Origin of the sequence: Bacillus sp. ISL-18 (assembly GCF_018613415.1) — a bacterium.
Lineage (GTDB): Bacteria > Bacillota > Bacilli > Bacillales > Cytobacillaceae > Neobacillus.
The window spans coordinates 1-82,404 of the sequence record NZ_JAGGQG010000008.1; the positions used below are offsets into that span (position 1 = coordinate 1).

85 protein-coding genes are annotated in these 82,404 nt (G+C 37.5%); 59 read left to right on the forward strand and 26 right to left on the reverse strand.

Annotated features, from left to right (window positions below; all coding sequences use genetic code 11):
• Positions 1-315 precede the first annotated feature (315 nt).
• Positions 316-1,302, reverse strand: coding sequence for an alpha/beta hydrolase (locus tag J7E81_RS11625; protein ID WP_215042366.1), 987 nt, complete (start codon positions 1,300-1,302; stop codon positions 316-318).
• 707 nt (positions 1,303-2,009) lie between these two features.
• On the opposite strand from J7E81_RS11625, the gene J7E81_RS11630 reads away from it, so the two are divergent.
• The gene (locus J7E81_RS11630; protein WP_251028605.1) at positions 2,010-2,186 is read left to right on the forward strand and encodes a hypothetical protein; all 177 of its coding nucleotides are present in this window, start codon (positions 2,010-2,012) and stop codon (positions 2,184-2,186) included.
• An 8-nt stretch (positions 2,187-2,194) separates the two neighbouring features.
• Positions 2,195-2,269 carry a hypothetical protein gene (locus J7E81_RS30540; RefSeq protein WP_308162202.1) on the forward strand — a complete coding sequence of 25 codons (75 nt, stop codon included), beginning with the start codon at positions 2,195-2,197 and terminating at the stop codon, positions 2,267-2,269.
• Between the two features lie 228 nt (positions 2,270-2,497).
• Here J7E81_RS30540 and J7E81_RS11635 read toward each other — a convergent pair whose 3' ends face one another.
• Positions 2,498-2,815 carry a hypothetical protein gene (locus J7E81_RS11635; protein ID WP_215042367.1) on the reverse strand — a complete coding sequence of 106 codons (318 nt, stop codon included), beginning with the start codon at positions 2,813-2,815 and terminating at the stop codon, positions 2,498-2,500.
• 510 nt (positions 2,816-3,325) lie between these two features.
• Between J7E81_RS11635 and J7E81_RS11640 the strand changes: the two genes are divergently transcribed.
• Positions 3,326-4,168, forward strand: coding sequence for an STAS domain-containing protein (locus J7E81_RS11640; protein ID WP_215042368.1), 843 nt, complete (start codon positions 3,326-3,328; stop codon positions 4,166-4,168).
• Positions 4,169-4,303: 135 nt separating this feature from the next.
• Here J7E81_RS11640 and J7E81_RS11645 read toward each other — a convergent pair whose 3' ends face one another.
• The 3 genes from J7E81_RS11645 to pdxR all read right to left on the reverse strand — a co-directional run bounded on the left by J7E81_RS11645 (position 4,304) and on the right by pdxR (position 6,999).
• Positions 4,304-4,963: a YczE/YyaS/YitT family protein gene (locus J7E81_RS11645; protein ID WP_374104026.1), complete on the reverse strand. Its 660-nt coding sequence runs from the start codon at positions 4,961-4,963 to the stop codon at positions 4,304-4,306.
• A complete protein-coding gene (locus tag J7E81_RS11650) occupies positions 4,947-5,402 on the reverse strand; it encodes a GNAT family N-acetyltransferase (protein ID WP_215042370.1) in 456 nt (151 codons plus the stop codon). Before J7E81_RS11650 ends, J7E81_RS11645 begins: the two co-directional genes overlap by 17 nt.
• Before the next feature lie 145 nt (positions 5,403-5,547).
• Complete coding sequence (gene pdxR / locus J7E81_RS11655; protein WP_215042371.1) at positions 5,548-6,999, reverse strand: MocR-like pyridoxine biosynthesis transcription factor PdxR; 1,452 nt, start codon at positions 6,997-6,999, stop codon at positions 5,548-5,550.
• Between the two features lie 133 nt (positions 7,000-7,132).
• Here pdxR and J7E81_RS11660 point away from each other — a divergent pair, with 133 nt between their 5' ends.
• The 3 genes from J7E81_RS11660 to J7E81_RS11670 all read left to right on the forward strand — a co-directional run bounded on the left by J7E81_RS11660 (position 7,133) and on the right by J7E81_RS11670 (position 10,621).
• Complete coding sequence (locus tag J7E81_RS11660; protein WP_215042372.1) at positions 7,133-7,750, forward strand: LysE/ArgO family amino acid transporter; 618 nt, start codon at positions 7,133-7,135, stop codon at positions 7,748-7,750.
• A 150-nt stretch (positions 7,751-7,900) separates the two neighbouring features.
• Positions 7,901-9,262: an MATE family efflux transporter gene (locus tag J7E81_RS11665; RefSeq protein WP_215042373.1), complete on the forward strand. Its 1,362-nt coding sequence runs from the start codon at positions 7,901-7,903 to the stop codon at positions 9,260-9,262.
• A gap of 708 nt (positions 9,263-9,970) precedes the next feature.
• Complete coding sequence (locus tag J7E81_RS11670) at positions 9,971-10,621, forward strand: hypothetical protein (protein WP_215042374.1); 651 nt, start codon at positions 9,971-9,973, stop codon at positions 10,619-10,621.
• A 535-nt stretch (positions 10,622-11,156) separates the two neighbouring features.
• Here the strand turns inward: J7E81_RS11670 and J7E81_RS31095 are convergent.
• Positions 11,157-11,315: a staygreen family protein gene (locus J7E81_RS31095; RefSeq protein WP_308162203.1), complete on the reverse strand. Its 159-nt coding sequence runs from the start codon at positions 11,313-11,315 to the stop codon at positions 11,157-11,159.
• A 498-nt stretch (positions 11,316-11,813) separates the two neighbouring features.
• Here J7E81_RS31095 and J7E81_RS11680 point away from each other — a divergent pair, with 498 nt between their 5' ends.
• Entirely contained in the window at positions 11,814-12,071 is a 258-nt protein-coding gene (locus J7E81_RS11680) for a hypothetical protein (protein WP_215042375.1), read from the forward strand.
• 73 nt (positions 12,072-12,144) lie between these two features.
• On the forward strand, positions 12,145-13,062 hold the full coding sequence (locus tag J7E81_RS11685; protein WP_251028608.1) for a DMT family transporter: 918 nt from the start codon (positions 12,145-12,147) through the stop codon (positions 13,060-13,062).
• Positions 13,063-13,433: 371 nt separating this feature from the next.
• On the opposite strand, the gene J7E81_RS11690 is transcribed toward J7E81_RS11685, so the two are convergent.
• The gene (locus J7E81_RS11690) at positions 13,434-13,859 is read right to left on the reverse strand and encodes a MarR family winged helix-turn-helix transcriptional regulator (RefSeq protein ID WP_215042377.1); all 426 of its coding nucleotides are present in this window, start codon (positions 13,857-13,859) and stop codon (positions 13,434-13,436) included.
• A gap of 247 nt (positions 13,860-14,106) precedes the next feature.
• Here J7E81_RS11690 and J7E81_RS11695 point away from each other — a divergent pair, with 247 nt between their 5' ends.
• The gene (locus tag J7E81_RS11695; RefSeq protein WP_215042378.1) at positions 14,107-14,631 is read left to right on the forward strand and encodes a nitroreductase family protein; all 525 of its coding nucleotides are present in this window, start codon (positions 14,107-14,109) and stop codon (positions 14,629-14,631) included.
• Between the two features lie 141 nt (positions 14,632-14,772).
• Positions 14,773-15,180 (forward strand): hypothetical protein, encoded by a 408-nt coding sequence (locus J7E81_RS11700; protein WP_215042379.1) that lies wholly within the window; start codon positions 14,773-14,775, stop codon positions 15,178-15,180.
• Positions 15,181-15,299: 119 nt separating this feature from the next.
• Here J7E81_RS11700 and norA read toward each other — a convergent pair whose 3' ends face one another.
• Positions 15,300-16,490, reverse strand: coding sequence for a multidrug efflux MFS transporter NorA (norA, locus tag J7E81_RS11705; protein WP_215042380.1), 1,191 nt, complete (start codon positions 16,488-16,490; stop codon positions 15,300-15,302).
• Positions 16,491-16,612: 122 nt separating this feature from the next.
• Between norA and J7E81_RS11710 the strand changes: the two genes are divergently transcribed.
• Positions 16,613-17,446 (forward strand): MerR family transcriptional regulator, encoded by an 834-nt coding sequence (locus J7E81_RS11710; protein ID WP_215042381.1) that lies wholly within the window; start codon positions 16,613-16,615, stop codon positions 17,444-17,446.
• A gap of 45 nt (positions 17,447-17,491) precedes the next feature.
• Here the strand turns inward: J7E81_RS11710 and J7E81_RS11715 are convergent, their stop codons facing one another.
• The 4 genes from J7E81_RS11715 to J7E81_RS11730 form a co-directional block, all read right to left on the reverse strand.
• Entirely contained in the window at positions 17,492-18,205 is a 714-nt protein-coding gene (locus tag J7E81_RS11715) for an AAA family ATPase (protein WP_215042442.1), read from the reverse strand.
• A gap of 251 nt (positions 18,206-18,456) precedes the next feature.
• Positions 18,457-19,206, reverse strand: coding sequence for a hypothetical protein (locus J7E81_RS11720; protein WP_215042382.1), 750 nt, complete (start codon positions 19,204-19,206; stop codon positions 18,457-18,459).
• A gap of 218 nt (positions 19,207-19,424) precedes the next feature.
• Positions 19,425-19,838: a VOC family protein gene (locus J7E81_RS11725; RefSeq protein ID WP_215042383.1), complete on the reverse strand. Its 414-nt coding sequence runs from the start codon at positions 19,836-19,838 to the stop codon at positions 19,425-19,427.
• A gap of 157 nt (positions 19,839-19,995) precedes the next feature.
• On the reverse strand, positions 19,996-21,204 hold the full coding sequence (locus J7E81_RS11730; RefSeq protein ID WP_215042384.1) for a multidrug efflux MFS transporter: 1,209 nt from the start codon (positions 21,202-21,204) through the stop codon (positions 19,996-19,998).
• 142 nt (positions 21,205-21,346) lie between these two features.
• Between J7E81_RS11730 and J7E81_RS11735 the strand changes: the two genes are divergently transcribed.
• From J7E81_RS11735 to J7E81_RS11745, 3 genes are all read left to right on the forward strand, one after another.
• The gene (locus J7E81_RS11735; protein WP_215042385.1) at positions 21,347-22,228 is read left to right on the forward strand and encodes a LysR family transcriptional regulator; all 882 of its coding nucleotides are present in this window, start codon (positions 21,347-21,349) and stop codon (positions 22,226-22,228) included.
• A 244-nt stretch (positions 22,229-22,472) separates the two neighbouring features.
• Positions 22,473-23,435, forward strand: a complete 963-nt coding sequence (locus tag J7E81_RS11740) for an aldo/keto reductase (protein ID WP_215042386.1) — start codon at positions 22,473-22,475, stop codon at positions 23,433-23,435.
• A 340-nt stretch (positions 23,436-23,775) separates the two neighbouring features.
• A complete protein-coding gene (locus J7E81_RS11745; RefSeq protein ID WP_215042387.1) occupies positions 23,776-24,261 on the forward strand; it encodes an AraC family transcriptional regulator in 486 nt (161 codons plus the stop codon).
• Between the two features lie 286 nt (positions 24,262-24,547).
• On the opposite strand, the gene J7E81_RS11750 is transcribed toward J7E81_RS11745, so the two are convergent.
• The gene (locus J7E81_RS11750; RefSeq protein ID WP_215042388.1) at positions 24,548-25,294 is read right to left on the reverse strand and encodes an NADPH-dependent F420 reductase; all 747 of its coding nucleotides are present in this window, start codon (positions 25,292-25,294) and stop codon (positions 24,548-24,550) included.
• 162 nt (positions 25,295-25,456) lie between these two features.
• Between J7E81_RS11750 and J7E81_RS11755 the strand changes: the two genes are divergently transcribed.
• The 5 genes from J7E81_RS11755 to J7E81_RS31350 all read left to right on the forward strand — a co-directional run bounded on the left by J7E81_RS11755 (position 25,457) and on the right by J7E81_RS31350 (position 30,775).
• Positions 25,457-25,816 carry a winged helix-turn-helix transcriptional regulator gene (locus J7E81_RS11755; protein WP_215042389.1) on the forward strand — a complete coding sequence of 120 codons (360 nt, stop codon included), beginning with the start codon at positions 25,457-25,459 and terminating at the stop codon, positions 25,814-25,816.
• A gap of 335 nt (positions 25,817-26,151) precedes the next feature.
• Positions 26,152-26,805 carry a hypothetical protein gene (locus tag J7E81_RS11760; protein ID WP_215042390.1) on the forward strand — a complete coding sequence of 218 codons (654 nt, stop codon included), beginning with the start codon at positions 26,152-26,154 and terminating at the stop codon, positions 26,803-26,805.
• Positions 26,806-27,589: 784 nt separating this feature from the next.
• Positions 27,590-28,465, forward strand: coding sequence for an ABC transporter permease family protein (locus J7E81_RS11765; protein WP_215042391.1), 876 nt, complete (start codon positions 27,590-27,592; stop codon positions 28,463-28,465).
• Positions 28,462-29,463 (forward strand): ABC transporter permease subunit, encoded by a 1,002-nt coding sequence (locus tag J7E81_RS11770; RefSeq protein ID WP_215042392.1) that lies wholly within the window; start codon positions 28,462-28,464, stop codon positions 29,461-29,463. Before J7E81_RS11765 ends, J7E81_RS11770 begins: the two co-directional genes overlap by 4 nt.
• Positions 29,464-29,731: 268 nt before the next feature.
• On the forward strand, positions 29,732-30,775 hold the full coding sequence (locus J7E81_RS31350; RefSeq protein ID WP_215042393.1) for a hypothetical protein: 1,044 nt from the start codon (positions 29,732-29,734) through the stop codon (positions 30,773-30,775).
• A gap of 144 nt (positions 30,776-30,919) precedes the next feature.
• On the opposite strand, the gene J7E81_RS11780 is transcribed toward J7E81_RS31350, so the two are convergent.
• Both J7E81_RS11780 and J7E81_RS11785 read right to left on the reverse strand, forming a co-directional pair.
• The gene (locus J7E81_RS11780; RefSeq protein WP_215042394.1) at positions 30,920-32,404 is read right to left on the reverse strand and encodes an aldehyde dehydrogenase family protein; all 1,485 of its coding nucleotides are present in this window, start codon (positions 32,402-32,404) and stop codon (positions 30,920-30,922) included.
• Between the two features lie 418 nt (positions 32,405-32,822).
• Complete coding sequence (locus J7E81_RS11785; RefSeq protein ID WP_215042395.1) at positions 32,823-33,143, reverse strand: hypothetical protein; 321 nt, start codon at positions 33,141-33,143, stop codon at positions 32,823-32,825.
• A 219-nt stretch (positions 33,144-33,362) separates the two neighbouring features.
• On the opposite strand from J7E81_RS11785, the gene J7E81_RS11790 reads away from it, so the two are divergent.
• Together J7E81_RS11790 and J7E81_RS11795 are read left to right on the forward strand one after the other, a co-directional pair.
• Positions 33,363-33,812 carry a hypothetical protein gene (locus tag J7E81_RS11790; RefSeq protein ID WP_215042396.1) on the forward strand — a complete coding sequence of 150 codons (450 nt, stop codon included), beginning with the start codon at positions 33,363-33,365 and terminating at the stop codon, positions 33,810-33,812.
• Between the two features lie 140 nt (positions 33,813-33,952).
• A complete protein-coding gene (locus J7E81_RS11795; protein WP_215042397.1) occupies positions 33,953-34,828 on the forward strand; it encodes an MBL fold metallo-hydrolase in 876 nt (291 codons plus the stop codon).
• A gap of 82 nt (positions 34,829-34,910) precedes the next feature.
• Here the strand turns inward: J7E81_RS11795 and J7E81_RS11800 are convergent, their stop codons facing one another.
• Positions 34,911-35,807 carry a CPBP family intramembrane glutamic endopeptidase gene (locus J7E81_RS11800; RefSeq protein WP_215042398.1) on the reverse strand — a complete coding sequence of 299 codons (897 nt, stop codon included), beginning with the start codon at positions 35,805-35,807 and terminating at the stop codon, positions 34,911-34,913.
• Between the two features lie 189 nt (positions 35,808-35,996).
• Between J7E81_RS11800 and J7E81_RS11805 the strand changes: the two genes are divergently transcribed.
• From J7E81_RS11805 to J7E81_RS11815, 3 genes are all read left to right on the forward strand, one after another.
• Complete coding sequence (locus J7E81_RS11805; RefSeq protein ID WP_215042399.1) at positions 35,997-36,566, forward strand: dihydrofolate reductase family protein; 570 nt, start codon at positions 35,997-35,999, stop codon at positions 36,564-36,566.
• Positions 36,567-36,738: 172 nt separating this feature from the next.
• Positions 36,739-37,224, forward strand: a complete 486-nt coding sequence (locus J7E81_RS11810; protein WP_215042400.1) for a DUF3291 domain-containing protein — start codon at positions 36,739-36,741, stop codon at positions 37,222-37,224.
• Positions 37,225-38,330: 1,106 nt separating this feature from the next.
• Positions 38,331-38,768: a VOC family protein gene (locus J7E81_RS11815; RefSeq protein ID WP_215042401.1), complete on the forward strand. Its 438-nt coding sequence runs from the start codon at positions 38,331-38,333 to the stop codon at positions 38,766-38,768.
• Between the two features lie 481 nt (positions 38,769-39,249).
• Here J7E81_RS11815 and J7E81_RS11820 read toward each other — a convergent pair whose 3' ends face one another.
• Genes J7E81_RS11820 through J7E81_RS11830 form a run of 3 tightly spaced genes read right to left on the reverse strand, consistent with a single transcriptional unit; the run spans position 39,250 to position 41,850 of the window.
• Positions 39,250-40,476 carry a multidrug effflux MFS transporter gene (locus tag J7E81_RS11820; RefSeq protein WP_215042402.1) on the reverse strand — a complete coding sequence of 409 codons (1,227 nt, stop codon included), beginning with the start codon at positions 40,474-40,476 and terminating at the stop codon, positions 39,250-39,252.
• A gap of 41 nt (positions 40,477-40,517) precedes the next feature.
• Positions 40,518-40,982, reverse strand: coding sequence for a nuclear transport factor 2 family protein (locus tag J7E81_RS11825; RefSeq protein ID WP_215042403.1), 465 nt, complete (start codon positions 40,980-40,982; stop codon positions 40,518-40,520).
• 16 nt (positions 40,983-40,998) lie between these two features.
• Positions 40,999-41,850: an aldo/keto reductase gene (locus tag J7E81_RS11830; RefSeq protein ID WP_215042404.1), complete on the reverse strand. Its 852-nt coding sequence runs from the start codon at positions 41,848-41,850 to the stop codon at positions 40,999-41,001.
• 262 nt (positions 41,851-42,112) lie between these two features.
• Here J7E81_RS11830 and J7E81_RS11835 point away from each other — a divergent pair, with 262 nt between their 5' ends.
• The 5 genes from J7E81_RS11835 to J7E81_RS11855 all read left to right on the forward strand — a co-directional run bounded on the left by J7E81_RS11835 (position 42,113) and on the right by J7E81_RS11855 (position 45,527).
• A complete protein-coding gene (locus J7E81_RS11835) occupies positions 42,113-42,658 on the forward strand; it encodes a TetR/AcrR family transcriptional regulator (RefSeq protein ID WP_215042405.1) in 546 nt (181 codons plus the stop codon).
• Positions 42,659-43,036: 378 nt separating this feature from the next.
• On the forward strand, positions 43,037-43,462 hold the full coding sequence (locus tag J7E81_RS11840) for a MaoC family dehydratase (RefSeq protein WP_215042406.1): 426 nt from the start codon (positions 43,037-43,039) through the stop codon (positions 43,460-43,462).
• A gap of 414 nt (positions 43,463-43,876) precedes the next feature.
• A complete protein-coding gene (locus J7E81_RS11845; protein WP_215042407.1) occupies positions 43,877-44,089 on the forward strand; it encodes a DUF5316 family protein in 213 nt (70 codons plus the stop codon).
• A gap of 338 nt (positions 44,090-44,427) precedes the next feature.
• The gene (locus tag J7E81_RS11850; protein WP_215042408.1) at positions 44,428-44,658 is read left to right on the forward strand and encodes a hypothetical protein; all 231 of its coding nucleotides are present in this window, start codon (positions 44,428-44,430) and stop codon (positions 44,656-44,658) included.
• A gap of 488 nt (positions 44,659-45,146) precedes the next feature.
• Positions 45,147-45,527 carry a hypothetical protein gene (locus J7E81_RS11855; RefSeq protein WP_215042409.1) on the forward strand — a complete coding sequence of 127 codons (381 nt, stop codon included), beginning with the start codon at positions 45,147-45,149 and terminating at the stop codon, positions 45,525-45,527.
• Between the two features lie 476 nt (positions 45,528-46,003).
• On the opposite strand, the gene J7E81_RS11860 is transcribed toward J7E81_RS11855, so the two are convergent.
• On the reverse strand, positions 46,004-46,393 hold the full coding sequence (locus J7E81_RS11860; RefSeq protein ID WP_251028606.1) for a CotD family spore coat protein: 390 nt from the start codon (positions 46,391-46,393) through the stop codon (positions 46,004-46,006).
• A 338-nt stretch (positions 46,394-46,731) separates the two neighbouring features.
• Here J7E81_RS11860 and J7E81_RS11865 point away from each other — a divergent pair, with 338 nt between their 5' ends.
• The 12 genes from J7E81_RS11865 (at position 46,732) to J7E81_RS31355 (ending at position 56,455) form a co-directional block, all read left to right on the forward strand.
• A complete protein-coding gene (locus J7E81_RS11865) occupies positions 46,732-47,214 on the forward strand; it encodes a DUF2975 domain-containing protein (RefSeq protein ID WP_215042410.1) in 483 nt (160 codons plus the stop codon).
• Between the two features lie 11 nt (positions 47,215-47,225).
• Positions 47,226-47,441 carry a helix-turn-helix domain-containing protein gene (locus J7E81_RS11870; protein ID WP_057989683.1) on the forward strand — a complete coding sequence of 72 codons (216 nt, stop codon included), beginning with the start codon at positions 47,226-47,228 and terminating at the stop codon, positions 47,439-47,441.
• A 46-nt stretch (positions 47,442-47,487) separates the two neighbouring features.
• Positions 47,488-48,735 carry a DUF4153 domain-containing protein gene (locus J7E81_RS11875; protein ID WP_215042411.1) on the forward strand — a complete coding sequence of 416 codons (1,248 nt, stop codon included), beginning with the start codon at positions 47,488-47,490 and terminating at the stop codon, positions 48,733-48,735.
• A gap of 320 nt (positions 48,736-49,055) precedes the next feature.
• A complete protein-coding gene (locus J7E81_RS11880; RefSeq protein ID WP_215042412.1) occupies positions 49,056-49,232 on the forward strand; it encodes a hypothetical protein in 177 nt (58 codons plus the stop codon).
• A 48-nt stretch (positions 49,233-49,280) separates the two neighbouring features.
• Entirely contained in the window at positions 49,281-49,826 is a 546-nt protein-coding gene (gene lepB, locus J7E81_RS11885; protein WP_215042413.1) for a signal peptidase I, read from the forward strand.
• A 324-nt stretch (positions 49,827-50,150) separates the two neighbouring features.
• Positions 50,151-50,279: a hypothetical protein gene (locus J7E81_RS30895; protein ID WP_285292008.1), complete on the forward strand. Its 129-nt coding sequence runs from the start codon at positions 50,151-50,153 to the stop codon at positions 50,277-50,279.
• Between the two features lie 341 nt (positions 50,280-50,620).
• A complete protein-coding gene (locus J7E81_RS11890; protein WP_215042414.1) occupies positions 50,621-52,312 on the forward strand; it encodes a glycoside hydrolase family 13 protein in 1,692 nt (563 codons plus the stop codon).
• A gap of 153 nt (positions 52,313-52,465) precedes the next feature.
• The gene (locus J7E81_RS11895; RefSeq protein WP_215042415.1) at positions 52,466-53,356 is read left to right on the forward strand and encodes an NAD(P)-dependent oxidoreductase; all 891 of its coding nucleotides are present in this window, start codon (positions 52,466-52,468) and stop codon (positions 53,354-53,356) included.
• A 114-nt stretch (positions 53,357-53,470) separates the two neighbouring features.
• Positions 53,471-53,644 (forward strand): hypothetical protein, encoded by a 174-nt coding sequence (locus J7E81_RS11900; protein WP_215042416.1) that lies wholly within the window; start codon positions 53,471-53,473, stop codon positions 53,642-53,644.
• 192 nt (positions 53,645-53,836) lie between these two features.
• Positions 53,837-55,615: a DNA/RNA non-specific endonuclease gene (locus J7E81_RS11905; RefSeq protein WP_215042417.1), complete on the forward strand. Its 1,779-nt coding sequence runs from the start codon at positions 53,837-53,839 to the stop codon at positions 55,613-55,615.
• 211 nt (positions 55,616-55,826) lie between these two features.
• Positions 55,827-56,138 (forward strand): hypothetical protein, encoded by a 312-nt coding sequence (locus tag J7E81_RS11910; protein WP_251028607.1) that lies wholly within the window; start codon positions 55,827-55,829, stop codon positions 56,136-56,138.
• 194 nt (positions 56,139-56,332) lie between these two features.
• A complete protein-coding gene (locus tag J7E81_RS31355) occupies positions 56,333-56,455 on the forward strand; it encodes a DUF3953 domain-containing protein (protein WP_374104027.1) in 123 nt (40 codons plus the stop codon).
• A 175-nt stretch (positions 56,456-56,630) separates the two neighbouring features.
• Here J7E81_RS31355 and J7E81_RS11920 read toward each other — a convergent pair whose 3' ends face one another.
• Complete coding sequence (locus tag J7E81_RS11920; RefSeq protein ID WP_215042419.1) at positions 56,631-57,524, reverse strand: LysR family transcriptional regulator; 894 nt, start codon at positions 57,522-57,524, stop codon at positions 56,631-56,633.
• A 140-nt stretch (positions 57,525-57,664) separates the two neighbouring features.
• Here J7E81_RS11920 and J7E81_RS11925 point away from each other — a divergent pair, with 140 nt between their 5' ends.
• The 3 genes from J7E81_RS11925 (at position 57,665) to J7E81_RS11935 (ending at position 61,020) form a co-directional block, all read left to right on the forward strand.
• On the forward strand, positions 57,665-58,723 hold the full coding sequence (locus J7E81_RS11925) for a YeiH family protein (RefSeq protein ID WP_215042420.1): 1,059 nt from the start codon (positions 57,665-57,667) through the stop codon (positions 58,721-58,723).
• A gap of 472 nt (positions 58,724-59,195) precedes the next feature.
• The gene (locus J7E81_RS11930) at positions 59,196-59,747 is read left to right on the forward strand and encodes a GNAT family N-acetyltransferase (RefSeq protein ID WP_215042421.1); all 552 of its coding nucleotides are present in this window, start codon (positions 59,196-59,198) and stop codon (positions 59,745-59,747) included.
• 52 nt (positions 59,748-59,799) lie between these two features.
• Positions 59,800-61,020, forward strand: a complete 1,221-nt coding sequence (locus J7E81_RS11935; protein ID WP_215042422.1) for an MFS transporter — start codon at positions 59,800-59,802, stop codon at positions 61,018-61,020.
• A gap of 75 nt (positions 61,021-61,095) precedes the next feature.
• Here the strand turns inward: J7E81_RS11935 and J7E81_RS30900 are convergent, their stop codons facing one another.
• Complete coding sequence (locus J7E81_RS30900) at positions 61,096-61,224, reverse strand: hypothetical protein (RefSeq protein ID WP_285292009.1); 129 nt, start codon at positions 61,222-61,224, stop codon at positions 61,096-61,098.
• A 142-nt stretch (positions 61,225-61,366) separates the two neighbouring features.
• Between J7E81_RS30900 and J7E81_RS11940 the strand changes: the two genes are divergently transcribed.
• From J7E81_RS11940 to ppsA, 4 genes are all read left to right on the forward strand, one after another.
• Positions 61,367-61,531, forward strand: coding sequence for a serine kinase (locus J7E81_RS11940; RefSeq protein WP_215042423.1), 165 nt, complete (start codon positions 61,367-61,369; stop codon positions 61,529-61,531).
• A gap of 250 nt (positions 61,532-61,781) precedes the next feature.
• Positions 61,782-62,042, forward strand: a complete 261-nt coding sequence (locus J7E81_RS11945; RefSeq protein WP_215042424.1) for a hypothetical protein — start codon at positions 61,782-61,784, stop codon at positions 62,040-62,042.
• Positions 62,043-62,214: 172 nt separating this feature from the next.
• Positions 62,215-63,069, forward strand: a complete 855-nt coding sequence (locus J7E81_RS11950) for a hypothetical protein (protein ID WP_215042425.1) — start codon at positions 62,215-62,217, stop codon at positions 63,067-63,069.
• A 134-nt stretch (positions 63,070-63,203) separates the two neighbouring features.
• Positions 63,204-65,804, forward strand: a complete 2,601-nt coding sequence (gene ppsA / locus J7E81_RS11955) for a phosphoenolpyruvate synthase (protein ID WP_215042426.1) — start codon at positions 63,204-63,206, stop codon at positions 65,802-65,804.
• A 148-nt stretch (positions 65,805-65,952) separates the two neighbouring features.
• Here ppsA and J7E81_RS11960 read toward each other — a convergent pair whose 3' ends face one another.
• Together J7E81_RS11960 and J7E81_RS11965 are read right to left on the reverse strand one after the other, a co-directional pair.
• Positions 65,953-66,741 (reverse strand): GNAT family N-acetyltransferase, encoded by a 789-nt coding sequence (locus J7E81_RS11960; RefSeq protein WP_215042427.1) that lies wholly within the window; start codon positions 66,739-66,741, stop codon positions 65,953-65,955.
• An 85-nt stretch (positions 66,742-66,826) separates the two neighbouring features.
• Positions 66,827-67,753: an AEC family transporter gene (locus J7E81_RS11965; protein ID WP_215042428.1), complete on the reverse strand. Its 927-nt coding sequence runs from the start codon at positions 67,751-67,753 to the stop codon at positions 66,827-66,829.
• A 139-nt stretch (positions 67,754-67,892) separates the two neighbouring features.
• Between J7E81_RS11965 and J7E81_RS11970 the strand changes: the two genes are divergently transcribed.
• Both J7E81_RS11970 and J7E81_RS11975 read left to right on the forward strand, forming a co-directional pair.
• Positions 67,893-68,768 carry a LysR family transcriptional regulator gene (locus J7E81_RS11970; RefSeq protein WP_215042429.1) on the forward strand — a complete coding sequence of 292 codons (876 nt, stop codon included), beginning with the start codon at positions 67,893-67,895 and terminating at the stop codon, positions 68,766-68,768.
• Between the two features lie 124 nt (positions 68,769-68,892).
• The gene (locus J7E81_RS11975) at positions 68,893-69,063 is read left to right on the forward strand and encodes a hypothetical protein (protein WP_215042430.1); all 171 of its coding nucleotides are present in this window, start codon (positions 68,893-68,895) and stop codon (positions 69,061-69,063) included.
• A 50-nt stretch (positions 69,064-69,113) separates the two neighbouring features.
• Here the strand turns inward: J7E81_RS11975 and J7E81_RS11980 are convergent, their stop codons facing one another.
• Positions 69,114-69,845, reverse strand: a complete 732-nt coding sequence (locus tag J7E81_RS11980) for a YoaK family protein (RefSeq protein WP_215042431.1) — start codon at positions 69,843-69,845, stop codon at positions 69,114-69,116.
• 446 nt (positions 69,846-70,291) lie between these two features.
• Here J7E81_RS11980 and J7E81_RS11985 point away from each other — a divergent pair, with 446 nt between their 5' ends.
• The 8 genes from J7E81_RS11985 (at position 70,292) to J7E81_RS12020 (ending at position 79,400) form a co-directional block, all read left to right on the forward strand.
• The gene (locus J7E81_RS11985) at positions 70,292-71,467 is read left to right on the forward strand and encodes an acyl-CoA dehydrogenase family protein (RefSeq protein ID WP_215042432.1); all 1,176 of its coding nucleotides are present in this window, start codon (positions 70,292-70,294) and stop codon (positions 71,465-71,467) included.
• Positions 71,468-71,484: 17 nt separating this feature from the next.
• Positions 71,485-72,663, forward strand: a complete 1,179-nt coding sequence (locus tag J7E81_RS11990; RefSeq protein ID WP_215042433.1) for an acyl-CoA dehydrogenase family protein — start codon at positions 71,485-71,487, stop codon at positions 72,661-72,663.
• Between the two features lie 25 nt (positions 72,664-72,688).
• Complete coding sequence (locus J7E81_RS11995) at positions 72,689-74,827, forward strand: acetate--CoA ligase family protein (RefSeq protein ID WP_215042434.1); 2,139 nt, start codon at positions 72,689-72,691, stop codon at positions 74,825-74,827.
• A gap of 70 nt (positions 74,828-74,897) precedes the next feature.
• Entirely contained in the window at positions 74,898-75,686 is a 789-nt protein-coding gene (locus J7E81_RS12000; protein WP_215042435.1) for a crotonase/enoyl-CoA hydratase family protein, read from the forward strand.
• Between the two features lie 50 nt (positions 75,687-75,736).
• Complete coding sequence (locus J7E81_RS12005; RefSeq protein WP_215042436.1) at positions 75,737-76,894, forward strand: thiolase family protein; 1,158 nt, start codon at positions 75,737-75,739, stop codon at positions 76,892-76,894.
• Between the two features lie 2 nt (positions 76,895-76,896).
• Positions 76,897-77,295: a Zn-ribbon domain-containing OB-fold protein gene (locus J7E81_RS12010; protein WP_215042437.1), complete on the forward strand. Its 399-nt coding sequence runs from the start codon at positions 76,897-76,899 to the stop codon at positions 77,293-77,295.
• Positions 77,237-78,217 carry an MBL fold metallo-hydrolase gene (locus tag J7E81_RS12015; RefSeq protein WP_215042438.1) on the forward strand — a complete coding sequence of 327 codons (981 nt, stop codon included), beginning with the start codon at positions 77,237-77,239 and terminating at the stop codon, positions 78,215-78,217. Before J7E81_RS12010 ends, J7E81_RS12015 begins: the two co-directional genes overlap by 59 nt.
• 37 nt (positions 78,218-78,254) lie before the next feature.
• Positions 78,255-79,400: an NAD(P)H-dependent flavin oxidoreductase gene (locus J7E81_RS12020; protein WP_215042439.1), complete on the forward strand. Its 1,146-nt coding sequence runs from the start codon at positions 78,255-78,257 to the stop codon at positions 79,398-79,400.
• A 60-nt stretch (positions 79,401-79,460) separates the two neighbouring features.
• Here J7E81_RS12020 and J7E81_RS12025 read toward each other — a convergent pair whose 3' ends face one another.
• A complete protein-coding gene (locus J7E81_RS12025) occupies positions 79,461-80,657 on the reverse strand; it encodes a TetR/AcrR family transcriptional regulator (RefSeq protein WP_215042440.1) in 1,197 nt (398 codons plus the stop codon).
• Between the two features lie 190 nt (positions 80,658-80,847).
• On the opposite strand from J7E81_RS12025, the gene J7E81_RS12030 reads away from it, so the two are divergent.
• A complete protein-coding gene (locus J7E81_RS12030; RefSeq protein WP_215042441.1) occupies positions 80,848-81,864 on the forward strand; it encodes an SDR family oxidoreductase in 1,017 nt (338 codons plus the stop codon).
• Positions 81,865-82,404 lie beyond the last annotated feature (540 nt).

Sequence of the window (82,404 nt, forward strand, 5' to 3'; positions counted from 1 at the left end):
ACACAATTATATGGACTTAATCGATAAGAAAGGTTCATAACCCCTGTATGCAACAAGAAGGCGAGCTCCGACAGATAAGAAAGGTTCATAACCCCTGTACGCAACAAGAAGGCGGAGCTCCGAAAGATAAGAAAGATTCATAACCCCTGTACGCACCACGAAGGCGGAGCTCCGACAGATAAGAAAGGTTTATAACCCCTGAACAGCCCTAGGGATATCACAAATCAATGTTAATAAATCGTATTGATTCAGGTAATTGGAAGATTTACAGATTTGTAATTTTGGCTTTTGTCAAAACCATGACAGATAGTCTCTCTATTTGCCAACAATCTGCTTGCTGTCAATATCTTTACCAAAAATATGGTCACCCAACCACGCGGACAAGCAATTCCTAAATTCCTCTGGAAGGGGCTCTTCTAACAGCTGCTTATAAATTTTCAAAGGGTTAGAGGCGTCCATGATGCCGGTCCAGCTTTTTAAAATATGAGTCATATCTTTGATGACATGAAATTCCGCCTCACCTGACACAGAAGGAATAACTTGTTCACAGGCAGCGAGCGGTACCTGGCAATCCTTTTCACCGGCAATAACAAGAACAGGGCAGGTGATTTGGCGAAGGTCTGTAAATACATCATATTGGTAAAACTCTCGCAGCCATTTAGCGGGAAATTTCTTTCCGAATACCCTCATGGTCTCCGCAGTGCTGTTCAATACTTTTCTATCAAATTTAGCATTTGTCTTTTTTGCTTTTTCTGTTGCATGTAATGTCCGAATCAGCCACCCCTTAAATCCGCCAAGTTGATTTAAGGCATCATACGCCTGCTGGCGCTGCCAGTTTATGATTTCCTGCATAGGCATCGCCCCACCACATAAAAGGATCACTCCGACAGACGGTTCCTGGACATAAACCGCTGGTGAAAGCTGCGCCCCCTCACTGTGGCCAAGGATAATGGTTTGGTTTTCATTTACTTTTGGATGCTGTTTAAGAAAGCGAAGGGCAGCGGTTGCATCGTTTGCCAAGTCCCGGAATCCACGTGTATAGGCGTCACCCTCACTTTGGTGGGTGCCGCGTTTGTCATAGCGCAGGGTAACAAAACCGAGCCCTGTTAGGAATTCAGCTAAATCTTTATAGATCCCCATTTTGAATTTTGGGACGTTGCCATCACGGTCACTCCCGCCACTTCCGGGGATAATCAGGACAGCAGGATAAACTTCCTTTGTTCCAATCGGTATGGTAAGTGTACCTGAAAGTTTTACTTCACTTTGAATGACAGCATTCTCTTCTTTGATTTTATAACTCATAATCCGCTCCTTTTCCCCACATTCGGGATTATAATTGTTGAATCGTCCGTTTTCGGCCTTTACCAGGTGTCTTAATAATGTATTTCTGAAAAACAACTCCAAGTCCTTTCAAATCAGATGCAGGATTAAATTTGCCTTTTCGTGCTTATAATCGCTTATTGCTTTATTTATTATCATTATTAATAATGATAATAAAACATTTAGGGATAAATGTAAACGGATATTTAAAAATTTACGATTCCAGAACGTAACTTATTTCATCGAGTTGATGAATGCTCGTTTTTTTATAATTTCAAATTATAGTTTTTTAACAAAAAGACCGAATAGTTTCTTCAGTCGTAATATCTTGTATTGGAATTTACTTCCGGCTTACGCTTCACCATGTTGGGCACAATTCCTGTTTGTTTTAACCGTTTCGGCTGGTGGAACAAACGAATAAAGGGCTGTCTGCAAACCAAGATGGTTAAATCCGTTGCTTTAGCCAAGTACCGATAAAGAAAGGAAAATCCATGCCGCCGTCGATGTACCGTGAATAGTAAGAAGAAGCAAAGAGCCTGCAATCATGCAGGAGTTCCCTTGATAAAAAATGAAAATAAAACCAATGTCACCCCAGTTAACACCACTTTCCAAAGACAGCAAAAACAAGAGCAGCTTAAAATGGACATATATGTTATCATTTTTTATCGGATAAGGGGAGTAAGTATATTATGAGATTACAAAATAAAACGGCTATTGTTAGGTGCTGCTTCTGGTATGGAGAAATCATGGAGAAACCAGGTTTTATTGAAACCCCAATGATAAGTAATTATACTTCTAATGAAGAGGTTAAAAATGAACTTACATCAGGAATTCCATTAAGGTACTTAGGAAACCAGAAGATGTAGCTTATGCAGTGCTATTCCTAGCTTCGGATGAGGCAAGATTTATTACAGGTGCAGAATTTATTATTGATGTGGTCAGTCGATAAAATAGTAACCTTAGATAAATCTTAATTAATAGAGCTACCCTATATTTTGGGTAGCTTTTTTTTAGCCATAGTTTCAACAATCGGGCGCTATTCTTCAAGAAGGAGAATAGCTTACTTTTATTGAAGTATAGGTGCAGTTTAACTTAAGAAGATAGTAGGCAGACAAGAAAAGCGTTTTTTGTGGGATGGTGGGAGAGTTGTGAAGAAAACTAAGCTAAAATCTTACTTTCAAAAATAACTTCGGTAATGATATAGCATTACGACAAATGTGATAATGGTATAAGAAAGTGATGTGAAAAAAGCAATAGTAGGTTTGAATTCAAAGTTCTGTCCTTCCATTTTCATTCCCGTTGTTCCTTGAACGGTCATATCCGTAAGCCGTGATGTAAAACCACCTTTAGAGGTAGAAAACCAAATAATGATTGATACAATCATTCCAACAAGAAACGAATAGTCGATGAATTTTGTATGAGTAAGGTAAGTAAAGCTAAGACTCAACCCTAATAAAACAATTAAAGTGATTAAGATGTTTATGATTATCTTCATAAGTTATTGTCTCCCCCTTGAATTTATCTGTATATTTAAACAATAACATAAAATGGATATTTTACCTATAAAGTGTTATTTCTTCTCGTGAGAAAGCGCAACCGCAATCATCGAAGTATTCAAAGGATTCAGCAACGTTCCCATTCTCATTAGAACATAAAAAAGAAACGGTTTTTCCCGTCTAACTATTCAATATATCTAAGTTGTCTGATTCATAGAAAAAGCTTCAGATTACATCATATTAGGGATAAATATGTTGGTAAAGAAATAATAACCAAGTGCACCGACTATTACACCAACAAGCACTAAAAATAGGGGGAAAATATTCTTCTTCATCATCTATCTCCTTTTTACTAAATTTTAACATAAATTGCTAGAAAAGGGATGTATGTAGAAATCTTTATGAACATGGCAGGAAGTACAACAAATAGGTGCATGCAGAAGACTTAAATGATAAGATAAGGTAAAATTTACTTACTATTAGAATGAGTTGATGGAGGGGTATTGAAGTTGCATAGAAATAAAGAATTACATTCGTTTCTATTGGCTAAGGCAAGAGATCTAACAGAGGAATGGTATAATTCTCTAAATAAAAATGACCCTTCAGGAGTATATGCCTCGGATGACCCTAACGTAATCAATACTCTAAAAAAACAAAACTTTGATTTTCATTTACATCTTTGTGAGGTTTTTATTAAAGAGGAAACAGCGTTCGTAGAAGAATTTCAAAAATGGATCCATTCGATTGCGCAAGATCCCCAGCATTTAAAGACACCCATTCATTTTATGTTAAGAGAATTTTTCAGGGTTCGGGAACAGTACCTCGATTATATTAAAGATTTTGTCGCTCTACATATGGATCAGTTTTCCAATGAAGTGATCGATAGCTGGAATCGAGTGATTGTAAAAGCTTTTGATAAAGTTATGTTAGGATTTGTCGAAGAGCATCAATACTATCTGCAAAGAAAACTATCTGCGCAACGGGAACTTATTCAGGAGTTAAGTTCTCCGGTTATTTCTCTTACTAACGAGGTAGCGTTACTTCCTCTGGTGGGTGAAATAGATACAAGACGGGCAAATGTAATGCTTGAAAAAGCATTGAACCAGTGTGCTCATCTGGAAGTGGATTTTCTTGTTATTGATTTATCAGGCGTTCCCATGATTGATACAATGGTAGCACATCAAATTTTTCAACTGATAAAAGGATTGGAATTAATGGGGGTAACATCTACTCTTTCAGGAGTTAGACCTGAGATCGCACAAACAGCAGTACAGCTAGGACTCGAATTTAATGGTGTTTCTACCTATTCCACTCTACGCCAAGCACTGAATTCGATGGGAATTGTCAAATGATAGCATTTTTTTGTTTGTCGATTAGCTACCACAAACGGTAGCTTTTTTATTTAAAATGGCTCTGTTAAAGAACAATGTTGATTTCTTATTGAACTAGCGGAACAGTTTAGATGAAGAACAAAATTAAAACCCATTCTAAACAGAATGAGTTTTGTCTTTCTCACTAGTAGTCGCTGTATTAGTCGCAGTATGCGTGTTCAATCCTTTTGTAACCAATGGCATAAAGTAATTAAGAATCGGACCGCCCACACAAACAGTAAAGATAGTACCAATACCAATTGGTCCATTGAATATGAAAGCCATTGTCAGGAATAGCAGATAAATTAATGTTTTAGAGAACATCATGCTCATTCCAGTTATTTCTCGAATTATTAACATTAAATGGTCAACAGGAATTGGTGCAAAATTTGTTTGTAAATAGATTGCAGTTCCTAATCCTATAACGATTAAGCCTAACCCGAAAAAAACAAATTTGGTGAACCATTGTTCAGGTGTCATGAAATGATTTAATAAGAAAAGCCACATATCGATACCAAAACCAGTTATAAAGGATGTGATTAAACCCAAAAATTCTGGTCTTTTTCTTTTTAATAACGAATTGCAAAAAATCAGTAATAAGGCAATTACGATTTCCCAACTTCCTACAGTAAGACCAACCTTTTTAGATAACCCTACCAGGAGTGCATCAAAAGGAGACGTTCCAAGGTTTGAATGTATAGTGAATGAAATTCCAAGGGTTAAGATAAGAATTCCTAATCCATAAAATATATATTTTGTTTTAAACTGTCTGTTCATCATTGTTGAATAGTTTTTTTACCATTAAAATATGTGGAATCCCATCTTCCATAAACACGTTGGAAGAAGTATGATAGTCCTGTTTTTTATAAAAACCCTCTGCTTGTGTTTGACCGTGCAATTTAACCACGGATACTCCTTTTTCTTCGGCAATATCTTCCAAGGCTTTGATAATAACTTTCCCAATACCCAATTTACGGAATGGCTCTAATATACAAATTCTCTCCAACTTACCAGAGTGATCAACAACCCTTATTCTGCCCGTCCCAACTGGTTGGTCGTTGAAATAGACTAGTATATGTTGACATTGCCCATTAAGTGTGTCAAATTCATCAAATTCATCTTCTAGAGGAACGCTTTGTTCCTTCACAAATACTTGTTTCCGAATAGCAAATGCTACCCTTAAATCTTCCTCAATCATTATTCTTTTTGCATACATTATTTTCAGTCCTTTTAAATGAATGTTTTTATTGCAAATGCAATAATATTAGATTAAATTTAATTTATATCATTTTTATAGTAAATGCAACAAAAAAATATAGGTTTAAGGAGATTTACTGAAATAAGGGCTTCAAATGAAGCCCTTATTTGGCTATTAATTTGATTATTTTTGATAAGCGTTTAAGACCATCTTCTATACTTGGAAGAGATGCAAATGAATAGGAAATACGAAGAAACTGTTCGGCTTGATGATCATAAACATTTCCTGGATTCAGTAAAATTCCTTCTGTAAGGGCCATTTCAAATATTTTTCTCATCGAAATGGACGGTAACAACCGCAGCCAAATATAAAATCCTCCAGTTGGTTTATCCCAAACGGCAAGATCAGAAAAATACTTGTTCAAAGTAGCTAACGTAAAATCTCGTCGAGTTTTCAGTTGTTTTCTTACTTCTTGAAGATGTTCATGGTAAAGTCCACTGGAAAACCATTCAGCAGCTGCCCATTGTGATAAAGAACTAGATCCATAATCGGTTTGCATTTTAATATCGGCTAAGTGCTCCACTACTGGTTCTGGACCCACAATCCAACCGATACGAAGACCGGGACTTAACGATTTCGATAAACTTCCCAAATAAAGGACAAGTCCATGTTTGTCAAAAGCCTTAATGGGTTTTGGCGGAATCTCATCCAGCCATAATTCCCGGTACACATCATCTTCAATTAGGGGCAGTTGTTCTTGTTGGCAAGTATCTAGTAAATGTTTACGTCTTTCGAAAGTCATTAAGGTCCCAGTAGGATTATGAAATGTTGGGATGGTATAGAGTAAAGCAGCATTTTGTTGTTTTTTATATGCTGGAATTAGCTTGGTTTGAATTCCTTCTTTGTCCATAGGAATCCCCATTAAACGCATACCTGCTGACTGAAAGACATTTAACGAATGAAGATAGGATGGCTTTTCTGTTAGTACGGTAGAACCCTTATGTAATAAACCCACACTTATAAGCTGTAGGGCCTGTAATGCACCTGACACGATTAAAATGGAAGAAGGAGAAGCATGAATTCCTATGGTCCTCAAATAGGTTGCGATTTGTTCTCGTAAGGGCAGCAATCCCTTTGGTTCTTCATAGCCATAAGAAATTTCTTTATTTGACAATTGCTGAAAAACTTTTTTCATAGATTGGCTAGGGATTAGATTTGGAGATAATTCTCCAGTTCCTAGACGAATAATGTTCGGAGTAAATTCAGCATGATTTATTTCTTGAATCGTTGGCAAGTTTGGCTGGTGAGTTCCGAACTTTACATACGAATTCCAATCAGGAGGCGGGGTAGTAGCTAACAGGTTCCACGTGTTGTTTATGACTCTTGTGCCGCTGCCGCTTTTTCCCTCGATAAGTCCTTCGGCTATTAATTCGTCATATGCGGTTACAATGGTGCTTCGATTGACTTCTAAACGTTTGGCCAACGTCCGCTGGGGAGGGAGCTTATAGCCGATTGTCCACTCGCCATTGGCTATTTTTTCTTTCATAAAGTCTGTTATTTGTTTATGTAATGGTACTGGTGATGATTTATTTGGTTTCCAATCGGTGTTAAACATAAGTTGGTCCTCCTTTTTGTTTTTATTATATAACTTGGTTGGTTTGGATTCCATCCAATTGGTTGGAGACAAAAGCAAAATTTCCTACTAAAATAAGACTCGTTGATCGATACAAGAAAGGGCGTAAATTAGAATGTTAGAACCATTTTTTCATGGATTTATTCTTGCGCTAGGGCTGATCCTACCCCTTGGCGTGCAAAATGTGTTTGTTTTTAATCAAGGGGCCCTGCAGCCGCGATTTGTTCAGGCACTACCAGTCATCCTAACAGCTTCTTTGTGTGACACTTTATTAATCTTGGTATCTGTTTTGGGTGTTTCATTTCTGATTTTAGGTTCATTTTGGATAAAAATGATCTTAATTGGAGCAGGTTGTATTTTTTTACTCTATATGGGATGGATCACATGGAATAGTAAACCAAGTAATGTAAGTGAAGAAAGCAGGAATAAATTTTCCTTAAAGAAACAAGTAGTGTTTGCAGCCTCGGTTTCCTTACTGAACCCTCATGCAATCATGGACACTGTGGGTGTTATTGGCACAAGTTCAATAAGGTATCAAGGGGAAGATAAAGTAATCTTTGCTTTTGCTTGTATTTTGGTTTCATGGCTTTGGTTTTTTGGACTTTCACTGATGGGGCGTTTGACTGGAAAGCTTGATCAATCTGGCAACTTTTTGTTGGTGTTAAATAAACTATCTGCCTTAGTCATGTGGGGGGCAGCAGTCTTTCTTTTGTATACTTTAGTGAGTAAATAGAACAAGTTAATAGGTACCAAGTATAGGAGGAATTATGGATACATTATAGAATATCTATTATATAGGGAGTGGATCATCGCTTAAATGGATGGAGCAAGGTGGTTTCCCTAAATCGTAAAGTTCATCTAAAAAAACATAGGGGATTACAACATGTTGAAAGAATGGAAAAAGATCTTACTGCTTGCCATACCTTCGATTGCTTCCTTTGCTTCCTCGACACTTACAGGGACCATCAATCTGATATTAGTGGGTCAATTAAGTGCTCTGGCGATTGCGATCGTGGGGGTTTCGAACATTATTATGTATAATGCCTGGGCATTATTTTCAGGCATAGGACATACGACCAATTATTTAGTGGCTCAAAATTACGGATCCAATACCATGAAAAAAGGCGTGGAACGTACCTATATCGCTTTTTATCTTTGTATAGCCGCTGCGACACTGGTGTTAGTGGTTGGTTTACTATTTCCAGAAGCGATTTTTAAGCTGTTGGGAAGTTCACCTGAGATGATTAGACAAGGGAAAAGTTATCTTCAATTTCGTTTCTTTGCGATGGTATTTTCAATCTTTACCTTTGTTATTCATGGATTTCTTCGCGGGATTGGAGATACCAAAATTCCGATGATTAGTACCATATTAGGTGGAGCCGTCATGATTTTTCTTACTTATGGGCTAACCTATGGACATTTTGCTCTTCCTAAATTAGGTTTGATTGGGGCAGGGATTGCCTTTTATATGGGAGAATTGGTTACGTTTCTTATTTGCGCTTATTTCTATTTCATAAAATTGCACCAAAAATATGAAACACGCACAAGAATTGCCTTCGATCGAGCAGAAGGAAAACTAATTTTTGCTGAAAGTGCCAAATTAGGAATACAGGAATTTTCGATGGCTATGGCCATGTTTGTCTTTACAGCATTTGTGACAAGATTAGGGACCAATGCGTTAGCAGCCAATGAAGTGGCCTTAAGTGTCATGAGTCTTGGATTTATGCCCGCTTTTGCGTTTGGATCAACAGCAACTATTCTGGTTGGTCAAGAAATCGGGAGAAAGAACCCCAAATTAGGAAGAAAAGCAGGGACAAACACCGCCATTTTAGGGTGTATTTTTCTATTGATTTTAGGTATGATTGAATTTTTTTGGGCAGTACCGATTGCGAAAATTTATACCCATGATGTCCAAGTCTATAAAGTAGCCGCAGAATTAGTGATGATTTCGGCATTTTTACAATTGTTTGACGGACTATTAAATTTTTATGCCGGTGGTCTTAGAGGAATTGGGGACACATCGTTTTTATTAAAAATCTCTTTGTTATTGGGATGGTTATTTTTTGTTCCACTCAGTTATGTTTTCACGTTTATGCTCGATTGGGGCAGTATGGGTGCATGGATCGCCTTATACTCTTATCTCACGGTATTTGGAGTAAGCGTGATGATTCGCTTTTATCGAACAAATTGGGATTCGATTCAGTTAAAATCGGTTAAAAAGGAATACCAGGACAATGTAATTTAAAATCGGAAGAGTTTTTCCTTCAAGCAATATCTAAATAGGGAGTTGATAAAATATGTCAGCTCCCTTTATACTTCTTTAATTATCAACTTTGGATTATCAACAGCATCACTAATACGAGCGTGATTTGCGTCATAATAATTTGGTTGATTTTCATTGCAAAAAATAGAACCCCAGGATTTCCTCCAAATGACTCTCAGACAATCTTTGCAAAATTTCTTCCCCATGTAAGGTTAATTGAATTAATACACTCCGTTCATCATCAGGGTTACTCGTTCTTGTGATAAGGTCCTGCCGTGAACAGCGGTTGATCAGCCCTACACATGCGTTATGCGTAATAAAGTAGATTTTCCCATTCTATACTAGTTGAAGACAAGCACCAACCTTTTTTTCTCATATATATGAAAAGATTTAAAGATCATTAATGTACGACAAGGGTTATTGGTCTTATCTGCGGCTTGTGCCATTGATAGCCCAAGTAAAAGCCTGGTGGTTTTTGGAAGTCATTCGGGTCTACAAGGCTTTTATAAAATAATTAAAATTTTCTTATTTTATTTTTCTTGTTAATTGACTAATTATAACTGATATATGTAAAATACATATATAGTAATTTCGTTAAATGAAAGCACAACCAAGATTATTGGACTCTACATACCTTCGTTTCATAGGAGGGGAAAAAATAGAGAAATTTAACAAAGAACATGAGGAGGAATGAAAATGGCACAAAAGGTAATGGAACCAAAAGAAGAAGTTCAAAAAAAGGAAGTAAAAAAAGTAGAGGTTACAATAGTAGAGGGGCCAAAAGTTGAGTTCCAAGAAGTAGAGTCGCAAGGAGAAACAAGCTATGTTTCAGAGTCATTTATTGAAACATTTTGGGATCAATTTGAAGGTGCAATATCTCGTAATAGAGAACTTAGAGCACAAGGCCAAGATCTTTTCCTAAAAGCTATAAAGGAAACAACAAAGTTCAATGGGGTATACCGAAATACGTTTAAGGGCCTTTATGAGCAAACGACAAAAATTAATAACGATTTGCGGAATGGCTTAGTCCAAAACTCAATGGGTAAAACAAATGAATTAATTCAAGAAGTGACTGAATCTTTTAATGGTCAAGTAAACGAGGTAGCTAAAAAATTAGAGGAGTTGTATTTAACTCCATTTAACACTGCCTTTGACTTAATGGAACAATCCGAGCAGCTTGTTGAACAAAATAGTGAGTCATTCATAGAATCTACAAATGAAGCATGGAACGCTTGGGAAGCTATCACAGACAATTATTTAAAGCAAACTAGAAACATTCATCAAAATATTGCACAACGATTCGAAGATAGCTTACGTATACTGATTCCTGGAAATAAATAATGTACTAATTTAAGAAAAACAATTCTTAAGTAGATGAATTCTTCCTGTTAAGTAATATTGTTTATGGCACAAAAAAAGCAGCTTTACCTTCACTGGCACGCTGCTTTTTTTGATACATTTGAAAGTTTAAAAAAGGATAAGGTTAAGACAGTTAGAAAAGTATATGGGGGGTTTTTGTTATGAATGAACAAGAGGAAATGTTTATATAAAACATCTATAATACTAAATAAAGATACGAGTAAGATGTCCTTGAATGATATTATTGAGGAATTGGTTACTATCATTGAACAAAAAGTGAATGGATAATGGAATGGATTTGGAGAATAATCCTATTCATCATGTCCTTTACTACTATGATAAATATCTATAAAAACAAATATAAAAGCAGTGGGTTTCGTAAGCGAAAACGCACTGCTTTTAATATTTTGTTGGGAATTAATCTATCAATGGGTAAAAAAATTTGAAACTCGAATAGAGAAGCCTTTGAGATGGATAAAGTTCCTATGTTAGTTGTGACATACATCTTAGATAATTATCAGTATGAAAAATGGTGGAAGGTTCCCCAACTTTCTTGTCTAACAAACTGAGGATAGGCGGACATAAAGTTAATTATGATTAAAAATTGTTCTAGATTAGGGTACTTGTCGAATAAGAACCTATCTCCGTAAGAATAGCTGCTAATGCAAGTGGTAATTCACGTTTATATATTTCATTGCTTTTTCCCTTGATAAATATCGATTCAACATTGGACATGGGAATGCTAAAAAGGCAAGATTATGTCCGAAGATGAGCCAACTTCAGACAAGGAAGAGCCAAAAGAGTGAGGTTGTGTCCGAAGATGAGCCAACTTCAGACAAGGCAAAGCCAAAAGAGCGGGGCTGTGTCCGAAGATGAGCCAACTTCAGACAAGGAAGAGCCAAAAAAGCGAGGGTGTGTCCGAAGATGAGCCAACTTCAGACAAGGAAGAGCCAAAAGAGTGAGGGTGTGTCCAAAGTAGAGCCAACTTCAGACAAGGAATAGACAAAAGAGTGAGGTTGTGTCCAAAGTAGAGCCAACTTCAGACAGGGAAGAGCCAAAAGAACGGGGCTGTGTCCGAAGTAGAGCCAACTTCAGACAAGGAAGAGCCAAAGGAGTGAGGTTGTGTCCAAAGTAGAGCCAACTTCAGACAAGGAAGAGCCAAAAGAGTGAGGTTATGTCCAAAGTAGAGCCAACTTCAGACAAGGAAGAGCCACAAAGTACGATGATGTCCGAAGAAATACCAAAAAATCCTGAACCCCATGATTTTAATCGTGGAGATTATAAAGAAGAATTATTGGGGAGAGACGAAAGCTTATGGTATTATAAAAGAACAATGCATCTTAAAAACTTCCAAAACCTATATGAGGTATGTCGGAAAATTAATTCCGTTACTAATTATCGTTGGATTATCAATGAAAACTGTATAGAGTAAATCGTTCCCGTCTCTTTACTTTTTAAGAGGCGGGATTTTTTATTTAAAAGAAAAAGGGAAACAACTTTTGAAAATGACAAAATCCATGGCAAACCTGCTCCTATTGATTACTTCGGCACTTTGGGGATCAGGGTTTGTTGTTACAAAAATAGCTCTAGATGCACACGCATCTGCGGGATTCATCAATTTTTTCCGAGGCTTACTCTTTGTTGTGATGATTCTTATGTTTTTTTATAAAAAGATAGTTAATATGACCTTTAAGGACTTCAAAATTGGGCTAATTGCGGGATTGCTTAATTTTGGAGGGTTTATCACGCAAACAATTGGTATTGAGTATACGACTCCATCCAATAATGCGTTTATTTCATCCATATATGTGGTCATTATACCTTTCTTGGCTTGGGGTATTTATCAAAAGAAACTCCCTGTAAAAAGCTTTGTTTCCATTGCCTTTTGTTTACTTGGAATGATGATCTTAGCTGGAATATTTAACCACGCAATAACCATTAATATAGGTGACGTATATTCTTTTATTTGTGCGTTTTTCTATGCAGCTTCTATTGTATATCTCAGCTACGGAGCAAGAGAGACAGATGGCAGCATTCTAGCTTTTATGCTTGCAGTTGTGCAAGGAATAGGGGGGATGTTTTTTTTCTTCTTCGTAGAGAAAGGACAACTTACAACTATCCATTGGTCTGTTGCCATCATGCCATTGTTATATATGGGAATAATCTGTTCGTTTGTTGGTCAGACAGTACAGGTTTTAGCTCAAAAGCATACTTCTGCAACAACTGCGGGATTAATTATGATGCTTGAAGGAGTGTTTGGAAGTATTTTTTCAGTAGCGTTTGGTTTTGAAGCTGTTACGGCAGAGCTAGTTGTTGGGGGGATGCTGATTATTCTATCACTTATTCTGTTAGAAGTGGACTTTAAGCAGATATTCCTCAGACCACGCAACAGCTCAGAGAGAAATAATTTCACCAATTCATAATGAAAAACAAAACGTGTCTGCATCATAATTCGAATGCAGACCTTTTTAGTTAACTCAGAAATTACAGTTAACTAAAATATTGTTATGTAAACTAAAGAAGAGTGGGGAAAAAGGACGACTTTCTTCGTGATTAAAGCAATACATGAGTATTTTACTAAACGTCCAAATAATCCTTTAAAAGATGCAATCGCTGATTGCAATATGTAACAAGCTATAGCAATGGGTGGAGTAAAGGTCACTTTATCAGCTAATTACATTTCCAGCTAGTTACCATAAAGTGAACAGGATAAAAAAAGTACATTAATCGGGGATTTAATGCACTTTTTTTAATCTTAAGCCATTTAGGTAATCAACGAACCATCGGTGTAACCTCAATTTATCTCTTCCTGTTGTTCTAAGAAACCATCCCGTTTTCCGATTAAAAATCCAATCTTCATAATTTCTTCCAAATGAATCTCAGACAACCTTTGCAAAATCTCTTCTCCATGTAAAGTCAATTGAATCAATACACTCCGTCCATCATCAGGGTTACTCGTCCTTGCTACTAGGCCGAGCTGGGAACAGCGGTCAATCAGACCTACACAGGCATTATGCGTAATGAATAAGAGATCAGCAAGCTCACGTGGTGTAACTGTATCACGCCCAGGGAATCCTTTAATGGCTAATAAGAGTTGATGCTGCTGAGGTGTCACCCCCACTTTCCGTGCCTCGGAATCACTAAAATGAAGAAATTTCTTCAATTGATATCTGAATTCAGCCAATAATTCATAGGTTTCTTTATTTAAATTTTCTGACATAAAAGTCCACCTTTCATGTTGATATTTATATCTTAACACGATATAATTTTAATACAATAAATAGATCCTAATACGATATATCACAACTAATTTTAAAGTGGGGGATTGTAATGGAATGGATTGATTACCTATCACCGAACACGGTTTCTGGCATTGTATTCTATAGCCTTTCATTTGTCGGGGTCATATTTTTAAACATAAAGGTTTATAAGTTCAAGAATTAACTACATAAACTGGAGGTTCCTTTATGGACGTAGTAAAAGCCATTCAAACACGACGTGAGATTACTAGTTTCCAAGACAAACCTGTTCCGAATGACATACTGGAAAGTATTCTGGAGGCAGGCTACCTAGCTCCTACTGGCAATAATCTCCCGTCAAGAGAATTGATTTTAGTGACAAATAAGCAGAAACTCGAGACGCTTGAAAAAACAACCCCCTACATGGAGTGGTTAAAAGAAGCTTCTGCCGCAATTGTCATTACAGGGCGCCCAGACGTAAGTAAATACTGGGTTCAAGATGGGTCTATTTCTTCCTCTTTTATGTGGTTGCGAGCAACAGAACTTGAATTGGGTGTTGGCTTTGGGGCGGTTTATCATTTTGAAGATGCGAAAGAATCGGCCAAACGCGAGGAATGGGTCCGTAACGCGCTACATATCCCTAACGACCGGCGCGTATTAGCGATACTCGGGATTGGATACCCAGAAAATAAGCCTAAAGCTAAGAAGCTTCCTTCTAAAGAAGAGATTATCTATTATGAATCCTTTAAATAAATGACGAATTGCCTTTCTTTATTTTGCGAATAGTAAGCACTATTCGCTTTTCTTATATACACCTGGTAATGACAAGCACCAAGCCTTTTTTTTCTCATATACATGAAAAGATTTAATGATGAAAGAAAGGGGGAGGCTGCATTGTACCCAAATGATCCTTACCAGTCTTTCTATCCATATTACTATGACTACAGACAAGGACTATTTCAAAAAATTCTTGCTTGTTATCAGCAGAAACGTTGGATTCGATTAACTTTTCGAGATGGAACAACTGTGGAAGGTTTCATTAGGACCTATGACCTTGCAAGGGGAGTATTAATTTATGTACCGATGCAAAGTTATTTGATTTCATGTGAAGGTGTAAGGGTGGATTCTCTGCAAAAAGTACAGAACTGCATAGGTAAAAGGGCCACTTTGACACTTCCCAACCATATTAGCCTGTCTTTTACCATAGAAGATGTTGACCAATCACAAAATATTGGTGGATGGGTGAACATAAATGAACTGATGTCGGTATCCGGACAGGTAGTGAACGCGAATTGTATTTAGTTGGGACGGTCTTGCAACATAGAAAATTCAAACATAGCACAAAAGGAAGCACATCGAACGTGTGCTTCCTTTTGTTTTTGGATCATTTAAAAACAGTTTCATAAGTGTAATTTGACTGATTACCCTACACTAGCCTTCACTTTAATAGAAGAATCACTTGCCTGCTTCTTCCAAAACAATGTAATCGCGATTCCAAGTGTTAGGATTACCGTTGCAAAATAGAAAGGGTAGTTAATATCTATATCAAATAATATCCCCCCTAGAACGGGTCCGCTAATGTTTGCTAAACTTGTAAACATGGAGTTCATCCCACCAACGAATCCTTGTTCGTTCCCAGCTATATTGGAAAGATAGGATGTTATGGCTGGGCGGAATAAATCAAATCCAACAAAAACAATAAATGTTACAAGTAAAATAGAGAAATAGGAATGAACAACCGTCATTAAAAAGACAAGTAAGGCTGATAAAATTAAGCAATATCGAAGCAACTTAATTTCACCCCAAATTCGTGTAAGCCGATCAAATAATAGGACTTGTGTAACTGCGCCAAAAATGCCGCCGCCTGTGATAACAATCGCTATATCGGATGGTTTAAATTGAAATTTATGGTCCACAAATAGACTGAAGAAAGATTCAAAAGCGGCTAAGCCAAATGAGGCGATAAAAATTAAAATAAACGCAAGGAAATATTTAGGGGCAAAAATACGCTTAAAGCCAAACTTACCGTTGGAGACTTGTTCATTTTCATCTTCGTTACGATTCGGCTCAGATAATAAAATTATAGACAGTATAGACGCAATCGTTCCAAGTGCTCCTGCAAAGAAGAATGGTATACGTGTTCCAAACTCCGCTAAAAATCCACCAATGCCTGGACCAATAATAAATCCTGTACTAATGGCAGCTGACATAAACCCGAGTGCCTTTGGGCGCGAATCCAAATCGGTAATATCAGCAATAAAGGCAGTAACAGCCGGCATGATGAACGCAGCACTAATTCCACCCAAAATACGGGAAATAAATAGCATTTCAATTCCTTTTCCGATCCCAAATAAAAATTCTGACATACCGAAAATAAATAAGCCAATGACAATCATGATTTTCCTGCCGAATCGATCTGCTGCTTTCCCTGCAAGTGGTGAAACAAGCAATTGAGCGAATGCAAAAGCTGCTGTTAAATAACCTACTGTTTTCCCAGTGATCCCTAATTCATCCATCAGTGTGGGTAAGACTGGGATGACGAGACCAATTCCCAAAAAAGCAATGAATAAATTCATTAATAATAATCCTAAAGTGACGTTACGAGTCTTCATTTTTTCTACTGCTCCTTACTAAAAAACTAAAATTGAAAACAAATCTGGGGAATTTATCAGTTGTTTACAATTTCTATCCTAGTGTATATAGTTACTATATAGTCAAGGGCGGTGTTGGAAAAATGAATAAAAAAAATGAAAAATATTTAACCACTGGAGAATTTGCTAAACTTTGCAAAGTAAACAAACAGACACTTTTTTATTATGATCAAATTGGGCTTTTGTCCCCGGAATTGAAAAATGACAAAGGGTACCGCTATTACTCCATTCATCAAATAGAACTTTTCTTTGTGATTGATTTATTAAAAGAACTTGGTATGTCGCTGAACGATATTCAAAAATACATGGGAAATAAATCTCCGGAAAGTTTTTTATCGTTAATGTATCAAAAAGAAGAAGAGATTGTGAAAATGCGACAGGAGATTGATCAGAAGGAAAAAATGATCAAGGCAAAAATCACCTTAATGGAAGAGGCATCACACCTTGATTTTCAACAAATTACGTTTGAACCATTACCAGAGGCAACACTTTATTTAAGTAGAAACATCGAAAATATAACGGATGAAGAATTTGTAGAGGTCATTTCGGATTTTATTAATGAATTGAGCGTTTCTCAATTGGATTCAGGCTATCCAATAGGTGGTATAACCAAACGGGAGCAGGTACTAAAAGGAGAATTCTCTAATTATAGCTATTTATACATTGAGCAACCGAATCCAAAGGTAGGATATCCGTATTTTCAGGCTGTAAAGGGTGATTTTCTGATTGGCTATCATGTTGGGGATGAGAAAACAATTAGTGAAACGTATAAGCGGCTTTTTAAAGAAATGGAACGTTTAAATTTAGCATTAAGTGAGTATGTTTTTGAAGAGTATATTTACGATACGGTTGTAATGAATCATAAGGAACATTATGTCACCAAAATTATGATACAAGTCTCCCCAATAGATCGTTAATTTAGAAATTCTTGTATAGAGGAGCTAGGGGGGGAATTCTAGCTCTTATTCCAGAAGATGACGAAGCATACGTTTCGGATCATTTAAAAACTGTTTCATGATCTGAAAATGATTGGTTTCTTCAAGCTTTTTCTCTTTTATTCCATCGTCACTTAATTCATATATAACGGAATCTGGATACGACATAATGATCGGGGAATGGGTAGCAATAATGAGTTGGGAGTGTTCATTCACTAAGTCATGTATTCTCGTAACCATTGACATTTGCCGTAAGGGAGAAAGAGCAGCTTCAGGTTCATCCAGTATATAAATCCCATTTCCTCCAAACCGATGAATAAAGGTTGAGAAAAAGGCCTCTCCATGTGATTGCTCATGTAGGGATTGCCCGCCAAAAGAGTTGATAATTTTTGGAGACCCGCCACCCTGGTCCAATTCCTCAATATTGGAAGCCACGTTATAAAAGCTTTCAGCACGTAAGAAGAAACCATCCCTTGGCTTATCAATACCCTTGATCAGTTTAAGATAGTTTGTTAATTCAGAGTGGGAATCAAAGGTAGAGAAGTTGAAGTTAAAAGATCCACCTTCTGGATTAAAACCTAAAGAAACCGCGATGGCTTCTAATAAGGTGGATTTTCCCATTCCGTTCTCACCGACCAGGTAGGTAACCTTGGGATGCAAGGTAAGCTCAGTCAGCGTTTTTATACTTGGGAGATTAAATGGATAGGTAGAAAATGAGGGCACATCTTTTCGGTTCAACATGACACTTCTAACAAACGGGGAATCTATCACAATTGATCAGCTACCTTATTTTTTAATTTTATTACCACTAATGAGCAAGTGAGGGACTGTTTGGCTAGTAAGGTTTTATAAAGAGTTAGGCAAAAATCATAGTAAAAATAGGTTTAAGGCTGTACCAGTTTTATCATCAGACAATAAAGTTTGAGGAAGAAGGAACCGTCCTCAAACTTTTAATAAATACATTGGTTGATTTCTGTAACAATTAGCTGCTTTTAAGCAGTTTGCTTTTTATTTCTTCTAGTTTGTTCTTCCCTTTTATTTGCTTTAGATTTTTTTGATTTTGACACTCTAAAGAATAGAATCAATCCTGCATTAAACATGAGAGTCCACACGAGTGCATATTTATTACCGCTAAAATAGATTCCTGGAATAGGGATCAACAGTAACAGGATACTTTTCAAATAGTAATTTACCTTTGGGTTTACCGCTATCAATACTGAAAGAAGAACAAGAATCGAAGGGATGAGGTTATCCCCCAAAAAGCTTAGATTCGTATAGTTCACATAAGCGTAATAGGCAAATGATCCGATAATGGCAATTATGGAAAGATAAAATCGAATAATCGGATTCTTATAAAAGAGAATCCAAACGGCAATAAAGTTTATTCCTGCACGAATTCCAACGACAGATAATATCTTAGTAAAATCACTAACCGGATTTTTCGCAAAGTCTAAAATATAGTAGAAGTTGTAACAGACAACGCCAATTACAAGGATTTTAAACAGAAGTTTTACCCAAGACAGCTCCAATTTCTTTTTCTTTTTTGACGATCGGAACCTACTAGGTGAGCTTTCTCTCCCTTTAGTCTCATTACCTGTATTTTTCCTATTCTTAAACCACTTTTGAAAGCCGCTATCATCTAATTCCTGTTCGGCTTCCAATCTAGTAGTATGTTCGCTTGTTTTATATTCTTGGTCATTGCCTAGTTCACTATGTTGTTCTGACTCAGATTGAAAATCCAATTTATCTTCACCTCATACATTTTTTATCATTATATCTTATTTTGATAGAAGTAGTTAATAGAAACTGCTTTTAATAGAACCAAAGGTTTAGTTAGCTGTCAACTTTTTTATGAGGGGGTTCTGTAGACTGTACATTCGGCTGCTCAAAAAAAGCAGCCGATATGGTGTGGAACGGGTGAGGTTAAAAAAGAGAAGGAGGGGGACTTCATTCGAATAGACTAGGCTTCTGTGGACGGATGTTCACACAGAAGCATCCATGACGTTCCAAACCTGTCTCTCAGTTGAGCATAACGCAAAGCAAAAATGGTTTCTTCCATGGGCATAAAGATTTCTCCACCTTCAGAAAGCAAGGTATAAAGCCTCTCCGCCTCTTCTGCACTGTCAACCCGGAGTGTCAGATAGACACTCCGCATCAGTTCAGCGTTAGGGATATCTGCTCCTCTTAGTACCGTGTCCCCAATCTCGATTGTAGCATGCAAAATGTCATTTTCACGACCTTTCGGAATGTTCGTCGAATCTGGCAGTTGGTTGAAAGGCATCATCGATGTGATTCTGCCTCCGATATGCTGTTCATAGAACCGAAACGCCTGTTCACAAACTCCTCGATAGTTAACGTAGATATCAAGCTTCATTAAATAATCACTCCCTTTTTATTTTGGTTGCAGGTCTTGATAGATATCTTATCATTCAGTATAAACTGCATATGAATGCCATTACAATGATGGATATTATGAAGTCGACATATAAATTTAGAAAAAAAAGAAACACGCTGAAATCTCAGTGTGCTTCTTAATGACTATGTGACATGTTCCTTCTACTAATACCAATATGATTAATACCGTAAACCCATAATGCATTTAGCAGCAATAAGGCACTTGTAGTAAAGAACACATAATGAATGCCAAAGAACGCGGCCATTTGCCCGCCTAATACAGATCCTCCGAGCGTACCAATATACTGTGCAGATTGATTGTACCCGAAAATACGACCAACAATATCATCTGGTGCACTTTTTCGGACCAAGTTGTTAATGGATGGCAATAATCCAGCTGTAGCAAGTCCAAGACAGAAGCGCAGTCCCATGAGTTCCCATGGTGTTTTCACAAAGGCTTGAGGAATAAAGATAATTCCGGCAGCAATAAGTGCTCCGATCAATATTTTTCTTGAACCAATCCGGTCAGCAAGCTTACCTAATCGTGGAGCAGCAATAATATTGGCTAAGCCGGCAGCAGCCACCACCATTCCCGCGATCATCGATAAATGGGCTGCATGTGGTGATAATTCTTTTACATAAACCGTAATTAATGGCTGAATGGACATATTGGCTATTTGCAAAATAAAGGTGCTAGCAAACAATGAAATAAGCAATCTCGTATCAGGAACTCGTTTCCAAACTTGGCTGAAGGCTAACGGTGTTTTATGAACAGGTGTAAATTCTTCTTTTACTAAAAATAGAACGGCAATGAAGCCGATTAACAATAACACGCTTGTTACCACAAAACAGCTTCGAATTCCAAAGAATTCTGTAATGAACCCTCCCATTAAAGGACCTAGAAGTCCGCCGCTGACGGAGCCTGTTGAAAGTGTTCCGAGTGCCCAGCCTGAATTTTTCTTCGGTGTTTGTGTTGCAACTAATGTAACAGCTGCAGAAATGTAACCGGAAACGGCTCCCATTAACATCCGTAACGCGAGCAATTCATAAACGTTTTGGACAAATGCCATCATAAAAACGACAATGGCCATTCCAAGGCTTGCCCGGAGTAACATGAGTTTTCTGCCCTTTTTATCTGCAAGTTTCCCCCATATAGGTGAAACAATGGCTGAAATTAAAAAAGTTGAACCAAAAATCAATCCAGACCATTTTTCAATATCTGTAGTTGCGTGTACCCCTAGCTGATCGATATAGATAGGCAGCATAGGGGAGATTTGACTCATCCCAGCGGCGGTCACAAATGAACCGAACCAGCAAACAAATAAATTTCTTTTCCAAATCTCCATATAAACACCTTTCTTATTAATAAGATTTATTTCGACTTCCAAAATAATTGATATTCTCAATCATACTCCAAATTATTGATAACGACTAATATATATATTACTATTTACTTATAGGTTAAGGACTATCAATAGAGGTGAACAAATGGATTTCTTACAATTAAGGTATTTTCAAACGGTTGCCAAGTTTGAACATATGACAAGGGCCGCCAAAGAGCTAACGATTGCACAACCTTCACTAAGTCAAACCATTTCTCGTTTAGAGGAAGAGCTAGGTTATTCCCTTTTTGATCGGGAGGGAAGGAATATAAAACTCAATCAATTTGGGAAAATTTTTTTAAAAGGAGTAGATCGGGCTTTTTCTGAATTAGAATCTGCCCAGCAAGAGATGGCGGAACTCGCAGGGGAGAGCAGGAATCAAGTTTCCCTTTCGGTCATGCATATCCCCTTATTGCCGAATATGATTAGTCAATTTCGTAAGACCTATCCATTCGTCAGTTTTCAAGTAAGTTTGCATTCTCCTTTGCGACTTGTCGAACAATTGGAAAAAGGGGAAATTGATTTATGTGTAACTTACTTTCCTATTGAGAAAGAAGGAATCAGCTGGATTGATCTTATGGAAGATGAAGTATTCATCGTCGTCCCGGATACCCATCATTTGGCTAAGAGAGATAGCATTCAGTTAATAGAAGTGGCAGATGAACAATTTATTCACAGAGAGCCGACCAATCCCTTCCGAATGCTAACAGATGGTTTTTGTGAAAAAGCAGGATTCACACCAAAAATCGCCTTTGAACTCGAAGAACCAGGATCCATTCATCACTATGTAGAGGAGGGTTTGGGGATATCCTTTTTAACCGAGCATACCCTTCGCTATTCACACTACGAAAAACTGGTTCCATTGCATATTGAACAGCCTGTTTGTAAACGAACGATCGGAATGGCATGGAAAACGGAGCGGTATACGTCAAAGGTCGTTCGGGATTTCCGGGAATTTATGATTGGTTATTTTAAGGAATTAAGCTAAATGAGGCATGTGTATACTAAGGGGAATTTAAGTCAAGAAGCACTGACGGTCCCTGTATAAATCACTCTCTATTTTGTTATTTTCTAAAACATCGAGCTATATATAGAAAAAATAGAGACAAAGGTATTGGAAAACAGCTTCATTTTGATATATAAATAGTTGGGTAAACAAGTATCAGGTGAATAACACGTTAGCAAGAGGAAATAAATAGAGTATTCTAGAGTTTTAAGAGGAGTGAATTGTAATGAAATATGTCAAATTGCAAAATGAGAAAATCCCTCCGATTGCCCTTGGTACATGGTCTTGGGGGACAGGTGCGAACGGTGGGGATGCGGTTTTTGGAAATTATATGACAGAAACGGACTTAAAGCCGATATTTGACGCGGCGATGGATGCAGGTTTCAATTTATGGGACACAGCGGCTGTTTATGGGATGAACGCTTCAGAAAATATTTTGGGAAGTTTCATTAAAGGCAGGGAGGATGTGCTAATCTCCACTAAATTCACTCCACAAATGGCAGGAGACAATGACAACGCCGTTGAGGAACACTTGAACGGAAGCCTAAACCGGCTCGGCGTGGATCATGCTGATATTTATTGGATCCACAGCCCGGCAGATGTGCAAAGATGGACACCAAAATTGATCCCTTTAATGAAAAGCGGAAAAGTAAAACATGTAGGGGTTTCCAATCATAATCTCGAAGAAATTAAATTAGCAGCCAGCATCTTGGCGGAAGCAGGACTAAAAATTTCTGCTGTCCAAAATCATTACAGCTTACTTTACCGTTCATCGGAAGAAGCCGGAATTATTGATTACTGTAATGACAATAATATCGTTTTCTTTTCTTATATGGTATTGGAACAAGGTGCATTAACGGACAAATACAATACGAAAAATCCTATGCCAAGTGGTACCAGAAGAGGCGATGCATTTAATCCCGACGTACTTGCTAAGATCGAAAGCTTAATCCACGTAATGAGAGAAATTGGCAGCAAACATGATGCATCAACTGCACAAATCGCGACTGCTTGGTCCATTGCAAAAGGGACAGTACCGATTATTGGTGTTACGAAAATTTCCCATATTGAGGATGCTATTAAAGCTGCTGAGGTAAATTTGTCAGCCCAGGAAATCCTCGAACTTGAAAAAGCGGCAAAGGAAACCGGCGTTGAGGTCAAAGGCGCATGGGAAAAGCCCATGCATTAACATAAACTCAGTCGCATATAAAGGCTAACTTGCAGTTTGGTGTATCAGGAACAAATGAATGGATTAATGATGCTTTCTTCATAGATTATAGGATTCGAAATTTAATATATAGTGGATTCCTTGAACTAAACGGAATACCATCTCTTCCATAATAGGGCGCTTTCCTGTAACAAGGAAAGTGCCTTTTCCATTTTAGGGCCATAATGTTGCATAACAAGTAAAAAGAAAATGATAAATTGTGAAGTTTTCACTTGCACTAACTGGGCAGTTTAGTTAAAGAAGGACTTTTAATAATGGATAGAGAATTAAGGACTTATTACGCATTTAGGAGTTGTAAGGAATGAATATTTTAATAAAAGAATTACCTGAATATGAGGTTGCGTTTTTCAGACGTATTGGAAGTTATTTTGAACCAAATGTGGAACATTGGGGAAAATTATTGAATTGGGCAATAAAAAATGGACTCTTTCCACCTCCACAATTTTTCATAGGAATTTCTTTAGATAATCCCGATTTAGTAGAAAGTCATAATTGTCGTCACGATGCCTGTGTTACTATACCTGATGGTTTTGAAAAAGAAATACATAAAAATATACAATTTAGAAAATTAGATGGTGGGCAGTACGCTTTGTATCAATATTATGGTACTCCTGGTATGTTGAATATTGGATATAAATATATGTATGAACAATGGTTACCAAATAGTGACTATGAACCTGATTACGATAGACATAACCTTGAATTTAGTATGAATAACCCTGCTGAAGACCCAGAAGGGAAATCTAAGGTTCATTTATTTGTACCAGTTAAAAATAGAATTTCTTGAACTGGGTGCTTTTGTTAATAATGATCGCTGCGGCGGTCTTTTTTCTTGTTAAACTATCTGGCAGGTTAATGGAAGAGGGATTTAAAACACAATCAAATTTAGATTTCAGTTTTTGAAAGTAATGGAGTTCGGACTTGAAAGGCTTTTTGTATGCTCCTAGAATAACAATAATATTCTGGATTGTTTGGCGGTAAAAAGAAAAGAGGCGAACATATTCCTTCGAAACTTTATGAGGATATATATGGATATACATAAAGGTACACTCTAACTGAGTGCACCACTTGTTTTATGAATTGTATATTTCTCTGTTTAAATTCACAATATCCTTATGTGAAAATTCAACTTCTTTTTTTTCTGCAAGGAGCTCTCCGAACCTTTCCATCACCTTATCCCGTAGTAATGGTGCTTTTTCTTTATTTGCCTTTTTCAACGCTATCATTAGTTCATCTTTTGTTAGCTCTGTGCAGTAAGCAGGAGTTCCTGGCTGCTGTCTCCAAGAGTCACTTAAAGAACCACTATCTACTGCGTCGAAGCCTATCTCGTTTACTACGTCCATGACTAATTGTTTTTTTGATAGTTCATTACCAGCAATCGCTATGGCAATTCGTCCACTGGTACCTTCGGAGGTTCCTTCATTTTCTAAAGTATAGGCTAATAAATTGTTGAAAGCTTTAATGATAGGTCTACCTAATTGATTTGAAACCCAAACACTTTCAACCATCCCGTTCTCAATTTCTTCAATTTTATCGTCTCTATACGGATAATAATTTGAAGTATCTACAATGATTACTTCCTCCCCGACTTGATTGATAATGTTCCGAATGCTTGGCAGTGCTTTTATAGGGAGTGATATTATAAGAACTTCAATATTTTTAATTGCATCTTCTACATGCACGGGTGTTCCAGCAAGCTCTTTTCCTTCTAAACGTTCAATTCCTCTTGCATCCGCAATTTTGACATCATGTCCATTCTTAACCAATTTTTTAGAAATAATTGACCCAATTGGTCCTGCACCTATTATTCCAAATCTCATTATTATTCCTCCTAAAGAATGTATATATCAAAGAATTATTCTGCTATTGAGTATTTCTGTTACATATACTAGAATAAAATCATTTCTCATATTTTTGAAGTAGGCAATAAAAATTGACGTAGTACATTTTTTTGTACTTAACAGTAGAAAGCAGGTGTAAGAGTGTCTAGAATATGTAAGGATGGATTTGACAAAGAGTGTATAAAGGAACAAAGAGAAGTATATGGCATTGCCTATACCCAAAACATACTCTCTGGACGTTGGAAATATCTCATTCTTTGGTTTTTAAAGTCTAAAGAGCGTCGTTATAGTGAAATCAAAGCTTTTTTATGGGATATTTCACAAGGTTCTCTTACAAAGCAACTTCGAGAACTAGAAGACGATGGCTTAATTAATCGTAAAGTTTATCCAGAAGTTCCTCCTCGTGTAGAGTATTCATTAACCTCAAAAGGGAAAGAATTCATTCCTATTATTGATTTGATGGAAGAGGTCGGCAAGAAGTTTGGGGAGCAAGTAGACTAACCAAAGCGAACACATCTTTCGTTTTCCCAAAAATTCAAAAATTAAATGGTGAATAAAGTGAAAGTTGTGGGAGGAGAAATCGTTTTAACGGCAGCTTTTACTTTTACGATAAAAGTTTGTGAAGAAATGTACTTAAAGTAACGGGTAGCTATAGATAAAGATAGATGAAGATCGCCGCGGCGGTCTTTTTTCTTGTTGAACGAAGTGGGCATGTTAGTGGAAGAAGGACTTTAGGTTAACGAAAGAGAAGAATATAAGAATCTTAAAAATGAAAGTAAACATATTACCTTAGTTTAAATAGGGAGATTAAATAAAATAAAGAGAGGAGATAAACGATGATAAAAAGTAAATTGGCACGTAGTAGTTCGGTGATTATTTTAGGTATATGTATGTATTTATATTTCCCGTATCCTAATAATGTAATGATAGGAGCACGTTCTACATTCATGTCGTTTCCAATTAGCAATCAAGATGGCTATATTTTCCTTGGGATAATTGGGTCCGTTTTGTTTATAATCGCCATGATTTTACTTGTCATTGGTATGAAGAAATATCAATTTCGAACAATCATTATAGTTGTAATCGTATATGGACTTTTACCCAGTCTTCTAATTACGATGTATCAAGAAACGTTAGCAAGTGGCATTGCAGCAATTTCATACGATGGGAATGGCAAGTGCAAATTTGAGTCTGTGAGCAAAGACTTATTGAATGGGGAATGCAATCTTGTATTACATAATCGAAGTAATAAGGCAGTGTCGTTTGAACTAGAATTTATCGATTCTTTTTTCATGGATGACGAAGTCCGAATGGAGTCACTTATGAATTTAGCTGGTCCGAAAAGTATTACAATAGAAGCTAATCGTAAAAAGTCTATCCATTTGAAGGAATTACTCGAATTATCAGATGTTCCAAAACATATTGAAGAAGGAACATCGGAAGATATTCATTTTAAATTAATTGACAGGGAAACTACACGCACTTTATAGTAGATGTTTCACTCTTCCAAAAAATAGAGAAACTACACGCCTATTGAAAATTTAAAATAAAGTGAACGGGGTTAAGCTTTATAGAACGATTGGGTGTTTGTGTGAAAGGATCGATTTTAGGCAATGATCGCTGCGGGCGGTCATTTTTCCTTGTAGAGCAACTTTTAGCCTTATCAGAAATAGTAACCCACCTAAAACAACGTATGATATGCCCATTCCCGGTATAAATAGTCCCCCTATGCTAAAACATCATAATAAGAAGGAAAAGAGGGAATTATAAGGAAAAAACAAGGAGCCCCTAAATAATGATACATCCTTCCGATCATGTACAAAAATTAATAAATGAACAATATAAAACACTTGATGTTGCGCATTCTCGATTAAGCGAAATATGGCAAAAGGATATTCTATTCTCTTTCGGATGGATGACAACATTGCTTTTAACTATAGTTCCTGGATCGATTAGATAATCCTCATTCTATTCCTGATGAGGATTATTTTTCATGGATCTCCCTAATGACTAAATAAAAATCTCCTTTATTCTAAATGATAACTTTATCCTGACTTCCTATCTGATAATGAGGTTAAAATCATTACTCACGATCCGCAATTCGTTTTCTCAATCTACCTATTGGGAGGATAGTTTAACACTCAAGAATTGTAATAGATGAACTATATGGTAAATTTAAAAATATAGAAGTAACTGCAAATGGAGGAATATAATGGTAAAATGTAAAAAAGGAGACGATATCATTAACAAATAATTTAAAACGAGGGAAAAGAAATGAAACGTTTTTTAGAATGGCCGATCAGGCTTGCACTCATAGTAGCAGGTTTTCTATTTATTATTAATCTTCCATTTTTATTAGGAATAGGAAAAACAACGATTTTAGTAAACTTCGAACCGTTTTGGGCTTCAGTAATAACAGATTTTCAACGATTGGTAGACATCAAGAATTCACAGGCTTTCGATCTTTTAAGGGAATTAACTTTATTTGAAAGTTATAGTTACACAATGAAGATATTACTAGGATGTCTATTGGTTGTAATGATTCTTTCAATTGTCCTATCGATTTTGGTTATGATAGCACCAAGTAGAATTAGGAATGGTTTAAAAAGGATGATTGATTTTTTTGAGGCAGTACCTGATTTACTGATTATCTTCTTTATTCAATTTTTCGTTATTATGCTCTATAAGACAACTGGGGTTAAGTTAATACAACTCTATGGGGTTTTCGGAGCTAGACCATATTTTGTTCCAATTGTTACTATATCCTTTCTGCCTCTTTTTTTATTAACACAATTTCTCGTGAAAATTCTGGCAGAGGAGCAGACACAATTGTATGCATTGTTCGGTACGGCAAAAGGTTTAAGTCGTATGAGAATTTTACTGGTACATATTTTTTGGAATGTTCTCCCACTTTTTGTTTTGCAGCTGAGGACAATTGTTTGGGTAATCTTATCAACTATTTATCTTGTAGAATATATGTTCAATCTTCCAGGTTTTACGAGATTTTTCGAACTTATTCTATTCCGAGGTGGAGATATTGTTTCACTTATCATCTGTTTACTAATGTTTATGTTTCCACTCCTTATGATTGAAGTAGCAGGCTGGTTCGTAACTAAACTCATCCGGGGAAAGGTAGATTTGAGTATATGAGAAATTACAAAAAAACAAAAATCGGCTCTGCCATCCTACTCGTGCTTTTATTAGCTAGTTTGTTTTACACTAAATTTGCCCCTTTGGATTTTAATCAACTAACACTTATTACTGACTCCAAAGGAAAGGTAATTGGTAGAGCTCCTTTTCCACCTTCTAAGCATTTTTGGTTAGGAACGGACCGAAACGGTAAAGATATCCTTTTACTATTACTTTACGGTGCTAAGTTTACTTTAATCACAGCCTTTGGAGTAGCGTTGTTAAGAGTGCTGTTTGGTGGTGTTTTTGGGATTTTTTTGTCCCTGTGGGCACCATTTCTAAAAAAATATTTCGGTGACTTTTTTTTGATTTTTCGTTATATACCATCTGTTTTGATTGGAATTATTTTGATGCTGCCAATTGTCGGTGGCTTTACTGATGTTGCCATTTCTTCGATTGTAACCTATCAAATTATTATTTTAGTGTTCATTGGATTTCCTTCGGTGACGATATTTACCTCAGATTTAATGGACGAATTACTGAGAACAACCTTTGTGAAGAGTTCTTTACTAATGGGTGCCAGCAAATTACATATCGTTAGAAAACAATTAATGCCATACATTCGATCCTATGGGATATTATTTTTCGTTCAGCAGATATTGAGCACCTTACAGATTACTATGCATCTAGGGATTTTTGGCTATTTTTTAGGAGGACTAAATAGGGGAGGAGTACTGGGATTTGATCGACCAGAAAAGAATGCAACGTTATCAAATGAGTGGGCAGGATTAATCGGTCAAAATTTTCACGATTTTGTTCTTATACCATGGTCCGTATTTGGTCCAGTTTTGGGATTTTTCTTTGTCATTTTTATCGTGAATATGATAAAGAAGGAATTGGAAGAAAATATGTCTGGAATGCAAGTTGGGAAGAAGAAACGAGAGAAAAACAGGGAGGCGAAGACTGCTTCATTTTCTGCCATGAAGCAAGGTATGTTTGATTTCGTTCACAAGTTATAAGGTAAAATGGATGAAACTCAAAAAGAGGTTTAAAAACGCAGTCATGTTATTCCATTAGAGGGCACAATTCTTGAAGAGGAATTGCGCCTTTTTTTAGTAACAGGGCCAGATTATAGAGCAGCTTTCTTTTAAGAAAATTGGTTTTTTATAGGCATGCACCCATTCTATTAAATATGGGCTTGTAGACCTGGTTATTAAACCAGCCACGAAAAGGAATATTACATAGGTTAAGTCTAACATTACGTTTTAAAAATGAGGAGATTAAGCTATGCACCAGTATTGGTATGTGAATTCAAAAGGGAGCGGGAAGCTATATCATAACCAAATTTCAGTACCATTTTATTCTCAGCCCCCATTACCCAATCTTGGAGGAATTTATGGTCCTTTGATTCCCGAGGGTTGGAGTGGCCAAGTCTATCATGCTAGGTGGAAGAGGCCTGGGGTTTTAAAGGGTTTTGAGCATATGGAACAAGCTGATAATTGGACTTCCAGCGCCCGCCGGGTAAGTTTGAACGTAGAAGAGCCTTCTTCCAGTTGGACAACACCGGCCGACAATAAGAGCTTTACCTCCCTTGGCAACAACGGGATATCGGTGCCGCTGGTGGATGTAGACGGTTGGGAGGTGGAGATACAGCCAACCAACTGGCCGCAACCAGCTGACCATGAGGGTTCCACATCTCAAAAACAACCCGGAAATTGGGTGCCGCTGGTCAATCATGACGATTGGGAGTCACATGAACAGTCTGACGATTGGCCGCAGATTCCTAAACATGCAGGTGTTATGTCTCAAGAACATAAAGGAAATTGGCTGCAGCAGGTCAATCCTAACGTTTGGGAGTCACAAGTGCAGCCGGCCAACTGGCCGCAGATTCCTAAACATCCAGGTTTTATGTCTCAAGGGCAGTCATCTCCTTGGGCGCAGCCGATTAACCATGCAGGCATGTTCGCACAAGGAAACCCTCTAGGTTGGTCTCCATCAGCCAGCCATGCGGGGTTCCCAAAAAAGCTCTTCCCTTGGGCGCAGCCGGTCAATCATGCGGGAATGTTCGCACAAGGACCTCTCGCTGCATTGCTGCCACCGTCCGTTAATCCTTTTGGCTTTAAAGCCAGTGGGCAGCAGGCGAAGTGGGGCGGTTTTGGAAACCCTGCAGGCTGGGGCGGACATGTTAATCCATTGGGATGGGGGAATAACAATAGCAATGGTAATGGCCAGCCGGGCATCCTTGGAAGCTTACTTAAAGCGGGTAAAGGCACCATGAATGGAATTGGAATTATAAGTAGTCTAATCGGTGTGGGAAAGTTCCTATTTTAGTGAAATAGGTTGAAATATTGTAAGCGTGATTAGCACAATATAAATTTTCCTGCTTCAATAAAGGTGCGTTGCTTTAATAATAAGGATATAAAAAAGAAGGTTACTGAATTCAGCACCTTCTTTTAGTGTGACTAATAAATATTTTTATTGCATTGAAATCCAGACACTCTTAACCTCTGTATAGTTATTGAGGGCATAGGATCCCATTTCACGTCCAATACCTGATTGCTTATATCCGCCAAACGGTGAAGCAGCATCAAACGCATTGTAGCAGTTTACCCAAACAGTTCCAGCACGGAGCTTGTTTGCAATATAATGGGCATTAGCAACATCGCGCGTCCACACACCTGCTGCCAACCCATATTCGCTATTGTTAGCACGATTAATTAATTCATCTAAATCATCATATGGCATAGCAGAAATAACAGGTCCAAAGATTTCTTCTTTGGCAATCGTCATTTCATCCCGTACATCTGCAAAAATAGTAGGGGAAACAAAGTAACCTTGTTCCTGAGGCTTATTTCCGCCCACCACAAGCTGTGCACCTTCATTTAGTCCTTTCTCAATATAACCTAATACACGGTTTTGTTGCTCGACTGAAACAAGAGGTCCTATTTCTGTATCAGCATGAAGTCCGGCACCTTGTCTAATCGATTTTGCATGTGTAGCCATATCTGCAACCACATTATCAAAGTGTTTCTTTTGAATGAACACGCGTGAACCTGCACAGCAAACCTGACCTTGGTTAAACATAACACCGTTAAGCGCGCCAGGAACTGCCTTTGTTAAATCAGCATCAGGAAGGATGATGTTTGGTGATTTTCCTCCAAGCTCAAGTGTCACTCGCTTCAATGTTTTAGAGGCATTGGCCATGATCATTTTTCCAACTTCAGTGGAACCAGTGAAAGCAATCTTATCAACTAAAGGATGGTCAACAAGCGGTTGACCCGCCGTTTCTCCAAAACCAGGAACGATGTTGACAACACCTGCTGGGAACCCGGCTTCCTGAATTAATTCAGCCAAGTAGAGTGCTGATAGTGGGGTTTGCTCAGCTGGCTTTAGAACAATGGTACAGCCAGTTGCAAGAGCAGCTCCGAGTTTCCACATTGCCATCAAGAGTGGGAAATTCCAAGGGATAATTTGCCCAACTACGCCCACAGCCTCGTGACGTGTATAATTTAAGAATGGTCCATTAACAGGAATTGTCTGTCCAACAATCTTCGTAGACCAGCCTGCATAATATCGCATATGCTCGATTGCCAAAGGAATATCTGCATTGGTTGTTTCTCGAATCGGCTTGCCGTTATCCAAAGTCTCTAGCTGGGCTAGTTCCTCACTGTTTTCCTCCATCAAATCGGCAAGCTTGTACATCAGCCGGCTCCTAGTAGAAGCGCTCATTTTCGACCATGGGCCTTCATCAAATGCTCTACGGGCAGCTTTTACAGCCAAATCAATATCCTCTACACCTGCTTCATAAACACATGCTAATACCTCACCTGTTGCCGGGTTATATGTATCGAAGGTTTTTTGTGACTTGCTCTCCACGAATTCACCGTTAATAAATAATTTTTTCTTCCCACTTAGGAACTTTTCAACCTTTTCTTTTAAAACTACTGTTAATTGAGTCATCTAATTCCTCCTAAAATATAATTTTTTTGGTTTATTGAAAATTCTCGGAAGCGCTTTCCTTAAGATAATAACATTATGAAAATATGAAAAACAATAATTAGTAATACAAATATTCTGATAATATTCGCCATAAACAGGCAATTACGCTTGTTTTAACTGGAAAACTCCCAATAGATAGATATGTATCAACAAAACTTAACAAGACTTTACGAAATCCAACAAATTAAATAATACGTAACTAAAGTCAAGGGGCGCCCCTTTTCTAAGCAGGTTAGTTAAAGTACAGTTCTTCACAAAGCACCGAATGAATTTTGTTTCAAAAATTCAAATTGGAGAAATAAACATCTTTTTTCAAACCAACCTGATGAAGAGTAACCATCTAGTTTGTTTGCCTCGTTTGTGAACGACTGAGGGTAACCTAACATGTAATTTCTTTCCCATTTTCGATATAGAGTGTGTTGTGTAATCCGGTTTGGTTTACTACATAGTCAAATACATCTTTTGCCGTGCCTCGGACTATCTCGCTTAGACCTAAGTTGTCAAACAGGCGTGCATAGCAGCGGATAACCAACGTATCCTTTTTTTTAAACAGATGATAATAGACTGTTTCCTTATGTATTTTCGAATAACAATGGATAAATAGAGATTCCTCTGTTGGTTCGAGCACTTTTATAAAAAGTTTTTTTTGAAGGATTCGTTTTATTTTCTCGATTTGTTGCTCTGATAAATTTATTCTCAAAACAGTACACCTTCTTAGCTATTGAATGGAAGTTCACATTAATTATTATACGAACAAGCGGGACCACCTGTCACAAAAGAAATAGATTGCTGCAGATATATCTATAAAAGTTTTACAAAAAGTTGTTTTGGTGGCAGCTCTTTCTTATTGAAATAACGTGGAAGTATAATGAGGAGTAGTTATATTATTTTCCATTTAATAGTTAGAGGAAGTGATAAAATGTTTGTTTATTATTTTATGCTCATACTTGGAGCCTTATTTGCAATAGGTTCAGTAATTGCCTTAATGGTTATGTATGGTACAACAGACTTTCGATTCTTAAATGTAATGAAATGCCTTGGAATTTTATTTATTGGTGTTTTACTTTTAGGGTTTACTCTCCCAAGCCTGAAGTATGTTGTGCTAAAAAAATATGATGTCGTAGGTGGAAAATGTGTGATTGATATTGATACATCAGGTCGTTCTTCTGAAGCGGACATTAAAATGCTAGATACAGATGAAATGTTTACCTTTAAAGATATTCCTAAACTTGATGCTTATGGAAAGTCCATCCCCTATTATTGTGAGGTGACAGTTACAAAAGACCATATGTTTGAAATTAGTTATAAAATATATGAAGCCAAAACACGAAAGTTAATCGTAACAAGTAAAAAACATTTCATTCCATGATAGGATATTTATTGAGGCGATTATTTTCAATGCCTTTCCATTTTTATAGGAAATAATCTATCTACTATGATTTTGTTATATTATCATTGTATAAAAAGGAATTATAAAACATAGATGAATGAAGAACAAGGGGGAGTACTATGCAAACAATAAACAAAATTGGAAATTCATTTTGGTATATGACACCAGTATCGGAGACCGACCGACCGATAGTAGGAATGGCAGTGGGAAAAGAAAGAACATTAATGATTGATGCAGGTAATTCAGAAGCCCATGCCCAATTGTTTTTAGAAATGCTGGAAGAACAAAATGTCACCAAACCGGATATAGTTGTGTTAACACATTGGCATTGGGACCATATTTTTGGACTTTCTTCCTTAACGGAAGCAGTGTCCATTTCTTCAAAAGCAACAAAGAAAGAAATGGAAAAACTAATCCCTTTATCTTGGACGGATAAGGCTTTAGATGAGCGGGTAAGAGAAGGTACAGAAATCGAATTTTGTGCGAGCTGTATAAAAAAGGAGTTTCCGGATCATCGGGATATTCAGATCACTCTCCCTACAGTTGTATTTGAAACTGAACTCGAGATTGACCTTGGTGGAGTAACTTGCTTGTTAAAGCATGTTGGCGGGGACCATGCCGCAGATTCTGTGGTCATCTATCTTAAAGAAGAAAAATTATTATTTTTAGGCGATAGCATCTATCCAGATATTTTTTCTCCCAAACAGAACTACACAACAAAACGAACAAAGGAACTGGCAGCCATTCTTGAACAGTTTGATGCGGAGACTTATATTCTTTCCCATTCGAAGCCAATATCCAAGGATGAGTTTAACGCTGAAATGCAATTACTAAAGGCAGCAGCCTATTACACAGAAAAATGTAATGGGAATGCAGACCAAATAAAATTGGAATTTGTACGAGAATTAAACCGGGAGTTAAATGAAGAGGAATTGGAAACGATTGAGTATTTTGTAAATGGATACATGATGGAGTCTGACAATCGAGTGTTGTAACTTCATTTGTCATTTTTTAAAATTTCGTTTCATTAAAAAAAGATGTCAGTTACCTTGCAAAAATAGCAAGGCGCTGGCATCTTTAGTTAAGTCTCGTCAATTTGTATTTTTTTAACGAAATAAATAAGAAAATGCCAAGAGAAACAATTGTCCACATGAGTGAGATAGCCGGATTAATATTGGTGACAACAAATAAAGAGGGAAGGTCACCTAAGGCAGAATCATTCATCGTGAGGAACCATCCCAACAGCATATTATTTGCTGCATGGGCTCCGATCGACAATTCGGCACTGTTCGTTTTTGCAGTGATATAACACCAAATAAATCCAGTTACCAAATAATCCGCTCCAACCAATATAGGGGAATACCCCATTTCGGGATTGGTGAAATGGAGCGCGCCAAAAATAGAGCCTGCGATAAGTGATATTAGAATAGGCAGGCGAACCCATTTTCCGAGCAACTGCATGAGATATCCTCTGAAAAATAATTCCTCACAGGTCGTTTGAATGGGAGTTAAAACCAGCACGAGCCCAAATAAAATCAAGAAATCAGAAACTTTGATATCGTTTAAGGAGTAATCCCCAGGGTTTATCAGCAAGTCGATGATGGTAGTCAGAGCTAAGATGACAAAGTAGGTTATAAATCCAAAGCCTATTCTCTTCCAATCTATTTTTCTATTTGGTGTAATGAGCGATGTGAATTTCCGTTTATGAATGAAACGAATCGCGACATAAAGCCCCAAAATCCAAAACAAAAATGGTGAATTCATCAGGGCAAAATATAGTAACGGGTTTATTCCCACATAATCCTCTAGAACACTATCATAATAGGTATGAGGGTTTCCATCCGTATTCACTATCCATTCACTAATGATGGCATAAGGCAGCGCCCCGACAACGATAAACAGAATAATGACAATCAAGGAACATAAATACCGCTTCCAGCTATTCTTGCCTTTTACTACTCGTATAAAATCCATTTATAGTAACACCAACATTCTAGTGGATTTGGGAATTGTGTACAAATTATTACATTATTGATTATATTAGCCAATTACTTACATTATTACCTGGATGCATTTTAATAAAAATGGTTTATATAATACTGAGAATGGTGCGATAGTTCAACTTTGCTAAAAATATAGACCTCAAAAAAGGAGGTAGAATTTATGTCCGATAACATAAGAACAAGAAGAATAATTTTAGATTTAGCGGTTACTTTAGATGGCTTTATTGAAGGTAAAAATGGAGAAGTTGATTGGTGCATTATGGACGCTGAGATGGGGTTTATCAATTTTTTAAATGAAATTGATACTATTTTATATGGAAGAAAAAGCTACGATTTATGGGGACAATATACTCCAGAAAATGATGCAACTGATACTGAAAAAGAAATGTGGGAATTAGTTCATAGTAAAGAAAAATATGTGTTTTCTAGAACGCAAAAACAGACTGAAAATAAAACAATTTTCATAAATGATAATATTATTGAAGGAGTAAATAAATTAAAGAATAAGCCTGGCAAAGACATCTGGTTATATGGCGGAGCAAGTCTTATTACAACTTTTATCAATTTAGGGCTTATTGATGAATTTAGATTATCTGTTCACCCAATTATTTTGGGAGAAGGAAAACCTTTATTTATTGACATAAAACAGAGATCAAATCTAAAAATGGTTAATACAAGAAAGTTTTCTTCTGGCGTTGTTCAACTAATATACCGTTTGAACGGAAATTAATAATAAGATAATATTGTCACTTAGTTCTACTAACTGGTGCAAGAGTTAAAGATTGGGATGGCTGCGGCGATCCATTTTTTATTGCACTAACTGGGCAGGTTAGCTGAAGAAGGAATTTCCACATTTTCACTTGAATATATCTTAGTAAAAGACTATAGACGGAGGGCTTTTTATGGCATTAGTTTCAATCTATACTGTTGGTAGGCTAAACCACCCCTATGATCACCCTGCCTCTCGTGAATTTTTTCAAGTGGGAAATGAAGTATATCGTCAAGCAACTAAATCAGGTCTTATAGAGACCTTTTCACCCGAAGGAGTCCCTTTCCCTGAAGAAACTGTAAAAGGAAAGGGTTCTCCTATTCTTACACTAACTGTATGGAGAAGTCTTCAATCCTTATATCGCTTTACTTATTCAGGAAAGCATATGCAAGCATTACGAGATAGAAGCAGATGGATAGAACCTTATCCAGATAAACACCTATCTTATGTAGTCTGGTGGACAGAAATGATGAGGGATGTCTCATGGGAGGAGGCATTCAGAAGATACAACCATTATATTAAGCATGGTCCGACTCCTTTTGCATTTGATTTTAAGCATGCATTTGATGAAAAAGGAGAGACGTTCTGGATTAATACTAATGGTGACGTTAAAGAATAATATACCTTCCTGTGACATTTTAAGTTTTTTTGGAGGAATTTGTGAAGTATTACACTTAAAACTATCGGGTGCAAGTGTTAAACAAATGATCGCTGCGACGTTCTTTTCCTTGTTGAACTACCAGGCAGGTTAGTTGAAGGAAAAAACGTTTTAATCTGAACCTTAAATGTATTGCAAACGTACTACCTATTCCTTGAAGCAGCTTTCCTTAGTATTCTAATTACAGGAGGAATCTAGTTATAAGGCCACAATATGATGTTGAAGATGCTGAAGTAAACGAAAATAGTTTATTATCCTATTAAAGAGATAAAGATTATTGGTAAATAAATTTTCTCGATGACAGATTAGCAAAATCATTGTTCAATTAACTGGGTGCTTTTATTGATGAAGAAATAGAGGTGAAATAGTGCCAACGCCAATTATATTACTCTTGTTACTCCTATCAATTTTAGTTTTTAGAGACGTACAAAACGGAAGGATGAAATTTACTGTTAAGAAGTTTATATTGGGTTTAATTATAACGACCTATCATTAACGTGATAATGTTTTTCATCTTATAAAAATACTATGTGAATTAAGGTACTTAATCTAACGTGGGCGATAGCCATACAATGGTTACCGCTTGTTAAGCTTACTGGCAGGTTTGTTTAATAACAAGTAATGGTTATTGTTTAATATTTGTTTTATAGAGGTGTTGAAGTGAAGATAATTATACAAGCAATTATTGGGTCATTCATAATTCATCTAGCATATTTTTTTACTGTTTTTTTAGTAGGTTATATAAAAACAAGCCTTTATAAACCAAATATTTCAAATGAGTGGGATAATGTCTATCCACTTCAAAATGAAGTAGCGTTCGGTATGATTGTTTCTCCAGTTTTTATTTTATTAACAATGCTAGGAGTAACTGTATTTTGCGGAATTATAATATATTTTTATAAAAAATTGTTCTTCAACTAACTGATGCGGAAATTTTTTCTTATTGAACAAAAGGGGCCGGTTTGTTGAAGAAGGATATTTTCTGTTTTTAGCGAATTATCATTTCAAACAAACCTTACACTTAATACAGGTATGGAAAAATAACAGGAATATAGGTGGTATGGGATATGAGGATCAATAGAATAGATCATGTGAGTATAAATGTAAATGATCTTTCAGAGGCTAAAGCGTTTTTTCTTGATTTAGGACTTGAAGTGCAAGCGGAATGGGAATTGGATGGAGAACAGTTGGACCGAATAGTTGGGCTTAAGGATGTTAAAACGGCATGTATAGGATTGGGAATGCCAGATGGTCAGGCATGGATAGAGCTAGTCAAATTTTATACGCCGTCAGATGAAAAAAATATTCAAAAACCTTTTGCAAATACGCTGGGGATCCGACATATTTGCTTGGCTGTTGAAGATCTTGAATCTATTGTTGCAAAATTGAAAAAGAAATCCACAGAAATTTTTAGTGAGATAGAGCAATATGGAGAAAGTTATAAATTATGCTATGTTCGTGGTCCAGAGGGAATTATTTTAGAGTTGGCCGAGAAAATCAGTTAAATATTGAAGGGGACTTTAGATGATTTAGACCTCCAACTTTAAAGATTTCTTCTTAAACGATCGGGGTTCTTTTACTTTTTAACTTGGCCCTGATAAACTCATTGTTGATTTCAGTATGAAAATTCATAAGCGGAGAATTACCGGCTAATGTATAAAGGGTAAGCTTAAGAAGCAGATATAAGCGGAGATATTCCAATAAACTGCTCTAAATAAGACAAAATCCAAAGATTTGGATAATATAAACGGAAAAACTTACTTTATTTTTAAGGAAATATGGGTATTTCGCAATTTAAACGGTTTTTCCCCGTTTATTTTCCCCCTATTGAAAACATAAATTCAAAAATAGCTTTTTCTAATGGAGTGTTACACGCTTCCCATTTTACTAAATTCACAAACACATCGAATCAATTGACTCGATGTGTTTGTTTATCCTTATTCATGCATTCATCTTCGAAAGCTTCTCATTGCATAGATTTTTTAATTAATCCACATTGATTTCTTTAGAAGAAGGAACAGTTTTTCCATTTTTAATTAGGACTACATTGAAGAACACAGCCAAAAAACTGGTAATAAAAATAATGATTCCTAGGGGCAGGGCGGAGTATTCACCAGCTATGCCAACAAGTGGCGAGGTAATGGACCCTAATAAAAATGGCAGGATCCCTAGAAGTGCAGAGGCACTTCCTGCAATGTGACCTTGCGATTCAATTGCGAGAGTAAAAGAAATCGGACCGACGCTTCCTAACGATACATTGAATAAGAAAAGTGAGATAACCAGTGCAGCTAAAGGTCCGTGAGAAATAACAACAATAAGAACGAATAGACTAGCAACAAAAGAAGAAGACAATCCAATTAGAAAAATAGTATGTGAAGTCATTCGTCCCGCCTGTAGTTTTACTACCTGAGCACCGATCATTAAACTAACACCATTCAAAGCGAATAGGATTGAAAATACTTGAGGAGATACTCCATAAATAGTTTGATAAATAAAAGGGCTTCCTGAAATATAAGCAAAACAGCCTGCAAATAAAAAGCCAGATGCAAGACCATAGCCTATAAATTTTCGATCTTGAAGCAAGGTTTTATAGTTTTTCAATAACCCGTTGAAATTACTTGAAACACGTTGCTCTACAGGCAAGGTTTCTTTCATTCTCCAGAAAGTGATAATTGTTAGATATATTCCTATAATCGCTGTAACGATAAATACACCGATCCATGAAGTGAAAGAAATAACAGCAATGCCTGCGAGTGGTGATAGTAATGGAGTAACACTGGTAATCGTCGTAAGAAGGGCAAAAAACTTAGTAAGTTCAGTACCATTATACGTATCACGAACAATTGCACGAGCTATAACAAGCCCTGCTGAAGCTGAAAATCCTTGTATAAAACGCAAAATAATAAAAATTTCAACATATGGTGAAATGGCACAACCGGCAGAAGATAGGAAAAATAAAATCATGGAGAAGAGCAAAGGTCTTCGTCTGCCATAAACATCACTCAACGGACCTATTACGATTTGGCCCAAGCTTAGCCCTATAAGGGCAGATGTTAAACTAGCTTGAACCATGGAGGCATTTGTTTCGAAAAATCTCATGATTTCAGGAAATGAAGAAAGATACATATCAACGGTAAACGGGCCTAATGCACAAAATACGGCTAAGAGGAGGGCAAATCTAACCTGATGTTTATTTGTCCTTGTGTTCAACATTTTCAACTCCTTTTTAATTTAATAAGCTGCCGATGGGCAGCTTAATTCATTTCTTTGCTGTCTTGCCAGACAAAAGTCGATGTTCTTTTAGCAATCAACCATTGCCCTTTTTCAAAGACATATTCATCCTTATATGAAACTCCAGAAGCATGATTAACTTTTTTTCCTTTTTCGGAACTAATAAGGTCAACTCGGCAATAGAGAGTTCCTTCGGCTTTATTTCCATTTATTGAAACAACATGTTGACCATTAATGTGGTAAACTGTTTCAAAATTTGCAAGGAAACGTTCAAACGCATTTCCTATTTGTTCGGTACCTTTCAAACTTGAAGTTAACTGCCCATTTACATAGGAATCTACTGTTGCGTCTTTAGTGAAAAGCTCTGTTTGCTTCCAAACTTCTTTCTTGTCCGCCAGGATGGAGAAATTGTCAACAAGTTCCCTTAATGCTCTCACGTTTTCTAGCTCTCCGATTCTTTTCTCTAATCCTTGATTTGTTTTTGTCATATTTCTTCCTCCTAAATTAAATAGTAAATTTAATGTTGTTTAGCATCCTTACTCTTTCTAGATCGCCAAAGGAATGAAACAAGCTTTTTTTCGTTTCCAATGTAGCAATCATCATCATATCCTCTTGGCTTAATTCAAAATCAAAGATATTAAAGTTTTCAATGATTCTTTCTTTACGAACAGATTTTGGAATGGCAACAACACCTCTTTGAGTCAACCATCGCAAGATTACTTGCGCTACCGTTTTGTTGTATTGTTTAGCAAGCGATACTAAAACTTCATTTTCGAAGATGTTATTTTTGCCTTCGGCAAGGGGTCCCCAAGACTCGATCTGGACATTGTTTTCTTTCATAAAATTCGCATTTTCCGATTGCTGAAAGAAGGGATGAACTTCCACCTGATTGACGGCAGGAACAACTTCATTATTTATCATTAAATCTAGTATACGGTCTGGCTGGAAGTTACTGACTCCAATCGCCTTTATTTTTCCTTGAACGTTTAATTCCTCCATCGCACGCCAGGAACCATATACATCACCATAAGGTTGATGAATTAAATATAAATCCAAATAATCGAGTTGAAGTCTTTGCAGTGATTTTTCAAATGCTTTCTTTGTGTTCTCATATCCGGCATCCTGAATCCAGAGTTTGGTCGTAACAAATAGCGCTTCCCTTGGAATGCCGCTACGCTTTATGGCTCTTCCAACCGCCTCTTCATTTTGATAAGCAGCAGCGGTATCATTCAGGCGATAACCTTCCATTAGGGCGTCGTAAACGCATTGTTCGCATTCTTTTGCATCATTAATTTGAAAAACACCATAACCAAGTATTGGCATCTCAACACCATTGTTCAAAATTACTTTTTGCATGGAAATCCTCCTTTAACACTATTTTGCCTTATTTCAAATTCATATTGATGGTTTAATACTCACATGTGTATAATAAGTTAAAAAAAAGTAGGAAACAATCACCAAATTTCTTTGTTTTATGGTTTAATACACAAATAAAGTTAAATTGTATATTATCTTTTTTCTCAGGTAGCATGTTTAGAACCAATTCATTGCGATGGGTGTATTAATTCATGGATACAAAAAACTGTGTAAAAATTTATAGATATTGGAGGTCTTTTATATGCCCAAAATAGATAGAAGAATAATTAAATCCCAAGAGGCAATAAAAAAAGCATTTATCGAACTAATGAATGAAAAAGGTTTTGATAAAATCACGATCCAAGATATTTCCGACCGGGCAAACGTTAATAGAAGGACTGTTTATCTTCATTACTTAGATAAATTTGATATATTGGATAAAATGATCGAGGACCACATTAACAAACTGCGAGAATTGTGCAAATCACTTTCCGAAATGGACTTTATTGACGGTGGTGTGCCATTTTTTGAATATTTTAAGAGCAATTATTTATTCTTTTCAACGATGTTGGTCGGCGGAGGTGCAGCACAATTTCGAGCTCAATACCTTGAATTCTCCGTTGAGCTGTTAAAAGGCGAAGTCAATGTCACCGATGGCAAAAATAAAGGATTGAATGAAGAGATCATTCTTCGATTTGTTGCAGCTGCTTACGTTGAGCTAGTGGAATGGTGGCTTAAAGAAGGAATGCCTTATCCGCCACGCGTCATGGCAGAACAAGTGGGGATATTGATAGAGAGAATTTTGTGACGTTTTTTAAACGTTATAAAATTGATTCCACAGAAGGAATAACCAAATTCCAATACTTAGCATTCGACTTTTTAAGGGGAATACTATTATACAGTTTTCAATACATCATAAATAATTTTAGTTATAATAAACGATTCCTTTCAAACAAATAATCGAATAAAAATGGCAAAGTAGTATTTATATACAACGTTGTAAGGTAATTCACTTACATTGACAAGTGCTTGAGTTGAAGATGGAGTGGCGGCAGCTGCTCCATTTCTTTTTGTGCTAAATGGCAGGTTAGCTTAAGAAGACTTAGAACTTTCCACTAGTTGAGTACCTGGTGTTATAATAAACAAGGACAACAACGACTACAACAACAAAATTGAGGGTGTAAGAATGAAGTTAGATGAGTTTACAATTGGACAGAAGTTTCAAACTAAATCATTAAAATTAACAAAAGAAGATATTATGAGGTTTGCAGGTGAATTTGACCCTCAATATATGCATTTGGATGAGGAGAAAGCAAATCAGGGCAGGTTTGATGGAATTATTGCTTCCGGGATACATACGTTAGCCATTTCTTTTAAGCTTTGGGTTGAAGAAGGTTTCTACGGTGAGGATGTCATCGCTGGAACACGGATGAACAATATTAAATTTATTAAACCTGTGTATCCTGAAGATGAACTGCATATCAATGTTGAAGTTATTGATAAGAAAGCAACAAAAGATGAAACAGGCATCCTTACTGTATCTTTATCTACCTTTAATGATAGAGATGAAAAAGTTTTTGAAGGCGATCTGTCCGTATTGATTAAGCGATGAAGGGGAATTGAAAATCAAAGGATTCTAATTGATAAAGGGGGCGACGACTCTACAAGAGGGAGGCCGCCTTTTCCTTTCGCACAAGAAAGATGACGAAATGTTGCACTAAAATAAAGTGCGATTCTTCAAGAGCGAAGGATCGTTTTTTTCCTTTTAAAGTAATGGGGAAGGATAGTTGAATAGTTAAAGTTCGGGCTGCCAAATGGTGGCTTTTTCTTTTTTACTAGGCTCTGACAGTATTCATTGACGGGCAGTTTGTGGAACAGAAAGTATTTATGAAGCAATGCACTAAACTAAAGGGTGCTTGAGTTTAACAAAGAGTCGTGTAGAAAGTTGAAGAAGGAAAACTAATATGAAACAAATATATCCTTAATGCGTATGTATTGGTAATGCGGTGAAAAAGGGGGAATTTTATTGTTTCAGTTTTTTCTAATTGTAGGAATAGTAAGTATTATGATTTCAGGTGTGTTTATCGGGGCTTGGGTTGATGGAGACCGTCAAAGAGGAAATTTTTATTCAGAAACCCCAGAAGACAGAAATTCCAGAACAAAAATAGCGTTAATATCTGGTTTCGTAGGCATAGTTTCTTTATTAATTTCTGGGTTAATTTATTTCATATTTAAATAACGGATTCTAAAGTGCTTTACTTTAAAAGAGAGTAAAGCCTTTTTCTTGTTAAACTAAATGGCAAGTTTGTTCAATAGTTTTCCATCACAATTGGTATTTACTGTATAATCATAATTAGGATACCTTGGGAGGTAAGTATATGATATTAAATACAATAACACCAATAGCAATATTAGCAGGTCTTGTTTTTCTTGGATACCTAGTGGTTAAGTTAGTTAAGGTGTTAAAAAAATAGGAGATTACAAGTTAAATTATTCAAATACAATAAAATATTCTTCTTTTAATTTCCTTTTTTGTTAAAACATGGATAAGTGTAACAACTGAAAGAGGTGAAGATTTTGAAAAAAACAGTATGTGTAGGTTTAATATCATTTTTCGCTGTAAGCAGCTTACTACTATCGATAGGATTTTGGTTGGATATTAAATTTTTAATGTTTAATTTTTACCTAGAAACTTCAAAGGGATTCGAAGCGGGAGGTTCTTTAATTCCTTTTATTATAGGGTTAATTTGCAGTTATTTTATCGGTAATTACTATTCAAAAAAAAAGACAACAGAGTTATTAAGCTGACAGGTGTATCCCTGTATAAGTTTGTGAAGTGTTATGGTTACCTTTCCAAATAAAATGTAGGGGGGCAAGAGGTGTAATAAAGCAACGCACCAAAGGTAGACATATAGTGTTTAAGGGAACACCTAGACACATCATCCATTAAGAGCGGTCAATCACGGGAAGATACTTAAGGGAGCATTTATAAAATAATCAAATAGATATTAATTCTTTCAGTTTCAGCTCCTTATCGGAGGCAATGCATTATGGAGGCATCGCCTTTTCCATTGTCTACTGACGGGACTGTTTGTGGAGCAAAAAGTGTTTGTGAAGCTTTATATTTAAAGACAGACGTTGGAAAATTGGAGAAAAACTGAAAAATATCACTTCCTATTGCTTATCAAATTATCCAGTTTCTTTAAGAAATTCCATATAGTAAATGGCAGTATAGATAGAAAAAACTGGTGCAATATATAGAGAGTTAATATCATTCAATAATGAGGGATGAATCTATGTACAGCAAAACAGATAAAATGGGTAGCAAGTATCATTCACTTCAAACTGATATATGGCTTCATCACGACTTATTTAGTTTTGGCTGGTTAAGCATCGTCATTATAAATATACTATTTCTTATTATGTTCATTCTCTTAATCGACCGCTATAGAACGTTATTGATTTCTTTTGCTTTTATGGTTAGTTTTGTAATTGTTGGTATAGGAAATGAAATAGGCTCTTTTTTTGATTATTGGAGTTATCCTCATCAGTTCCTTGTTTTTACGCATCGATTTAATGCAGTAGATTTTTCTGTGATGCCCGTAATGATGGCTTTAACTTATCAATACTTTTCAAAGTGGAAACCTTATCTTGTTCCACTGTTATTATGTCGGTAATAATTTGTTTTATCGGGATACCGATTTTTGTTTTTTGGGGATTGTATAAATTAGAAGATTGGAACTACTTCTACTCTTTTTTGGTCACGTTGTTAATGTTTATTATGATGAAAATGATGGTTGATTTTGTAAACAATAGATCAAAAAAGAGATAAAATTCTAGCTTGAAGTTAATTCTTTAGATGAGGCGATGCTTTAAGAAGACATCGTCGTTTATGATCACTTTTCTACAGCTGTCAGAGTGGCAGCTTTTTATTTTGTATACAGAGCACGCGTGGCAGGATAGTTTAAGAAGGGATTTAATTTTTAAGACGTATTTGGCCACAAATAGTGTTGTAGGAACAGCTAATTATTTTTAAATAAAAAAAGGTACCGTTTGGGTACCAAGGAGATTTTGTATCTAGGAATGATTTTAGTTTATGCAGATGTCCAGAAAATGATAAAAAATAAACCCCATAAATGGGGTTAAAAAGAAGCTAAAATCCAAAAGGTCCCATCGGACAACAAGGATTGACTGGAACACCGCACATAGTATGTGTTTCACAACATTCATTTACACAGGATTCTGTGTGGGGGAAATAGTGTTGATGATTAACATGCAGCTTGTTAACGGTTGTTGTATGTGAAGGATGTAAATGTGTAACTACTTTATTAAATAAATTTGTTTTTACATATTGTTGCGCAGGGTCAACTAGTCCCGGATCATACTGTGTAGGAAACACTTGTGGTGGACAGTATTGAGGTGGACATGGTGGTGGCGGGCAGAATTGGGATGGCATTTGTTGCATAGGAGCAATCTGATTAGGCAAGGCGTTTGGCATGGCATTCGGAAACATATTTGGTGGGACATTTCTATTTCTTTTCATCATTAGATGACCTCCATATAAATTTGTCTTGGTATATCATTAGTCTATTCAAATTTAAATTTTGTGGACTAGTTGAATACCTATAACAAGAAAAATAAATGAAACAATAAAATTAAATTTATATTTTGTTATTCTTTTCATTAAATCACCTCTAACCTTATTACAAGATATAAATTTAATGGTTTAAAGTTATAGAGCATTTCTTTGAATGGGAATGCTTTTATTTATGTGTAAAAAAAGAAAACAATAAATAAATTATTAAATTTAATAAATATTTATTGATAATCGATAAAAAATATATTAAAATCAAAAACAGAAATATAAGTGAGGTGCTTTATATGGAAAAAGTAACAACGTTGTTTTTAAAGATAGCGGTTATTCTTTTAGGAATCCCAGTTCTTGCTCTGTGCATCTTTTTGGTGCCTGAGATGGCGAATCTTGCCGCAAAATTGCTTCCAGAGTTCGCTTTTATAAAATATCTCGTTTTCATCATTTTTGATGCATCGGCGATCCCTTTTTACATTGCTTTGTATCTGGCTTTCAAACTCTTACGCTTGATCGACAGAAATAAAGCTTTCTCCGATTTATCTGTAAAAGCTTTAAATAAAATCAAATACTGTGCAATCATCATCAGTATTTTGCATGTGCTAGTTTGGCCGCTCTTCTATATCTTTGCGGAAGTAGACGACGCACCAGGAGTTATCTTTGTAGGATTGGTTGTTCCTTTTGCTTCGATAATTATCGCTGTCTTTGCAGCTGTTCTTCAAAAACTTTTACAAGAAGCAATTGATATCAAATCGGAAAATGATCTAACGGTCTGAGGTGAATAACAATGGCGATTATAATCAATATTGATGTCATGTTAGCAAAAAGGAAAATGAGCGTAACAGAGCTTACGGAGAAGGTTGGTATAACAATGGCGAACCTTTCTATATTAAAAAATGGAAAGGCTAAAGCGATTCGATTCTCCACTTTAGAGGCAATTTGTAAGGCTTTAGAATGTCAGCCTGGAGATATATTAGAATACAAAAGTGACGAAGACAGTTAAACATGGTGGAGGAACTTATATAGCCATTATCAGAGGGGGTATAACGATGGACATTCACAATTTGATTATTGAAAATTTAGCTAATCCGTATGAGCTGGAGAGAATGTATAGAAAAGATTCGAAAGCTTTTAAAAAATCATTCTCACACGCTTGGGAACAAAATCCAGATTCTCAAATTCTTAGCGTATGGTATGAACGATTGTATTTCAAGGAGACGGCATATACAGGGAAAATTTTCTTGCTTCAAAAAGGATTCTTAATCATGGGTATTTTAGCCATTCTGGCCGGAATAAGCACCAGGACCATTTTTCATTTTGTCGAACAGGAAGCAATTGCTCCAATTAATCTGGCTTTTGGTATCATTCCCTTTATCGCTGCCTATTTTATTTACAACAATACTCCGAAAAAAAGTATTATTTATTCCCTTGCAGCGTTGTTCCTTATTTCTGGGTTTTATCTTAATATGCTGCCATTAAATGATAAAGACACGATGCTCCTTGTTTATTTACACCTTCCCATAATCTTATGGGTATTAGTAGGGCTTGCATTTACAGGAAATGAATATTCAAAAGGCAGTACAAGATTAGCTTATATTAAATTTAATTTGGAATTTTGTATTCTCTACGCCAGCATGGCAGTTAGCGGAATGGTGCTAGCAGCATTAACCATGCAGTTATTTCGATTTGTTGGCTTGAATATAGAAGACTTCTATTTTAGTAATGTCGTTTTATTTGGTGCTGCCGCACTTGCTATTGTAGCTGCGTACCTAGTATCAATGAATCTTAAACTGGCTAAGAATATTACACCCTATATCGCTAAAATTTTTAGTCCGCTTGTCCTGGTCACATTGTTGGTCTATCTTATAACGGTTATATGGGTCGGAAAAAATCCATTCTTAGACCGCAATTTCCTCATCGCCTTCAATGGAATACTTCTTGGTGTATTGGCCGTTACCATATTTTCCATTACTGAAAGCGACTCAGACGAGAAAAAGAACATTTCAGATTATATTAATTTTGCCTTAATTGTTTTAGCGCTTATCATTGACAGTGTGGCATTGTCAGCCATCTTGTTTAGACTTTCTTCCTATGGGATTACACCTAATAGACTTGCTGTTTTAGGAGTAAACATACTTATCTGGGCAAATCTAATTTTGATCATGCTTTCCTATATCCGTTTTCTACAAAACAAATCCGGACCTTCAACGATCCAAGATGCCGTTACTAAGTATTTGCCGGTCTACGGACTTTGGGCAGCTTTCGTTACATTTACCTTTCCTCTAATTTTTAATTAGAAAGGCTCTGTTAATATAATAAAAAGCAATTCTTCAATAACTTATAAAATCCTTTGAGCCGATATTTTGCAGCTTTTTATACAAAGTTGCATACTATCGGCTTCTTTGTGCTACGGGTTAAGTTAGCTTAAGAAGAATAACTGTATCTTTTTATTGGCTTATTATGGTAAATTTGATTTGTAAGGGAAGAGATCAAAAAAGACAACAGAGTTATGAAACTGCAGGCAGAAGCATTCCTGTAATAAGATTGTTAAGTATTGGATTTAAACTACAGGATGCTTAAGTTAAAGAGTAGATAATGTGTACTGGAGGAATAACGGATGCAAGAAGATTTGAATAAAGAAATCTTATTAGAACTAAAGAAATTGAATCAAAAATTAGATGAATTAAATAAACCCCAAGGCTTATCTAAATCTATGAAGTTTTTCGCATTATTTATTGGATTTTCAGTAATTGGACCATTTGTTGCAGTTTTATTGGCAACGTTATTTAAATAACTGCGTGTATGAGCTGATGTAAATTACCTTATTGAAAGGATGAAATAAATGACAAAGGATAGAAATGGATTTTGGGAATGGATGAAGGCACTTCTTATTGCACTATTTTTTGTTTTCATTATCCGAACCTTCCTCCTTACACCAATTGTAGTAGAGGGTGCATCAATGATGCCTACATTACAAGACCAAAACCGAATGGTTGTATCAATAATAGGAGAACCCAAAAGATTTGATATCGTTGTTTTTCACGCCTCAGAAAATACAGATTATATCAAACGTGTAATTGGTTTGCCTGGAGACCGTATTGAGTATAAGGATGATACTTTATTTGTAAATGGTAAGGCTTATAAAGAACCTTATCTGGACAAATACAAACGAGAGATCGTTACAGGTCCACTTACAGAGAATTTTAAACTTGAGGAAACGGCAGTCGGCAGTGCAACAGTTCCTAAAGGGTATTTGTTTGTGATGGGTGATAATAGAAGAAAAAGCAAGGACAGCCGCCATATAGGGGCTATTCCAATCGATAAGGTATTAGGAACAACGAAAATGGTTTATTATCCTATTAAGGAGATAAAAATTATTGGTAAATAACATTCTCTTTGAAAGATTAAAATGCTACACATAGTTCAATTAATGGGTGCTTGGGCTCAGGATTGACGCTAGGGGGATCCGCTTTTTATTAAAGTAACAGAGCAGTTTACTTCAATAAGAAGAGTACACTCCAAGTCAAGCTGAAAAATTGTAATGAATTTCCGGTGAAAAATCTTGTGAAACCGCGGCATTGGCTCTTTTTTTCTTTGTGGCGTTTAGATCAGGAAGGATTTTAAATAGCCTTGGAGAATTTTTAGATTATCTAATTAAAAGAGAAACAGAGACTGCTAGAAAAAGGACTTAATTTAAAGAGGTGATCGGAAATTGGAGACAATGAAGATAAAAAGAATTGCAGTCGATTCCATTCTTTTTACTGACGTGGACGATTGTGAAACAGATGATGATACAGAAGATTGGGATATTCAATTTGAAGGTGGATTTATCAGTACTTGATGGTAGATTAGATACCACAAAATAGGTGCGGAGCAAACTTCAAAGCGGCATCTGTCCTTAAAATTTTACTTATATATAATTGTTCAAAAAAGTCTCGAAAATTATTTACGAGACTTTTTTTATTTATCCATTCGCGGATAGCATGCGAACTCGTAAAGAATTCTTAATAAAACATTTTGACCGATGATTTTAACCACCCATCTATTCAAATGTTTTTGCCATAAAAATATTGGGTAGTAAAAAATACAGTATCAATAATGTTGACTCGCTAAAGTTTCTCGAGGGATGAATTGAGTTAGTTATGTTATAACCTTAGATTTAGCAAGGGGGAATCTCAAACGATGGAGAAGAAATGGTGGAAGGAAAGTGTAGTGTACCAAATCTACCCGTTGAGTTTTAAGGATTCAAACGGCGACGGTATTGGGGATCTACAGGGAATTATTTCAAAACTTGATTATTTAAAGGACTTAGGTATCGATGTAATTTGGATTTGCCCTATTTATCAGTCACCCAATCACGATAACGGCTACGACATCAGTGATTACCGGGCCATTATGAAGCAGTTCGGGACGATGGAGGATTTTGATGAACTGCTTGCACAAGCTCATGAACGGGGGCTTAAAATTATAATGGACTTGGTTATAAACCATACATCGGACGAGCATCCGTGGTTTATTGAATCTCGTTCTTCTCTTGATAATCCTAAACGGGATTATTATATCTGGAGAAAAGGGAAGAATGGCGGGCCGCCAAATAATTGGGAATCCTATTTTAGCGGATCGGTTTGGGAATATGATGAAACGACGGATGAGTACTATCTGCACCTGTATACGAAAAATCAGCCAGACCTAAATTGGGAAAATGAAAATGTCATCAGGGATGTGGAGGAGATGGTACGCTGGTGGCTAGATAAGGGTGTTGACGGATTTCGTATGGATGCCATTGCTCACATAGTCAAAGCTGAAAATCTTCCGGATGCTCCCAATCCAAACAACCTTCCTTATGTGAGGGCCTACTCATTATTTTCCAACCTTGAAAAGGTACATACGCTGCTTCGAGATTTGAATGATAAAGTATTGTATCAGTATGACATCATGACAGTGGGTGAAACCTCCGGGCTCGGTCCTGAGCAGGCGTTAAACTATATTGGTAACGAACGGCATGAATTGAATATGGTGTTCCAATTCGAGCATATGCTGCTCGATTCTGCTACAGGAGGAACCGGTAAATGGGAGCTGACGCCCTGGAATTTGCTCGATTTAAAAAACATTATGAGTAAATGGCAGACAGTCCTTCACGAAAAAGGCTGGAACGCCAATTATCTTTGTAATCATGACCAGCCTCGCTCCGTTTCCCGCTTTGGAAATGATGGTAAATATCGAAAAGAATCTGCCAAAATGTTAGCGACCTTCCTATTAACCTTAGAAGGAACCCCATATATCTATCAAGGGGAGGAAATTGGGATGACAAATCCTCAATTCCAATCGATTCAGGACTATCGGGACATTGAGACGATTAATTATTATCAACAGGCTGTCGAGTCCGGAACACCAATCGATACGATGATGGAGGCGATTTGGAAAAAAAGCCGGGATAATTCGCGTACTCCCATGCAGTGGGATGATTCCCATGCCGCAGGATTTACAACGGGGACGCCCTGGATCATGGTAAATTCTAATTATCAGGAAGTCAATGTTCAAGAAGCGCTAAAGGATGAAAATTCAATCTATCATTATTATCGGAAACTCATTGCTTTGAGGAAAAAGCATGAGGTGTTAGTGTATGGAGAATATAAGCTGTTGTTGCCTCTTGACCCGGATCTCTACGTCTATACTCGTACATTTGAAGAAGAAATGTTCTTGATAATCTTGAATTTCTTTGATCGAACGCCTGTATTTACATTGCCCGAAGAATTGAGTAGTTTTTCAGCGGAGCTGTTACTTTCAAATTACAAGGTGGAGAAAGAGAATTTGCACGAAATAACCTTCCGGGCTTATGAAGCACGGATTTATAAATTAAAGAGCAGGGAATAAAATCTCACGGAATATGATTGATGATAAAACGGAAGCCTAATTTGGCTTCTGGTTATTTTTAGTGAAAGAAATTCAACTATCCTAAAGGATAGTAGGGTGTGTCAGGTGAATTTTAAAGTGGACCTATTTTTTTACTAAAGGAGTGTTAGATTAATGAAAATTGGTTTTATCGGTTTAGGAACGATGGGGCTGCCAATGGCAAAGAATCTGCTGAAAAATGGGTATGATCTAACGGTTTTTAATCGTACCAAAGAGAAAATGGATCTTCTCAAGGCAGAGGGAGCCATCCTTGCAGGTTCTCCTAAGGAAGTTGCCTTAAAAAGTGATATGGTTTTCACGATGCTTACGGCTGATGCGGCTGTAGAGGAAGTTGTACTTGGTGAAAATGGGATTGTTTATGGTGCCCACCCAAGTTTAATCGTGATTGATTCCAGTACCATCTCACCATCTACATGCAAAAAATTGGCCAAGGAACTTTCAAAGCGTGAAGTGGATATGCTTGATGCTCCGGTTACAGGCAGTGAACCGCAAGCCATTGAGGGAATTCTTACTTTTATGGTAGGCGGTAAAAAAGAAATTTTTGAAAAATGTATGCCTTTGTTTTTAGCGACAGGACAAGGTGCATATTATATGGGCGAAAATGGGAAGGGCTCCTATACGAAGTTAGCTAATAATATCATGTCTGCCATTAATCTACTATCGTTCACAGAAGCGGTCACGATGGCAACAAAAGCTGGCATTGACCCGGAAATCTTTGTTAAGGTCGTCAATGGCGGAGGAGCTAGAAGCGGCCAAGTCGACAATAAGGCACCCAAGATTTTAAATCGCGATTTTACACCACACTTTATGACGAAATTAATACATAAAGATCTTGGTTTAGCAACGGATGTAGCAAAAGAATTAGAAGTTTCAACGCCTGTTCTCGCCATAGTAAAAGAAATCTTTCAAATGGCTAAAGCAAAAGGATATGGTTCAGAAGATATGAGCGCCGTCATTAAATGCTATGAAGAGTGGGCAGGGGTTACAGTTGAAAAGGTAAAATAAATTGCCAATCCGAGAAGATCACCTATAATTTTTACGTCATCCTAACCGGTGACGTTTTTTTATTAACCATATTCAAGTATAAGGAATATGATAAAAAAAGTGAGGTGAATAGGTATGTCCGATTTTACTCCAGGTTCTTATGTAACTGCTCATTTTATCGACGGGACAGCGGTAGAATTTAAACTTATTTCTTTACATGTTACTTATTTTGTAGGAATAAATAGCTTTGGGCATACGGTTTTAATTCCTTTTGATAATGTTAAGTATTTAGAAAGCAAAGCGCTCTAAGGAAGAGAAGCGTTTTTCTTTTTTTTATTTATCCAGAACGTTTGTTCGTGTATAATAAGGGTAATAAAGAAAAGGGGGATGACAGCGATTGCTTATTGCGTTCGAGACAGTATGAAGTGACAGATCCCCTTTGTAATGTCGGAGTAAATAAAGATGTAGCGGGATTATGATTAATATTTTAGGAGGGAGAATATGTCTATTATACGGTTTAAAGATTTTCAAAGATTTAATCAGGACCTTGTAACTAGTCAGCAACAACAAGCACTAAAGCGTTACATGGAACGTTCAAACGAGCGAGAACGAACAGTTGGTAACCAAAATCGTAAGTATCCATCGGAAATGGATACACCAGAGAGAATTTCTGCTCGAAAGAAAATACTAAACCCTCGTGATGGACTAGCTTTTGAAAGGATATTTGGGGAGAATGATTTATTTCCTATTTCATATTTTGAAGCAGGGCTTAAAGCAGCTAAGCCTGTCTGCAGAATTGAGGTACGTGATAGAATAGGCCGAATTCTTGGATACGGCACTGGTTTTCTTGTTTCTTCCAATCTATTACTAACAAATAATCATGTAATAGAAAACGAGGAATCTGCTCTTTTTAGCGCTGCACAATTTAACTATGAAATGGATTTTGATCAAAAGGAACGTCCGATTAAAAGCTTCCGATTAAAACCTAATATGCTTTTTATTACAGACCAGAAGTTAGATTTTACTTTAGTAGCCATTGAAGAGACCTCAGCAGATGGATCGAAATCCAGTGATTTTGGATTCTTACCATTACTTCCTCAAAGAGGGAAGGTTTTACTTGGTGAATATGTATCCATTATTCAGCATCCATCTGGTGCCCCAAAAGCTGTAGCCTTTAGAGAAAATAAAATTTTGGATGTATTTGATCATTATATTCATTACTCAACAGATACGCAGCCGGGATCTTCCGGTTCCCCCGTTTTTAACGATCAATGGATAGTAGTTGGTCTGCACCATGCAGGTGTTCCAGATCCCAATGATACTACTACTTACATATCCAATGAGGCTATCAGAATTAGTAGTATTTTAAAATTTGTTATGGAACAGAGTGTAAATTTAAGTGATGAAAAGAAAGCGTTAATTGATGGGATTGTAGCTAATAGGGAAGGCATTGATACAAAAACGGAAGAATGGCATGATGAATTTTCGACTGGCTATGATACTAAATTTCTTGGTGATAACTATGAAGTTCCTCATCCAACATTTCCTTCCGACCTTAAAGGGGACATAGTAACACAGAGGAACGGTGACACTGTGTTAAATTATACACATTTTTCAATTGTTATGAGTAAGTCCAGGCGTCTAGCCTACTATACGGTAGTTAACATTGATGGAAAAAGATTAGTGAACATTGGTCGTGAAAATAACTGGACGTTTGACCCACGTATTGATGAAGAATATCAGTGCGGGCCAGAACTTTACGATAATAATGATTTTGATAGAGGACATCTCGTCCGCCGAAGAGATCCTGTTTGGGGAGAAAATGCAGATGAGGCAAATAAGGATACCTTTCACTATACGAATTCTTCTCCACAACATAAAGATTTAAATCAGAAAACATGGTTGGATTTAGAAGATTATATCTTAGAAAATGCTGATAAATTGAATTTGAAAGTGACCGTGTTTACAGGTCCAGTATTTCGGGGCGACGATATAATCTATCGAAACGTTAAAATACCTGTAGAATTTTGGAAAGTTGCTGTTATGGTTAAGGAAAATGGGGAACTATCTGCGACTGCCTATTTGCAAACTCAAAAAAATTTACTCGATCATTTGGAATTTGCCTATGGAGAATTTAAAACTTATCAAGTAAAAGTTTCAACTATTGAAAACTTAACTAGCCTCGACTTTGGTAACCTAAGGAATCATGATCCATTGGAACGAATTGAAATCACTGCATCAGTTCGCATGATTAATAATTCTAAAGATATACTTTTGTAAGTAACTAAAACCTTAATAAAGTCTTAATGGATGCGATACTTCGTAATGAAGGTCGCTCCTTTTCTTTTTCATAAATATGATTGTGAAATGTTGTACTTTAACTATAGGGCATTTTAGTGGAACATGGATATGGATTTTTGTGGTAAATTAGTATAATAGATTAGTGTATGAATTTTGTTCTTGAGAATTCATTTTTGTATTTCGGAAGGGAATGGAGTCAATTGAGAGCAGAGCAATCTTGGAATTTATTCGTATTATCGGAATACTTCTTTTTCTTGGTGGTTTAATGGGAGCTTTCGTAAAATTAAAATATGCGAGCTTTGGAATAACAGTAGATAATACCAATGGTCCTTGGTTAGTTGGATTTTCAATCCTGATTTTACTATTTGTATTGTATAGAAACAAACTCCAATTTTCTGGATTTTACAAAGGATCAGGTAAGGTAAAACTCTCGAAAAAAGTTAGTATGTCTCTAATTTCTTGTTCAGTAATAATGATAATTTTAGCCCCTTTCTTCAATTAACTTGCAGCATTATTACAATCGAATAAAGATAAAATAAAACTGTCTTTCTGGAGAGGGCGGGGTTGATTTTGTTAACGAAAATTTTAAAGATGTTGTCAATTTTGAGTGGATTAACATTGTTATCTTATGTTGTATATAGTTGGAAGGATTATTCGGATAAAAGTTTTTTAACTATGTAAATGCTTATGGTGAGTATGTTTATTTTTGGAGGAATAGATAATTTATTAAGTAAGCAAAAGTCAATGAAGATGATGGGGATTTTATACTTTGTAGTAGCTATCTTTGTCACATTTGTTTCGATTAATAAATATTCATGAGTAGAACTTTGGAGTGATTTGAACTTTTTTGTTAATTCGTTATTATGCTAAAGGGGCAGAATAATTGAATAAGGAAACTAAATATAGGTAGATCATATTTTTTTAAAAATAAAGTACGAAGGGGGAGTTCCTCCGTACTTTTATTTGTATCCTCAAAAATATACAATGTATTTTGCTAAATTATATCGTATCCTTTTTGATCTCTTAAAAGATTAATAAAGATTTCTGATGCTCTTGTTTGAAATTTTGTGGATGGAGTAACAAGCAGGAACTTACGAATAATCGGAAATCCCTTAATCTTTAAGGTATAAAGCTTTTGAAGTTTCAATTCTTTGTGAATAGCCCAGTGTGAGAGAAGGGATACACCTAGTCCCGCCTCGACTGATTCTTTGATAATCTGTGTACTCCCGAACTCCATTATATCCTTGGGATTAAATTGAAAATCCTTAAACATACCCTCAGTTGCTTCCCTTGTACCTGACCCCTGTTCCCGTACAATCCATGTCTCTTCCTGTAAATCTGTTAGTTCCAAATTCTTCTGCTTAGTTAAAGGATGTTTTGCAGAGACAATGATATACATGAAATCTTCCGAAATTGCCTCAATATGGTGCTTTTTACTTTTTAGTTCCCCTTCCACAATTCCTAAATCGATTTGATTGTTATTCACCAGTTCTTCAATCTCATGTGTATTTCCAATTGTTATGGTTGGTTTGATTAAGGGAAAGTGTTGGCGTAGCCTTGCAATGATGTGTGGAAGTACATACTCGCCAAAAGTATAACTCGCCCCAATAGATAGACCTCCGGTTGCTGTATTTGTTAGATCATCTATTAAATTTTGCATTTTCGTGTAAAGCCCTAGAATCTCTCTTGCATGATGATAAACAATTTCCCCAGCTTTATTTAAGCGAACATACTTATTGCTCCGATTTAAGAGTTTTGTCCCAACAGTACGTTCAAGCGTTTGTATATATTGGCTTACGGCTGGCTGAGTCATGTGTAAAGCTTCTGCTGCTCTGGAAAAATTTTGTTTCTCTACAACGGTGACAAAAACAAGTAGGTGCTGGTCCATTTTTTCACTTCCTTTTTTTAACGTAACTGCGTTCGGAATTATATCTATTTACTTATGGTAATCATCATTATAATTTATTTTCTTTATGATAAAAACAATCGTATGATGAACTTGTAAAAAAATAAAGGGAGTGAAGCAAAATGCAAAATGGAAAAGTCAAACAAACCGAGAGTAAATTAGAAACTCGTCCAATACAATTTAAACACTCATTTTTATCTCGTGCTTCATTATGGTTTGCTGGTATTTCCTTTACCTTTATCCTCGCGGTACTAGGATTTGGTTTAGCAAAAGCACCGGGATTTAATCACTTAGGTCCATTAGCAAGTGCTATCGTAATTGCTGTTATATATGTTCAAATTTTTGGGTATCCGAAAAAAATTCGTTCGGGTATCCAATTTTCAACAAAAAAACTATTACGATATGCAATAATCTTATACGGTTTAAAATTAAATATTGATGTCGTCTTCCACCAAGGAATGGGATTACTTGTTCGTGATATTGGAACCATTGTCTTTTCCATCTTTCTAACGATGTGGTTAGCCAAAAAACTGAAAGCAGATTTTTCTTTGTCCCTACTACTGGGAATCGGTACAGGAGTATGTGGTGCAGCAGCTATTGCCGCAGTTTCACCAATATTGAATGCTAAAGAAGAGGATACCGCAATAGGAGCAGGAATTATCGCCCTTGTTGGTACAATATTTTCAATGGGATATATTCTTTTTAAACCATTTTTGCATTTAACGGATAAGCAATATGGTATTTGGACTGGAATAAGCTTGCATGAAATTGCTCACGTTGCTTTAGCCGTGGCACCAGCAGGACAGGATGCTTTGGCAATAGCGCTATTGGCGAAGTTAGGAAGAGTGTTTCTTTTAGTTCCCTTAAGTTTTATACTAATATATTGGATGAAACGAACAGGTAGGGTCTATTCGAATACGAAAATTGATTTTCCTTGGTTTTTAATTGGCTTTTTGATTATGAGCCTGATTGGAAGCTATGTTCTGGGAAAATCAATAAATGTTCCACCAACTATCTTGAATGATACATCCAATTTAACAACTTTATTATTAACAATGGCTATGGTCGGGCTAGGGTTAAATGTAAACCTGCAAGAATTACGTACAAAAGCACTACGTCCAATTATCGCTATGTTAATTGCATCTACATTATTGTCATTCATTACATTTTTCACATTATAAAGACCAGCTTTTAATAAACTATTAATAATATTTAGAGATAGGGTAATCCCTTTTGGTCGTTAGTCAAAATGATTTGTGAAGTATTTCACTTAAATTAATGGGTGCTTTGGTTCAGGATGAGTGATCGCTGCGCGGTCATTTTTTCTTATGAAATAAGGGGGCAGTTAGCAGAAGAGGAAAGCAAGAAAATTATTGGGGAATTGCGCCTTTAATTAATTCCAAATTATGAACGATAAGTTATACTATTCCTATAAAATTAACAAAGGGGATTCGTTTATGGAATTAATTACTGGGAAGGTAATTATCCAAAATATTCACAGGCTGCACTAATGTCATCTGAGAAATATTAATGGTATAGCTACTATTTTATTAACCTTGTTTATTCCTGCTGCATATTATGTAGCTTGGTTTGCAAAGTGGATTTAATCTTACTTAATTAATGTCTATTCTTTTTTTATGGGGGGTGAATTTAATGATGATCAATCAAAAATATTTTTATAGTAAAGATTTAATCTATACAATTAGATCTGCTAATAAAAGCGATGCATCAAAATTATCTGAATTAAGGCTGAAGATTGATGGTGAATCCGAAAATATGGACAGAGAGAAAGGAGAGGACTATCTTGACCCGGCACAATTTGCAGAAATTATTGAAACCGATACCAACCATACAAAAAGCTTGTTTTTAGTTGCTGAACTAGATGGTAGATTGATTGGTTATTCAAGATGTGTAGGCAATGATTTAAAAAGATTTATACATAAAGTGGAATTTGGATTAGGTGTGCGGAAGGATTACTGGGGTTATGGGATTGGAAAAAATCTAATGAAAGAAACAATTTCCTGGGCCGATAGGAACGGTATTAAAAAAATAGTATTATATGGAGTCATTGAAACAAACGAAAGAGGCATTGAATTGTATAAAAAACTCGGATTTGAAATAGAGGGTCTCATGAAAAAAGATAGAATCCTCTCAGACGGAAAATACTATAATACCTATATAATGGCCAGATTTAATGAATGTTAAGAAACTACAACGTCTTATTTAAGTGAAATAACAACTTCGGGGAGAATGAACGATGACAACAATCCTTTTAATAATCATTTATTTGGCTTTTATCAGCTTGGGTTTACCTGACTCATTGTTGGGCGCAGCTTGGCCCGTCATGCAATCGGACTTAGGTGCTGCGCTTGAGACGGCTGGATACCTTTTTATGACCGTTGCAGGTAGCACGATTATCTCAAGTTTATTAAGTGGGAAGGTACTAAGACGGTTCGGAACGGGTAAAGTCACATTTGTCAGTGTCTTAATGACAGCAGCTGCTCTATTAGGATTTCATTTTGCTCCTTCGGTTGCTTGGTTAGTGGCATGTGCAATCCCTCTCGGATTAGGAGCAGGAGCTGTTGATTCAGGATTAAACGATTATGTGGCGATCAACTATAAAGCACATCATATGAGTTGGTTACATTGCTTTTGGGGAGTTGGAGCGACTCTTGGGCCGGTCATTATGGCTCAGTTCATGATAGGAGAAAATTCCTGGAGAAGTGGATACTTTGTCATTTCTGGTCTCCAGTTTGTGTTAGTTATGATCCTTCTCTTCACTTTGCCTTTATGGAACCGAGTGAAAAATAAAAGCAATATGGCTGTAAAGGAAGAGAGCGAAGATTCAAAAGATGTCTTGAATAATGATTTAAAACCTTTACAAATGAAGGGAGTAAAACTAGCTCTTGCATCCTTCTTGTTTTACTGTAGCGCCGAAGCTGCCGTGGGGCTTTGGGGAAGCAGTTTCTTGGTAGAAATCAAAGGGTTAAATGCGGCAACTGCTGCAAAATGGGTTTCATTCTATTACGCAGGAATAACCATCGGTCGGTTACTTACAGGCTTTATTACTTTTAAAATGACTAACCGAAGTCTAATTAGGTCCGGACAAATGGTCGCGTTGACAGGAGCGGTTATTGTATTTTTACCATTACCTTCTATTTTCGCACTTATTGGTTTTATCATTGTTGGGCTAGGATTAGCACCGATCTTTCCTTGTATGTTGCATGAAACACCAGCACGGTTTGGAAAAAAACATTCTCAAACGATTATGGGCTATCAGATGGCGCTTGCTTATACAGGCACAACATTCATGCCGCCTCTTCTCGGTTTCATTGCGTCACATTCAACAATAGGAATCTTCCCAATTTGTATTCTTATTTTTATTGCCGTCATGTTCCTAAGTTCAGAACGATTAAATAGCTTACTAGATAAAAAAGTTTTATTAAAGCGTATTGATCCAAGTTCGACTGAAATGTAGTTGGTGGCAGTTAAATAGGGTGTTAAAAAATTATTTTCAATCGTGTCAGGCACCAAGGTGCCTGACACTACCTGCCTATTTCTTACGGTTGGCGTTTCCCGATTTGCCTTCGGGGATGACACGATCGATGTCCAGGTACGGTTTGCCGACAACGGCATCGTTGGATACGATATTAACGGTGTTATTCTTGTTTTCCTGCATCATGTAAAGCCTCCAATTCAGCATAATTAACAAAACGGTACATAAGGTATTTTACGCAAAATCCTCAAAACTTTTCAGTATAGACAGGGTTGTTAAATAGAATGTCGAATTGATTTTGTTTTTGGGTTAGGAGATGGGAAGTAATTTGAAATTAGGTTTTGCTATTTTACTTATTTTACTTGGGAGTTTTTTAATTGGATTTACAGTAGATCGCTTTGGTAAGAGAGGTAACGTTATTATCCATCTAATAGGGATTGGACTATATTTAGGGGCTATTTTTATTGTAATAAGCAAGCCAAAAAGCCAATAGACTTATTAAATAAAAGGATGCTTTACTAAAACTTTGATTAAACTTAAAAGGGCCTAATTATGCAAGCTTTTATTCACTACTTGTATAATTGGGCTCTTTTTATGTTTATAAACACACAGCCGAAAAGTAAATTTATTAAGGGAAAAGAATGAATTAAAAAATATTTGAACAAGACTGGGTTAATCTCCATTTCACATAAAGGACAACCTCCATATAGTAAAGTATGTTCATTTAGAAAGGAGAAGTTTGAATGCAATTAAATTATCAGCAAGCAAAGAATTTAGAGGGGAAAATGATTCATTATAAAAATGATCAAGGCGAATGGTCCATTGGAAAAGTGGTAAAGGTAAGAAAAGAGGGTCTTGAGATTCAAGAATTAAGTTATTCTAGTTCTAGTACTGGATATGGATTTGGTTTCTTTGGTCCGGGACCGTTTGTCAGACGGCCATTTTTTAGACCGCCTGTTATCGTTCCATTTGTTGGATTTGGCTTTTTTCCATTCTTCTTTTAATAAAGCCAACACTGAGAAATTCTTCTACTAAGAGAAGATGAACTAGATGGGAAAAGCTTGTTTACGTAACAGGTCCCGTGTGTGGTAAATAAAAGCTGCCAAATAGGCAGCTTTTCCTGTTTCGATTTCACCCATTCATTTTTCACCCATAAACTAAGAGTGGGTGATGAATATGCAAAAACGGAACCAGATGGACATCACTTCATATCATCAAAAGTATTTTCGTCCATCATGCTTGAAAGCCTTAAATTTAAGATTTACCAGTTCGGAGTTTTATTCACTTTTTTCTGAACAAACTCATGACCAAATCAAATTACCTCCCGAATTGACAAGAACCCCTGAAGATACTCTTATTAACTATTTTAGTATTCTGCGTGAAGCTGAAAATATGGGAGGAAGAAGCTGCGGGACGGTTGGTCAGGCCCATACTCCATTTCCAATTGCCTATAACTTTCTATCTAAAGAGTATCAAAATAAACTAAGCTATGATGAATACCTTCAATCGTTTGCAGGAATAGGGCATACCAGTTTAATAAAGCTTAGTCGAGTACCAGATGTAAAAAAAAGAAGATTAAAGTTTTTTTATGAGATTGAAACAATTGAAGGGTTTAAAGGTAAGCGAGCGGAGTATTTTGGATATTCATATGGATGGATCGAGCTCGTCTACGAAAAAGATGGTTTTCGGATTTCAGATTTGACCAAGATGGAAGAAGATTTTTTATGCGCACCGTATCATGGTTGGGACCATGACGGGGAAGATAGTGTAGAGGTGAAATATGGAAGTTGGTGCAAATTGATTCAACAGATGTACCCAACAGTGAAGAATGGATACCTTAAGAATATTTATTTTCGTGGTAACGATGGAGCTGATTATTGTTTTATTTTTGTAACATTGACGAATGGAACGGACGTAGAAATGGCACAATTGCGGAAAGGTAGCAATGAAAATTGGAAACAGGTGAACATGAAGCCTGAAGAAGAATGTTTAACGGAACAAAGAATGTTTATCGACCCTAATGGTAAATGAGTTACCTTTAAATGTTACTACATGATACTCTTCCTACTTTCATTATAACATGAAAAAAATGGATAATATAGACTGTTTATTCTCAAAAACTACTGTTACAATCAATAGAACCTTAATGGTTAGGAGAGTGTAGAATGAATTCTTTGGTTCTCGGTTTTCAGGAAATGGAACAATCACAGCTTTTGCTCGTTGGCGGAAAAGGGTTAAATTTAGGTGAATTATCAAAAATTCACGGCATACACGTACCAGAAGGATTTTGTATTACGACAAAAGCTTATCAAAAAGCCATCGAACAAAACGAACCGTTCGACGCACTGTTGAATCAACTAGTACGATTAAAAGTAGAAGATCGAAATCAAATTGGTGAAATCAGCAGGAAGATTCGACAACTCCTTACAGAAATAGAAATTCCCTCCGATGTTGTCACGGCAGTCGCTGATTATCTCTCCAAGTTTGGCGATGAACATGCATATGCAGTGCGTTCTAGTGCAACCGCTGAAGACTTACCACATGCTTCTTTTGCTGGACAACAAGACACCTATTTAAATATCATCGGAACAGAAGCCATCTTGCAGCATATCAGAAAATGTTGGTCTTCTCTTTTTACCGACCGCGCAGTCATCTACCGATTGCAAAATGGATTTGACCATAGTCAAGTTTATATATCCGTTATCGTGCAAAGGATGGTTTTTCCACAGGCTTCCGGGATTTTATTTACCGCTGATCCGATTACCAATAACCGCAAGCTGCTATCCATCGATGCCAGTTTTGGACTTGGAGAAGCGCTGGTTTCTGGCATAGTCTCTGCCGATAGCTATAAAGTGAAAGAGAATACCATCGTTGATAAGAGGATAGCAGCTAAAAAATTGGCTATCTATGGACGAAAAGAAGGCGGGACCGTGACACAAGAGATCGCCCCTGACCAGCAAAAGACGCAAACACTTACTGACCAACAAATTTTACAACTATCACGTATCGGAAGGCAGATTGAAGCTTATTTTGGCTGTCCGCAAGATATCGATTGGTGTTTGGTTGATGATACCTTTTATATGGTCCAGAGCCGTCCAATCACGACTCTTTTTCCTATCCCTGAAATGAATGATCAAGAAAACCACGTCTTTATATCTGTCGGACATCAGCAAATGATGACAGACCCCATCAAACCATTGGGATTGTCTTTTTTCCTGTTAACGACACGTGCCCCTATGAGTAAAGCTGGCGGCAGGCTGTTTGTCGATATCACACCTCAACTGGCTTCATCTGTCAGCAGAAACGGTTTATTACATGCGATGGGACAACACGATCCACTCACGAAAGATGCCATTATGAACATCATCGAGCGTGGAGATTTCATAAAATCGTTACCAAATGATATTGAACCACCGAGGCCTGCAAGAGGAAATACCGATAGTATGGCACAAATCGAAAACAATCCATCCATTGTTTCTGATCTAATTAAGCGTAGCGAACTATCCATTGAAGAGTTAAAACAAAACATCCTAACCAAATCAGGACCAGATTTAGTTGATTTTATTTTTGAAGATATTCAAGAATTAAGGAAGATTTTATTTGATCCACAAAGTACAGCTGTATTTATGGCGGCTATCAATGCTTCAACCTGGATCAATGAAAAAATGAACGAGTGGTTAGGTGAAAAAAACGCGGCAGACACGCTGTCGCAATCTGTCCCAAACAATATTACTTCGGAAATGGGTCTGGCCCTTTTGGACGTTGCTGATGTGATTCGTCCATATCCAGAAGTAATCGATTATTTACAACAAGTAAAAGATGAAAACTTTTTGGATGAACTGGATAAGTTTGAAGGTGGAAGGGAAACCCGAGACGCTCTTAAGGCTTTTCTCCACACATATGGAATGCGATGTGCTGGAGAAATCGATATTACCAGAACACGTTGGAGCGAAAAACCGATGATCCTTGTCCCTATGCTCATTGGTAACATCAAAAACTTTGAGCCCAATGCTGGCAAGCGGAAATTCGAGCAAGGGCTGCGTGTTGCTTTGGAAAAGGAAAAAGAGTTAGTAGAAGGTTTGAAGCAATTACCGGATGGTGAACAAAAAGCCAAAGAAACAAAACGAATGATTGACCTAATCCGGAATTTCATCGGGTATCGTGAATATCCGAAATACGGCATGATTCATCGCTACTTCGTTTATAAGCAGGCATTACTGAAGGAAGCCAAACGACTTGTGCAAGCGGGTGTTATTCATGAAAAAGAAGATATATACTATCTCACCTTGGAAGAACTCCACGAAGCCGTACGTACCAATAAGCTGGATTACCAGATCATCAATAAGCGAAAAGATGATTATACATTATATGAAAAATTGACGACTCCGCGTGTTATTACATCGGATGGTGAAATCATTACAGGTAAGTACAACCGAGAAAATCTCCCAGCCGATGCGATTGTAGGTTTGCCTGTTTCTTCCGGAGTGATCGAGGGACGAGCGCGAGTCATCTCAAATTTGGAAGAAGCTGATTTGGAAAAAGGAGATATATTAGTCACACGCTTTACTGACCCTAGCTGGACAACATTGTTTGTATCCATAAAAGGCCTAGTCACGGAAGTGGGTGGACTGATGACCCATGGTGCAGTCATCGCACGTGAATATGGCTTACCGGCAGTTGTCGGAGTAGAATATGCGACCAAACGGATCAAAGATGGCCAACGAATTCGTGTGCACGGAACAGAAGGGTATATCGAAATATTGTAATGCTGGAATGATAATTCTAAGACTAAAGTTACCATTGCCATTAGCCATTTTGCTTTTCTTACAGAACAAGGGGGTATATATTCGAGCTTGGAAAAAGGATTCCAAGCTCGTTTATTTTCTTTTATTGCTCTCCCTATTAATGGAATCATTAATCTCCCTGAATTTCTTTGATACTTTTCCCTGCTAAAAAGGCGTGACCCATCCTTAGCTTTGCAACAGTCTGAAATCCATATTTTTGATAGACTTTTTCTATTTTTTCGTTAATCGGAAACACCCAAAGGTTTTTAAGCCCTTTTTTAGCAACTTCTGTTTGAATAAAATGAATCAATTCACCAATTAATCCTCGACCCCTGTATTCCGCCAGCGTTGCAACACTTTCCATTCGTGCCTGATGATCATGGATAAAAATACAAGCTGTAGCACAGGCAACTCCCTCATATCGTAGTAAATAATAGGTAAAGCTAGGATGATTAAATTCTACCTCAAAAGCCTTTTCCCTAACGGCTTTGCCTCCAAATTCTGTAATACTGCATTCAATATGTAATGCTTCGGAATAATTCTCTTTTGTCACCCTTTCAATATCAATTTCCTTGCGTTTTTCCTTCACCAAAACCTTTTGATCCCACAGTTGAACAGGACTGATTAATTCTTCAAAACCGAAATGATCCATTTTTAGTTGGTCAACCAATTCCTGTTGAGCATCTACGTTATAAATATAAAATCTGGGAATGAGTTTTCTAGATTGATAAAAATTTTTAACTTCATCGATGATTAACGTTGGATGATTAATAGAATCACTAATATGAGCGTGATTTGCGTTATAATAATTTGGTTGACTTTCATTGCAAAAAATGGAACCCCAAGATGTTTCTATTCGTTTTGTAAAGGTCTCTAAGTAGGCAAAATCTAGTAAAATAATGTCTCTTAAATTGATCATAAGATACCCCCTTTATTTATTTTGATAGTTAGTAAAGTTTACCAAATAGGCCATATCCTATACTACTCCAGCCACCGTCTGTTGGTTAAGATTTCACCACGACAATAAGGAAGGGCAAAACGAAAAATGAAATCAGCGTTGTCCAGAGAATGCATTTCGAGACAATTTTAGGAGAAGCGTTAAATTTTTCTGCCAAAATGACGGCATTCACGGCAACAGGCATACAAGCCAATACAAAAAGAACGGATTGTAAGATTCCTCTGATATGTAAGAGGTAAATGCAAAATAGACCAACTAACGGCGATACGAACAATCGGACAGCCATGCCCGTCCAAAAGGCGGTTTCAAATTTCTCTTTATCTCTGGATATTTTCACATTGACCATCTGTACGCCTAAAATCGCCAGAACAACCGGAGAGTAAGCATCTGCCACCATCGAAACTCCTTTTGCAATGTCGTCTGGTAAGGAAAGATGGAAAGTTCGCAGCACGAACGCAAGAATGGCGGCGTAGATGGCAGGAAGTGAAAACACTGATTTAATCGCATTCTTGATGGAAAATTGGGATCTGGCCGCAAAGTATACCCCTAAGGTGTTCACAATGACCATTTGACCAATCACATAAACGGATGCCTTATCAAGCCCCAGTTTCCCAAAAGCGAGTAAGACAAGAGGCAGTCCGTAATTAACACTGTTGGTTAAGGATGAAATCAATGTCAGCCCAGCCGTTTCAGACGCGGAAAGTTTAAAAGCTTTTCCTAAAATATTGGCAATGGTCCAAAGCAGGACAAGATTAAGCAGGGAAAAGGCAACCGTTTGAAAAATATCATGATGGGATACATGAGCGGTCAGTAAGGTATCCAAAATAATCGCAGGACTTAAATAATATAAATACAGAGTCAACAACGGCTTCGTATCAAGCTGCTTGAAACGTCCCAGTAGGGCACCGACGGTTACGGGAATAGATAGTGGAACAATCACTTGAAAAAGGGTAGTAAAAACAGTTTGAATCACCGAACAGGTCTCCTCTCCAAATCTAGTGGAATACTATGTATCGAATTCCTTAAATCGATTATAATGGAAAAGTGAAATAATTTATATTAACAAATAGCAAGGAGATTAATAACCAATTGTTATTAGGGTAGGGGATACGATGGATATTAAATGGTTAAAGACTTTTATCATTGCGTCAAAGTATGAGAATTTTCGTCAAACGTCAGAGGAACTTTTTCTGACTCAACCTGCTGTAACAAAGCATATTAAAAGGCTGGAAGAAACTCTTAACATTCAATTGTTTGAAAGACTAGGCAAAAAAGTAATTCTTACACCAGCAGGTCATAAGTATCTATCCTATGCAAGGGAGATCCTATCAAAATATGAGCAGGGTGTGGAAGAATTTGAATCCTGGAAACAAGGGTATAATCGAAAGTTAATCATCGCTGTTGCCCCGCAAATTGCGTCCTCCATCTTGCCTTCCATATTAAGGGGATTTATGGATGAAAATCCTCATTTAGAAGTTTTAATTAAAGTCCTCAAGTCTTATGAAATAGGGGAGGAAGTCAGTGCTGGAAATGCAGATATAGGGCTTACGAGAATTTTACCCATGCAGACCAATATAAAAAGTCATATCGTGCATAAAGAATCGGTCCTATTAGTTGCACCAAATGAATGCAAAGAAACTTCTACCCTTGATGAACAAACCATTTTACATAAATATAGGCTAATAACTCATAACCATCCAGACTATTGGGATCATCTGCTGGATACGATCAAGAGGCATTATCCGACCGTAAAGACCATGAGAGTTGACCAAGTAGAGGTTACCAAGCGTTTTATCGAAGAAGGGCTTGGGGTTTCCTATCTACCTGCAACTGTCGTTAAAGATGAAATGGATCGGAATAAATTGATCGAAATTAAACCAAGTAACATCATTCCCCCCACATCTTTTACGTATGTCTTAACAAAAGTAGACACGGACGAAGTCGTAACGTTCATTACCTTCTTAAAAAATGCATTAAACAAATGGTGAAAGTGGCTGCAGCTAAATTGATAGCGCTTTAGCAGGATTTTTTAGGTTATGTGGAGAATACTTATTTTAATAGTTAATTTTCTGAAAATTTTTAAAATAAGGTTAAAACAAGGAGTGTTTTCACATGACGTATGTCTACAAAACTGGCATTTATCAAAATTCAGAAAAGAAGCGTTGGGAATACTGGTATATTGGACCAAATGAAGTAAAAATTCTAGTCTCATGGTTAAGCTGGACTGCTTCGAAAGAATATGAAAAATGGGAAAAAACCTGTCTTGTAGAAAAAGCAGGGTAAGCCTCACTAAAAGAGCCTGTCCAAAGTAGTGGACAGGCCTAAAAAGTTATTTATCCTTGAGCAAGTTTCATTTGTTCTTTCAGACACGCTTCCTGTTTTCGGATAAATCCTCGGTCTCTATGATAAAGGATAAGCGCGACAACCAGAATGCCTGAGGCAATCCAGATGGCTCGATTCCCTATATACGTAGTGGAAAAAGTCCCGGATAACGCACCGAATATAAAGGATGAAATGATGAAAAAGAATTCCTGAAATTGCTTTTTAGCTTCTTGGTTATGTTCTTTAATCGCTAAATAAGCCGCTTGAGTAGCCGTCCTTAAATTTCCCGTCGTCATCGTGGAGTTATACGCCCACCGGTCTAATTTATTAAAAGTAGAAATTTGCAGGGAAGACACAAATGCAATCGACACCGTTACGACCATGTTCGAGACACTGCTTGGTAACAACCCTACAAAAATCAACACAAGACATTCTAATAGGAGGATGGATCGTCTATAGCTGTACACTAAATGTCTAACACGGGGAGTCTTGAATATTTCAGAAATCAAAACGCCTAATATAAACGCAATAATGGGCGGAATATAGAGTAACATCCCCATCCAATCGCGGTTGGCTGCTTTTACGGCCAATAATACCATGTTTCCTGTTTGAGCATTCGCAAATACTCCATCTCGGCTAATGAAAGTGTAAGCATCTAGAAATCCTCCAACCAAAGCCAATAACACACCTAAACGCACGGAATTTGACGATAACGATAGAGGTTTCTTCTGTTTATCTTCCATAAAGATGCTCCTTATACAGTAATAATTTTAAAAATCTAAGACAGTAAAATAGTAAGAGATTATGAGAGTCAGGTCAATGGAAATTACATGAACGCAGTAAGAAAATCGAGATTTATGAAAACTTTATGTCAGGCTTTGTTCTTTTAAGGACGGAAGTGGTGATTTCGTAGCAACATCACCCGAAACAAGTAGAGGTATTTATGAAAAAATAAAATGAGTTATCAAAAACAAGCCGTTTCCTTATGGGATACGGCTTGTTTTAGTAACGATCGAACATGGCGTGAGGCAACAAATCAGGCAAAAACGTGATTATTTATAAGATAGTGTACGTTCTTTGTAGCACTTGTTGATTAAACAGTAATAGTGCCTTTTATGTTCATTGAAAGGATAGAATATTAAAAATATAATGAATACAGAAAACGCTTACAACGGTAGGAGGTAAATCGATGCATTTTCAATTAACAGAGGAACAACTAACCTGGCAACAGGAAATCAGAGAATTCTTACGAGAAATCATCACACCAGAGTTGCTTCACGAAGTCGAAGAAAACGAAGATAAACCAACAGGTCCCCTAGAAAGAGAGTATCGTAGAAGACTAGTTGAAAAAGGCTGGGCCGCCATTAATTGGCCAAAGGAAATGGGGGGATTAGGCCTTACCGCTATTGAAAGGTTTATCTTCAATGAAGAATTTGCCTATGCAAAGGCGCCCCATCCATCAGGAGCAGCACTTTCCATTGTGGCACCGGCGATTTTTATGTTTGGCACGGAAGAGAATAAAAAGGAATGGCTCCCGAAGATCATGGCTGGTGAAGCTGATTTTGCCCTTGGGTACTCAGAACCGAATGCCGGGACAGACCTGGCAGGCCTTCAAACAATCGCCGTCTTAGATGGGGATGAATGGGTCATCAATGGGCAAAAAACCTGGAATACATTAGGGCACAAGGTAACCCATCAATGGGCAGCTGTACGAACGGATCCTGCTCTGCCAAAACATAAAGGGATTTCAGTCATCATTATTCCAAATCATGCACCGGGAGTCACGCTCGTAAAACAAAGAACATGGGGAAATCATACAACAAATGATGTGTTCTTTGAAAATGTAAGAGTTCCAAAAAACAATTTGATTGGAGAGGTTAATCAGGGGTGGAGAATTTTAACGGGTGCCCTTGATAGTGAAAGGGTACTAATGGGTGGCTCTGCTGAACTAAGGCGGGTTTATGATGATTTGGTGAATTTTTGTAAGCATACCATTATCGATGGACAACTGCTCATTACTCGTCCTGACGTAAAGAATAAATTGGCGGAACTTCACGTGGACTTGGAAATCGCGAAACTATTTGGCTACCGCGGGGCAAGTTTACTAGATTCAGGACGGGAAATATCCTCCGAAGCGTCTATGATGAAGGTATTTGCCACCGAGTTGTACACAAAAGTCGCTGATTATGGCATGCAGATCGTCAATATGTATGGTCAATTAAACAAAGAGGATGGATCAGCTCCACTTGCAGGAGAGTTAGAGCATTTGTATCGACTAGCCCCATTCCATCGCTTTGGAGGAGGCACGAATGAGGTGCAAAGAAATATCATTGCTCAACGCGGGCTTGGGCTGCCAAGAAAATAAGTACGGAGGTATGACGGATGAATATGACGTTTACGGAAGAACAACAGATGCTACAAAGTTCAGTTCGGAAATTCTTTGAAAAAGAGGTTCCGATCGGCTTGGTAAGGAAATTACAAACTCCGGATTCTAGCGGCCATTCAGAAGAATTATGGAAGAAACTAAGTGATGGCGGCTGGTTATCGATTGCCATTCCTGAAAAATACAATGGTGCCGGCGGGACGCTTTTTGACTTGGGGATTGTCTATGAAGAATCAGGAAAAGTCCTGTTGCCAACCACCTATTATAGTACTTTATTGGCCTCATTTTTAATAGAAGAGATTGGAACCGAAGAGCAAAAAGCCAAGTATTTATCAGCTATTGCATTTGGTAAGATCATTTCAACGATCGCTTATATGGAGCCACAAGCAATCCACAACACCAATTGTTATCAGACGGTCGCCCGTAAGGTGAAGGATCGTTATTACTTAACAGGAACGAAAAGTTTTGTGCAAAATGCCCATCTTGCCAATCCTTTGATTGTAATTGCACGAACGGAAGATGAACAGGCAAATGAAGGATTAACCGCCTTTTTAGTGAATCCAGCAAAGGATGGCGTAGAAATAAAACAACATTCGACTTTTGGAAAAGACAGGCAGAGTCTAGTCACTTTTACGGAAGTAGAATTGGAACAGGATGAGGTATTAGGAGAACCGGAGCAAGCTCTGGAAGGCCTTGAAGCAGCTATTAAAAAAGCTACTGCCTTACAAACGATGGAAATGGTTGGCGGAATGAAAAAAGTGGTTCAAAGAACAGTTGAATATGTTTCCCAACGAAAACAGTTTGGGGTACCGATTGGCAGCTTCCAAGCCGTTCAACATCACCTGGCAGATTTAGCTACCTATCGGGATGGATCGGAATTGGCCGCATATCAAGCCGTATCCAATCTTGCGGAAGGTCTTGCTGCAGACCGGGAAGTTTCCATTGCAAAGGCATATGCAAGTGAATCCTATAAAACAATCACGGTCATGGCCCATCAATTATGGGGAGGCATGGGCTATGCCACTGAATCGGATTTATTTCTATGGTCGAATCGTGCAAAGGCAACCGAACTATCCTTTGGAACGAGAGATGACCACTTGACTCAAATAATGAAATGGATAACTTCCAATCAAGCAAAGAAACAAAAAACGAAAATGGAAGTAACCTATTCGATTTAACGACTAGTGGGAAGGGGATGGGAATATGGCAGAACATAAAATGGAGTATTTATTACGGCCGAGGTCCGTCGTGATTGTGGGGGCTTCACAAAAAAAGGGATCGATCGGACATAATACCGTACGTAATTTTATTGATTTGGGGTTTCAAGGGAATGTGTATTGTGTTAATCCCCGGTATGAGGAGTTAGAGGGCTTTCCGTGTTTTCCTACTGTTGCTGACGTTCCTGGAGAGGTAGATGTTGCCATTATTGCCGTTCCTTTAGCTTTTGTCGAGAATGCCATAAAGGAATGTGCGGAAAAAAAAGTTTCCTATGCGGTGATCTTTAGCGCCGGATTTGCCGAGATGGGAGAAGAAGGGAAGCAAAAACAAGAAGAAATTAAGAAAATTTGTGAAGAAAATAACATCAGGGTCATTGGGCCAAATACAATGGGAATCACCAATGTGGCGGAGAAAATTAATTTGTCCTTTTCCAAAGTAGATTCGCTAAAGTGGATTCAAGGGAATGTGGGATTGGTATCGCAAAGCGGAGCGACAGGCCACACCATTTTAACAAAAGGGGAAGACGAAAAATTAGGCTTTGCTTATATGATTACCACCGGAAATCAACTAAACACCACCACGCTGGATGTGATGGAATTTTTACTTGAGGATGAAAAGACGGAAGTAATTGCCTCTTATATGGAAGCCGTACCAAATGGGGAACAATTAAAAGAAATTGGAGCAAGGGCATTACAACAGCATAAACCGATTATCGTCTATAAATCCGGACGATCTGAAGCAGGCAAGAAAGCCGCCTTATCCCATACAGCCTCATTAACGGGTTCAAGTAAGTCATTTCAACTTGTCGCGGAAAAATACGGGTTGGTTTCGGTGGATACGGTCGAAGAGATCATTGATGCCCTAAAAGCTTTCAACGGCAAGAAATTTCCGAAGGGCAATCGCGTGGCAACCGTCGTCATTTCCGGAGCAACCGGGATCATGATTGCGGATAACTTGACTGAATACAATCAAGAATTGGTTCCTTTAACAGATCAAACCAAAAATAGGTTAAGAGAAGTAGTGGCTGATTATCTTCCTGTCGATAATCCAGTGGATATTGCCAGTACGTTAGTCATGAATCCTGCTATTTATAAACATTGTCTGCAAACCTTGGCAGAAGCTGAAGAAGTAGACTCGATTATAGCCCACCTGCCATTAGGAAAATCAAACGGTGGATTGCATTTTGCCAAGGATGTGATAGACGTTTCCAAGACAACAGGAAAACCCATTTTCGTTCTAACAACAGGAAGTGAAGAAGAGGTAAGCCCGGTTAGACATTTTTTAAATGGAAATAACGTACCTGCCTATAGCAATGTAATAAGTGCGATCAAAGGGCTAGATTATCTAGTAAACTATCAAAAAATCTATGCCGAGCGGAATCGAATCAACACCGCTTCAAACTCCGATCATCAGACGAAATTCAATCTTCTACAGGCCACTACGGTCACCGAGCCGAAGGTGAAATCACTACTAAGAGATTCAAACATACCAGTACCAAATGGAGCTGTTGCTAAAAACGAAGAAGAACTCGTAGAAAAAGCAGCTGCCTTACAATTCCCGTTAGTGGCTAAAGTCGTTTCACCGGAAATTACCCATAAAAGCGATGTTGGCGGTGTGGTGTTACCGATTAAAAATGAAGAGGAATTGATAAGGGCCTATCATACTATTACAGAAAATGTAAAAAATCATGCACCAAATGCTAGAATGGAAGGCATTTTAATAGAGGAACTTGTGGAAGGACCATTCCTTGAAACGATTGTGGGGGTAAACCGTGATCCCGTTTTTGGACCGATTATCATGTGTGGCTTAGGCGGAGTGTATGTAGAGGTATTGAAAGATGTCTCCCAACGGTTACTGCCCATTACCGAAAAAGATGCCCTGGAGATGGTAAAGGAATTGAAAAGTTATCCGCTTTTTAACGGGTTCCGAAACGGAGTAAATTATGACGTTACGGCCCTTGCCTGCGTGTTAGCCGATATTTCTCACCTGGCCTTAAGCCTGGGGGATGGCTGGTCAGAAATCGAAATAAATCCATTAATTGTTCGTGAACTAGGAAAAGGTGTAATGGCGCTGGATGGATTAATTACCGTGACAGAAGCAGCGAAAGAAGCAGTAAAACACTAAGTTCTTTCAGCATGTACGCTTTTTACAAGGTACCTCATAAAAGTAAAAATGACGAGAGAGGTGTGACAAGATGACGAAGGAAAAGGTTTTATATGAAAAACGAGGGAGAATCGCAATTATTACGATTAACCGGCCAGAGGCGATGAATGCAGTCGATGCAGAAGTCTGGGAAGGAATTAGAACGGCATTGGAGGATTATGCCGAGGATTCAAACTTGTGGTGTGCGATTATTACTGGTGCAGGAGACCGGGCGTTTTGTGCAGGGGCGGATTTAAAAGCGGTAGCGAAAGGCGAAAGTATTTTTCCGGAAGGCGGAGAAAAATGGGGATTTGCCGGTATCGCACAGCACTATATCAATAAACCGATTATTGCAGCCGTAAATGGGTTTGCCTTAGGTGGAGGAACGGAAATCGCCTTGGCTTGTGATTTGATTGTTGCTTCAGAAAAAGCTGCATTCGGCCTCCCGGAAGTGAAGCGGGGAATCATCGCCGGTGCCGGCGGGCTGCTTCGTTTACCAAGGCAATTACCGTTAAAAGTTGCCATGGAACTGATTTTGACTGGCAAGTCCATGTCACCACAAGAAGCTAGCGGGTGGGGATTGGTCAATCGGGTAGTTCCTCACGCACAGCTATTGGAAAAAGCAATTGAACTTGCGGATGAAATTATTGTAAATGCTCCGGTTGCGGTCAGCGCAAGTAAAGATATTGTCTATCGCGGGTTAGACGTGCCTCTGGATCACCCATCAAAAGCGTGGGAAATCAATCAGGAATACACAAGCAGAGTGATGGAGTCCCAAGATAGTAAAGAAGGACCTCGGGCTTTCGCTGAAAAAAGAAAGCCGGAATGGGCGGGACGATAAACGATACTTGAATAATACAAATTGTTTGTAGGCAGTAGGGAGGGATTGACTTGAGTATCCGAGGAAAAGCAGCCATTGTTGGCTTTGGGGAAACGCCATTTACGAAAGATAGCGGTAAAACCATTTTTGAATTAGCCAGTGAAGCATCCATTCTTGCGATTCGCGATGCCGAATTAACCATTACCGATATCGATGGGATTGTGACATTAAGTCCATTATCGACGGCAGCCCGTTTAAATAATACGTTGGCCAATTATTTAGGAATCAAACCGACCTACAGTGATGAGGTGTCTGTTTACGGTGCTTCTGGCGGATATGGGTTAAAACAGGCGGCTGAAGCGGTGGCAAGCGGAGCAGCAAGAAATGTTCTAGTCGTAGGCGCGGATTTGAATTTCTTGAAACATCATTCGGCCGAACCGCATGATTTAAATGACAATTTTAATTCGCTTTATTTTGGCGGCGGCGCCACCACCAATTATGCGATGGTAACCAATTTATATGAACATCTGTACGGCGATACCCAATTGCAAAGGGCAAAAATTGCCGTTCACCAACGGTATAATGCCAATCATAACGATAATGCGTTATTCGGTCACAAAGAATTAACCATTGAAGCGGTGCTGAATTCACCCGTCATTAGTACACCATTGCATCTCTTTGAAATTGTTTCTCCTTGTGATGGGGCTGTTGCTTTTGTTGTCAGCAAAGGGGAAGAGGCAAAATCGATTTCAAACACACCTGTTTATATCGAGGGGGCAGGTTTTCATAGTACTCACTTCTTATTATCCGATGCAGATCTGCTGAGAAATGGCGTCGTGACACCCATTAAGAAAGCTTCTTCTATTGCCTTTGAAATGGCCGGCGTTACGGTAGACAACATCGATATATGCGGGTTTTATGATTGCTATACCATCGCGGTCCTTCTAACCATTGAGGATATGGGCTTTTGTAAAAAAGGAGAAGGGGCCCGTTTTATCGAGGAGCATGATTTAACGTTTAAAGGGGATTTCCCTGTGAACACAAGCGGCGGGCAGTTATCGGCAGGACAGCCGGGAGATGCCGGGGGAATGGTGAATGTCGTCGAAGTGGTTCGTCAGTTAATGGGGAAAGCGGGCGTTCGGCAAGTCCCAAATTTGGAGGTTGGGGTTACCAATACAAATGGCGGACTCTTCTCCAATGAATGTACACTCGTCTTAAGGAGGGGATAATCATGGCCATAAACTATATCAACAAAGAAACAAAGGAATTTTACGAAGGGGCCAATCGATCGGAATTGCTCATTCAAAAATGTGATCGCTGTGGGGAATATGTTTTTTACCCAAGAGCGATTTGTCCAAACGATATGGGGAATTTATCGTTTGTAAAGGCTTCTGGCAAAGGGAAAATCCTAACCTATTCAATTGTCAGGATGGATGGGATGCCAAGATTTAAAGACATGGTTCCCTATGCAGCAGCCGTGGTCGAATTGGAGGAAGGGCCAACAATCGGTACAAGGATCGTTGTCAACAATCCGGAAGAAGTGTTTATCGGCCAAGAAGTAGAAGTACTATTTGAAGAACAAGATAGCCAAAAAATCCCGTTATTTCGGCCGGTTGGAAATGTTAAATAAAATCGTTAAAGGCATCTACCAAGTGGTGTTGCCCTTACCGTATAGTTTACAATCGGTTAACTCCTATCTACTGGAGGGAGAAAATGGTTATACCGTTATCGATACGGGAGACACCATTGAATCGATTAACGTTTGGGAACAGCTCCGTAAACCAGGGATTGTCATTGAAAAGGTGATTCTGACACATACGCATCCCGATCACTGCGGACTGGCGTGCTGGTTTCAGGAGGAATTACAGGTTCCTGTCATCGTTTCGAACTATAGCATCATCGAATTAGAGCGAATCAAACAAAGGTATCTGGATGGGAGCCCGTTGAATGATCTGTTTCTAAAACACGGTGGGCCAAAATTACCGAAAGCAGTTCTTTCAAGCCCATCCCCGTTTGATTTCTTACCTGATTCGATTTATCAACATGGTGAAACCATCAAATTTGGAAACGATTCGTTTGAAGCGATTTGGACACCCGGTCATGCCAAAGATCAATTCTGTTTCTACAACCCGGAATTACAAATCATGATGGTTAGTGATCATGTTTTGGCGGATATTTCACCGATGATCGAGCTTAGGGGAGAAGAAGGGGAGAATCCGTTACAAGACTATTTCACCTCACTGGACTTGATCAAAACGTATCCGGTGAAAGTAGCACTGACAGGCCACGGCGGTTTGATTGATGACTTACAAGCAAGAATTGACGAAATTCAAGCCAGGCATCAGCATCGATTAAACCAGATGCTGGATATTTTAAGCAATGATGCATTATCTGCTGCACAAATTTCTGAAATGATTTATAAGAAACAAAATCAACGATTCCAGATTGAACAATTCATGGCCATTATTACGAGACTGCTCTATTTAGAGTCGATTGGAAAGGTAAACAGTAAGCAACAAAACGGAAAAGTTTACTATCAAGCGATTGGTTAATGAACTTTTTAAAAAAATAATAATGGGGTGATTGAGAATGATAAAAAACGCAATTTGTGAAGAATATGGTATGAAAGTTCCTGTATTTGCCTTTACACACAGTCCTGACGTGGTTATTGCAGTCAGTAATGCAGGCGGTATGGGGGTTTTAGGTGCTTCGGGCATGACGCCGGAAGAGTTTGATCTTGCTATGCAAAAAATAACCGAGGCTTGTCCAGGGAAATCTTTTGGCGTAGACCTGATTTTGCCAAACAAATATGTCGGCATGGAAGAGGGGGGACTCACACTCGAAGCATTACAAAAACATATCCCGCAAGGACATAAAGATTTCCTTAATCATCTTTTAGAAGATTACGAGGTATCTGAAATAGAAGACCGGCAAAAAGCAGATTCGTTAACGTCCAAAGCCGGCTCATCCGTTAGCTTAAGTGGAGCACGCGCTCTTGCTAATGTTGCTTTTAACTACCCAATAAAACTATTGGTTAATGCACTTGGCATCTTCCCCGCTGAGTTCAGGGAAAGAGCACATGCCCAAGGAATTAAAATTGGCGCACTGGTCGGGCAGGTGAAACATGCATTGAAACAAAAAGAAGCCGGAGTGGATATCGTGATTGCACAGGGTTATGAAGCAGGCGGGCATACCGGTGATATTGCCAATACCGTTCTTGTTCCCCAAGTGGTGGATGCCGTGGCACCGATCCCCGTTATCATGGCTGGAGGAGTCGCAGATGGGCGCCAGATTGCCGCGGCCATGGCATTAGGAGCACAGGGTGTTTGGACAGGTTCTGTTTGGTTAATGACGGAAGAATCAGAAACCCATCCTGTCGTGAAGAAAAAATTTGCTCAAGCGACTTCTGCTGATACGCTTAGGTCCCGTTCATCGACAGGAAAACATGCAAGACAGCTTAAGTCGGCATGGACTGATGCTTGGGAAGACCCTAAAAATCCAGATCCATTACCGATGCCAATACACGGTCTGTTAATCAGCGAAGCCAAACTAAGGATTGAACAAGACGCACTAAAAGGTAAAAAGGGCGCTACTGAACTGGTTAACTACTTTGTTGGGCAGAATGTTGGCATGTTAACAGAAGAGAAACCAGCGGCAGAAGTACTAAATAAGTTGGTAAAGGAATATGAAACCGTGATGGAAAAGCTAGGAAAAACTAGTTCCCCTACAAGATAAATTTTTATAAGTTTAAAGGAATAAAGGCTAACATCTGATTGGATGTTAGCCTTGCTTCTCTTAAAATACCAAAGTTTTATTGGTTCTTCTTGTCGGCGGGTTGTTGAGGGAAAGCTTAAATAATTTTGCCATATAGCGTGGGGAGTATCTCAATTCCTCGGAAATCCACAAACTAATCACACCTAATAAGGTCGAGGCCAGATAATTCGAATAAATTCCTATATCATAATCAAAGCGACCATCTAATTCCTCATAAAAAAAAGCGACCAATCCTGAATAGATTTTGTTATAAAAACCGGGAACCTTATTATTCTCGCCGATCACTTCTAATATCGTGGAGTTTTCATAAATAAAGGTAAATAAATGAATCAGAGGAGATTGTGTCATCGTAGGATCCATTGAATGATCATCGTTTGTTTGGCGAAGGGATTGAACCATCCCGTCTACAAAATCGGAAACAGCATCAAAAAATAAATCATCCTTGCTTTTATAATGTGAATAAAAGGTCGAACGATTATATTGAGCATGTTCCAAAATATCCGTAACCTTTATATCACTATATTTGAGGACTTTCATTAATTGGATGAAAGAATTTGATAGTGCTTTTTTTGTGCGGAGAATTCTAGGATCAGATTCTTTCTGCGTTTTTGATTTGAAGTGCTTAAATGGAAGGTCCCCATAAATTAACTCATGCGGCCTTTTATAAACAATGGATAAAAATTGTTGAATTAAATAGTCAATTGATTGTTTCAAACCTTGATTAAGCCAATACATCATAATTCCCAGGGATGCAGAACTTACATAAACATAGTAAAATTTATCAATGCCTGGATCTTTATCCGGATTATCAATCGGATTACGTAACAGATCTTCTAAATATTGTTGGTAATGTAAAAAGATTTTGGAGCGGAAACCGATAATATGCCGGTCTTCAATCATCGTCTTAAAAAAGAAATAATTTTGTTTTATAAATTCAAATAAATTGTGCAGGGACAAGTCCTCTGAGGGTTGTTGGCGGGATGGTTGTGTGAAGCGAAGTTTTGGTTTAAGTACAGTAAACATTTCGATTATTTTTGTATCGATCACGTCATTTAATAGGTCATCCTTGCTAGAGTAATTTTGATAAAAAGTACCCCGATTATACCCGGCATCATGGCATAGTTGTGAAACCGTAATGGTGGAATAGTCCTTTTGTGACATCATTTTTAAAAGTGAATTCATTAAGTCTTTATGCGATTTTAATAGTTTTTTTGTCATTGAATACAACTCCAATAAAATAAAATCTGAATACTATTAATATTCCACCAATTAACCATAACATAAAATGATAGCGTGTTCAATCTGTGGCGTAGAATTGAAAAAAAGGAATTTTGAAATCAATATAGAATACTTACTTGCTAACGTACTAAATAGAATGGATTGCTTTTAACCTAACGGGGGTGGAGAAATGAAGGCGTTATTTATCGGTGGGACGGGAACCATTAGTTCTGCGATTACAAAACAATTAGTCACAAATGGAGCTGAACTTTACCTTCTAAATAGGGGGAATCGAAAGGATCGCTTGCCGGAAGGGGTAAACTTACTTCAAGCTGATATCAATGATGAAGACCAAGTTTCAAGACTGATTGAAGAGTTAGAGTTTGATGTTGTGGCTGATTTCATAGCGTTTGAACCTGCACAACTGGAAAGAGATTATCGCTTATTTAAAGGGAAAACGAAACAATTCATCTTTATAAGTTCTGCTTCTGCCTACCAAACTCCTTTGTCAGATTATCGAATTACGGAAGGAACGCCATTATCCAATCCGTATTGGCAATATTCGAGAAATAAGATTGCCTGCGAAGAGTATTTGCTGAAACTCTATCGAGACGAAGGCTTTCCAATTACGATTGTCAGACCAAGTCACACCTATGATGAACGTTCGATTCCGCTTGGTGTCCATGGAAGCAAAGGTTCTTGGCAGGTAGCCAAACGAATGTTCGAAAATAAACCGGTGATTATTCATGGTGATGGAACATCCTTATGGACGATGACCCACAATCGTGATTTTGCGAAAGGCTTTATTGGCTTAATGGGCAATATCCATGCAATTGGTGAGTCTGTTCATATCACTTCAGATGAAAGTCTTACCTGGAATCAAATTTACGAAGCGATTGCGGATGCACTCGGAGTAAAACTCCATGCCATTCATGTATCATCGGAATTTTTAGATGCATGCAGCAAAGAGGATTACCGAGGTGGATTATTGGGAGATAAGGCCAATTCCGTCGTTTTCGATAATACGAAACTGAAAAGACTGGTTCCTGATTTTGTGGCGACGACCCGATTTGACAAAGGGATTAAGCAAACAGTTGAGTACATTGTAGCCCACCCTGAACTACAAACACCGGATGAGGAATTTGATCATTGGTGTGACAGGGTTATTGACGCATTAAATACGGCTTTAAAAATTATTAATGAATAGACTCGTTAAAGGAATGCTCTTTTTGCATGAATATACCATTGGAACAGGTGACTGCAAAAGGGCAGTTGTTTTGTTCCGCCTTTTTTAGAGGTTAATACCTATAAGCAGCAAAAGCCTACTGTAGTCATGCTATCGAATGACAACAGTAGGCTTTTTTTATGGTCCGTTATAAACCCCGAAATCAGTTTAATTATTCCTGACTCCAGAAAGTTCTCGAATCCACTTCGGACAAGGCAAAGCCAAAAGAGTAAGGTTGTGTCCGAAGTCAAACCAACTTTGGACAAGGCAAAGCCAAAAAAGTAAGGTTGTGTCCGAAGTCGAACCAAGTTTGGACAAGGAGGAGCTAAAAAAGCAAGGTTGTGTCCGAAGTCGAACCAAGTTTGGACAAGGCAAAGCCAAGAGTGTGAGGTTGTGTCCGAAGTCGAACCAAGTTTGGACAAGGAGGAGCTAAGAAAGCAAGGTTGTGTCCGAAGTCGAACCAAGTTTGGACAAGGAGGAGCTAAGAAAGCGAGGTTGTGTCCGAAGTCGAACCAACTTTGG

Excerpts from the sequence above, each read along its gene's own strand:
- lepB (WP_215042413.1), top strand. The coding sequence starts at position 49,281 with ATGACAAAGGATAGAAATGGATTTTGGGAATGGATGAAGGCACTTCTT.
- J7E81_RS11985 (WP_215042432.1), top strand. The coding sequence starts at position 70,292 with ATGCATTTTCAATTAACAGAGGAACAACTAACCTGGCAACAGGAAATC.
- J7E81_RS11695 (WP_215042378.1), top strand. The coding sequence starts at position 14,107 with ATGGACGTAGTAAAAGCCATTCAAACACGACGTGAGATTACTAGTTTC.
- J7E81_RS11735 (WP_215042385.1), top strand. The coding sequence starts at position 21,347 with ATGGATTTCTTACAATTAAGGTATTTTCAAACGGTTGCCAAGTTTGAA.
- J7E81_RS11795 (WP_215042397.1), top strand. The coding sequence starts at position 33,953 with ATGCAAACAATAAACAAAATTGGAAATTCATTTTGGTATATGACACCA.
- J7E81_RS11725 (WP_215042383.1), bottom strand. The coding sequence starts at position 19,838 with ATGAAGCTTGATATCTACGTTAACTATCGAGGAGTTTGTGAACAGGCG.
- J7E81_RS12025 (WP_215042440.1), bottom strand. The coding sequence starts at position 80,657 with ATGACAAAAAAACTATTAAAATCGCATAAAGACTTAATGAATTCACTT.
- J7E81_RS11865 (WP_215042410.1), top strand. The coding sequence starts at position 46,732 with ATGGAAAAAGTAACAACGTTGTTTTTAAAGATAGCGGTTATTCTTTTA.
- J7E81_RS11900 (WP_215042416.1), top strand. The coding sequence starts at position 53,471 with ATGTCCGATTTTACTCCAGGTTCTTATGTAACTGCTCATTTTATCGAC.
- J7E81_RS11810 (WP_215042400.1), top strand. The coding sequence starts at position 36,739 with ATGGCATTAGTTTCAATCTATACTGTTGGTAGGCTAAACCACCCCTAT.
- J7E81_RS11905 (WP_215042417.1), top strand. The coding sequence starts at position 53,837 with ATGTCTATTATACGGTTTAAAGATTTTCAAAGATTTAATCAGGACCTT.
- J7E81_RS11895 (WP_215042415.1), top strand. The coding sequence starts at position 52,466 with ATGAAAATTGGTTTTATCGGTTTAGGAACGATGGGGCTGCCAATGGCA.
- J7E81_RS11820 (WP_215042402.1), bottom strand. The coding sequence starts at position 40,476 with ATGTTGAACACAAGGACAAATAAACATCAGGTTAGATTTGCCCTCCTC.
- J7E81_RS11690 (WP_215042377.1), bottom strand. The coding sequence starts at position 13,859 with ATGTCAGAAAATTTAAATAAAGAAACCTATGAATTATTGGCTGAATTC.
- J7E81_RS11875 (WP_215042411.1), top strand. The coding sequence starts at position 47,488 with ATGGACATTCACAATTTGATTATTGAAAATTTAGCTAATCCGTATGAG.
- J7E81_RS11630 (WP_251028605.1), top strand. The coding sequence starts at position 2,010 with ATGAGATTACAAAATAAAACGGCTATTGTTAGGTGCTGCTTCTGGTAT.
- J7E81_RS11960 (WP_215042427.1), bottom strand. The coding sequence starts at position 66,741 with ATGATCAATTTAAGAGACATTATTTTACTAGATTTTGCCTACTTAGAG.
- ppsA (WP_215042426.1), top strand. The coding sequence starts at position 63,204 with ATGAATTCTTTGGTTCTCGGTTTTCAGGAAATGGAACAATCACAGCTT.
- J7E81_RS11665 (WP_215042373.1), top strand. The coding sequence starts at position 7,901 with ATGTTGAAAGAATGGAAAAAGATCTTACTGCTTGCCATACCTTCGATT.
- J7E81_RS11830 (WP_215042404.1), bottom strand. The coding sequence starts at position 41,850 with ATGCAAAAAGTAATTTTGAACAATGGTGTTGAGATGCCAATACTTGGT.
- J7E81_RS11930 (WP_215042421.1), top strand. The coding sequence starts at position 59,196 with ATGATGATCAATCAAAAATATTTTTATAGTAAAGATTTAATCTATACA.
- J7E81_RS11770 (WP_215042392.1), top strand. The coding sequence starts at position 28,462 with ATGAGAAATTACAAAAAAACAAAAATCGGCTCTGCCATCCTACTCGTG.
- J7E81_RS11760 (WP_215042390.1), top strand. The coding sequence starts at position 26,152 with ATGATAAAAAGTAAATTGGCACGTAGTAGTTCGGTGATTATTTTAGGT.
- J7E81_RS11635 (WP_215042367.1), bottom strand. The coding sequence starts at position 2,815 with ATGAAGATAATCATAAACATCTTAATCACTTTAATTGTTTTATTAGGG.
- J7E81_RS11685 (WP_251028608.1), top strand. The coding sequence starts at position 12,145 with ATGACAAAATCCATGGCAAACCTGCTCCTATTGATTACTTCGGCACTT.
- J7E81_RS11925 (WP_215042420.1), top strand. The coding sequence starts at position 57,665 with ATGCAAAATGGAAAAGTCAAACAAACCGAGAGTAAATTAGAAACTCGT.
- J7E81_RS11920 (WP_215042419.1), bottom strand. The coding sequence starts at position 57,524 with ATGGACCAGCACCTACTTGTTTTTGTCACCGTTGTAGAGAAACAAAAT.
- J7E81_RS12000 (WP_215042435.1), top strand. The coding sequence starts at position 74,898 with ATGACGAAGGAAAAGGTTTTATATGAAAAACGAGGGAGAATCGCAATT.
- J7E81_RS11750 (WP_215042388.1), bottom strand. The coding sequence starts at position 25,294 with ATGAGATTTGGAATAATAGGTGCAGGACCAATTGGGTCAATTATTTCT.
- J7E81_RS11880 (WP_215042412.1), top strand. The coding sequence starts at position 49,056 with ATGCAAGAAGATTTGAATAAAGAAATCTTATTAGAACTAAAGAAATTG.
- J7E81_RS11980 (WP_215042431.1), bottom strand. The coding sequence starts at position 69,845 with ATGGAAGATAAACAGAAGAAACCTCTATCGTTATCGTCAAATTCCGTG.
- J7E81_RS11710 (WP_215042381.1), top strand. The coding sequence starts at position 16,613 with ATGAATAAAAAAAATGAAAAATATTTAACCACTGGAGAATTTGCTAAA.
- J7E81_RS11840 (WP_215042406.1), top strand. The coding sequence starts at position 43,037 with ATGAAGTTAGATGAGTTTACAATTGGACAGAAGTTTCAAACTAAATCA.
- J7E81_RS11790 (WP_215042396.1), top strand. The coding sequence starts at position 33,363 with ATGTTTGTTTATTATTTTATGCTCATACTTGGAGCCTTATTTGCAATA.
- J7E81_RS30900 (WP_285292009.1), bottom strand. The coding sequence starts at position 61,224 with ATGATGCAGGAAAACAAGAATAACACCGTTAATATCGTATCCAACGAT.
- pdxR (WP_215042371.1), bottom strand. The coding sequence starts at position 6,999 with ATGTTTAACACCGATTGGAAACCAAATAAATCATCACCAGTACCATTA.
- J7E81_RS12030 (WP_215042441.1), top strand. The coding sequence starts at position 80,848 with ATGAAGGCGTTATTTATCGGTGGGACGGGAACCATTAGTTCTGCGATT.
- J7E81_RS11950 (WP_215042425.1), top strand. The coding sequence starts at position 62,215 with ATGCAAAAACGGAACCAGATGGACATCACTTCATATCATCAAAAGTAT.
- J7E81_RS11870 (WP_057989683.1), top strand. The coding sequence starts at position 47,226 with ATGGCGATTATAATCAATATTGATGTCATGTTAGCAAAAAGGAAAATG.
- J7E81_RS11945 (WP_215042424.1), top strand. The coding sequence starts at position 61,782 with ATGCAATTAAATTATCAGCAAGCAAAGAATTTAGAGGGGAAAATGATT.
- J7E81_RS11855 (WP_215042409.1), top strand. The coding sequence starts at position 45,147 with ATGTACAGCAAAACAGATAAAATGGGTAGCAAGTATCATTCACTTCAA.
- J7E81_RS11765 (WP_215042391.1), top strand. The coding sequence starts at position 27,590 with ATGAAACGTTTTTTAGAATGGCCGATCAGGCTTGCACTCATAGTAGCA.
- J7E81_RS31350 (WP_215042393.1), top strand. The coding sequence starts at position 29,732 with ATGCACCAGTATTGGTATGTGAATTCAAAAGGGAGCGGGAAGCTATAT.
- J7E81_RS31355 (WP_374104027.1), top strand. The coding sequence starts at position 56,333 with ATGTTTATTTTTGGAGGAATAGATAATTTATTAAGTAAGCAAAAGTCA.
- J7E81_RS11825 (WP_215042403.1), bottom strand. The coding sequence starts at position 40,982 with ATGACAAAAACAAATCAAGGATTAGAGAAAAGAATCGGAGAGCTAGAA.
- J7E81_RS11805 (WP_215042399.1), top strand. The coding sequence starts at position 35,997 with ATGTCCGATAACATAAGAACAAGAAGAATAATTTTAGATTTAGCGGTT.
- J7E81_RS11730 (WP_215042384.1), bottom strand. The coding sequence starts at position 21,204 with ATGGAGATTTGGAAAAGAAATTTATTTGTTTGCTGGTTCGGTTCATTT.
- J7E81_RS11970 (WP_215042429.1), top strand. The coding sequence starts at position 67,893 with ATGGATATTAAATGGTTAAAGACTTTTATCATTGCGTCAAAGTATGAG.
- J7E81_RS11990 (WP_215042433.1), top strand. The coding sequence starts at position 71,485 with ATGAATATGACGTTTACGGAAGAACAACAGATGCTACAAAGTTCAGTT.
- J7E81_RS11910 (WP_251028607.1), top strand. The coding sequence starts at position 55,827 with ATGGAGTCAATTGAGAGCAGAGCAATCTTGGAATTTATTCGTATTATC.
- J7E81_RS11715 (WP_215042442.1), bottom strand. The coding sequence starts at position 18,205 with ATGTTGAACCGAAAAGATGTGCCCTCATTTTCTACCTATCCATTTAAT.
- J7E81_RS11625 (WP_215042366.1), bottom strand. The coding sequence starts at position 1,302 with ATGAGTTATAAAATCAAAGAAGAGAATGCTGTCATTCAAAGTGAAGTA.
- J7E81_RS11860 (WP_251028606.1), bottom strand. The coding sequence starts at position 46,393 with ATGAAAAGAAATAGAAATGTCCCACCAAATATGTTTCCGAATGCCATG.
- J7E81_RS11835 (WP_215042405.1), top strand. The coding sequence starts at position 42,113 with ATGCCCAAAATAGATAGAAGAATAATTAAATCCCAAGAGGCAATAAAA.
- J7E81_RS11975 (WP_215042430.1), top strand. The coding sequence starts at position 68,893 with ATGACGTATGTCTACAAAACTGGCATTTATCAAAATTCAGAAAAGAAG.
- J7E81_RS11890 (WP_215042414.1), top strand. The coding sequence starts at position 50,621 with ATGGAGAAGAAATGGTGGAAGGAAAGTGTAGTGTACCAAATCTACCCG.
- J7E81_RS11780 (WP_215042394.1), bottom strand. The coding sequence starts at position 32,404 with ATGACTCAATTAACAGTAGTTTTAAAAGAAAAGGTTGAAAAGTTCCTA.
- J7E81_RS11670 (WP_215042374.1), top strand. The coding sequence starts at position 9,971 with ATGAAAATGGCACAAAAGGTAATGGAACCAAAAGAAGAAGTTCAAAAA.
- J7E81_RS11745 (WP_215042387.1), top strand. The coding sequence starts at position 23,776 with ATGAATATTTTAATAAAAGAATTACCTGAATATGAGGTTGCGTTTTTC.
- J7E81_RS11800 (WP_215042398.1), bottom strand. The coding sequence starts at position 35,807 with ATGGATTTTATACGAGTAGTAAAAGGCAAGAATAGCTGGAAGCGGTAT.
- J7E81_RS11680 (WP_215042375.1), top strand. The coding sequence starts at position 11,814 with ATGTCCAAAGTAGAGCCAACTTCAGACAAGGAAGAGCCACAAAGTACG.
- J7E81_RS12020 (WP_215042439.1), top strand. The coding sequence starts at position 78,255 with ATGATAAAAAACGCAATTTGTGAAGAATATGGTATGAAAGTTCCTGTA.
- J7E81_RS12010 (WP_215042437.1), top strand. The coding sequence starts at position 76,897 with ATGGCCATAAACTATATCAACAAAGAAACAAAGGAATTTTACGAAGGG.
- J7E81_RS11645 (WP_374104026.1), bottom strand. The coding sequence starts at position 4,963 with ATGAACAGACAGTTTAAAACAAAATATATATTTTATGGATTAGGAATT.
- J7E81_RS11660 (WP_215042372.1), top strand. The coding sequence starts at position 7,133 with ATGTTAGAACCATTTTTTCATGGATTTATTCTTGCGCTAGGGCTGATC.
- J7E81_RS11995 (WP_215042434.1), top strand. The coding sequence starts at position 72,689 with ATGGCAGAACATAAAATGGAGTATTTATTACGGCCGAGGTCCGTCGTG.
- J7E81_RS11815 (WP_215042401.1), top strand. The coding sequence starts at position 38,331 with ATGAGGATCAATAGAATAGATCATGTGAGTATAAATGTAAATGATCTT.
- J7E81_RS11650 (WP_215042370.1), bottom strand. The coding sequence starts at position 5,402 with ATGTATGCAAAAAGAATAATGATTGAGGAAGATTTAAGGGTAGCATTT.
- J7E81_RS11740 (WP_215042386.1), top strand. The coding sequence starts at position 22,473 with ATGAAATATGTCAAATTGCAAAATGAGAAAATCCCTCCGATTGCCCTT.
- norA (WP_215042380.1), bottom strand. The coding sequence starts at position 16,490 with ATGAAGACTCGTAACGTCACTTTAGGATTATTATTAATGAATTTATTC.
- J7E81_RS11935 (WP_215042422.1), top strand. The coding sequence starts at position 59,800 with ATGACAACAATCCTTTTAATAATCATTTATTTGGCTTTTATCAGCTTG.